The following is a 113,425-nucleotide window of genomic DNA, read 5'->3' as shown; positions in this document are numbered from 1 at the left end:
GTCCCGGTAACCAGCACCGACCCCGCCCACCCGGTCATGGCGTCACCTCGGTTCGCGACTGCGGGGCTCGCAAACCCGGCTCACTCCTCGCGCTCATGGCGCACAATCCACGATGACGTCCAGCGCCCGCTCGAACGCCGCCCGGGGCACCCCCGCGCTGACCGTGAGGCGCAGGCGGGAGCGGCTGTCCGGGGTGGACGGCGGCCGGAAACAGCCCACCGCGACGCCCCGGTCCCGGCAGTCCGCGGCCCAGGCGGTCGCCGCCTCCGGCCCGGGAGCGGTCACCGAGATCACCGCCGCGTCCGGGTTGGAGACCGTCAGCCCGGCCGCCCGCAGTCGACCGACCGCCAGCCCCACCCGGTCGGACAGCTCGGCGCGCAGGCCGTCGCCGACCTGGGCGAGCCGCAACGCGGCATGCACACCGGCGGCGACCGCCGGTGGCAGCGCCGTGTCGAAGATGAACGTGCGGCCGGTCTCGACCAGATGCCGGACGAACTCGGCCGGGCCGGCGACGACGCCACCCGCGCCACCGAGCGCCTTGGACAGGGTGGCGGTGACCACCACGTCCGGTTCGCCGGCCAGCCCGGTGGCCGCCACCGCGCCCGCGCCGGCCGGGCCGGTCAGGCCCAGCGCGTGCGCGTCGTCGACCAGCAGCAGCGCGCCGTGCCGGCGGGCCACCGCGTGCAGCCGAGCCAGCGGGGCGAGGTCACCGTCGACCGAGAAGACCGACTCGGTCACCACCACCGCCGGGCGGCCGGGCGCGGCCGCGAGCGCGGCGGCGACCGCGTCGACGTCGGCGTGCGGGGTGACCACCGTCTCCGCGCCGGAGAGGCGGCAGCCGTCGATCAGCGACGCGTGGTTGTGCGCGTCGGAGACGAGCAGCGTCCGAGGTTGGACGAGCGCCCGCAGCGCGCCGAGGTTGGCCAGGTAGCCGGAGGAGAAGACCAGGGCGCCGTCGGTGCCCAGCCAGCGGGCCAGGTCCTCCTCCAGCGCCCGGTGCGCGTCGGTGGAGCCGCGGACCAGGCGCGACCCGGTCGCCCCCAGCCCGTACGCGGCGAGGGCCGCCGTGGCCGCGGCGATGACGTCCGGGTGCGTGGCCAGGCCGAGGTAGTCGTTGCCGGCCAGGTCGGTCATCTGATCATCGGCCGGACGCGGATGCAGTCGCCGGGTGAGCCCGGCCTTCGCCCGCAGCTGCGCGCGGCGGTCGAGCGCCGCCAGCCAGTCCGCCACCGTCACCCTCCCCCGCCGTGCGCGCCGGTAAGCCCGACACCCGCCGGGCGAAATTACCACCCGCCGCCACCGGCCCGACGATTCCACTCGGTGCGAGGTGCCAACCGGGCCGCCAGGTCATTCCGGCTGATCGGAGAGCCTTGTAGGGTACGAGCCATGCCAGAGATCCTCGACCAGGCCCGGACCCAGGTCCTGGGTGACGGTGTCGGCCTCGATCAGGCCGGCATCCTCGCCGTGCTGAACCTGCCCGACGAGCACCTGCCCGCCGCCCTCCAGCTCGCTCACGACGTGCGGATGCGCTGGTGCGGCCCGGAGGTCGAGGTCGAGGGGATCGTCTCGCTCAAGACCGGCGGCTGCCCGGAAGACTGCCACTTCTGCTCGCAGTCGGGCCTGTTCACCTCTCCGGTGCGCTCGGTCTGGCTGGACATCCCGTCGTTGGTGGAGGCGGCGAAGCAGACCGCCGCGACCGGGGCGACCGAGTTCTGCATCGTCGCCGCGGTCCGCGGCCCGGACGCCCGGCTGATGAAGCAGATGCGCGAGGGCGTGGCCGCCATCAAGGCGGAGGTCGACATCCAGGTCGCCGCGTCGCTGGGCATGCTCAGCAAGGAGCAGGTCGACGACCTGGTCGACATGGGCGTGCACCGTTACAACCACAACCTGGAGACCTGCCGGTCGTACTTCCCCAACGTGGTCACCACGCACTCGTGGGAGGAGCGCTGGGAGACGCTGCGGATGGTGCGCGACTCCGGCATGGAGGTGTGCTGCGGTGGCATCCTCGGCCTCGGCGAGACCGTCGAGCAGCGGGCCGAGTTCGCCGCGCAGCTCGCCGAGTTGAACCCGCACGAGGTGCCGCTCAACTTCCTCAACCCGCGCCCTGGCACACCGCTCGGTGACCGCCCGGTGGTGGAGGGCAAGGACGCGCTGCGGGCCATCGCCGCGTTCCGGCTGGCCATGCCGCGCACCATCCTGCGGTACGCCGGTGGGCGCGAGATCACCCTCGGCGACCTCGGCACCCGCGATGGTCTGCTCGGCGGCATCAACGCGGTGATCGTCGGCAACTATCTGACCACGCTGGGTCGACCGGCGACGGCCGACCTGGAACTGCTGGACGAGTTGAAGATGCCGGTCAAGGCGCTCTCCGCCACGCTGTGACGACCATGACGACGACGGAGCGGTGGTGCGACCGGTGTGGTGAGTCGGCGACGGCCACCGCTCATCCGGCCTGCGCGTCGGCCCGCCAGTTGGAGCCGCCCCGGTTCTGCCCCGGCTGCCGACGCCGGATGAAGGTGCAGGTGCTGCCGGTGGGCTGGTCGGCGGTCTGCGTCGAGCACGGCGAGATCCGGGGCTGAGCCGATGCTGCGGGGGCGGGCGGTGACACTACGACCGGCGACGGTCGCGGACGTGCCGGCCCTCGCGGCGATCCGGGCCGACCCGGAGGTACGCCGGTGGTGGCGGGGCGGCGACGACCTGGCCGATTCGGTCCGCGCCGACCTCGCCGACGACGACCTGCACGTGTACGCGATCGAGCACGACGGCCGGGTGATCGGCGCCATTCAGTGGTACGCCGAGGCGGACCCGGACTACCGGCACGCCAGCCTGGACGTCTTCCTCGACCCGGCGGAGCGGGGCGCCGGCCTCGGTGGGGACGCCATCCGTACCCTGGCCCGACACCTGATCGACGAGTACGGCCACCACCGCTTCACCATCGACCCGGCCGCGGCGAACAGCGCCGCCATCCGGGCGTACGCGAAGGTTGGTTTTCGCCCGGTGGGGGTGCTGCGCCGCTACGAGCGCGGCGCGGACGGGCGCTGGCACGACGGCCTGTTGATGGACCTGCTCGCCGACGACCTGGTGGAGTGACTCAGTCGTCCCAGAGCAGGTGGCCGTCGGGCAGTCGGCGGGCGCCCTCGGCCGGCCGGTGGGGGCTGAGGCGGCCGCCCGGCATCAGGTGCGCCACGGGGACTCCGCTGCCCAGCGTCGCGACGTCGGCGATCAACCGCCGGTGGCAGCGCCACCACACGCTCTCGCTGCACATGATCGCGGTGGTCCGACGATCCGCCCCGGCGAGCACCTCGGCGAGCGCGTCGTCGAACTCGGCCGTCCGTGTGTGGGCGGCGTACGCCCGGAACGCCGCGACCGTCCACCAGGTATCCGGCTCCGGCTCCCCGGCGGGGACGTGCCGCCGTCCGCCGAGCCGCGGCTCCCAGCGGTAGTCGACGCCCCACTCAGGCAGCCACCGTTCGAGTTCCTCGCGGCGGACGTCCGGGTTGGTGCGGCTGGCTGGGTATCGCCGCACGTCCACCACCTGGGCGACCCCGGCGCCGGTCAGCAACTCTCCCAGCCGGCCCCGATCGGCCGCGCCGTGCCCGACGGTCAGCAACTCCCGCACGACCGTGGTTTGCCCTGAATCCCGCCGACCTATCCACCCGAGTTCGCCCGCGAGGGCCGGGCGCCGCGAAATCTTGAACAGTTGTCGTCATCCCGGGCGTACCCAGGATGCAGATCGTGGACAGTTACCGTCCGGGCGGAACGGTAACTGTCCACGATCTCGCCGCGGCGCCGTCTGCTATTTGCGGCATTTGCTCCCTAAAGTCCATATCGGGCTTATCGTGCCTTGGTGGCGGTGGAGACGAGGCGACCAGACCCGATCGCCGGCCCGATTCTTGCGGGCCGGTTCCGTGGCGACATCGAAGGGCTGCGTGGGCTGGCGCTCGTGCTGGTGCTGGTCGGACACGCGGGTGTTTCCGCGCTCCCGGCCGCGTTCGTCGCCGTCGACGTCTTCTTCGTGATCTCCGGCTTCCTGATCACCGGGCTCCTCGTCGACGAGATCCGCCGGACCGGCGGAATCCGCATCGTCGACTTCTACGCCCGCCGCGCCAAGCGGTTGCTGCCGGCCGCCAGCGTCGTCCTCGTGGCGAGCCTCCTGCTCACCTACCTGTTCCTGCCACCGATCCGCTGGTCCGAGACCGCGCGGGACGCCTTGGCCAGCGCCGTCTACGCGATGAACTGGCGGCTGGTGGAGCAGTCGACCGACTATCTGCGCTCGGAGGAGGCCCCCAGCATTCTCCAGCACTTCTGGTCGCTCGCCGTGGAGGAGCAGTTCTACCTGGTGTGGCCGCTGCTCCTGCTCGTCGTCGCCCTGCCTGTTGCGCGCCGCGCGTCCCGGCGTTCCGGCGCGCGGCTGTCGACCTCGCGCGGTCGGCACCGCCGGCCGTTTCTCGGCGACCGGATGTCCCCGTGGCTGCTCGCCGCCTTCGCCCTGATCGGCATCCCGTCGCTGGCCTGGTCGATTCACCTGAGCCAGGCCGAACCCGCGCGGGCGTACCTCGTCACCACCACCCGGATGTGGGAACTGGCGCTGGGCGGTGGTCTGGCGATCCTGGGTGGGCACCTGTCCCGGCTGCCGCGTCCGGCCGCGATCACGCTCGGCTGGGCCGGTATGGCCACGATCGCCCTCGCCGCGACACTGATCCGACCGGAGACGGCGGCGTACCCGGGATATTTGGCGTTGCTGCCCACCCTCGGCGCTGTCGCGATCATCGCGGCCGGCCCCGGTGCCGGACGATACGGGCCGGCTCTCCTGCTCAACAGGCGGCCGACGCGCGCGGTCGGTGCCGTGTCGTACTCGTGGTACCTGTGGCACTGGCCGCTGCTGGTGGTGGCGGAAGCGCGGTGGGGACCGTTGGGAACCACAGTCGGCCTCGCGATGATCCTCTGTTCGGCGGTCCCGGCGGTGCTGACCTACCACCTGGTGGAGAATCCGTTCCGGTACGCACGGATCTCCAAGGCCCGCGTGCTGCGAATGGGACTGGCCGCCACCAGCCTCACCGTCCTCAGCGGAATCGGACTACAACTGGCGGTCCGACCACCCGGCGCGGCCCAGGCACCACTCGCCGGGGCCGCCTCGGCGGAGGCGTCACCCGGGGCCGGGAGGGCGGCGGCGCCGGTGGACCGGTTCGCCCGCATCACACCCGATCCGCTCGACGCCCGCGACGACCTGCCCGACGTCTACCGGGACGACTGCGTCACCCAGGCACAGGAGTCGAGCCTGCGCAGCTGCACCTACGGCGACCGTGACTCGGCGGTCGAGGTGGCCCTGGTCGGGGACTCCCACGCGGCGCACTGGGTGCCGGCCCTACAGGTCATCGCGGCGGAGCGGGGCTGGCGGCTGGTCACCTACATCAAGACGACGTGTTCCTTCCTGACCGCGCCGACCAGCATCGCCGGACGGTCGGACCACAGCTGCACGGAGTGGAACCGCAACGTACGGACGGCGCTCACCGGCGAGCGGCGGCCCCGGCTGCTCATCGTCTCCAGCGTGACCCAGATCCCGTTGGTCGACGGCAGCACGCCGCAGCCGGGACCGGCGACGGCGGACGCGCAGACGGCGGCGTTGTCGCAGACCTGGTCGGAGATGACCAGGGCCGGCCTGCCACTGGTGGTCATCCGGGACACCCCGTCGTTCACGGTGGACATGGCCGAGTGCGTCTCGGCCCATCGCGAGCGGCTCACCACCTGCGCGCAGCCCCGCAAGCGCGCGCTCGCCTGGGGCATACCGCAGGAGCGGGCCGCAGCCGCACTACCCGACGTGCGCCTGGCCGATCTCAACGATGCCATCTGCCCCACCGAACCGTGCCCCGCGGTGATCGACGGGTTGCTCGTCTACCGCGACGCACATCACCTGACCGCCACGTACGCCCGCAGTCTCGCCCCGCGGCTGCACGACCGGTTGCGTCAACTCGTGCCACAACACCTGCCGTAGGGAGGCTTGGCCGCAGATCTTGGACAGTTACCGTCCGCGCGGAACGGTAACTGTCCAAGATCTCGTCGCGGTGCGGGTCAGGCGATGGCGCAGGAGGTGTTGTTGACGGTGAAGGCGGTCGGTTTCGGGTTGGCGCCGCTGTAGGTGCCGTTGAAGCCGAAGCTCACCGACGCGCCCGGCGCGATCGTGCCGTTGTAGGACAGGTTCGTGGCGGTGACCGCCGCGCCGCTCTGGCTGATCGCCGCCGACCAGCCCTGGCTGACGCTCTGCCCACCGGCGAAGCTGAACCGCAGGGCCCAGCCGTTGATCGCGGTGGTGCCGGTGTTGGTGATCGACACATTGGCGGTGAAGCCGCTGCCCCAGTCGGTGGTGGCGTACCCGACGGTGCAGGTGCCGCCGACCGGCGGGGCCGCGGTGGTCACCGCGACCGGCGCGGACGCCGCGGAGGTGTTGCCGGCCGCATCCACGGCCACCACGTAGAACTGGTACGCCGTCGAGGCGGTCAGCCCGGAGACCGCCTGGGTGGTGCTGGTCGGCGAGCCGACCAGCACGTCGGTGGCGCCGGCCTCGCGATAGACCCGGTAGCCGGTGACGCCCACGTTGTCGGTCGACGGGGTCCAGGCCAGGGTGAGCCCGGTGGCGGTGACGGCCGAGGCGACCGGCGTCCCGGGCGTGCTCGGCACTGTGGTGTCGGCGGTGCCGGCCGGTGGCGTGGTCACGCTGAGCTTCGGCGAGGCGGCCGACTCGTTGCCCGCGCCGTCGCGAGCCACGATGGTGTACTCGAACGTCCGCTCCGGCAGCAACGTGGTGAGGGTGATCGAGTTCTCGGTGACCCGTCGGGTTGCCACCACGTCGTTACCGACCATGAACTCGCGGACGTCGTACCCGGCGAGGCCGCTGCCGCCGCTGTCGGTGGACGGCGCCCAGGTCAGGGTGACCGTGCGGGGGCCGAGGTTGGACGCCACCGGGGTACCGGGGACGGTCGGTTTGGTGGTGTCCGGTACGGCCGGGCCCGGCTCCTCGCCCCAGACGCGGGTGGCACCGGAGTAGAGCGGCACCTTCCGGTTGGGCCCGGCGGTGGCCTGGTACGACGGGTCGTTGGTCGGATCCCAGGTGCCGCCCTCCGGCACCCCGATCTTGAACTGGACCTCCATCCGGTGCTGCGACTGACCCGCCGGGGCGATGGTGTGCCCGGCGCAGTCCACCTCGACGTACCAGATGTCGCCGCTGAACTGCTTGGCCGTGGTCGGGGACGGGCAGCCCTGGGTGTAGCCGGCGGTGACCTGCACCGGGCCGGTGCCGTCGGGCCGGAAGTAGTAGCGGAACCGGCCGTCGGTCAGCGCGCGGGCCGGGAACGCGGACTTGTTGTAGACCATCACCTTGAGCCCGGTGGCCCGAGGTTCGGCCTGCGTCACAGTGGTCTCCACGGTCAGCTCGTCGATGTCCGGCACCTCGGCGACCGGGAAGTTCGCCAGCGGCGTGCCGCCGTACTCGGAGGTCAGTCGGACCAGCGCGGACGTGAAGCCGGCGTTGTAGTCGGTGGCCACCTCGTTCATCACGTAGTCCGAGCGGCTGTCGCTGTACGCGTCGTTGGCCGAGGACGGGCCGCCGACCAGCGCGCCGTAGAGGGTGTGCCGGGTCTCGACGGGCACGGTCTGGCTGTCCCACCAGGAACCGTGCGCGGTGCGGTGGTGCGGGTTCTTCGGCGAGTTGGCGCCGAACCCGATGACGTAGCTGGAGCTACGGGGGTTGTCGCCGAGCGCGTAGTTGATCTGCCGGACGGCGAAGTCGTGGTAGCGCGCCTTGCGGGTGGTGTCGGTGGTCTTGTCGCTGTAGACCAGCGCGGCGAAGGAGGTGTTCGCGGCGTACCGCAGCGCGCCCCAGGAGTCGAGCACCGCCATCCCGCCTGGCGAGTACGGCACCCGCTGCCCGTTCACCCCGACGGTCCAGTAGTCCAGCCATCGGTTGGCGTCGTCGACGTACTTCTGCTTGCCGGTCAGGTTGGCCAGCAGCACGTACGCGCCGAACTGCTTGTTGTCCCAGGCGATGGTCCACTTGTAGGAGCGGGTGGTGGACTGGTTCTCGGTGCCGAGCTTGTCGTACTCACTCTCGGCCTTGGCCAGGTAGCTGGCCTCGCCGGTGGCCCGGTGCAGCCAGATCGCGGCCCAGACCAGCTCGTCCTGCCAGCCGCTCCAGGAGCGGTAGAAGCTCGTGGCGTCGGTGATGCACTCGTGGTAGGACTTCCGCACCGTGTCGGCGAAGGTGTAGAGCTGCCGGGCGTGCCCGAGCAGCCGGTCGGCGTAGGCCGCGTCGGTGGGCCGGAACACCATCGAGGAGGCAGCCATCGCGGCCGCCGTCTCCCCCGCCAGGTCCGCCCCGCCACAGCTCGCATCGATCTTGTACGCGGGCCGCGCCATCGGCATCACCTCGGCCGGGCCCCACCACTTGTGGTCGTCGTCGCCCTTGCCGACCTGGCCATAGAGGACGTTGGCCGACGGGTGCGCCTTGATGAAGTAGTCGTTGACGAAGCGCAGGTTGTTGAGCAGGTGCGGCAGTTGCCCGGAGGCCGTGTAGCCGCTGCGGTACTCGACCGCCCCCCAGGCGAGCATGGTGGCGCTGAACGCCATCGGGAAGCCGAACTTGACGTGGTCACCGGCGTCGTACCAGCCGCCGGTGAGGTCCACCCCCGCGCTGGCGCCGTCGGTGAGCGCGCTGTCTCCACGCCAGGAGACCCGGTTCCAGTCGGGCAGTGGACCGGACTGCTGCGCCTCGTAGAAGAGGAGCGACTTCTGCAACGCCTCGGCGTAGTTGTAGGTCGCCGCCGGCGCGGCAGAAGCGGGCGCGGACGGCGGTGCGGTCACCGCGAGGGACGCGCCGGTGAGCAGCGCGACGCCAATGGCCAGCAGCCGCCGCGGCCAGGGCTGGTCGGCGGCCGGTGACCGGCCAGGTTGGCCGCTGGACGGCCGGGTCAGGTGGCGCATGGCGGGCTCCTGTCGGAGGCGCCGCCGGCGGTCGCACCGACGCGGGACGGCGTACGGGCGGCACGGCCACCGGCGACAGCGGGTGGCGGTGTGACCACGGGTCATGGAAGCGCTCCCATGGATATCCGACAATGTAATGGGCGGGCCGTCGGTTGGGAAGCCTGCCGACCGACGGCCCGGCACGTGGGGTCACTTCCGTACTCACGAGTAACCATTGCGGACCATCTCACACCATCGGTGCATGTCGATTGATGCTTCACGTTTCCGCAGCCCACAACACCCGCATCTGGAAAGATCCTCGCGCCGTTCGCAGGCGTCGGAGGCCAGCCAGACAAACGTACTGTTGCTGACCCACTACCAAGCGCGAGACAGTACCGCTCACCAGCGGTGCCGTCGACGCCGCCGCTCCCCGGTCAACCCTGAGGAGAAGCGATGGCACTACGACTCGCCGACGACACCGCCTGGACCGACATCCTGGCCCGCGCGGTGGCCGTCACCCCGGAGGCGTTCGGCGCCGAGGTCGACGGCGTCACCACCCTGCACAACCTGGTCGAGGGCGAATGGCGGGCGGTCGGCCAGCCCGCCGCGGTCCGCACCCCGGTGGACAACACCGTCCTCATCAACCTGCCCCGGCTCGACGCCGCCGCCGCCCGCGCCGCGGTCGCACACGCCGCCACCGCGCACCGGGCCTGGGCCCAGACCCCGCTGGCCGATCGCAAGGCCCGGGTCGCCGACGCCGTGGACTCGCTCACCGCCCACCGCGACCTGCTCGCCCTGCTGCTGGTCTGGGAGATCGGCAAGCCGTGGCGGCTGGCCTGCGCCGACGTGGACCGGGCGCTCGACGGCGTCCGCTGGTACGCGGGCGAGATCGACCGGATGCTCGCCGACGGCCGCGAGCCGCTGCCCGGCCCGGTCAGCAACATCGCCTCGTGGAACTACCCGATGAGCGTGCTGGTGCACGCCGAACTGGTACAGCTCCTGGCCGGTAACGCGGTCATCGCCAAGACCCCGTCCCAGGGCGGCGCGGTGTGCCTGACCGTCGCGCACGCGCTGATGCGCCGGGCCGGACTGCCCGCCACGCTCGTCTCCGGCAGCGGCGCGGAGCTGTCCGAGGTGCTGGTCCGGGCACCCGAGATCGGCGCGGTGGCGTTCGTCGGCGGCCGGTCCAACGGCGGCAAGGTGGCCGCCGCACTGCTCGACAGCGACAAGCGGCACTTCATCGAGCAGGAGGGCCTCAACGCCTGGGGCATCTGGAACTTCTCCCAGTGGGACCTGCTCGCCACCCACCTCCGGAAGGGCTTCGAGTACGGCAAGCAGCGCTGCACCGCGTACCCCCGGTTCGTGGTGCAGCGCGACCTGGTCGACGAGTTCCTCGACATGTACCTGCCGGTCGTCCGCTCGGTCCGCTTCGGTCACCCGCTCGCCGTGGGCGACGACTGGGCCGCCGGTGACCCGCTGCCCGAGCTGGACTTCGGGCCGCTGATCAGCGCCGCCAAGGCCGACGAGCTGCGCCGCAAGGTCGACGAGGCGGTCCGCGGCGGCGCGATCCCGCTGCACCGGGGCAAGCTCACCGGCGCGCCGTTCCTTCCCGGGCAGGACACCTCGGCGTACGTGGCGCCGTCGGTGCTGCTCGCCCCGCCCGGGCGGTCCCGGCTGATGCACGCCGAGCCGTTCGGGCCGGTCGACACGATCGTCGTGGTGGACACCACCGACGAGCTGCTGGCCGCGATGAACGCCTCCAACGGCGCGTTGGTGGCCTCGCTGGCCTGCGACGACACCGACGAGGCCAGCAAGCTGGCCGTGGACCTCCAGGCGTTCAAGGTGGGCATCAACAAGCCGCGCTCACGCGGTGACCGGGACGAACCGTTCGGCGGCCGGGGCGCCTCCTGGAAGGGCGCGTTCGTCGGCGGTGACCTGCTGGTGCAGGCCGTCACCGTCGGCGGCGACGACCGGCTCTACGGCAACTTCCCCGACTACAACAGCTACCCCACCACCTGATCGACGTGTGCGAAGGGCCCTGCACGCCTGGTGCGGGGCCCCTCTCACCGCCGGACCGACGGCGTACGGTCGAGAGATGGCGATGATCGCGCAACTCTCGCTGGGAGTGTCCGATGCGGAGCGGGCCGGAGCGTTCTGGGCTGCCGCCCTCGGCTACCGCCGCCGCCCACCCCGCCACCCGGGCGACGAGTGGATCGTGTTGGAGCCGCCGCCCGGGATGCCCGGCGCGCCCATCGCGATGGACCTCAGCGAGAGCCCAGTCGAGGAGTTCCCCCGCGCCCACCTCGACCTGGACGCCGGTGAGCGGAACCTCGACGAGGAGGTCGACCGGCTCCTCGCCCTCGGCGCCCAGCGGGTCGACTGGCGGCACTACCCGACGGACCCGCTCCCGACCGAGCCGCCGTACGTGGTGCTCGCCGACCCGGAGGGCAACCGGTTCTGCGTCTCGGGCCGACGCGAACCGTCCCAGCCCTAGACGCCAGGCGTGGAGAACGCGTCCCTCCGCTTCGCCGGGGCGGCGACGGCGAGCGGCACGGTGAGGGTGAGCAGGGCACCGTCGCGCTCGACAACGCTGGGCCGGTTCAGTCGGCGCAGCGTCCGCAGCATCGGGTCGTTCTCGGCCTGGACGTGCAGCACCAGCGCCGCGTACCCGGACCGGTCGGCGTGCTGAACCAGCCGGCGCAGCAACGCCGAGCCGAGCCCGTGCCGCTGCCAGTCGTCGCGCACCAGCAGCGCCACCTCGGCCTCGTCGCCCTCGCCGAGCAGGTTCGCCATGGCGACCACCGACTCGGCCGTGCCGTCGGAGCCGGTGGTGGTGGCGATCAGTGTCAGCCCTCGGCTCGGCTCCAGCAGCCGACGCAGGCGGGCCGACCGCGGTAGCGCTGCCCCGCCCAGGTAGCGCCGCTGCCGGCTGCGCGGTGAGCACGCCTCGTGCAACTCCACCACGCCGGACAGATCGTGGGCGCTGGCCGGCCGGACGACCACCTCCGCGCCGTCGGGCAGCACCAGGGTGACCTGTTCGGCGGCCCGGCGCGCCACGGTGGCGGCCAACTCGACCAGGGCCTGCGCCCGCGCGTACTCCGCCGGGGTGAAGTCGGGCGCGGCCCGGCGCAGCGCGAACGAACCGCCCGCCGGATCGGCCAGCAACATGCCGGCCCCGGTGATCCCCCGTTCGACGCCGACCGGTGCTGGTCGCCAGCTGACCACGTCGGCAGCGAGCAGGGTCCGCAACGCCTCGCCCGTCGCGTCCGGGTCACGCACCAGCCGGTTGGCCAGACCGAGCACCCGGGTGGGCTGGTCGGCCAGACCACGCGCCTCGCTGCGCGCCACCCAGCAGTCCCGGCCCCGCCCCCGCTCGACGGCGGCGATCAGCTCGGCCTCGTCGAGCGCGTCCGGCGCGTCGACCAGGAAGTCGTCCACCGCGCCCTGCTCGGTGGGCTGCACCTGCACGGTGAGGATGTTGACCCCGCGCAGCGCGAGGCTTGCCGTGAGCACCGACAGGTAACCCGGTCGGTCGTCCACCGTCGCCCGGATCCGCCACAACGTCATGGTTGGCTCCCTTCCCCGGTAAGAGCCTCACCCCCGCCTGTTGCCGCCCGGTTGCCCTGCGGTGTCGGCCCGGGAACTCCTCGGGCCGCTCAGGGGCCGGCGACCACCGGCGGCGCGCCGACGAGGTCCAGCCGGTCACCGAGGATCACCGTGCAGGCGCGGACGAGCTGGGTGAGCCGATCAACCTCGGTGCTGTGGAACGCCGCGGCGGAGAGCGTCTCGCTGTGCTCGCGGGCCGCCACCAGCACCAGGCCCGCCCGGCCGAACGGCGCGATCGCGTGGTGGGTGCCGTCGGGCGTGGTCATCGACCGACCGCGCAGCGGGGTCACCTCCGGCAACCGCAGGGGTACGGGGGCACGCCAACTCGCGTGCCCCACGGTCGCCCCGCCACCGCCGGTCCGCGAGGCCCAGTCGACCGGCACCACGGCGGCGACGGCCCAGTCGGCGGCCAGCAGCCCGGGCACCGCGTCGACCAGGGTGGCCAGCCCGTCGGCCGGGTTCGCCGCGACCTGGGCCAACAGCTCCGCGTCCTGGCCGGTGGTGGTGGGCGCGCCGATCGCCCGCCACACACCGTCCACCCGCACGCCCGGTATCGCCGCGAGGCCAGCCAGCAGCCGCTCCACCCGCGCCGCACCCGGCCAGACGACAGTGAAATCGTCCACCGCGCGGCCGCCGAGCCGTTCGAGGACCACCACCTGGACGATGTCCGCCCCGGAGACGCCCAATGTGCGGGCGACCTGACCGAGGGTGCCCGGACGGTCCGGCAGGGTGACCCGAACTCGCAGCAACATGTCTGTCCCTCCGCTCGGCGGGCCGGCGAAAGAGCGGCCGGCAGGCTGCTCTCAGCCTGGTAGTTGACCATTTCGTCCCTGTTGCAGAGGCATGTCCCGAGCGGAAATTCTGACCTTGACAACGTGAGCGGGCTGCCATCAACTAGTCGGATGAGCGATCCGGCCGTCGATGCGTCACGGCCGGGGGCCGTTTCCGTCTCTCCAGCGGGGCTGGCCCTGGACCGTCTCGCCGCCTACCTGGCCCAGCACCGACCCGAGCTGGCCGTCGAGCCGCTGCGCGCCCAACTGATCGCGGGCGGCAAGTCCAACCTCACCTACCTGCTGCGCCTCGGCGACCGTGAGGTGGTGCTGCGCCGCCCCCCGCTGGGGCACGTGTTGGCGACCGCGCACGACATGGCGCGCGAGTTCCGGGTCATCTCGGCGCTGGCGCCGACCGAGGTGCCGGTCCCGGGCGCGCTGCTGCTCTGCGCCGACCCCGAGGTGATCGGCGCACCGTTCTACCTGATGGAGCGGATGCCCGGCGAGGTGTTCCGCACCCGCGCGCAGACCGACCCGCTGGGCGACGAGCGTCGCAGGGCCCTGGCCATGGCGATGATGGACACGCTCGCCGCGCTGCACAGCGTCGAGCCGTCCACGGTCGGGTTGGCTGACTTCGGCCGCCCCGAGGGCTACCTGGCCCGGCAGGTCCGCCGCTGGGCCGGGCAGCTCGACCGCTCCCGCAGTCGCCCGCTGCCCGGCATCGACGAGCTGCGTGACCTGCTGGCGGCGACCGCCCCGGAGGGCGCGAACGCCGGCCGGATCGTGCACGGCGACTACCGGCTGGACAACCTCCTCGCCTCGGCCGACCCGGTCGCCGTGCACGCGGTGCTCGACTGGGAGATGGCCACCCTCGGCGACCCCCTCGCTGACCTGGGGCTGCTGCTGACCTACTGGGACGTGCTCGGCGGTAGCGAGACCGCCGCCGGCAACCCGGTCGCCGACGGGCTCGGCCCGCGCGCCGGCTTCCCCAGCGGCAGCGAGCTGATCGACCGGTACGCCGGACGCAGCGACGTCGACGTCGGGCCGCTGCACTGGCACGTGGCGCTGGGCTGTTTCAAGCTCGCGGTCATCTGCGAGGGCATCCACTACCGCCACACGCTCGGGCAGACGCTCGGCGAGGGCTTCGACCGGATCGGCGAGATGGTGGCACCGCTGGTCGCGCACGGGCTGACCGCCGCCAGGGAGCGGTGATGGACTTCTCATACGACAGCCGGACCGAGGAACTGCGCGACGAGCTGACCCGGTTCCTGACCGAGCACGTCTACCCGGCCGAGGCCGTGCACGCCGAGCAGGTGGCCACCGGGGACCCGTGGTCGCGTACCCCGGTGTTGGCCGAGCTGAAGGCGGAGGCCCGCAAGCGCGGCCTGTGGAACCTCTTCCTGCCCGACCCGCGCTACGGCGCCGGCCTGACCAACCTCCAGTACGCTCCGCTGGCCGAGCTGACCGGGCGCAGCCCGCACCTGGCGCCGGAGGCGGTCAACTGCGCGGCGCCGGACACCGGCAACATGGAGTTGCTGGCCGAGTTCGGTTCCGAGGCGCAGCAGCAGCGCTGGCTGATGCCGCTGCTGGAGGGTGAGATCCGCTCGGCGTTCTGCATGACCGAGCCGGATGTCGCGTCCTCCGACGCCACCAACATCGCCACCCGGATCACCCGCGACGGCGACGAGTACGTGATCAACGGGCGGAAGTGGTGGTCGTCCGGGGCCATGGACCCGCGCTGCGAGATCTTCATCGTGATGGGCAAGACCGACCCCAGCGCCGACCGGCACCGCCAGCAGAGCATGGTGCTGGTCCCCCGGGACACCCCCGGGGTGACCGTGCGCCGGGGCATGACCGTCTTCGGGTACACCGACGGTTCGCACGGCGGGCACGCCGAGATCGACTTCACCGACGTCCGGGTGCCCGCGGAGAACCTGATCGGCGCTGAGGGCACCGGCTTCGCCATCGCCCAGGCCCGGCTGGGGCCGGGCCGGATCCACCACTGCATGCGGCTGATCGGAATGGCCGAACGGGCACTGGAGCTGCTCTGCCGCCGCGCCAACGAACGGATCGCGTTCGGCCGTCCGCTGGCCGAGCAGGGCGTGGTCCGGGAGTGGATCGCCGAGTCCCGGGTCCGCATCGAGCAAGCCCGGCTGCTGGTCCTCAAGACGGCCTGGCTGATGGACACCGTCGGCAACAAGGGCGCGCACACCGAGATCCAAGCCATCAAGATCGGCACGCCGGCGATGGCGGAGTGGGTGATCGACAAGGCGATTCAGGGGTACGGCGGCGCCGGGGTCAGCCAGGACACCCCACTGGCCGCTCTCTGGGCGCAGACCCGCACCCTGCGCCTTGCCGACGGCCCCGACGAGGTGCACCGCAACTCCCTGGCCAAGCGCGAACTCCGCCGCTGGACCCAGTAACCCCCACCCTTGTTGATCATGAAGTTATTGCCCTCGACACCGGCGTGTCATGGCAATAACTTCATGATCAACTGAGCACTCAGCCCGGGTGGGTGAGGCGGGGTGGGAGGGGGTTAGGCGGAGGCTCGGTGGACGAGTTGGGTGTCCAGGAGGATGTGGGAGGCGGGTAGCTCCTCGCCACGGATCCGGGCCACCAACAGACGGGCCATCTGCCGGCCCATCTCCTCCACCGGCTGGAAGACCGTGGTCAGCGGCGGCTCCGCCCGCAGGGCGATCGTCGCGTCGTCGAAGCCGATCACCGCGACGTCCTGCGGCACGCGCCGGCCGGCCTCGCGCAGCGTACGCAGCGCACCGAACGCCATGAGGTCGGAGGCGACGAAGACCGCGTCCAGGTCCGGGCAGGCGTCCAGCAGGCGACGCATGGCGGCCTCGCCGCTGCCCTCGCTGAAGTCGCCGTACGCGATCAGGTCGGGGTTGACGCCGGCCCCGGTGGCCTTGACCGCCTCGGTGTAGCCGGTCAACCGGGCCAGGCCGACGCCCATGTCCTGGGTACCGGCGATGGTGGCGATGCGTCGCCGCCCCTGCCGCGCCAGGTACTCCACCGCCTGCCGGGCCCCGCCAACGTTGTCCACGTCGACAAACCAGGCCGGTTGGGCGCCGGGTTGCAGCATGCGGGCGGGCCGACCGCCCAGCACGGCGGGCAGGCCGCGCTCCTCCAGCAGCGTCGGCAGCGGGTCGGAGTCGTGCAACGACAGCAGCAGTACGCCGTCGACGTGCTGGTTGGTGAGGTGGTGCTCGACCCGCTCCCGCTCCACCGGCGACTGGGCCATGGCCAGCCAGAGCTGCATCGGCGTCTCCAGCAGCCCGGAGCTGATCCCCCGCACGATGGCGGCGAAGAACGGCTCGGTGAACACCCGTTCGCCGGATTCGGACACCACCAGCGCGACGGAGTCGGTCCGCTGGGTGACGAGCGCACGGGCGGCCCGGTTCGGCACGTACCCCAGCTCCGCGATGGCCTGTTGGACCGCGGCCCGGGCCTCCGGGCTGACCTGGGGTGAGCCGTTGACCACGCGGGAGACGGTGCCCCGACCGACGCCGGCACGCGCCGCGACCGCGTCGAGGGTCGGGCGCCCGAGCGACCGGGTGCGCTGCGTTGTCATCGTCTGCTCCTCCGACGGCGGACGGACCCGGCGCCACCTGCGAGAGGTGGACGCCGGGGCCGTCCTGATGGCTGGCCCGAGCCTATTGTGCGGCCAGACCGTTGCGCCGGATCACCGAGGCGTACCACTTGGCGCTGGACTTGGGGGTGCGGACCTGGCTGTCATAGTCGACGTGGATCATGCCGAACCGCTTGGTGTAGCCCCAGGCCCATTCGAAATTATCCATCAACGACCAGGCAAAGTATCCCCGCAGAGGCACTCCGGCGTCGATCGCCTCGTGGGCGGCGCGCAGGTGGGCGTCGAAGTAGGCCAGCCGGTCGACGTCGTCGACCTGCCCGTCGACCACCGAGTCGACGAACGCGGAACCGTTCTCGGTGACGTACAGGGGCAGCTCGGTGTAACCGTGCACCCGACGCAGCGTCTCGGCCAGGCCCGGGGCGTCGATCTCCCAGCCCATGTCGGTGACCGGGACTCCACGGGTGACGAACCGGACGTCCTCGCTGCCCGGCCAGCACGAGGGGGCCGGGTCGGCCTCGACGCCCTCGACCGGCGCGGCGACCACGTGCCGGCTGTAGTAGTTGACCCCGACCAGGTCCAGCGGCGTGGCGATGGTCGCCAGGTCGCCGTCGCGCACGTGGTCGAAGTCGGTCACCGTGCTGAGGTCGGCCACCAGGTCCTCCGGGTACGACCCGCGCAGCAGCGGGTCCAGGAAGAACCGGTTGGCCAACCCGTCGATCCGCCGGGCGGCGTCCCGGTCGGCGGGGGTGTCGGTGGCCGGGTCGACCGGGTAGAGGTTGACGGTCACGCCCACCTCGGCGGCCGGCCGGGCGACCCGCAGCGCCTGCACGGCCAGGCCGTGACCGAGCATCAGATGGTGGCCGGCGCGCACCGCGTCCGCTCCGTTGGTGCGGCCGGGGGCGTGCACGCCGGAGCCGTAGCCGAGGAACGCGGAGCACCACGGCTCGTTCAGCGTGGTCCAGTAGCGCACCCGGTCACCGAGCGCGTCCGCCACCAGGGTCGTGTAGTCGGCGAAGCGGGACGCGGTGTCCCGGGCCGGCCAGCCGCCGGCGTCTTCCAGTGGCTGCGGCAGATCCCAGTGGTAGAGGGTGAGCCACGGCTCGATGCCGTTGGCCAGCAGCTCGTCGACCAGTCGCCGGTAGAAATCCAGGCCACGCGGGTTGGCCGCGCCGGTGCCGGCGGGCTGCACCCGGGACCAGGAGACCGAGAAACGGTACGACTTCAGGCCCAGCTCGGCCATCAGCGCGACGTCGTCGCCGAGGCGGTGGTAGTGGTCGCACGCCACGTCCCCGGTGTGCCCGGCGACGACCCGACCCTCGGTGTGGCTGAAGGTGTCCCAGATCGACGGGGCGCGGCCGTCCACGGCCGCCGCCCCCTCGATCTGGTACGCCGCCGTCGCGGCCCCCCAGAGAAATCCGGGTGGAAAGGTCAGCCCGGGGCGCTCGTCGAGGACGTCGACGGCGGGTGGGCTGGCGGGGTTGCTCACGACTTGACGGCACCTTCCATGATCCCGCCGATGATCTGGCGGCCGAACACGAGAAAAACGATGACCAGGGGGATGGTGCCGATCGCCGTGGCGGCGAACACCTGGGAGTAGTCGGTGTAGTAGGCGTACGAGAGGAAGGAGAGCGAGACCTGGAGGGTCGGGTTCTCCGGGGTGAGGATGGCGTACGGCCAGAGGAACGAGTTCCAGGTCTCCATGAAGGTCAGCAGACCGAGGACGCCGGCGGCGGGGCGCAGCGCGGGCAGCACGATGCTCCAGTAGATCCGGAACGTGCTCGCGCCGTCGACGCGCCCGGCCTCGATCAGCTCGTCGGAGATCGCCTGACTGGCGTACTGCCGCATCATGAACACGCCGAAGGCGCTGACCAGGAACGGCACCGTGACCGCGTAGAGGGTGTCGTACCACCCGAGGTCCTGCATCATGCCCCAGAGCGGGATGAGCCCCATCTGGGTCGGGATCATCATGGTGATGATGATCGCCAGCAGGAGGGCGTTGCTGCCCCGGAACTTCAGCTTGGCGAAGGCGAACCCGGCCAGTGAACCGGTGAGCACCACCGAGACGGTGACCACCGAGGAGACGATGATCGAGTTCATCATGCCGGTGAGGAAGTTGGCGGCGTCGTTGTCGAGCACCCGCCCGAAGTTGTCACCGAATGCGCCACCGGGGGTCAGCGGCGGCGGCACGTCGTTGATGTTGTCCAGGCTGCGACTGCCGATCACGAGCATGTAGTAGAACGGGTAGATCGACAGCAGCGCCGCCAGGACGAGTGCCATGTACGTCAACGGACTTGTGCGCCACAGGCGCCGGGAAGCCGAGATCATCGGGCTCTCCTCACTTCGCCGAGCGGCGGACGAGTAGGAAGTTGAACAACGACACCACGACGATGATCATGAAGATCGCCCAGGCGACCGCGGCTCCGTAGCCGGCGGTGTTCAGGTTCACGATGCCCATCTCGTACATGTACATGGCCAGCGTCTGGAACTCCCGCTGGTTGCCGCCGATGATGTTGCCGTTGCCGAAGAGCAGGGGCTCGGTGAAGAGCTGCATGCCGCCGATCGTGGACAGGATGACCACGAAGATGAAGGTGGGCTTGAGCATGGGCAGGGTGATCTGCCAGAACTGTCGCCACGGGCCGGCGCCGTCGATCTCCGCGGCCTCGTAGAGGTCCTTCGGGATCGCCTGCATGCCGGCGAGCAGGATCAGGGTGTTGTACCCGGTCCACCGCCAGTTGACCATCGAGGAGATGGCCATCCAGGAACTCCACGAGTGCCCGTCCCAGTCGACCGCGTCGACACCGACGAAGCTGAGCAGCCAGTTGAACAGGCCGAACTCCCGCTGGAACAACATCCCGAAGACGATCGCGACCGCGGCCACCGACACCACGTTCGGCATGAAGATGGCCATCCGGAAGAAGGTCTTGGCGCGCAGGAGGGTCCGGTTGAGCAGGTTCGCCAGGAAGAGTGCGAGCAACAACTGCGGGATGGTCGACAGGGCGAAGATGCCGAACGTGTTGACCAGCGCGTTCCAGAAGTACTCGTCGGACATCAGCCGGGTGTAGTTGTCGAAGCCGATGAACGTGTGGTCGCCGATCATGTCCCAGTCGTGCAGCGACATCCAGGCGGTACGCAGCATCGGGTACAGCCCGAATGCGCCGAAGATCAGGAAGAACGGGGCGATGTAGAGGTACGGCGAGTACTTGACATCGAGGCGGTTGAGTAACCGTCCCCGTCGACGTCGGGAAGAATCGTCGGGGGAAGGCGGTGCTGCTGGCGACGGCCGTGCCGTCGTGGCCGACAGGCTCATGCGAATTTCCTTTTCCGGCGAGGCCCGGGGGCCCTCGCGCAGGGCGCTACGCGGAGGGGACCGGCCGGTGGCGTCCGGGAAGTCCCGAACGCCACCGGCAGGGGATCACTCAGAAGGCACCCTGAGTCTTTGCATCCTTTGTGAACTGCTCCCAGGCCTTCGCCTTGTCGGCCTGCCCGTTCTCGAACGCCCGCAGGGCCGGCTCGAGCGCGTTCTCCTTCACCGCCTGGTGCTTCGGACCCAGGTGGATCGGCTGGATCTTGGCGACGCTCTCCCCGAAGATCTTGCCGGTCGGCGCGTTGCTGAAGTACTCGTTGGTGTAGCCGAGGAACGCCTCGTTCTTCAGCGCCTCCAGGTTGGTGGGCAGCGGGCCCTTGAGCTTGAATGCCTCCACCTGGCTCTTGGCGTTGGTCAGGTACTCGGCGAGCTTCGCCGCCTCCTTCGGGTACTTGCTCTGCGCCGGAACCGCGAGCCACGAGCCGCCCCAGTTACCGCCGCCGCCCGGCACGGACGCCACATCCCACTTGCCCTTGTTGGCCGGACCGGAGTTGTCCGACACGATGCCGAGCATCCAGGACGGGCAGAAGGTGGCCGCGAAGGTGCCCTGCTTGAAGCCACCCGACCACTCCGGCGACCAGGTGGACGCCTTGGCGGAGATGTCCGCCATCGAGGTGGCGGTGTCCCAGGCGTTCTTCACCGCGGGGCTGGTGTCCGCGATGATGTTGTCTTCCTTGTCATAGAACAGGTCACCGTTGCCCTGGAAGAGCACACCGTTGGAGACGGCGGTGATCGAGTCGATGAACGCCTTGCCGCCGCTGCCCTGCTTGTACTTCAGACCGGCGTCGTGGAAGCCCTTCCAGTCCGGCCAGAGCGCCGACACCTGGTCGCGCTCGGCGGGCAGGCCGGCCGCCTGGAACAGGTCCTTGCGGTAGCAGACGGCGAGGCTGCCGACGTCAGTCGGCAGGCCGATCAGCCGGCCGTCCGGCGCCTTGCCCAGCTCCCACTTCCAGGGCAGGTATTCCTTGGAGTGGTCGGCGACCAGCGGGGTGAGGTCGGCCCAGTTGCGCGCGTTGGGCTTGAACTCGTTGAGGATGCCCTCTTCCAGGGCCGTGACGTCCGCCGCGCCCTTGCCGGTGGCCAGGTAGCGGACCAGCTTCGGCCGGTACTCACCGAGCTGTGCGGTCTTGCGCAGCTCGACCTTGATGCCAGTGTCCTTCTCGTACTGCTTGACGAGCTCGTCGTAGCCCATCTCGCCGAAGGTGTCGACGACCAGCTTGGCCGGCTTCTCGCCGGCCGCCGGCTTGTCGTCGTCGTTGCCGCAGGCCGCGAGACCGCCGATTGCGGTGATCGCGGCCAGGGCAGCGGCCGCCAGGCGGGTACGCCGCGTGGTGACACTCATTCGCTGACCCCTCTTTCCGGTGGTGAGGCTGGGTGGTTGTGGTGGGGGGTGCTCATCGCGCCAGGCCGGGGATGCGTGAGTGACCCATGCCACCTCCGGGAGCGCTCCCATGAGATTGCCGACAGGTAACGGGGGTGTCAATAGGACGTTGGGAGCGTTCCCAGATCGTTACCGCTGATCACTCCCGCCCCACCCACCCCAATCGCACCCGGGTGATCAAGAGGTTTCGGTCAGGAAACGGAGCCCTGCTGACGCAAACTTCTTGATCAACAAGACGGACCCGGGGGGCCGGGCGGGGCGGGGCGGGGCGGGTCAGCAGAAGCGGCGGAGGAGGGTGGTTGCGCGGGCGGGGTCGAAGCGGGACGGGTCGAAGGTGGGACCCGCCCAGTCGCGCAGCATCGCCTGGCGAGGGCTGAGGAAGTCGGCCGCGGCGGTCTGGTCCAGGGCTTCCAGGAGCGCCTGGTAACCCAACGGCCCGCCGATACCCTCCGGCGGGCAGGCCCGCTCGCCGGCCCGGCAGACCGGGTACCGCTCGTCGGGGTCGACGGTCAGCGCGTCCTCCACGACCAGGTCGTGCTCCCACCAGTCACCGAAGTCGTACGTGTAGGAGAACCGGCTGCCCTTGCCGAGCACCGCGTCCAGCCGGACGTCCAGCTCGTCGTGCAGCGCCAACTCCCCGTCCGGGTCGGGCTCGCCGTACTGCACCGCGTCGATCTCGAACGAGTGCAGGTGGCAGTCCCGCCAACCCATCGCGTGCTGCACCACCCGGTGCAGCCGGTCCAGCGTGTAGCCGGCCGGCACGAGCACCCGGCGCCACACCGGCGGGCGGGTCCCGGCGAGGGACATCTTCAGCTGGAAGATCTGACGCGGCATGCTGTCCTGTCCTCCCGCGGCTTAGGCTGCGAGCATGATCTGCCGAGCGTGCCGGGCCCGGCGACACGACGACTGCCCGGGCCGGAACTGGTGCGACTGCCAGCACCGTACCGCCGAACCGACCCCTCCGGTCACCGGTCCGGCCAGCGAATGACCGTCGGAATTCCGATCCGGCGGCTCTGGCCGGAGCCGTCGACGCAGCCACTCGACGACGACGCCCTGACCGCCCTCTACGGCCGCGCCGACGAGCCCCGGCTGCGGGTGAACTTCGTGGCCAGCCTGGACGGCGCGGTCACCGTGGACGGCTACTCCGCCGGGCTCTCCGGCGAGCCGGACAAGCGGGTGTTCGGCCTGCTGCGGATGGTCTGCGACGCCCTGGTGGTGGCCGCCGGCACACTGCGCCACGAGGGGTACCGGGCCGTCCGCCTCGACGAGCGCCGCCGCGCCTGGCGCCGCGCCAACGGACTGTCCGAGTACCCGACGCTGGTGGTCGTCTCCCACTCACTCGACCTGGATCCGGCGCAGGCGGCCTTCGCCGACGCGCCGACCCGCCCGGTGGTGCTCACCCACGCCCACGCCGATCCGCCGCCCGGGCTCACCGACGTCGCCGACGTACTGCGCTGCGGCGGCGAGCGGGTCGACCTGGCCGCCGGCCTCGCCGAGCTGCACCGACGCGGGCTCACCCAACTGCTCTGCGAGGGCGGCCCCCACCTGTTCGGCGCGCTCACCGCCGCCGACCTGGTGGACGAACTGTGCCTCACCGTCTCGCCGCTGCTGGCCGGGCCCGGCCCGGGCCGGATCACCGCCGGCGACGCCGCACCGCCCCGGCACCTGCCACTGCGGCATGTGCTCGCCGCCGAGGACGGTGTCCTCCTGCTCCGCCACGCCCGTCCGTAACCCGCCGTCGCCCGGTCACACACCCACCGTCGTGAGTGTGACGGCGCATGGTGTCGTCCGCCGCGTCGCGTGGCGACCTGTCGTACTCCTCGGGCAGGATGCAGGGCATGCGCGCCGACCGTGATGCCCGACCGACCCGATTCGCCCGATGACCGACGCCGACCTCGACAGCCCGGGCGAGGCGGTCGGGCGGGTGCTGGGCACCGCCGACGCCACCCCGTTGCAGTTCTGGACGGCCGTGGCGCCCGGCAGTTACCTCCAGCTCGACGACGTGGTGGTCACCCGACGGGAGCTGCCGAACCGGGAGCCGGTGACGATCGCCGGGGTGGTCACCCAGGTCCGCGCTCGGCACGAGGGCGCCCAGTTCGACTCCGACGTGTTCGCCATCGCCGACGGCACGCTGCCCGCGCAGGTGCAGGAGGCGGCCGAGATCACCACCACCCGGGTCGATCCCGAGCTGTACGTGCCGCCGACCCCGGGCGCGGTGGTGCACCGGGCCGAGGGTGACGCCCGGGCCCGCGCGCTGCACTTCGACCGGATGGAGCGACGCATCCCGATGGGGATGGGTCGAGACGGGGTCCCGGTCTACCTCAACGCCGACTTCCTCGACGGCAGCCGGGGCGCGCACGTCTCCATCTCCGGCATCTCCGGGGTGGCCACCAAGACCAGCTTCGCCACCTTCCTGCTCTACTCGGTGTTCCGCTCCGGGGTGCTGGGCGGCGACGCGGTCAACGCCAAGGCGCTCATCTTCAACGTCAAGGGTGAGGATCTACTCTTCCTGGACCACCCCAACACCCGCCTCGACGAGCCCACCCGCGCGGCGTACGCGAAGCTCGGGTTGAGCGCCGGCGCCTTCCCCGACGTGCGGGTGTACGCCCCACCCCGGGTCGGGGACGCGGCCGGCACGCCGGATGTGAGCAGCCGGCTCACCGGGGTGGATGCGTTCTACTGGACGCTGAGCGAGTTCTGCACCGACCGGCTGCTGCCGTACGTCTTCGCCGACGCCGACGACGAGCGCCAGCAGTACACGATGGTGGTCCACTCGGTGGCCGCGCACCTGGCCCGCTACGCCCAGCCCGCCGACGGCGGGGTGAGCATCGACGGGGTCCGGCTCGGCTCCTACGGTGATCTGGTCGACCACATCGTCGATCAGCTCAACGACGACGAGACCCGCTCCGACTGGGCGGGCAGCGCGGTGGGGCTGGGCACCGTCAACGCGTTCGCCCGGCGGTTGATCGGCAGTAAGAAGGACCTGGCCCGGCTGATCCGCGGTGACCTCGCCACCCGCCGCCCCCACTCGATCAACACGAGCGAGTCGGCGCAGGTCACGGTGGTCGACCTGCACAACCTGCCGGACCGCGCGCAGCGCTTCGTGGTGGGTGTGACGCTGAAGAGCGAGTTCGAGCGCAAGGAGAAGTCGGGCACCGCCAAGCCGCTGCTCTTCGTCGTCCTCGACGAGCTCAACAAGTACGCCCCCCGGGAGGGTTCCTCGCCGATCAAGGAGGTCCTGCTGGACATCGCCGAGCGGGGCCGCTCGCTCGGGGTGATCCTGATCGGCGCGCAGCAGACGGCGAGCGAGGTGGAACGGCGGATCGTCACCAACTCGGCGATCCGGGTGGTCGGCCGGCTCGACCCGGCCGAGGCGTCCCGCCCGGAGTACGGCTTCCTCCCGCCCGCGCAGCGCCAGCGGGCGTTGCTGGCCAAGCCGGGCACCATGTTCGTCAACCAGCCGGACATCCCGGTGCCGCTCTGCCTGGAGTTCCCGTTCCCGGCCTGGGCCACCCGGGTCTCCGAGGCGGGCCGGGCACCCTCGGAGACGCTGCGCTCGATCACCCAGTCCGCCGACCCGTTCGCCGTGGTGGGCTCCGGCGGCGGCAGCACCGACGACGACATCCCGTTCTAGGGAGGGCCGGCACAGGTGAGCGCGAGGAGTGAGCTTGCGAGCCCCGCAGTCGCGAACGGAAGGCCAGCACAGCCATGAAGATCCTGCACACCTCCGACTGGCACGTGGGAAAGGTGCTCAAGGGGCAGTCCCGGGCCGACGAGCACAAGGCCGTGCTGGCCGGGGTGATCGAGATCGCCCGTGCCGAGCAGCCGGATCTGGTGATCGTCGCCGGTGACCTCTACGACACCGCCGCGCCCAGCTCCGAGGCGACCCGCCTGGTCACCCGGGCGTTGACGGCGCTGCGGCGCACCGGCGCGGACGTGGTGGCGATCGGCGGCAACCACGACAACGGTCCGGCGCTGGACGCGCTGCGCCCGTGGGCCGATGCCGCTGGCATCACGCTGCGCGGTGGGGTGCGGGAAAACCCGGACGAGCACGTCATCGACGGCACCACCGCCGGTGGCGAGCGGTGGCGGCTGGCCGCGTTGCCGTTCCTGTCCCAGCGGTACGCGGTGCGCGCGTTGGAGATGTACGAGCTGACCGCCGCGGAGACCAACCAGACCTACGCCGACCACCTGGGTCGGGTGCTGGGGCGACTGACCGAGGGTTTCACCGAACCGGACCGGGTGCACCTGGTCACCGCGCATCTGACGGTGACCGGCGCGGCCACCGGTGGCGGCGAGCGCGACGCGCACACCGTGTTGGGCTACGCCGTTCCGGCCACCGTCTTCCCGGCCACCGCGCACTACGTGGCGCTGGGTCACCTGCACCGGGCGCAGCGGGTCGCCGGCCCCTGCCCGGTGCGATACAGCGGCAGCCCACTCGCGGTGGATTTCGGTGAGCAGGAGAACGTCCCCTCGGTGACGATGGTCGAGGTGACGGCCAGCACCGCCGCCCGGGTGCGGGAGGTGCCGGTGACGGCGGCGAGCGCGCTGCGCACGGTGCGGGGCACCCTGGCCCAGCTCGCCGAGATCGAGGCACCGGACGCGTGGCTGCGGGTGTACGTGCGGGAGCAACCCCGCGCCGGCCTGCGCGAGGAGGTCCAGGAGCTGCTCCCCCGGGCCCTGGAGATCCGGATCGACCCGGAGCTGTTGGCCGCGCCGGGCAGTGGCGCGCGCATCGCCCAGCGGTCGGGGCGTTCGCCCCGGGAGTTGTTCGCCGACTACCTGGACAGCCGGGGTCACGCCGACGAGGGTGTCCGGGAGCTCTTCGACGAGCTTTTCGAGGAGGTCGAGCACTGATGCGTCCGATGCGGTTGGACATGGCCGGGTTCACCGTCTTTCGGGACGAGACCACCGTCGACTTCACCGACGCCGACTTCTTCGCGCTGATCGGCCCAACCGGTTCGGGCAAGTCGACGGTGTTGGACGCGATCTGCTTCGCCCTCTACGGCATGGTGCCCCGCTGGGGTGGCGCCCGAGGGTTGGCGAACGCGCTCGCGCCGTCGGCGACCGAGGCGCGGGTGCGGTTGGTCTTCGAGTCCGGCGGCGCCCGGTACGTGGCGACCCGGGTGGTCCGGCGGGACGGCCGGGGCAACGTGAAGACCGCGAACGCCGGGTTGCAGCTGATGCCGGCCGGCTTCGACGTGACCAAACTGGACACCGGTTTGAGCCCGGACGACCTCGGCGAGGTGGTGGCCGGCACCCCCGCCGAGATGGAGCAGGCGGTGCTGGAGGCGGTCGGGCTGCCGTACGAGCAGTTCACCAGCTGTGTGGTGCTGCCACAGGGGCAGTTCGCCGACTTCCTGCACGCCAAGCCGGCGACGCGGCAACAGATCCTGGTCAACCTGCTGGGTCTCGGCGTCTACGAGGACGTGCAGAAGAAGGCGACGGCGCGCGCCGCGCAGGCGGAGGCCCGGCTGGAGGCGGTCGACCAGGTGCTCGCCGGGTTGACCGGCGTGGACGACGAGGCGCTGGCCGAGGCCGACGCCCGGGTCGACCGAATGGCCGAGTTGGCGGCCGCGGTGGCCGACGCGGTGCCGGAGCTGGCGGCGGCCCGGGCCACGGCGCGGGAGGCCGCGGCGGCGCTGACGGCACTGGACGGCGAGCTGACAGTGCTGACCGGGGTGCGCGCGCCGGCCGGGGTGACCGAGGTCGCTCGCGCGGTCGCCGCGGCGCGGGCCGAGGCCGAGGCGGCGGCGACCGGGGTGTCGCTGGCCGAGGAGCGGGAGGAGAAGCTGCGCGGCGAGCTGGCCGCCGCTGGTGACGAGAGCGCGCTGCGACTGCAACTGCGGGCGTACGACGATCGGGACCGGCTGTCCGGCGAGGCCGACACGGTCCGGGCGGCGGTGCGCGTGGCGAACGACGAGCACGCCGCGGCGGTGGCGGCCCTGGCCGCCGCACGGGTGGTCGCCGAGCGGGCCGACGCCGAGTTGGAGGCGGCCTTCCGGGCGCACGAGGAGGCGAAGGCCACCGACCTGGCGGTGAGCCTGCGGGTGCACCTGCACGCCGGCGCGCCGTGCCCGGTGTGCGAGCAGCCGGTGGCCGAGGTGCCGGCGGTGCCGGCCGATTCGGCGGTGGCGGCCGCGACGGCGGCGGGCAAGGCCGCGCGGGCCGCGACGAAGGCCGCGCAGGCGACCGTGCAGCAGCGGGACACGGCGGCGCGTGAGCTGGAACGGCTGCTGGTGCAGGCGCGGGCCCGGCAGGAGCAGGTGGAGGCCCGGTTGTCGGAGTTGGACGGGCAGCTCTCCGGTGCGGCCGAGCCGGCCGTGCTGCGCCGGGAGTTGGCCGAGCACGCCCGGTTGCGGCGCGCGTTGGAGGAGGCGGCGACGGCGGTGCGGGCCGGCCGCGAGACCGCTCGGCAGGCCCGGGCCGGGGTGGACGCCGCCGAGGAGCGGCTGCGGGCGGCGTGGCGGGCCTTCGACACCGCCCGTGACGGGTTGGCCCGGTTCGGCCCGCCGGCGACCGACCGGGACGACGTGGCGGCCGCGTGGGCGGCGCTGACCGGGTGGGCGACCACCGAGGCGGACCGCCGCCGCGCCGAGCGGGCCGGTCGGGCCGCCGCCGTGGCGGAGGCGGAGTCGGTGGCCGACGGGGTGCAACGGGCGCTGGCGGGCATCTTCGCCGCCGCCGAGGTGCCGGTCGGGGACGACCCGGTGCACGCGGCGACAGTGGCGGTGGAGCGGGCCGACGCCGACCGGCGGCGGCTGCACGAGCGTCGCGAGCAGGCCGGGACGTTGCGCGAGCAGCGGGCGGGGCATGAGCGGGAGGCGCAGGTGGCGCGCGCGCTCGCCGGGCACCTGCGGGCCAACAACTTCGAGCGGTGGTTGCTGGCCGAGGCGTTGGACCTGCTGGTTGACGGCGCGTCGGGGATCCTGCGGGAGCTGTCCTCCGGGCAGTACGAGCTGGTGCACGACAAGGGCGAGTTCGTGGTGGTCGACCACCACGACGCGGGGCTGCGTCGGGGTGTGCGCACCCTCTCCGGCGGTGAGACGTTCCAGGCGTCGCTGGCGCTGGCGTTGGCGCTCTCCGAGCAGTTGGCCGGGATGTCCACCACGGCGGCGAGCCTGGAGTCGATCGTCCTGGACGAGGGTTTCGGCACGCTCGACGCCGCCACCCTGGACACGGTGGCGGCGACCCTGGAGAACCTGGCGGCCCGGGGCGATCGGATGGTCGGCGTGGTCACCCACGTGCCGGCGTTGGCCGAGCGGATCCCGGTCCGGTTCGAGGTGCGCAAGGATGCCCGGTCCGCGCGCGTGGAGCGGACCGGCCGGTGAGCGCGAGGAGCGCAGCGCAGCGGAGCCCCGCAGTCGCGAACGAAGGGCCAGCTCGGTGAGTGACGCCGCGTTCTTCGTGGATTCGTGGGATCCGGCGTACGGGGCGTCGTTCGAGGCGTCCGCCGCCGGGCCGGCCACGCCGAGCAGCGCCCAGGTCGACGCGGACGTGGAGGTGCCCGCCGTGGACTGGCGGGCGATCGGGGTACGCCCCGGGGTGCGGGCCCCGGACGTGGTGTTGCTGGTCGATGGGGTTCGCCGCATCGACGCGAGCATCTGGACGGCCGAGACCGACGGTGGGTCGTTCCCCGGGTTGGCCGCCTCGTACGCGGCCGGGGTGGTCAGGTGTGACCTGGGCCGGGGTGCGGCGCAGTTGGCGGGCACCCGGGTTGGTCGGGGCCTGTTCACGGCGAGCCCGTCGGCGCAGGATGTGGTGGCGGGCGCGATCCGTTACCCGGTGCACCGGGTGGGTGGCACCGGTGAGTTGGCGAAGCTGCCGGCCGCCGTGCAGGGTCCGCTGACCGCGTTGGAGGTGGCGGTGTCCGACGCCGCCCGGGTCGACGGTGACCTGTTGGTGGTGGACGGTCCGTTGCGCAGTCGCCGGCAGTTGCCGCGCACCCTGGGCTACATCAAGACGCAGCACAGTCAGTACCTTGATGCCCGGCTGACCGCGGTGGTGACCGGCATGGCGTCGGGTGAGCGGTCCCCGGTGTTCCGGCTCGGCACCGCCTGGGGTGGTTGGTCGTGGTATTTGCGGCTGCCGGTGGCGATCGGCGCGCCGTGGGCGGGCGTCGTCCGGGTGGAGTGCTCCGCCGACCTGCCCGTCGAGGCGGCGATCGAGTTGGCCGACCTGTCGCTGGTGACGCTGCCGCGCTTCGCGTCCACCCCGTACAAGGATCCGCGGGCCCCGCAGAACCTGATCCCGATCGCCGGCCTGGAGCGCCGACTGCGTGCCCTGCTCGGCGATTCCCGGCTGCTGCACCGCGCGTTGACCGCAGCGGCCCGCGCCGCCCGGTGAACGCGGATACTGGTCCCGGTGGGGCGTAAACGGGCGGGTGACCGGGTGGTCGAGCAGGTGGACACCGGGCTGGCGGAGCTCGTCCCGGATCCGGACCGGGCCGGTTCCTGGACGCTGCTGCTCGACGGCGCGCCGCAGTCGCACGTCGACCTGACCGACCCCACCCACCTGGAGTTCGAGTACGTGCGGCGGCTGGCCGCCGCCGTGGATCTGATCGCACCGGCCGGTGAGCCGCTGCGGGTGCTGCATCTGGGTGGCGGCGCCCTGACCCTGCCCCGGTACGTCTCCGCCACCCGACCCGGGTCCACCCAGCGGGTGTCCGAGGTGGACGGTGCGCTGGTGGAGTTGGTCCGTCGAACGTTGCCGTGGCCGTCCGACGCCCGGTTGCGGGTCCGGGTGGAGGACGCCCGGGCGGTGCTGGCGTCCACCCGGGAGGCCAGCTACGACGTGGTGGTCGCCGACGTGTTCGCCGGTGCGCGTACCCCGGCCCACCTGACGTCGGTGGAGTACGCGGCCGAGGTGGCCCGGGTGCTCCGTCCGGCCGGTTGGTATCTGGCGAACCTGGCCGACGGCCCGCCGTTGCGGCACGCCCGTGGGCAGGTCGCCACGGTCCGTTCGGTGCTGCCGCAGGCGTGTCTGGTCGGGGACGCGGCGGTGTTGCGCGGGCGCCGGTACGGGAATCTGGTGCTGGTGGCCGGTCGGTCCACACCGCCGGTGCCGGAGCTGACCAGACGCGCTGCCGGCGACTGGTTCCCGGGCCGGGTGGTGGCCGGCGACGAGTTGGACCGCTTCGCCGGTGGCGCGCAGGTGGTGCGGGACGCCGATGCGACCGGCTCCGATCCGCCACCGCCGGGGCTGTTCTCGGTCCGCCGCTGACCGTCCACTCGACGGCGGCGCGGAAGTTTTTTCGCCGTTTGTTGATCCGTTGGGGTCGGTGCTGCGTACCACCGGGCGGCCCACCTCGTGGGCCGGCGTTGGTCACGGACATCCCGGAGGTCTGCATGCACGCGGTGGCGGCCGGTTGGCATGGCGACGCGGTCCGCGCTGACTGGTTGTCGGCGCGACCTTCGTCACGGTCAACCTCGTCTGCCCGGGGGGTCGACGCGCGGGCGACGTCTCGCCAGAATGGTCCGGTGACGCCGCGACCGGCGCCCGGGCGCCATCAGGCGACGTCAACCGAGGCCAGCCACTCCGACCAGTTGATCCGTCAGCTCTATGCCGAGCACGCCGGCCCGTTGCTGATGTTCGTCATGCGCCTCACCGGGGGGGACCGGCAGCGCGCGGAGGACATCGTCCAGGAGACGCTGCTGCGGGCCTGGCGTAACGCGCACCGCCTGGGCACCCAGGGGCAGGGTTCGCTGCGGCCGTGGTTGGTGACGGTGGCCCGCCGCATCGCCATCGACGAGCACCGCAGCCAGGAGGCCCGGCCGCCGGAGACGTACGACCGGGACCTGACCGCGTTCGCCGAGGCGGACAGCACCGACCGGGTGCTGCGCACCATGACGGTGGCGGACGCGCTGCGTACGCTCAGTCAGTCGCACCGGGAGATCCTGATCTCGACGTACTTCCGGGGGCGGACGGTGCCGGAGGCGGCCGAGGAGTTGGGGCTGCCCCTCGGCACCGCCAAGTCGAGGGTCTACTACGCGCTGCGCGCGCTGCGCACGGCTCTGCAGGAGCGGGGGGTGACAGAATGAGCCGGCCGGACCACATGGACGTCGCGGCGTACGCGCTCGGTGTGCTCGACGAGCAGGACACTGAGCGGTTCGAGGAGCATCTCGCCACCTGCTGGGCCTGCGCGGCCGAGTTGGAGACGATGGTGCCGGTGGTGGGGCTGCTCTCCGACATCGACGGCGAGACGATGATGGCGCTGGAGCAGACGGCGACCGATCCGGCCCTGCTGGACCGGACGCTCGGCGCGGTCCGGGCTGACCGGCGGCGTACCCGGTTTCGTCAGATGCTCGCGACGGCCGCCGCGGTGGTGGTCTTCGGCGGTTTGACCGGGTACGGCTTCTCCAGCGTGGCCGGTAACGGGCAGCCGCCGGGGGTGCTCGCCGAGTCGACGCCGAGCGCACCGAACGACCCGCCGACGAGCGGGCCGACGGCCGCGCCGAGTGGTCCGGGTGTGGGCGGCACCGAGGAGGAGGGCGACCAGGTCGAGGCGACCGACCCGACCACCGGTGTGCAGACCACCATGTTCCTGGTGACCAAGGACTACGGCACCCGGATCAATTTCAGCCTGCGGAAGCTGCCCGGCCCGCGCATCTGCCGACTGGTGGTGGTGCGCAAGAACGCCACCACCGAGGTCATCTCGACCTGGTCGGTGCCGGAGAGTGGCTATGGCACCAACACCCGACCGCAGGGTCTGGAGCTGAGTGCTTCGACGTCGGCTCTGCCGGCGGACATCAAGCAGCTCCAGGTGCAGTCGGTGGATGCCAACGGTGTGGCGAGTCCGCTGGTCACCGTGCCTCTGTAAGTTCGCCTGCCGCATCGGCGCCGGTCATTTCACAATGACCGGCGCCGATCTGTCGTTGCGGGAGGCGCCCCTCGCGGGGGCGTACGCAGCGCGGCCGGAAACGGTTCAATCGGTTTACGTGAAATTGACCACTGTTACTACTTCAACCTTGACAGCCCGCCCGCCGTACCTATGGGTGAACTGTCAAGAATGAGGAGGGCACGTGGCACAGATGAAGCGGACCGTCATCGTCGCGAGCGCGATGGTCGCACTAACGGCCTGCGCTCCCGCGGGTTACGACGGGGCGAACTCGAGCGCGGCCGAGCCGGTCGCCGTCGCCGCGGCCGAGCCCACCGCGACGGTTGAACCTGAGGTCTCGGCGTCCGCGGAGGCGCCGGCCGCCGACGCCCCGCCCGCGGACGTCGACCTGACCGAGAAGTTGATCGGTAAGAGTGTCGCCCGGATGGGCAAGGTGGTCACCGACCAGGACGGCTGGATCCTGTACCGCTTCGACAAGGACACCGCCGACCCGCCGTCGTCGAACTGCGTCGACAAGTGCGCCGAGGTGTGGCCCCCGGCGCTGACCGACGGCAACCCGGAGCTCACCGGCGTCTCCGACGACAAGGTCGGCAGCGTGACCCGGCAGGACGGCACCCGTCAGCTCACCGTCGGCGGCTGGCCGGTCTACCGCTACATCGGCGACAAGAAGCCCGGCCAGTGGAAGGGCCAGGCTGTCGGTGGCACCTGGTTCGTGGTCCAGCCGGACGGCAAGAAGAACCTGAGCTGCCTGCCCAAGGGCACGCCGAAGGCGGTCGCACCGCCGGCGGACAGCGGCTCGAACGACGCTGGCGGTTCGGGCTACTCGTACTGAGTCCGATCGCACACGGGCACGGTGGTCGGTTGTCGCCGGGGAGGGCGCGACCGGCCACCGTCGTGTGCGGGGTGGGTCAGGCCCGTTCCCACGGGCTCGGCACCGGGAAGTACGTCTCCAGGAACGGGATGAGCAGCGCCAGCTGCGCGTCGAGGTCCTCCTCGACGGAGAACGCGTCGTTCAGGCAGAACACCTGCCGATCCCGACGGGCGAGCAGGTGCGCCAACCGGGCGGGTGTGTCCGGGTGGGACAGCTCGGCGATGGTGTACCGCAGGTTCCCCGGCGCCGCACGCCCGGTGTGGAACGCGTAGTAGTGGTGCAGCGACGAGGCGACCGACAGGTCATCCATGCTGCGGAACTGGCTGGCCGCGGTCCGCTGGTACTGCTGCGGGAAGGTCTGCTCGATCTCCTGGAGCACGCTTCGCCGCAGCGCGTGCGGCATGTGCTTCATCTTCTGGGTCAGCACGGTGCCGAACCGCTCCGCGATCAACGCCCGGTTGTTTTTCCCGGCCGCCGACGACGGGATGTCCCCGGCGGCGGGTGGGCCCGGCGGCACCAGCGCCGGCGAGGGGAAGAACCGGGAGATGCCGTTGGCCAGGAAGAAGTCCTGGGGCAGCACCTCGGTGCCGAGGAAGACGTCGTCGTTGAAGTACAGGAAGTGCTCGGAGAGACCGTCGATGTGGTGCAGTTGACTCTCGATGGCGTGCGAGTTGTACGTCGGCAGCACCGTCGGGTCGGTGAAGATCTCCCGATGGCTGACCACCCGCAGCCCGTCGGCGGACGGGTCCAGCCAGGCCGGCACCTGGTCGTCGGTCACCACGTAGACGTGGCGCACCCAGGGCGCGAACAGGTGCAGCGACCGGAGCGAGTAGCGCAGCTCGTCACGGCTGAGGAAGCGAGCCGCGCTCGCCGCCTCCGCGTGGTACGGCACCCCGGCCACCTCGGCCCGTCGGCGTAGCCAGGCCGGATCGGCGCCGTCGACCCAGGTGTAGACCACGTCGACCGGGAACGGCACGTCGTCGGGGCGCGGCGCGGCGAACTCCGGACGGGTCCAGGCGGTCGCGGGCGCGGCGGCGGGCGCCAGGCCGGTGAACCGCGACTCGGGTACGCGGACCAGCGGCGCCGCCACCGTCACCTGTTCGGCGACGGCGTTGGGCCGCGGCGCGACGAGGGTGTCACCCTCCCGGGTCCAGAACTCGACGTCGCACCCGTACGCCTGCCCCAGCACCAGCCGCCGCTGAGGGTCCGTCCAGTACCAGGTCAGCCGCAACACCGGGGCGTCGGCCAGCCGGTCCCAGGTCTTCGGTTCGAAGCCGGCGGCCGGCTGCCCGGTGCCGTCCGGCACGCCGACGTAGCCGGGAACCCGACCGCAGGCGGCGGCGAGTGCGGCGTACGACCGCGCGCGGTGCTCGGCGTCGACGGCGACCACCGACGAGCGGTGGGTTTCGCCGCGTACCCGGAAGTGGGGTACGCCGGCCTCGTCGAGCGCCGCCGTCACCGCGGCGAGATTGTCCAGTCGTGCCATCAGGGGGGTGACCGTCGCCCCGATCCGGGCCACCCGGGGTCCCCGGTCGGCGGTGACCACCACCCGGTCCGCGCCGGCCAGCAGCTCCGGCTGGCGGCGGGCCAGCCGTTCGCCCCGGCGTTCGGAGAGGTGACCGTCCCGCGCGGCCCGGGCGACCCACTGCTTCAGCTGGTGCCGGGCCCGGGGACTCACCTTCGTCGCGATGGCACGTCGGGTCTGCGGGCTGAGCACCCGGCGGTACACCTCCACGAACCCGGTGGGTTCGGCCAGCGCCCGGGGTGGCTCCCCGGGCGGGGGCGTCAGGCCGCTCACCGCTGCGGGCCCGGCAGCGCCGCGATGGCGGTGGCCACCCGCTGGGAGTTGTTGCGGTCCTGGGTGACGAAGAAGTCCGTCGCCCGACGGGTGTACTCCTCCTCACGGACACACCCGTTCTCCAGGTACCGGATGATCGCGTCCACCGTCTCCGACGCGGTCTCGCAGACCGGGCCGAACCCGTCCTCGCGGTGCTCGAAGTACCCCTTCTTGTAGCCGCCGATGGTCCAGAACTCCTCGGCGTCGAACTGCGCGTAGATCAGGGGGGTGCCGAGGTAGGCGACGTCGCAGGCCGTGGAGGAGTAGTCGGTGATGAACAGGTCGCACTGGCGCAGCGCGTCCTGTACCGTGCGGCTGGTCTGGTCCGCCATCGCGAAGCAGTCGTCGGTCGGCACCAGCCCGGCCAGCAGCGAGCGCATCTCGTAGTGCGGCAGGAGTTCGAGGGTGTACCCGTGCTGCCGCAGCGCCTGCCGCAACCGCTCGTCACCGAACAACTCGGCGAGGAACACCTGGTAGGCGGAACCCTCGAAGGCGACGCGAGGTCGGGCCGCCTTGTTGTACGACGGGGTGACGAGGTACGTGCGCCAGGTCGGCATGAACAGGATCCGACGTCGGCCCCGGTCCGGGGTCAACGCGTCGAAGCGGGGCAGGCCCGTGTTCGCCACCATGTCGCCGTAGTCGAGGTCCTTCGCCACGTACTCGGCCTCCCGGTCGGCCGAGGTCACGAAGAGGTCGAAGGAGGCCCGGCCCCGGTGCACGCCGGCGCTGACGTCCTTCTCGATCACCCCGTGGTCGAGGAACACCCGGGCGGGGGCGATCCGCCAGTTCAGGTGCTTGAGGAAGGGCGACCGCTCCCAACTCGCCGGCAGCATGTAGGAGTCGATGTCGTACGAGTTGATCAGCTTGGTGGCGTGCAACATCAGGAACTTGTGCCGGAACGACCCGTGGGTGACGACGTTGCCCAGCCCCTGCAACCGGTGCCGGTCCGGGCTCTCCTTCGCCAGCAGGTAGTAGACGTTGCGCCGACGCTCCACCTGCCGCAGGTGCCGGAACAGGTGCGAGGAGTTGTCCTGCGCCGTGTCGGTGCGTTCGCCGACCAGCCACACGTCACGCCGGCTCATCAGTGGCGCGGTGAGCGTACGCAGCAGCCGCTGTTTCCAGAACGGGCCCCGGGAGGCGGCGTGCCGCAGATCCTTACGGAACATCAGGCGTCGCCACCGGCGCTGCCCGGCCGCCCCGGCCTTCCGCTGGACCAGCAGCTCCGCGTTCTCCCGTCCGCTGAACGTGGGCAGGATCCGGGTGTTGCCGGCCAGCTTCATGGTGGCGTCGCGCAGGTACGCCGCCGAGATCAGGCACTGCCGGGACGCCTGCCCGGTCGCGGTCATGAACACCAGCCGCAGCGAGTGCTGGCCGCCGCGCAGTTTGCCGATCGGAAGCTCAGCCGAGAAGCCCGACCACTCCTTGTCGTCGTCCCCGGCCTTGAGGTCGGCCCGACGGTCGGCGGTGACCGGCACGGTGAGGCTGCTGCCCCGCACCCGTAGCCCCATGGGGGTGCTCAGCGGCGCACGCATCGGCAGACCGTTGACCACCAGGTGCCCGGAGACCTTGAGCGTCTCCCCCGACGACGTGATTCGCAGTTGCTCCAGCCGCACCCCGACCGCGGTCACCTTGGTCAGCGGGAGCAGCGCCGGCGTCACCGGATAGTCGAGGTGCAGATCTCCGCCGCAGGCGACGACGCCCCGCAGCCGCTGCCACGGACGGGCGAACAACTCGAAGTCGTACAACTTGAACGCCAGGTACGGGACGCGGTGCCGGGTGTCGATCGTCCAGCGGGCGATGAAGGCGGGATCGATGTCCTGGTAGATCCGGGTGCACTTCTCGAAGATCTTCCACAGGTCGGCGTCCTCGAAGAGGGTGTGCGCCCGCATGGCGAAGCCCTGGTAGCTGCGGACGAGCCACCGTTCGAGCACCTCGCGGCGGAACACGTCCAGGTCGGGTCGCAGGTCGGCCAGGGTCTCGCACAGCTCCAGGTGATCCCAGAAGTTCTGCTCCCGGACGAAGAGGTTGTCCATGATGGAGCTGCTGACCGCGCGCTTGCGGTACTGGTAGACCACCGTGTCGACCAGGGCGATGCGCTCGGCCTTGAGCAGCATCGGGATGGCCAGGAATGCGTCCTCGAAGTGGACTCCCTCGCGGAACCGCAGGCCGTGTTGGCGCAGTTGGGCGAGGTCGTACAGCTTGTGGCACGGGCCGGCGTCGAAGATCAGATCCGGTGCGTCGACGACGGACTCCAGCAGCCGGTCGCCCTTGCCGAACGGCTTCTTCCAGAGGAAGGCGGTCGGCTTCGGGAAGGTGTCCATGTCGCCGATGGCGATGCTCGCCTTGTGCGTCACGATCGCCTTGAGCAGCATCTCGATGGCGCGCGGCGGCAACAGGTCGTCGGAGTCGACGAACGCCACGTACGGGGTGTCGGCCAGGTCGAGCGCCAGGTTACGGGCCGCCCCCGGTCCGCTGTTGCGCTGTTGCAGGGCGGTCACGTTCGGGTGCTCCGCGGCGAACTGCTTGGCCAGCTGGTCGGAGCCGTCGGTGCTGCCGTCGTCGACCAGGATGACGTGGCACTGGCCGAAGACGGTCTGCGCCGCGATCGACTCGAGCGTCTCGGGCAGGTAGTCCGCGACGTTGTAGACCGGAACGATGATCGTGACCTGCGGGGCGGGGTCTACCACTCTGGACTCCACTGGAAAGGGTGCGGAAAACGCGGGGGGAACATCGGCACGCCGGCCCGGCTCGGGCTCACTCGTCGCGCCCGAGCAGGACGGCCTTGAAGTCGGTGACCGTGTTGAGCATGTTGTTGGGCATGGTGGGCGCGTCGACCGGGGCGCCCCGGCGGGCATCCGGCACCGGGCGGTACGAGCGCCTCCACAGCTCCCCCGCGCCCACTTTCCGCCGCTCCGCCACCACGTCGTCCGGCAGCTCGAACGGGGCGGGGAAGGGCAGGTAGCGCGGCAGGAAGTCGGCCAGCATCCGCTCCTGCTCGGCGAACGACCGGGGGTCGGAGTCGGTGTCGTTGAGGCAGAACACGTCGCGGTGCCGACGGGCCAGCAGTTCGGCCAGCCGGGCGGGGGTCGAGGGGTGGCCCAGGTCGGCGTACTCGTACTCGATGTCGCCGGGGACGGCCTGCGCGGTCAGGAACGCCCAGTACTGGTGCAGCGACGACGGGATGGACAGGTCGCCGTGGTGCCGGAACCGGTGCCGCGCGGTGGCCGTCACCTCCTCCGGCAGCATGCCCTCGATCTGCTGCATGATGCTGCGGCGCAGCGCGAACGGGGTGTGCTTCATCTTCTGCGTGATGGTCACGCCGAACTGCCGCTGGATGTGCCGACGGTTGTTCTTCCCGGCGGCTTTCACCGGCGGGTCCTCCGGCTTCGCCTCCCCCAGGCCGAACTGGGCCGGCGAGGGGAAGAACTTCGCGATCCCGTTGGCGTGGAAGAAGTGGTTCGGCAGCAGCGGCCGACCGAGGAACACGTCGTCGTTGAGGTAGAGGAAGTGTTCGGCCAGTCCGTCGATTCGGTGCAGCCGGGACTCGATGGCGTGCGAGTTGTACGACGACCGGCCGCCGAGGTCGGCGAAGAGGTCGGCGTGCGAGATGACCGTGATCATCGGATGGCTCGGGTCGAGCCAGCTCGGCAGTTGACTGTCGGTGATCAGGAAGATCCGCCGCAACCAGGGCGCGAAGCCGTGCAGCGACCGCAACGAATACCGCAGCTCGTCGCGGTTGTGGTAGCGCGAGGAGTTCGCCGCGACCGCGTGCAGCGGGCCGTCGGGGGCACCGAGCGCCAGCGACTTCCGCTTCAGCCACTGCGGGTCGGAGCCGTCCACCCAGGTGTAGACGGCGTCGATCGGGAAGCCGACCCGGTCCGGCGCTCGAACGGCCAGGTCCCGGCGGGTGCCGTAGGTGTGGTCGTCGGCCTCGGGCACGAAGTGGCTCATCAGCGCCGCTGCCACCCGGACCGGCTGTGCCCGGGCGGGCGCCTCGTCGACGACCCCGTTGCGCCGCGGCGCACGGACCATGTCCCCGTGCCGGCTCCAGAACTCGATCTCGCAGGCGAACTGGGCGCCGAGGACCACACCGGCGCGGGCATCGGTCACCGGGAAGCAGACCTGGATCACCTCGGTCGGCGCGGTGTCCGGCTGGTCCCGACGGGGCTGGGCCTGCACCACCCGGACGTCCGCGCCCGACAGTGCCGGCGCGGAGCGGATCAGACGCTGAACCGCCGGCCGTTGGTCGTCGAGGACCGCGACGGTGCTGCGCAGGTGGTCGTCGTTACGGATGCAGTGGTATTCGATGCCGGCGGCGTGCAGCGCGGTGGTGACGGCGGTGAGGTTGCGGTGCCACTGCGCCAACGGCGTCGCCGCGGCGACGACCTCGGCCCGGGTGCGAACGCCACCGTCGGTGACGGCCACCCGGGCACCGAGGGGATGCACAGTGTCGCCGCCGCGCGGCCGGGAGAGCGTCTGCACCAGGCCCATCCGCCGGTGCGCGGGCAGCAGACCCAGCAGCCGCCGCCGTGCCGGCGACGGCAGGAGTCGATAGATCTTCAGGGCGATCATGCGCTGGGCCGTCCGCTCACCACGGCCGCCTCGTCAGCGGGCACCGGTCAGCCCTGCGAACGAGTCGTGGGGTGACATCCCACTCGCGATGATTCGACACACACTCGTGCAGCCATCACTGCATGCCTTTCCGCAGATCCCCCGTTGACACCGCATGGCGATCCGCGTCGGCCGCGCGCCGCCTCGCGGCGACTGTCGGCGGACACCGATCTCCGGGCCGGATCCGCGTTTCCCCGCGAGTGGGAAGGATGCTGGCCGCCGCAGGTGGCCCGGGGCAGTGTGTTTACCTGCAGGCCATCAAACAACCACATGATCGATACCTGGCCCCAACGCCAAAAATGGCATAAGGGCGATTCGCACCCATTCGTGGGATTAATCCTGGCCATTCGGGTGGTTCAACGGCACCGGGACGGTCGGCCGAACGTAGCCTCGCGAAGCTCCTCAACCCCGCGCGGAACCGGTACGGCGGTCGTCAACCCGCGCCGTGACCTGGCAGAGTAGCGGGGTGACCGAGACCGGACCCGCCGCGACCAGGGTGCTGCACCCACCGGTCGGCTACCGGCTGGCCGCCTCGGTCCGCGCGCTCACCTTCAGCCCGTACGACCCGTGCGCCCGGGTGGCGGCCGGCACCTTCTGGTGGGCCACCCGCACCCCGGACGGTCCGGCCACGCTCGCGCTGCGACCGGCTGGCGGCGAGTTGCTCGCGGAGGGGTACGGGCCCGGCGCCGAGCATGTCCTCGCCCGCGCCGACGCGATCGCCGGGCTGCGCGACGACCTGACCGGCTTCACCGAGCTGGCCGCGGCGCACCCGCTGGTCGCCCGGCTGGCCCGGGAGCACCGAGGGCTCCGGATGCCCACCACCGGGCAGGTCTTCCCCCGGCTGCTGCGCGCGGTCTTCGAGCAGAAGGTCACCGGCAAGGAGGCATACCGGGCGTACGCGGCGACGGTGCGGCACTTCCGGGAGCCGGCTCCCGGCCCGCTACAGCCGCTGCTCCTGCCGCCCGAGGCCGCCGCGGTGGCCGCGACCCCGTACTGGGTGTTCCACCCGTTCGGGGTGGAGCAGCGCCGGGCCGACACACTCCGTCGCGCCGCGGCGCTCGCCGACCGCCTGGAGCGCAGCACCGACGCCACCGACGCCACCCGCCGGCTGACCGCGATCCCCGGCATCGGGCCGTGGACGGCCGCCGAGGTGGTCCGGATCGCGTACGGCGACCCGGACGCGGTCAGCGTCGGCGACTACCACATCCCGAACACGGTGGCCTGGGCGCTCGCCGGCGAACCGAGGGGCGACGATGCCCGGATGGTGGCGCTGCTGGAGCCGTTCCGAGGTCACCGGGGCCGGGTGTGTCTGCTGCTGGAGGCGGCCGGTATCCGGGCACCGAAGTACGGCCCGCGCGCCCCGATCCGCTCGTTCGCCCGCTACTGAGTCGCTCCGGCGGGACGGCGTTCAGCGGCCGGCGCAGAGGCGACGCAGGGTGCGGCCGAGCCACCAGGCGTACGCGTGCTGCACGGCCCGAACCGCCGGGCCTCCGACGCGGGTGAACCAGCGGTCCGGCAGGCTGAACGCGCGGACCTCGAACCAGACCGCGCCGGTGTCGTCGCGGGCGACCTCGAACGCCTCCTCACCCCGCTCCGGGTGCCCGGGCAGCGTGCCGTAGCCGAAACCGGCGAGCGTGGGCGAGTCCGCGCTCCAGACCACCTGGCACGGCCCCCAGAGGCGGGCCGGGCCGACGCCGAGGCCGGCGGTCACCAGCACACCGTCGGTGGCCCGCGGCGCGTCGGTGCGCATCCGGACGCCGGCGGCGCGGTGCAGCCGCCAGCTCAGCACCGCGTCGGCGGCCGTCTCGAAGCAGCCGTCGGGCAGCGGATACCGGTGGCGCAGGTGGTGGTACCCGCCGGGCAGCGGCCCGTGCCGGGTCGACCCCACCTCCGGGTACGTCAGCTCGGCCACCGTTGCCCCCTCGACCTGGACCGGACACGGCCAGGGTACGGCCGGCGCGGTCGGGCCGCGGTGCGCCTGTTGGCGGTGCTGGAGAAGCCGGCCGTCAGCCCCGCTCGCAGCGACGCCTGAGCCCGTCGGCCTCCATCCGCACGTAGCGTCGGAACAGCCCGCCGTACAGCCAGCCGATCAGGCCGGCCAGCGGGCCGGACTGGTTGATGACCAGCTCGACGCGGGTACGCCCGTCGGGCAGCGGCAGCAGCCGGTGCTCCCCCGCGGTCCGCACCCCCGGCGCGTCGGAGACCCAGACGAACTCCCGCCGCTCGGTCAGCTCGGTGACCCGCCACACCGCCGGCCGCAGCTTCGGCTGGGTCAGTCGGGCGGTCGCGCCGACGGCGAGCGGCCCCGGCTCCCCCCGTTCGGCCCGGGTCACCGAGTCCGTCCACTGGGGCCAGCTCGGCACGTCGACCAGCACCGCCCAGACCTGCTCGGCGTCCGCGGCGATCTCGGTATCGGCCTCGAACCGCATGGTGTCCCCTCCCCGGTGGCGCCGCTCGGCACCGCCACGGGTGCGGACGAGGTCGCCGGGAGCATTGTGACACCGCAGGTCGATCCCGTCCGGCCCTCCTCAGTGGAGGCAGACCGGGGCTGGCACCCCGAAGTTCCCGGCCGCACACCAACCGCGGCCGCCGCGCGGATCAGGCGGCCTCGTGCAGGTCAGCCAGGGTGAGCGGGGTACGCCGGCGCAACAGTTCCTCCAGCTCGGGCACCGAACCGACCTCGCCGAGCACGTTCCGGCCGCCGCCGAATTGCTCCGGGTAGCGGCGGGTCAGCCGGTAGCGGTAGCGGCCCCGGATCAGCTCGACGCTCACCCGCCACCGCCCGCAGCAGTCGCAGACCCACTCGGACACCTCGCGAAAGTAGCTCTGACCTGGGGTTATTCGATTCGCCCGGTGGGGACGAGCGGCGCGTGGGCGGACACGCCGCCCCGGCGGCCACGGTGATCTGCCTCACGACTGTCGGCACCGTCTGATTGACTGGTCGGCGTGGACCTGCCGATCAACCCGCCGGTCGAGCCGATGCTGGCCAAGAGCGTTCCCAAGCTGCCCACCACGCCCGGGGTGACCTACGAGCCCAAGTGGGACGGGTTCCGGTGCATCGTGTTCCGCGACGGCGACGAGGTCGAGTTGGCCAGCCGGGGCGGCAAGTCGATGACCCGCTACTTTCCCGAGGTGGTCGAGCAGGCCCGCCGGCAGCTGCCGGAGCGGTGCGCTGTCGACGGGGAGTTGATCGTGATTCGGCGCGACGGGCCGAGCGGCCAGCCGCGGCTGGATTTCGAGCTGCTGGCCCAGCGCGTCCACCCGGCCGCGTCCCGGGTGAAGATGCTGGCCGAGACGACCCCGGCCGACTTCGTCGCGTTCGACCTGCTGGCGATCGGTGACGAGGCGCTGCTCGACCAGCCCTACCCGCGCCGCCGGGAGCGGCTGGTCGAGGCGCTGGCCGGGGTGCGCCCGCCGGTGCACGTCACCCAGGTCACCACCGATCCGGACACCGCGCGGCGCTGGTTCGACGTCTTCGAGGGCGCCGGGCTGGACGGTCTGATCGTCAAGCCGGCCGACCTGCCGTACGAGCCGGGCAAGCGACTGATGTTCAAGGTCAAGCACGCCCGCACCGCGGACGCCGTGGTGGCCGGCTTCCGCTGGCACAAGTCCGGCCCGGTGGTGGGCTCGCTGCTGCTCGGCCTATACGACGACGCCGGGGTGCTGCACCACGTGGGCGTGAGCGCGTCGTTCAGCATGGCCCGTCGGGCCGAGTTGCTCGACGAGCTGGCGCCCTATCGGGACACCGGCGGCGAGCACCCGTGGGTGCACGGCGACCACGAGCGTGGCCAACGCATCCCGGGTGGGGTGAGCCGGTGGACCGGCACGAAGAACCTGGAGTGGGAGCCGGTGCGCCCGGAGCTGGTGGTCGAGGTGGGCTACGACGCGATGGAGGGCGAACGGTTCCGGCACACCGCCCAGTTCGTTCGGTGGCGCCCGGACCGCGACCCCCGATCCTGCCGCTACGACCAGCTCGACCGGCCGATCCGCTTCGACGTGGACCAGGTGCTGCGCGGCGACCCGACGGCCACCGTGGACCGAGCCGCCACCGGCTCGGCGTAGCCTGGCCCTCGACCCGATTCCGGAGGACCACGTGACCCGCACCGCCGACCAGCCTCGGATGGCGACCAGCCGCCGGGTCCGTCGCACTCTGGCCGCCTTCGGCGTCGCCGCGCTGCTCACCGCCGGTTGCACGCTGCCGGCGTTCGCGCCGCGCACCGAGGTGGAGGGCGCGGCCGCCCCGACCGGCAGCGCGCCGACCTGGCGGCCCTGCCCGGAGGTGCCCGACGAGTTGGTCGGGCGGAGCGCACCGAACATGCGCTACGAGTGCGCCCGGATCGCGGTGCCCCGCGACTGGGGCACCGGCGGCGGGGCGAGCGCCGGCCCGGGCGCCGGGCAGACCTTCGAGATCGCCCTGCTGCGCGCCCGGTCCACCAAGCAGCGCGACCGGGTGGGCTCGTTGGTGATCAATCCGGGCGGCCCGGGCGGCTCCGGTGTCGACACCGCCGTCTACCTCTCCTTCGGCCCCCAGTTTGGCGGGCTGCCCGCCTCGATCACCGAGCGCTTCGACATCGTCGGCTTCGACCCGCGCGGGGTCTCCCGGTCCAGCCCGGTGAAGTGCATCTCCGACGCCGACCTGGACGCCAGCTTCGGCTTCGACCCGGATCCGGCGAGCCAGTCGGCATTCGATGGCTTCGTCGGCCTGAGCCAGCGGATCGGGCGCGGTTGCGGCGACCGCTACGGCGACCAGTTGCCGCTGTACGGCACCGAGCAGGCCGCCCGCGACATGGACGCGGTCCGCGCCGCCGTGGGCGACGACAAGCTCACCTACCTGGGCTACTCGTACGGCACCCTGCTCGGTGCCACCTACGCCCAGCTCTACCCGCAGCGGGTGCGGGCGCTGGTGCTCGACGGCGCGGTCGACCCGCAGCAGCGGCTGGTCGAGGGCTCGGAGAGCCAGGCCCGCGGCTTCGAACGGGCGTTCACCAACTTCACCCGCTGGTGCGCGGCGAACGCCGGCCGCTGCCCGATCGCCCCGGACGCCCGCGCCGCGGTCACCTCGGCCATCGACAAGGCCAAGGTCTCCCCGGTACGCGGTGCCGACGGCCGGGAGGCCACCGCCGGCTGGGTGTTCTACGCGGTCATCTCCTCGCTCTACACCGAATCCGGCTGGCAGGAGCTGGCCCAGGCGATCGACAAGCTGGCCGAGGGCGACCCGAAGGACGTGTTCCGGCTCGCCGACGCGTACGCCGGCCGGGAGGACGACGGGCACTACTCGAACCTGTTCGACGCCAACCTGGCCATCAACTGCGCCGACGAGACGGAGAAGCCGAGCCGGGAGCAGATCCGGCAGTTGCAGTCCGAGTGGCGCGGGAAATACCCGCTGTTCGGGCCGGCGCTGGCGGTCGGCATGCTGAGCTGCGTCGAGTGGCCGGGCGGGCGTGACCCGTACCCGACCGGGAAGGCGAACGGCGCACCGCCGATCCTGGTGGTCGGCACCACCGGCGACCCGGCGACGCCGTACGAGCAGACCCCCCGGCTCGCGTCGATGCTGGGCGTCGGGCGGGTGCTGACCTGGGAGGGCGAGGGGCACACCGCCTACCCGCAGACCGCCTGCATCACCGACGCGGTCGACGCCTACCTGCTCGAGCTGACCGTTCCCAGGGCGGGGCTGCGCTGCCCGGCCCGGTGACGGGCCGGGTCGGCGGCAGTGGGGGCAGATCGATCCCCTGCCGGGTGGCCAACTCCTCCAGCAGCGCCCGCATCCGGCGCACGTCGGCCTTGAGCTGCTCCTGCTCCTCGTGCTCGAAGGCGTCGTCGTCGACGATGAGCCGGCTCGCGAAGTGCGCGGTGATCAGTGGGATGACCAGCAGCACCATGGTCGAGATGAGCAGCGCGGCCAGTGTGCGGCCCGCCCAGGTGGTCGGCGAGATGTCGCCGTATCCGACGGTGGAGGCGGTCACCACCGCCCACCAGACGGCGTCGGCCGGGCTGCGCTGCTCGACCTCCCCGTAGATGACCCCGGCCACCACGATCATCAACAGGTACGAGGTGATCAGCGTGCGGGGTGAGTTCGCGAACCACACCAACGCCCGGTACACCCAGCGGAACGGCAGTAGCACTAGCTCCATGCCGCCCCATGCTGCCCGTTGCCCGCAACCGGCACAGGCCCATTCCCCGGTTTCGCTGTGCCAGGATCACCGGCATGAGCGACGTGATCTTCCGTACGGCGGTCCGGGCCGACCTGCCCGCCGTCATCGCCCTGCTCGCCGACGACGTCCTGGGTAAGGCCCGCGACTTCACCGAGGTCGACGAGGCGTACGAGAAGGCGTTCGCGGACATCAGCGCCGATCCGCGCAACCAGCTCGTCGTGGCCGAGCAGGATGGCGAGATTGTCGGCTGCCTACAGATCACCTACATCCCGGGTCTGGGTCGGCACGGCAGCGAACGGTCCCTGATCGAGTCGGTCCGGGTCCGCTCCGACCGGCGTGGCCAGGGGCTGGGCCGGGAGCTGATGATCTGGGCGGTCGACCAGGCCCGACAGCGCGGTTGTGCCCTGGTGCAGCTCACCACCGACAAGACCCGCGAGGACGCGCACCGCTTCTACCTGGGCCTCGGCTTCATGGCCAGCCACGAGGGCATGAAGCTCGCGCTCTGACCCATCGTCACGTCCACCCGGCGGGGGCGGCGGGAGTCGCCCCGAACGGGTTACCTTTGCTGCCATGAGCAGGCCGACGATGCCCGGCGTCGCACCGCCGCGCCCGCCATGGCGGCGGACTGGCTCGGCGCTGTTGGCGGTCGGCGTTCTCCTGGTCGTCGTCGCGTTCTGGCTGCCCGCCTGGCGCAGCGTCTACCTGGATCGGACGGAAACCACTGCGGGTTGGAAGGTGCTCGGCTGGGCGCTACCGTTCGCGATAATCGCCGCCGTGTTCGCGGTGCTGTCGCTCGCCAACACCGGCCCGGCCCGCTGGGCCTGGCGGCAGGCCAGCCTGGGAATGCTCATCTCCAACGTGCTCGCCTGCGGCAGCCTCACCGGGGCGTACTGGTATTTCGAGGCCGAGGACCCCTACGCCAAACACGAGTTGATCTCGACCGGGCCGGGTGCCGGTCTTCTCCTCGCCCTGCTGGGCTACCTGCTGATCCCGCTCGCCGGGGCCCTTCCTGACGGCCAGAAGCGCACCGACCGGCCCGAGCACGACCGGCCCGAGCAGACGCCGTAGAGGAACTCCCTCGCCTACCGCCGCACGAGGGCTGTGGAGCTGATGTCGTAGACGAGTCACCGTCCGGCGATTCGTTGACGACATCAGCTCCACAGCGAGCGCGGACCACCATCCGCCGCCCAGCCCACCCGCCACCCACCCGCCAGGCGGGAGGCGTGGGACAGCGTCGGGCAGCAGTTCGGTAGCGGTCAGCCGGCGACCAGACGGCCGTCGCGCAGGACGAGCACCCGGTCGGCGAGGTCGATCAGGGCCGGGTCGTGCGTGGCCACCAGGGCGGTCATGCCGCGGGCGTGCACCACCGCGCGCAGCAGGTCCATGATGGACCGACCGGTCTCCGAGTCGAGCTGGCCGGTGGGCTCGTCGGCGATGAGCAGGTCCGGCTCGTTGGCCAACGCACGCGCCACCGCGACCCGCTGCTGCTGACCGCCGGAAAGCTCGTACGGGCGCTGCGCGGCGTGCCCGCCCAGGCCGACCAGTTCCAGCAGCACCGCGACGCGCTCCTCCCGCTGCGCGGCCGGCACCTGCGCCAGCCGCAACGGCACGCCCACGTTCTCGGCAGCGGACAGGATCGGCACCAGCCCGAAGGTCTGGAACACGAACCCGACCGTGCCCCGGCGCAGCCGCAGCAGCTCCGCCTCCCCGGCGGAGGTCACCTCGTGCCCGGCCACCACCACCTGGCCGCTGTCCGGCCGGTCCAGCCCGCCGATCAGGTTCAGCAACGTGGTCTTGCCGGCTCCGGATCGACCTCGGATGGCGACCAGCTCGCCCCGGTCGGCGGTGAACGACACGTCCCGCACCGCGTGCACGGCGTGCTCACCCCGGCCGAACGTCCGGCTGACCCCACTGACCCGGACCACCTCGGCGGGGTGCGCCGCGGGCGCACCGCCGAACCCGGCCGCGCCGGTCACCACCACGTTCTGCCCGCTCATGCCCGCGCCCCCCGCTCGTCCGAGGCCCGATTGCCGGGCCGTACCTGCACATGGTCCGGCTCCAGGTCGAGCCGGACCCGCTCCTTCAGCGAGAGCGCGTCGACGAACGCCGCCGGCAACTGCATCCGACCGTTGCGGTCCAGCACCGCGTACTCCTCGCTGACCAGCTCGGTGTTGCCGTCCGCGTCGATCCGCGCGGTCCGGCGTACCTCGGAGGCGGTCCGGCCGTCGCGGATCGCGACGGTCCGGCGGACCTGCGTGGCCACGGCGTGGTCGTGGGTGACGACCACGATGGTCACGCCCAGTTCCGCGTTGATGGTGCGCAGCGCCGCGAAGACATCCGCGCCGGTCGCCTCGTCCAGCTCACCGGTCGGCTCGTCGGCGAAGAGCACCTCCGGGTCGTTCGCCACCGCCACCGCCACCGCGACCCGCTGCTGCTCGCCACCGCTGAGCTGCCCCGGCCGCCGGTCGGCGCAGTAGCCCACGCCCACCAGGTCGAGCAGTTCCCGGGCCCGCTCCCGGCGGGCCTTGCGGCTGCGCTTGCCGGCCAACTGCATCGGCAGCTCGACGTTCTCCAGCGCGCTGAGATACGGCAGCAGGTTGCGGCCGGTCTGCTGCCAGACGAACCCGACCAGCTGCCGCCGGTAACTCAGCCGTCGCTTCGCGGAGAGCGAGAGCAGGTCGTAGTCGGCCACCCGGGCGATACCGGCGGTGGGAGTGTCCAGACCGGAGAGGATGTTGAGCAGGGTCGACTTGCCCGAACCGGAGGCACCGACGATCGCCACCAGCTCACCGCGGTCGATGACCAGGTCGAGCCCCTGCAGGGCGACCACCTCCACCCCCTCGGTCTTGAAGATGCGCACCAGGCCGTCGCAGACGATGTGTCCGCGGAGGCGGTCCTGCCCGCCGGCCCGCTCGGCGGCGCGAAGCGCTGCCCGCTGTTGCAGGGCGGCCAGGTCAGGCACCAGTGGAGTCTGGGCGGTAGCGGTCATCTCAGCTCTCCTCTCCGAGCCGAAGCACCTCTCCGAGGCGCAACCGGCGGTTGTTCAGGGCCTCGACGGCGACCGCGAAGCCGAGGGCGACCGCCCCGAGCGCGAGCACCGCGGCGACCAGGCTGGGCTCGAAAGCCACCCGGACCGGTACACCACTGGTGAAGGCGGACAGGCCGAGCACCGGGTTGAGCAGCAGGGGCAGCGCCGCGCCGACGAGCGCGCCGGTCAGCACCGACACCGCGACCAGCGGGGTCAACTCGACCAGCAGCAGCCCTCGCCACTGCCGGCGGGACAGACCGAGGGTGCGCAGCCGGGACAGCACCTGACCCCGGGCGCGCGCGCCGGCCAGCACGGTGAACGCGATGGCCAACAGCCCGAGCAGGGTGCCACCGACCGCCCCGGCCACGAACCCGAAGGCCAGCACCCCGTTCGCCCCGCCCTCGCCAAGATCCCGGCGGACGTCCGCCCGGGTGTCGACGGTGACCCCGATCAGCCGTTCCCGACCGGTGACCGTGCCGTCCCGCTGGTAGCGCTCCTGCCCCTGGTCGCCGGCGAGGCGTAGCGCCTCGGCGTCCAGCGGGTCCCCGGCGACCAACAGGCTGGTCGGCACGGGTGTGGTGGTACGCGTCGGCAGGGCCTGCCAGGGCAGAATCACGAACCGGCTGGCGTTCGCCGCCAGCATCGGGAAACCGTCCTCGGTGCCGGCCACCCGGAACTCGTACCGCTCGCCCTGCACCGAGATGAACGCCGAGTCGTCCAGCCCGGCCTTGGTCAGGTCGGCGGCGACCGCCGGTGAGACGATCGCCGGCAGCGGACCCGGGCCGGGCGCGGCGGTGCGCAGCGCGGCCGGAACCGACAGGTCCACCTGGGAGTCGCGGGCCACCGTGTCCAACCCCGAGCCGTCGATCACCAGCACGTCCGTCTGCCCGATGAAGGCGTCGGTGCCGATCTCGTCGGTGGCCAGCCGCTCATCGTCCTCGTACAGCACCCGTGTCACGGCCTGGATCCCCGGCAGACGGCCCAGCTCGTCGACGGTGTCGGGTGCGAAGCGCTCCCCACGGATCACCGCGTCGGCGGGCACGAGCTGCGCGGCGGCCCGGTCCCGGCTCGCGTCGACGCCGGCGGCCACCACCGCGCAGAACGCCGCGGTGCCGATCGCCAGCACCACCACGACCAGCGGGGCGGCGACCGCCGCGCGGCCGGCGCGGGCCGTGCCGAGGAAGGCCACACTGCCCCGGGTCCGCGCGGCCAGCCGGCTGACCAGCAACAACGGCCAGGGGTACGCCCGCAGCGCCAGCACCGCCGCCGCGACCGCGAGGAGCACGGGCACCGACACCAGCAGTGGGTCCACCTCGCCGAGGGTCAGACCACGCCGGCGCAGCAGCACCGCGGCGAGCCCGGCCAGCAGCAGCAGGGAGACCTCGACGGTGAGCCGACGAGCAGACGGGCGCACCCGGATCAGGTCCCGGCGCACCGCTCCGCCGGCCGGTACGGCCAGCGTCGCCAACGGCAGTGCCAGCGTGACCAGCACGGTCACCGCGATGACGTACGGGGTGGTCGGATCCGGGGCACCGGGGAACAGGGTGCCCAGCCACCAGCCCAGCACGGCGGCGATCGGCACCACCAGCACCGACTCGGCGAGGCTACGCCGGGCGCCGGCGGTGGCCCCGCCCCCACGAGCGCGCAGCAGCGCGAACTCCGAGCGACGCCGTCGGGTGGCGAGACTGGCCGCCAGCACGATGAGCCCCGCCAGGGTGGCCAGGACACCTGCCGCGATCACCGCGAGCAGGGTCCGGACGGCATCGATCTGGGCGGCGAACGCGCGCAACGGAACGTCGACGCCCTGGGTCAACGTGAGCCCCGTCGGCTGGTTGCGCTGCATCACCTGAAGGCCGTCGATCAGCTGGTCCAGCTCGCGTGCGTCGATCCGGTCGACGCCCAGCCGGTACCGCCAGGTGGACTGGATGGGCCAGCCCGCCGCGGCCCGCTTGTTGAAGACCGACTGCGCGACGACGCCGAACATGACGAACGGCATGCCGTCCCCGGGCGGTTCGATGACCCGCAGCAGCTGTGGCAGCCCGTCCCAGATGCCATTCGCGCGGTCGACGGGGCGGAACAGCCCGGCCACCACCAGCGGGGCGCCGTCGACGAGCCGGCCCTTGTCGTCGGTGTTGCCGATGCGCAGTTGGCTGCCGGCGCGCAGGTTGAGCTTGCGGGCCACGTCGACGTCGAGCGCCACCTCGATGGGCCGGTCGGGAACGTACGTCTCGCTGGGCCACGCCCCCTCGACGAGGGTGCTCGCGCCCTGCATGTCGGGCATGGCCCGCAGGCCCAGGTCGACCAGCAGGTTGCGGGCCGCCAGGTCCGGTCCGACCACACGGGCCGCAGCGGTCTCGACGCTGTACCACCGCTCGGTGACGGCCGAGCGCACCTGCGGCGGCATCTCCGCGGCCAGGGCGTCGAACCGCTCGGCGGCGTCGCCCATCGCCGTCCGCCGCGACGTCGCGGGTTCCAGGTTGGTGGTGTACGAGAGGTCCCGGCGGGCGGCCGGCTCGCTGTTGAGTTGCGCTCGCAGCCCCTGTTCGGCGAGCCGGTTGACCAGCCGGGGCACTCCGCTGATCAGCAGCGTGACCACCAGGGTCAGCACCGCCAGCAGCAGGAACTGCCCCCCGTACGCCCGGACCCGCCGGACGGCCGCCCCGACGCTCATCGTTCTCCCCCGATTCGCAGCTGCACCGCCGCCACCCGCTGACGGATGCCGGTGGCGATGAACGCGCTGAAGGCGAGCGCCGCCAGCAGCAGACCGACCGCGGTCAGGCCGATTGGCACCCAGGGCAGCACGAACGCCGCCGGGGGTGTCGGCCGGCCGGCGGCCGGGGTGAGGATGACCAGTGGGGCCATCGTCGCGCCGACCGCGGTGCCGAGTAACAACCCGACGCCCACGCCGATGCCGGCGAGGAACGTCTGTTCGGCCAGCAGCGCCCGGGCCATCAGCCGGGGCGTGGCGCCGAGGGTGTGCAGGACCGCGAACTCGCCGAGCCGACGCCGGGCGGTGGCCCACACGTCCACCATCAGGCCGACGAGGGCGAGCAGCACCGCGCCGAGCGCGGCGGCGAGCATTCCGGTCCGCGAACCGCGCCAGTACGGGTCGTCGGCGGCCGACTCGATCGCCGCTTCCCGGTTGAGCACGGTGACACCCGGCAGTTCGCGGACGGCGTCGGCGGCGGCGTTCGCGTCGCCGGCGCCGACCCACCATTCCGGTACGGGTCGCACCGCGCCGCTGCTCCGGATCATCGCGTCGACCGCCGCCGGCAGGTCCAGCAGGACGCCTTCCCCGGTGGTGGCCGGCACGGCGGCCAGCTCGCCGACCAGGTGCACCGGCAGCGTCGCCCCGGAGAGGGTCAGGTCGACGGTGTCGCCGACGCGCAGGCTCAGCGCGTCGCGGACCCCGGGGGTCATCAACACCGGTACGGGCTTGTTGTCCCCGCCCGGCACGACAGCGAACCGGGTGGGCGGCTGGTACGCGAACTGCCCGCCGGGAATCACGTCGACCGCGCGTACCGCGGCGAACCCGGTGGCGGTGGCGGGCAGCGGTGTGGGTTTCTGCCCGGGGACCGCCATGGCCCAGTCACCGCCCAGTTCGGCCGGTTGGTTCGTGCCGTCGGCCTTGACCACCGTCAGCCCGTCCACCTGGAGTCGGTAGGAGTTGCCGGCGGCCAACCCACCGTCGGCCTCGAAACCGGCCAGCCGTAGCCGCGTTCCGCCCAGGTCGGGCAGTCGCACGGTGAACGGGGTGGCCCGGCCGTCGCTGTCGGCGTCGGCCGCCGGTAGCCGCAGGGCGAGCCCGTCGGGGGTGGTGACCAGCAGCGTCACCGCGACCTTCAGCGACCGGGCGGCGTTGCTCACCGGGGTCCGGATCGTGCCGGTGATGGCTCGTGCCCCGGCGGGCAGTTCGACGCCGGCGGGTGCGCCCCGCGCGCCGACCATCTTCCGGTACTGCTCCGCCGCCGATCCGTCGCCGAGGCGGTCGGCGAGCCGGACGACGCCCGGGGCGCTGGCCGGGTCGACACCGATCACGGTCGCCGGCAGGTTCTCCCGCCCGACCCGGATCTCGTCCCGCCACGCCGGCAGCACCCGGTCCACGCTCGGCAGCGCGGCGAGTTCACCGGCCCGGGTCGGTGGGGCGCCCCCGGCCCGTTCGGTCACCCGGAGGTCGGCGCCGACCGTGTGCCCGGCCTGCTCAACCTGGGACCGTTCCCCCGTGCTGATCAGCGACCAGGCCAGGGTGCTGCCGCCGACGGCGAGGGCGAGCAGCAGCACCGGGCCAGCGTGGGGACGCCGGCCGGCCTGCCACATGCCGAACATGGTGGCGGTCCAGGGACGTCGGTCGACGAACCGCTCCGCGAACCGGGTGATCGGCGGGAGCACCCGCAGCGCCAGCACGGCACCGGCCAGCACGCCGAGCGTCGGGGCGGCGACCAGCAGCGGGTCGAGCCCGAGCTGACCGCCCGAGCCGGCCAGTGGGGAGGCGTACCGGCGTAGCTGCACCCAGGCGAGCACGGCGAGTGCCACGAGCACCAGGTCCACGCTGGCGCGTTGGACGCTCGCCGCCCGGTTCGGCCGGGATCGGGCCGCCATGTCGGCGACGTACGTCCCGGCGCCGCGCAGCGTCGGAAGGACCATGGCGACGAGGCAGCCGGCCGCGGTGGCCGCTGCCGCCGCCCAGACCAGTGTGGTGTTACCGCCGGCGGTGGAGAGGTCACCCGACCCGCCGGGTCGGACGTACCGCAGCGCCTCGCCGGCGATCAGCGGACCGAGCACGGCGGCCGGGGCGACCACCAGGGTCGCCTCACGGGCGGCCAGGCCGGCCAACTGCCGACGGGCGGCGCCGCGCGCACGCAGCAGCGCGGTCTGTGGGCGGCGGTCCTCGTGTAGCAGCGCGGCGACCAGCACCAGCGCGTACCCGGCGAGCACCAGGATGAGCAGCAGCGGCGTGGCCAGCGACGAGCGACCCACCAGGTCGGCGCGGCCGATCCGGTCCAGCAACTGCGGCATCTTGGTCATCGCCTGCCCGGAGTTGCCCAGTTGGGCGGCCTCGGGGACGGCCGAGACCGCCTCGGTGAGGGCTTTCCGCACGGCGGGCAGGTCGGCGGTGTCGACGCCACCGAGGTCCGGTTGGGCCAGCCAGGAGGCCGACACCGAGCCCGGGAAGGTGGCCACGAAGTCGGCCGGGTCGAGCGTGAACGGCCCGTACGAGGTGCCGGAGCCGGCGCTGCCCACCCCCACGCCGGGTGCCAGCAGCCAGTACGCGTCCGCCGGGTCGCGGGGCCGCCAGGTGCCGGCGAGCACCAGCTGCCCCCGTCGTTCGGTGGCCCGGTCGCGCACCGGGACGCGTTCGCCGACGGTCAGGCCCAGGGCGCCGGCGACCCGTTCGGGCAGGCTCACCTGGACGGGGTTCGACCCGGGGCGGGGCCAGGCTCCGCTGGTCAGCTCGGCGTGGTCGGCGAGGTCGGCGAGGGTGGCCAGGTTCGCGAAGACCGGTTCGTCGGCCGTACGCGGGATCTGCCCGAGGTCGCCGGTCAGCTCCCGGCCGGTGCCGTAACGGGCGGCGGTGACGCTGACCGGGACGCCGCCGAGCCCGGTGGCGAACTCTGCGCGGACCGCCGTGTCCCGGGTTGCGAATTCGGCCGCGTCCCGCCCACCCGAGCCACTGACCAGCAGGCCGCGCTCCTCGGCGGGCGAGGCGGCGACCAGTGCCCGCTGCCCGGCGTCCACGGCCCGACGGTTGTAGTCGGACAGCCCAGTGACCAACGCGACGGCGACGAGGGCAGCGATCACCGCAGCGACCAGCAACCCTCGCGCCTCGCGGGCCCGCCTCCACACCAGCTTCATCCGACGCCTCCCCTGGCCCTGGCGGGCCGACGACCATCAAGACAGGCCACCCACCGGGAAAGGTTCGCGCCCGTTACATGATCGTTATTACGAGAGGGGTCGACTCAGGCCGGCCGGCTAACTGCCGCCCCGGAGGTTGCGGATGCCGAACGCCACCGCGCCGATCACGAGAACGACGCCCAGGAGTTGGAGGCCCGGCGAGTCGTCGGCCTCCCCGAGCACGATGCCGGCGACGCCAAGCGCCACCACGAGTACGGCGGCGACGGTCAGGATGTACTTCACGGGGTTTCCTCCTCGACCCACTCCAGCAGGTCTCCGGGCTGACAGTCGAGCACTCGGCACATCGCTTCGAGGGTGCTGAACCGCACCGCCTTGGCCCGGCCGTTCTTGAGCACCGCCACGTTGGCGGGGGTGAGCCCGACGCGCTCGGCGAACTCGCCGACGCTCATCTTGCGCTTGGCCAACTCCACGTCGATGCGGACGACGATGGGCATCAGATCACCGCTTCCATGTCGGTCCGCAGCGTGGTGGCCTGCCGCAACAGCGCCCGCATCACCACCATGAGCAGCCCCAGCACGGTGACACCCATGGTCAGCAGGAACAGCAGGATGGGACCACCCGGGTCGTCCGCGTTGAAGCCGACGTAGAGGAAGACACCCACGAGGACCACCCACCCCGCCCCGATGGCCCACACGATCAGGTCGACCCACTTCAGGGAGGCTTCGGTGAAGATCCGGTCGTTCTTGACCATGTTGAGCAACTGCCAGGTCGACACGATCACCACCTGGACGCACAGCACCCAGAACACCGCCACGGCGGTCAACGGCCACCGGAGGTAGGCGTGTTCCGGCGACTCCTGGGCCATGTGCGCGAACTGCCCCGGCAGCGAGAACGTCTGAAACCCGATCAGGACCACGAACAGGACCCCGAGTACGACTCTGAGAGCGGCTACCGCTCGATGCTCCGTAACCATGCATCGAGTTTCGCTCGTTACCTATCGAAAGTCAATCGGTTGCCCGAACGTCCGCTCCGCTCACGACGGCGTCGGCCCGGGCGCCGGCCTCGCCTTCTGGGGGTAGAACGTCTCGTGACGGGCCAGCATGGCGACGAATTCGCCGATCTTGCGCTCGCGGGTCTCCGCCCGCTTGACGGCATTGAGGCGATGGATGAGAGCGAACCGGTTGGCCTTGGTGAGCACGTCGAGCATGGCCTGGGCGGCGGGCTCGGCGGCGATGGCGGCGAGCAGGTCAGCCGGCACCTCCGCCTCCGACGGCGGGGCGTAGGCGGCCGCCCACCGCCCGTCCGCCTTCGCGGCGTCCACCGCGGCGCGGCCCGCCGGCAACATCCGCCCCTGCCCCTCCAGCCGGGCCACGTTTCCGACGTTGCGCTGGGACCAGGAGCTGCGGGGCCGACGCGGGGTGAACCGGATCCAGGACGACTCCTCATCCCGCTTGCGGGCCTGCCCGTCGATCCAGCCGACGCACAAGCCCTCGTCGACCGCCTGCTGCCAGGTCAGCGTCGTGACCGTGCCACCCTTCCTGGTCAGGGCGAGCCAGACGCCGGGCGACGTGGCGTGGTTGGCCAACAACCACGCCCGCAGGGCGTCGGCGTCCGCGACGATCAACTCATCCAGCTCGGTGCTCGCCATGACGGCAGGCTAACCGCTGGGTCATGGTCGCCGGCGACCACCGTGCGAGGCGATCAAGGCGTCCACGACGGCCGCAGCGTCGGCGTCTGCCACGTCCGCCGGGTACTCCGGCAGCAGGTCGTCCCAGATGACCAGCCACGACCCGTACAACTGAGCCTGCCCCTCGGGCCGAGCGAAGAACCAGACGTGCAGGTGAGCGCCGCCATCTCCGATGCGGTAGACGTGGGCTCGCGCGATGTGCGGCAGCGCCTGCATGTGGCGCACGATCCGAGTGCTCAACAGCCCAAGTTCGGCAGCCAGTTCGTCAGGGAGATCCGCCATGTCGTGGTGATCGCGCGGCAACAGCATGAGCACCAGTGGGACGCCCACGCCCTTGATCCGGATCAGCCGCCAGCGCTCGTTGAACCAGATCCCTTCGTCCCGACTGCGGCAGGTATCGCAGTCTGACGGATCCTCGCCGTGCCGCGCCGGCTCCGGGAGCACCGGCGGCCTCAGCGGCGCCACTCGAAGCCCGTCCGGCTCGAACGGACTGATCTCCCACCCGGTCATGCGTGCCAGGGGAAGGCGGCGCTCGTCGTCCGCGGCGGCTACCGCGTGGTCGTAAAAGTCGTTTGGTCGAAGGGCCATGCGACAGAGGCTAGTAGAAGAAGATCCACACTGGCCGGTGGCGACACATTGCTTCTGGCCTCGCAGGCCGCCGCAGTGACCGAAGAGGCTGAGCCTTGCCGTCTATCTGCGGCGGTGGTAGTGGTTGCGGCGCGGGATCTGGTCGGGATCGAGCCAGGCCGGCGGCAGGAACTCCGGGTGGCCGTCGTGGCCCAACCGAACCGCCCACTCGCTCTGGTGGATGTGCCGGTGGTGGTGGCCGCAGAGCAGCACCGCATTGTCGAGGCTGGTCAGGCCGCCGTCGGCCCAGTGCCGGAGGTGGTGGGCGGCGCACCAGCGGGGTGGCCGGTCACAGCCCGGGAAGGCACAGCCGCCATCGCGCAGCACCAGCGCCCGACGCAGTGGGCCGGTGACCAGGCGACGTTGCCTGCCCACGTCGAGCACCTGCCCGGCGCCGCCAAGCACGGCCGGCAGGATGGCCGCGTCGCAGGCGAGTCGGCGCACCGTGTCGGGGGTGAGCCGCAGGCCGACGTCGAGGGTGCCGGCGCCCAACTGCCGCGCCAGCCGGTCGTAGTCGATGGTGACGACGAGCTGGGCCGGGTCGCCGCCGTTCTCGGGCAGCTCCCCGGTACGTAGCGCCAGCCGACACACGTCCGCGAGGGCGTCGTGGCGACGCTGCCCGGCACAGCGAGCGTCATCGGGCCCGGCGGGTGCGCTGAGCGGGTCGATGACGGCGCGCAGCAGCGCGGCGGCCTCCGCGTCGAGGGTGCCGCTGAGCCGTAGCCGCCCGCCGGTCTGCTCGGAGATGGTGACGTGCCGATCGCGGGCGGCCCGGGCGGCCTCGGCGGCCAGGCCCGCCGCAGCGGCGGCGTCGGCGACCTCGGGAGCGACGTGATCGAGAATCCGGGTGCCCATCCGGCGCAGCAGGGTGGGGTCGAACTGCGCGGCCCACTCGACCAGCACGCCAACCGCCTTGTCGGCGATCTCGGCGCCCGCCGAGACCGACACCGCGGCGGCCGTGTCGGCGATGACCCGGGCCTGCTCCACGCTGACCGCCCCGCTCGCCAAGGCGTCGCGCACGCCGGGCGGGGCCATGTCGAGCGAGGCGGCGAGGCCGACCAGCCGACGGGCGGAGGAAACATCGAGTCGTAGGCGGTGGCGCAACCACACCGCCGTCGAGGCGGCGCCCTGCGCGACCGGGATGCCCCGACCGTCCAACTCCCGGACGACCGCCAACTGCACCGACGCCAGCCGCTGCTGAAGCCGGTGGGTGGCGTCGAGCGCCGCGATCAGATCATGCTCGGAGAGAGCCCAGGCGGCGGCGTCGGCGCAGGTCGCCACCGCACTGTCCGCCCGCCCCAACTCATCGATCACCGGCAAATTCTAGAACAGGTGTACGACGCTTTCGCTCGCACCGGATCACCCGCTCGAGGGCTTCGTCAGCCCTCGGCCAACTCCGGCCGGTGCTCCCGAATCCAGGCCACCACGTCCGACCTCCGCCACACCTTCCCCTGCACCAGATCCGCCACCGGGTCGGGGTAGTTCCGGTGACTGGTGATCACGTATACCCGCTGTTTGCTGATGCCACCGAGCATCAAAGCAACACGTCCCTAACCGCGCGCCCCTGTGCGGCCTGCATCCGGTGCACCAGCACCTGCCGCGCCGGCCGCTCTGGCTCTGCCGGGTGTGCGCCGCCACCTGGCCGTGCGCATTCGCCCGGATGTTGCTGCGGGTCGAGTACGGGACCGACCGGGTGGCGCTATCGATCCACATGGCGAGTCAGTTGTTTGACGCGACTGCCGACCTGCTCAAACTGAACCCCGACCCGGCGCCCGACCCGGCAGAGCTGTTCGACAGGTTCCTGGCGTGGACAGCCCAGCCCCCGCTATGACTCGGCGGGTCGGTCCGGGCGGTCGACGGAGCGCTTGGCGCGGCTCGGCTGCACCCGCTTGGGCTCGCCGGGCATCTTGGGGTGGTCCGGCGGGTACGGCAGGTCGCCCTGGCCGGCGGCGGCGTCGCGCTCGGCCCACTCCAGTAGCGGGGTGATGTCCCACGGTGCGTCGTCGATCCCGGCGTGCGGATCACCTCGCTCGGCGAGCCGGGCCGGCACGGTGCGCAGGTCGAAGTCGTCCGGGTCGACGTCGGGGAGTTCGTCCCAGCTGACCGGGGTCGAGACGGTGGCCCGCGCGTTGGCCCGCAGCGAGTACGCGCAGGCGATCGTCCGGTCGCGCGCCATCTGGTTGAAGTCGACGAAGACCCGGGTGCCGCGCTCCTCCTTCCACCAGGCGGTGGTGACCAGATCGGGGTTGCGGCGCTCCACCTCCCGGGCCAGCGCGATGGTGGCCCGGCGCACCTCGGTGAACGTCCAGCGGGGTTGGATGCGCAGGTAGACGTGCACACCCCGGCCGCCGGAGGTCTTCGGCCAGCCGGTCGCGCCCAGCTCGTCGAGGAGCGCGCGGACCTCGCCGGCGGCTCGCGCCGCGTCGGCGAAGTCGGTGCCGGGCTGCGGGTCCAGGTCGATGCGCAGCTCGTCGGGGCGGTCGACGTCGGCGGCCCGCACCGGCCACGGGTGGAAGACGATGGTGCCCATCTGCGCTGCCCAGGCCACGTGCGCCAGGTCGGCCGGGCAGAGCTCCGCCGCGTTCCGACCGCTCGGGAAAGTGATCTGCGCGGTCGTCACCCAGGGCGGCACCCCACGGGTGGGCACCCGCTTCTGGAAGAACGCCTCGCCCTCGACGCCCTCGGGGAACCGTTGCAGGGTGGTCGGCCGGTCCCGCAGGGCGCGCATGATCCCGTCGCCGACCGCGAGGTAGTAGTGGAAGACGTCCGCCTTGGTGAACCCCCGCTGCGGGAAGATCACTCGATCCGGACTGCTCAGCCGGACGGTGTGCCCGGCCACTTCGACCTCGACGGCCGCAGCCTTGGTGCCACCCATCCCGCGACCTTATGCCACGCCCCCGACGTTCGACGTACCGTTGACGGGTGAGTCTTGACGACAACGAGCTGCCCCGTACCGACGAAGAGTGGCGGGTCCGACTGACCCCCGAGGAGTTCCACGTCCTGCGGGAGGCCGGCACCGAACGCCCATGGACCGGCGAGTACGTCGACACGAAGACCCAGGGGGTCTACCACTGTCGCGCCTGCGGGCTGGAGCTGTTCTCCAGCGACACCAAGTTCGACTCGCACTGCGGCTGGCCGAGCTTCGACGACGCCATCCCGGGCCGGGTCAAGGAGATCGAGGACCGCAGCCTCGGCATGGCCCGTACGGAGATCCGCTGCGCCCGCTGCGACAGTCACCTCGGGCACGTCTTCCACGGTGAGGGCTTCACCCCGAAGGACACCCGGCACTGCGTCAACTCGGTCTCCATCAAGCTGGAACCCCGCTGACCCAGGCACTCAGGGCGTGACCGCGCTCAGGGCGTACCCCTGAGCAGCTCGACCTCGGCGGCCCGGGACTGCTCGATCCGCCGGGCCAGGTCACGGACCCGCTCGTCGCGGCCGACACCGACCTGGGATCGGGCCAGGTCGGCCGCCGATCGCTGATGGTCGGCGAGCACCTCGCGCAACACGTGGTCGACGTCCGCGTCCGACGCGGTCCGCAGCCGGTCGAGCGCGGCGTCGTCGCCGTGCCCGTCGTGGTGGTGTGCGACCGCGCTGGCGGCCGGCCCGGCGGTGGGCAACCAGCCGCGCATAGCGGCCAGTTCGTCGGCCTCGGTCGCCTCGATGGCGGCGGCCAGGGTGCGCAGCGCGTCGTCGCGCACCCGGTCCCGGGCCAGCCGGACGATCTGAAGGGTGCGTTCGCTGTGCCCGACCATGGTGCTCAGGAACACCACGTCGATCCCGCTCATCGTGTCCGCCTCGCCCGCTGAGCCGGCGCCCGCGGACCCGGCCGCCGCCGAGCCGGCCGGGGACGCGGGGGCCGGCTGCGGCAGGGCCGACGGGCTCGAGGTGGGTGATCCGGAACAGGCTCCGGTGAGCAGCAGTGCGGCAACGAGGGACGCCAGCGGGGTACGGCGGGGCATGCCGGTTGCTCCGTTCACGCGAGGGCGGCAACACGGGTGCGACCAGGGGCCGCACCCGTGCGGTCAGACCTGGAGCCAGAGCGCCGGTACGTTCGGCGGCTCCCAGCCCGGGATCGCGGTGTGCGCCTGCCGGCAGCGGTACGTCGCTCCGCCGTAGGTGACCTGGTCGCCGACCTGGTACGCCCGGCCCGTCGTCCAGCTGCCACCCGGCGCGGGCGGAGTGGTCGGCGTGGTGGTCGGGGTGGGCCGTGGGGTGGGTGAGGTGGTGGGGGTGGGGGTCGGGTTCGACCCGCCGCCGCCGATCTGCACGTCGATGCAGGAGTAGAAGGCGTTCGCGGTGTCGGAGATGTTCCACACCGCGAGGATCTTCTGCCGCCCGGAGAAGCCGCCGAGGTTGACGTTGTGCGACACGGTGGCGCCCGGCTGCTGGCCGTTGCCGTTGACCACGCCGACCCGGGTGTTGCCGATCCAGTACTCCCAGTTGCTGGTGGCGTGCCGGGCGGTGTTCACCCAGGTGAAGGTCAGCGAGCTGCCCACCGAGGTGGCCGGCCAGCCCCGACTGTCGTCGTTGAGGACGGCGAACTGGGCGATTCCGGCATGGCAGCTGCGCAGGCCCTTGGGCCCCTCGACGCTCTGCGGCTCGTACTTGATCTGCCCGCAGTCGGGCACCCGGCCCTGGGCGCAGAGCGCCTGCCGGCTCGGTGGGGCGGAGACGTAACCGTGCGCCTGCGCGGGAGCGGCGACGGTGAGGGTGGCGGCGACGGCGCCCGCCGCCACCAGCGGGACGGTGATTCTTCGACGCATCGGGCAGCTCCTTCTCCAGGGTCCGGTAGGTGCCCTCAACGTAATTTAAACATTGTTAACAGTAAAGACTCTCATCGATAAATCCATCGATGGCGGCAGTTTTCTTCTCAGAGCCGGAGCAGGCTGCCCCGGTCGTCGACCTGGTCGGCCGACTCGTCGTCCAACCACACGCCACCGGTGCCGAGGTAACGGAACCGGTGCTCCCCCGGCGGGAGCTTCACGGTCACCGTCCTGGTGCCGTCGCGGCGGGCCACCAGCTCGTGCCGGCCCGGCTGCCAGCCGTTGAAGGAGCCGACGACGCTCACCGGGCCCGGCGGGACATCGCGGGGCAGGCAGAAGGTGACCCGGGTCTGGTTGCCGAAGAGCTTGTTGCGCTTGATCACGGTGATCCTCCGGGGGTTGCGGCGGTTCACCCGGCATAACGGGCAACACGCCGGCGCCGACACGCCGCCGGCGGGGCCAGGCATCGACGTTCCGCCCCCCGTCGCGCCCCCCTGGTGAATTCTGTAGGCACTTGTCCACTTAACGGAGGTTCTTTCGGTGGCAACCTGCGAGGTCTGCGGCAACGACTACTGGATGGCGTTCGAGGTGCACACCGTCAGCGGCGACGTGCACACCTTCGACTCGTTCGAGTGCGCGATCCACCGGATGGCACCCATCTGCGAGCACTGCCAGGTCAAGATCGTCGGGCACGGCGTCGAGGTCAACGGCCGCTTCTTCTGCTGCGCACACTGCGCCCGCGCCGTCGAGGGCGCGGTGGGCGCCGAGATCCGCGACGCCGTCGGTGCCCGCCCGGCCTGACCGCGCCCGCTCGGCCGCGGGCCAACCGGACCACCAGGCTGCGGTACGGTCGACGCCATGCGGCCATTCCTGGGCGTCCTGCCCCCGCCGCGCTCCTGAGCGGAGCGCCGCGCCTCTCGCCGACCGGGTGACCTGACCCCGCTCGGCCACCTTGTCGTACGCGCTCCGTCGACGTCGTCCCCGTCAACGGCTCACCCTTCGGAGCGCCCCCGTGTCCACGACCCGTACCCCGCTGCCGGCCGCCAGCCACGCCGCCCGCAGCGGCCTGATCCAGATCACCGTCACCGGCGTGCTGTGGGGCACCACCGGCGTGGCGGTGCAACTCCTGCGCGAGAGCACCGGGCTCAGCCCGGTGAGCATCGGCTTCCACCGCCTCGCCATCGCCGCGCTCGTGCTGCTGGCGTGCACCGCCGGCCGGCTACGCACCATCGTGGCCGCCCTGCGCGCCGCACCCGTACCGCTGCTGCTCACCGGCGTCGGCCTCGGCCTCTACCAGGCGCTCTACTTCGCCGCCGTGGCGTGGGCCGGTGTCAGCGTGGCCACCATCGTCAGCCTGGGCCTGGCCCCGGTGCTCGCCGCGGCCTGGGAGTCGGCGCACGCCCGCCGGCTCCCCGGCCCGCTGCGACTCGGCACGCTGGTCGCGGCGGTGGCCGGCCTCGTCCTGATCACCGGCGCCACCGAGCACCCCGGCGCGGCGGCGCCCGCCCCGCTGCTCGGCCTGCTCGCGGCGGCCGGCTCCGGCCTGGGGTACGCGGTGACCACCCTGATCAGCCGGCAGGTGTCGCAGCGCACCGCGCCGATGACGCTGACCACCATCTCCACCATGGTCGGCGCGCTGACCCTGGCGCCGTTCGCCCTGGTCGCCGGGGTCGGCCTGCCGGTACGCCTCGACACCGTGGCGCTGCTGCTGCACCTCGGCGTGGTCACCACGGCGGTCGCGTACGCGTTGTTCTACGCCGGTCTGCGCACCACCCCGGGCAGCGTCGCGGCCGTGCTGACCCTGCTCGAACCGCTCACCGCCGCGGCGCTGGCGGTGGCACTGCTGCACGAACCGCTCCCCGTGCCGGTGATCGTCGGCGGCGTCCTGATGCTCACCGCCGTGGCCGCCACCTATCTCGCACCGGACCGGGCGGGCCCCCGGTGAACCGGCCCGACCTACCATCGGTGGATGCCTCAGCAGACCACCGAAATCCGCACGGCCTCCTTCGCCGACCTGAACGCCCGCACCTTCCACGACCTGCTCAAGCTGCGCATCGACGTGTTCGTGGTGGAGCAGAACTGCCCGTACCCGGAGCTGGACGGGCGGGACGTCGAGCCGGGCACCCGGCACCTCTGGCTCACCGACGGCGGCGCGCCGCTGGCGTACCTGCGGATCCTGGCCGACCCGGACGGCACCGCCCGGATCGGTCGGGTGGTGGTGGCCCCGGCGGCGCGCGGCGGCGGGCACGCCGGTCGGCTGATGGCCGCGGCGCTGGAGGTGGTGGGCAACCGGGCCTGCGTGCTGGACGCCCAGTCGCACCTGGTCGCGCTCTACCGCCGGCACGGCTTCGCCGTGAGCGGCCCCGAGTACGTCGAGGACGGCATCCCCCACACCCCGATGCGGCGCGAGCCCATTGACGTGTGACGATCAGGCTGGCATCGTGCCGGGTAGAGCCATCGCGGGAGCCAGCGATCAGGCGCGGGAGTGGGCAACCTCCCGGCGATCCGGGTGTCGACGTCCGACCTCATCCCCCCGGGGGCTCCATGTCCACTCTGACCCGATCACGACGCGTGCTCTGGTTGTTCGCCATCGTGGCGACCACCACGCTCCTGTTGACGACCGCACTGACCACCATGCTGCCCAAGCCCGCCTCGGCGCACGGATCGGTCGTGGACCCGGCCTCGCGTAACTACGGCTGCTGGCAACGCTGGGGCGGCGACTTCCAGAACCCTCGGATGGCCACCGAGGACCCGATGTGCTGGCAGGCATGGCAGGCCGACCCGGCCGCCATGTGGAACTGGAACGGCCTGTTCCGCGAGGGCGTGGGGGGCAACCACCAGGCCGCCGTCCCCGACGGCCAACTGTGCAGCGGCGGACGCACCCAGAGCCCTCGCTACAACGCGCTGGACACCGTCGGCGCCTGGAAGACCACAGCGGTGTCGAACAACTTCCGGCTCCGCTTCTTCGACCAGGCCAGCCACGGCGCCGACTACATCCGGGTGTACGTGACCAAGCAGGGCTTCAACCCGGCCACCCAACCGCTCGGCTGGGGCAACCTGGAGTTGGCGGGCCAGATCGGTAACACCCCGGCCTCGCAGTGGGACCCGGACACCGGTGGTGTCTCGATCCAGATCCCGGTCAGCGCGCCGGGCCGCACCGGCCGGCACATCGTCTACACCGTCTGGCAGGCCAGCCACCTGGACCAGTCGTACTACCTGTGCAGCGACGTCGACTTCGGCGGCGGGTCGACCACCCCGCCGCCGACCACGCCTCCGCCGACGACCCCGCCGCCGACGACCCCGCCGCCCACCACGCCCCCGCCGACCACCCCGCCGCCGGCCGGGGCCTGCACGGCGACGTACCAGGTGACCGGTCAGTGGTCCGGTGGCTTCCAGGCCGAGGTGAAGGTGACCGCCGGCGGTTCACCCACCCGGGGCTGGTCGGTGAGCTGGAACTACAACAGCGGCCAGCAGGTCACCTCGTCGTGGAACACCACCGTCAGCGCCAACGGCACGCTGGTCACCGCGCGCAACGCCAGCCACAACGGCACCCTCGCCGCCGGAGCGAGCACCACGTTCGGTTTCCTCGGCTCGTGGAACGGCAGCAACCCGGTTCCGCTGGTCTCCTGTACGACGACCAGTTGATCCCCGTCCGGCGCCGCACCCGGGCGGGGGTGCGGCGCCGGCCGGTGGGCGTCAGACCAGGCAGTTGACGATCTCGGCTACCGAGCGGCGGCGGCCGGTGTAGAACGGGACCTCCTCGCGGACGTGCCGGCGGGCGCCGGAGGCGCGCAGGTCCCGCATCAGGTCGACGATCCGGTGCAGTTCGTCGGCCTCGAAGGCGAGCATCCACTCGTAGTCACCGAGCGCGAACGAGGCGACCGTGTTGGCCCGCACGTCCGGGTAGCCGCGGGCCATCTTGCCGTGCTCGGCCAGCATCTCGCGCCGCTCGGCGTCGGGCAGCAGGTACCACTCGTAGGAGCGCACGAACGGGTACACGCAGATGTACGGGCGGGCCTCCTCGCCGGCCAGGAACGCCGGGATGTGGCTCTTGTTGAACTCCGCCGGCCGGTGCAGCGCCATCTGCGACCACACCGGGGTCAGCGCGCGGCCCAGCGTGGTGCGGCGGAACCGCAGGTACGCGTCCTGGAGTGCGTCGGGGGACGCGGAGTGCCACCAGATCATCACGTCCGCGTCGGCGCGCAGCCCGGAGACGTCGTAGACGCCCCGGACCACGACGTCCTTGCCGGCCAACTCGTCGAAGAGGGACACGACCTCACCGGTGACGTTGTCCCGCAGCGACGGCAGCGGGGAGCTGGCCCGGAACACCGACCACATGGTGTAGCGGATGCTGTCGTTCAGCTCCCGCAACCGGGCCGCGTTGGTCTGCTCGGTCATCTCGCCGATCCTCCCAGTGCTGTGATGATCTCTTCGGCTGCCGTCTCGCCGGAGCGGACGCAGACCGGGATGCCAACGCCGTCGTAGCCGGCGCCGGCGAGGACCAGGGTGGGGTGCGCGGCCCGCAACGCCGTCCGCGCGGCGGCCAGCCGGTCGGCGTGCCCCGGCGCGTACTGCGGCAGCGCACCGCCCCACCGCTGCACGTGCCCGTCGACCGGGGCGGGCAGCGGGGCGCCGAGCACCGCCGACAGCTCTCGGTGCACGGTGGCCGCCAGGTCCGCGTCGGGGCGCTGAAGGTGCGCCTCCTCGCCGTACCGGCCCACCGAGGCGCGCACCAGGGCCAACCCGTCCGGCCGGCTCAGGTGCCCCCACTTGGTGGTGAAGAAGGTCGCCGCCTTGATCAGCAGGCCCTCGGTGCTCGGCACCAGGAAGCCGGACAGCTCGGGCAGTCGCGGCTGCGGCAACGCCATGGTGACCAGCGCGACGCTCGCGTAGTCCAGCGCGCCGACGCCCGCGGCCACCGCCGGCGCGGGGCCGGCCAGCAGCCGCGCCGCCGGTCGCGCCGGCACCGCCAGCACCACGGCGTCCACGTCCACCAACTCGAGGTCGCGGGTCGGGCCGACGGTGAGCCGCCAACCGGTGCCGGTCGGGGTCAACTCGCGCACGGCGGCGTCCCGCCGAACCGTCGCGCCGCTGGCCGTCACCGCCGCCTCGACCAGGGTGCTCAGCCCGCCGGCCAGGGTGCCGAAGACCGGTGCGCCGGGCGCCCGCGGCGCGGCGGCCTGCGCGGCCCGGACCGCGCCGACCAGGGTGTGCTCCACCCGGGCCGCCCGGGCCAACGCCGGCATCGTGGTGACCAGGGAGAGATCGTCGGCGCGGCCCGCGTACACCCCGCCCAGCATCGGGTCGACCAGTCGCTCGACCACCTCGTTGCCGAAGCGGGACCGGACCAGCGCACCCACCGAGACGTCCGCGTCCGGCCCGACCAGCGGCCGACCGCCGTCGGTGTCGGCGTCCGCCGCCGGGCGGGCGACCGTGGCCACCCGATCCAGATCCCCGGGTACGCCCACCAGGGTGCCGCCCGGGATCGGGCGCAGCCCTCCGTCGATGACCAACGCCGCCTGCCCCACCGTGGGGTGCACGATCTTCTCGGCCAGCCCGAGCCGACGGGCCAACGCCACCGCCGCGCTCTCGGCGCCGGTCGGGTCGCGCATCAGGAACGACTCCGCGCCGAACTCCACCGGCTGACCCGCCAGTTCACCGGTGCGCAGCTTCCCGCCCAGCGCGCCGGACTGCTCGTACACCGTGATCTCGGTGCCGGCCGGCGCGCGGTCGCGCAGGCGGACCGCGGCGGCCAGCCCGGCGATCCCGCCGCCGACCACCGCCACCCGCCAGGGCTGCCGCATCACCGGTCAGCCCTGGTCGGCCCGGCGGTTGGAAAGCTCGTGCACCAGCGCGACCACCCGGGTCAGCACCTCCGGGTCGGTCTCCGGCAGCACCCCGTGGCCGAGGTTGAACACGTGCCCGGGGGCGGCCCGGCCCTGCTCCAGGATGCGGCGCACCTCGGCCTCCACGACCGGCCACGGCGCGAGCAGCACGCACGGGTCCAGGTTGCCCTGCACCGCCTTGTCCGCGCCGATCCGGCCGGTGGCCACGTCCAGTGGCGTACGCCAGTCGACGCCGACCACGTCCGCCCCGGCCTCGCCCATCGCGCCGAGCAGCTCGGCGGTGCCCACCCCGAAGTGGATCCGGGGCACCCCGGCGCCAACCAGCCCGCTGAGCACGGCGGTCGAGTGCGGCAACACGAAACGGCGGTAGTCGGCCTCGGAGAGCGCGCCGGCCCACGAGTCGAACAGCTGCACGGCGGAGACGCCGGCCTCGATCTGCACCCGCAGGAAGGCCAGCGTCACCTCGGCCAGCCGGGCGCAGAGCGCATGCCACAGCTCGGGGTCGCCGTACATCAGGGCCTTGGTCTTCGCGTGGGTGCGCGACGGACCGCCCTCGACCAGGTAGCTGGCCAGCGTGAACGGCGCGCCGGCGAAGCCGATCAGCGGGGTGTCGCCCAGTTCGACCACCAACTGCCGGACGGCCTCGTCCACGTACGAGACGTCGTCTCGGGTGATCTGGCGGATCCGCTCCACGTCGGCGGCGGTGCGGATCGGCTCGGCGACCACCGGGCCGGTGCCCGGCACGATGTCCAGGTCGATCCCGGCCGCGGCGACGGGCACCACGATGTCGCTGAACAGGATGGCCGCGTCCACCCCGTGCCGGCGCACCGGCTGGAGGGTGATCTCGGTGACCAGCTCCGGGCGGCGGCAGGACTCCAGCATCGGCACGCTCGCCCGGATCTCCCGGTACTCCGGTAGGGAGCGGCCGGCCTGGCGCATGAACCAGACCGGGGTGTGCGGAACGGGCCGACGTCGGCAGGCCCGGATGAAGGGCGAGTCGGCCGGTCCGCCGGGGCGGGATTCTCCGTCTCGGGCGACAGTGCCCGTGGTGTCCGTGGTCATCGCCGCAATCGTGCCACGCCCGCCACCCCCGACCGGGTGGGGGTGAGAGGAAGGGCACCGTTCCTTACGCCGGAGTCGAAGCGCTGGCCCCTCGGGGAGCGTCGGCGCGCCGTCGAAGCGGGCGGCGGGCGGCGGCATAGGCTGCCGACATGGCCCCCCCGATCGCGCTCCCGGAGACGTTCGCCCGCGCGGTCGCCGGGCTGCGGTCGGCCGCCCCCCGGCCGGAGATCACCCTGGAGGAGGTCGGTGCCCCCCAGCGGCTGGCCCCGTACGCGTTCGCGCTCGCCGCGACCGTGCTGCGCGACGACGACGAGGTGGCGACCGGCCGGCTGATCCTGCTGCACAACCCGGTCGGGCACGAGGCGTGGCAGGGCACCCTGCGGCTGGTCACCTACGTGACCGCCGAGTTGGAGGTCGACCTGGCCGCCGACCCGCTGCTGCCCGGGGTCGGCTGGACGTGGCTGACCGACGCGTTGGACGCCCAGGACGCCGGCTACCGGGCGATCGGCGGGACGGTGACGCAGACCATGTCGACCCGGTTCGGCGATCTCGCCGGGCCACCGACCATCGGTGACATCGAGATCCGCGCGTCCTGGACGCCGATCGACGACGACCTGACCCCACATCTGCTCGGCTGGTGCGCCCTGCTCGCCTCCACCGCCGGCCTCCCCCCACCCGGCGTCACCGCCCTCGCCGACCGCCGATCCGCCGGCGCAGCCTGATCTTCCGGGCCCGGGAGGACACTTTGCGGACACCTGGCCGACACACGCCGGACCGGCTGCACCCGCCGGATCTCCGCGCGCACTAGGGTTGGCAGGTGACCGACGAACCACCCCTGCGCCGTCGGCCCACCGAAGAACTTCCGGGAAACGCACCCCAGCACCCGCCGTCGGCCCAGCCGCAGCCGGCGGGCGAAGGGGCCGACCCGGCCGACGGTGGGCCCGTTCCGCTGATCGCCCCGCGTGACGGCACCCCTGATCCAGTCGCCGCCCCGGCCCAGCTCGCCGAGGTCGTGGCCCGCTTCGCGGCGGGCACCGGCCCGGTCGCCCTGGACGCCGAACGGGCTTCCGGCTACCGCTACAGCCAGCGCGCGTACCTGGTGCAACTGCGCCGGGCCGGTGCGGGCACAGCGCTGATCGACCCGCTGCCCCTGCCCGACCTCAGCGCGCTGGACGCGGTGATCGGTGAGGCCGAGTGGGTTCTCCACGCGGCCAGCCAGGATCTGCCCTGCCTGGCCGAGGTGGGGTTGCGCCCACGCCGACTGTTCGACACCGAGCTGGCGGCTCGGCTGGCCGGCTTCGAACGCGTCGGGCTGGCCGCGCTCACCGAGCAGTTGCTCGGGTTCACCCTGGAGAAGCACCACTCGGCGGCCGACTGGTCGAGTCGACCGCTGCCCGAGTCGTGGTTGACGTACGCCGCCCTCGACGTGGAGCTGCTCACCGACCTGCGGGACGCGCTCGACGCCGAGTTGACCCGGCAGGGCAAGTCGGCCTGGGCCGCGGAGGAGTTCGCCGCGCTGGTCCGCACCGGGGCACGCCCGCCCCGGGTCCGCGCGGAGCCGTGGCGGCGTACCTCGGGCATCCACCGGCTGCGGGGGGCTCGGGCCCAGGCCCGGGTCCGCTCGATGTGGTACGCCCGGGACCAGATCGCGGCCCGGCGCGACGCCGCTCCCGGTCGGGTGCTGCCCGACTCGGCGATCATCGCCGCGGCCGAGCTGGACCCGAAGGACGAGAGGACCCTGCTGACCCTGCCGGGTTTCGGCGGTCGGTCGGTCCGCCGGCTGGCCCGCACCTGGCTCGCCGCGCTCGACGACGCCCGGCAGCTGCCGGAGGATTCCCTGCCGGTCTCACCGGCCGTGGAGGGCCCGCCCCCGCCGCACCGGTGGGCCGAACGGGACCCGGTGGCGGCCGGTCGGCTGGCCCGCTGCCGGGAGGTCGTGATCCGCATCGCCGGTGAGCACAACCTTCCGCCGGAGAACCTGATCACTCCGGATTCGATCCGCCGGCTGGCCTGGACCCCGCCAGAGGAGGTCACCGAGGAGTCGGTCGCGGAGACCCTGCGCGGCCTCAACGCCCGCGAGTGGCAGATCGGCCTCCTCAACCCCGAGCTGACCGAAGCCCTGACCCCCACCCCGACCCTCCCCTGACCCACCCCTCGGAAGCCGGACGGACCGGGGGTGGGGTTGTGGGTGGGCAGGGGTGGGTGTGGGGTGGGCCACAGCGGGGGGTGGGGGCGGGGTTGGTTACTGGCGAGTAGCATCCGAGGGAAACGTGCCCGTGTCGGCGACCCTTGTTCGGTCCGGCGTGCCGCCTGGCGTGAAGGCCGAATCACGGTCGAATAGGAGGCTCAAGTGCCCCGTGAAGTTCGCGACGTCGTCTTCGTCGACGGCGTCCGTACCCCGTTCGGCAAGGCGGGTGGCATGTACGCCAACACCCGCGCCGACGACCTGGTGATCCGCTGCATCCGGGAACTGCTGCGTCGCAACCCGCAGCTGCCCCCGGAGCGGGTCGAGGAGGTCGCCATCGCGGCCACCACCCAGATCGGCGACCAGGGCCTCACCATCGGCCGCACCGCCGCCCTGCTGGCCGGGCTACCCAAGACCGTTCCCGGCTTCGCCATCGACCGGATGTGCGCGGGGGCGATGACCGCGGTCACCACCGTGGCCAGCGGCATCGCCATGGGCGCGTACGACATCGCCATCGCCGGTGGCGTCGAGCACATGGGCCGCCACCCGATGGGTGAGGGCGTCGACCCCAACCCGCGCATCATCGCGGAGAAGCTGGTCGACCCGTCCGCGCTGGTGATGGGCTCCACCGCGGAGAACCTGCACGACCTGGTCCCGCACATCACCAAGGCACGCACCGACGCGTTCGCGCTCGCCTCACAGCAGAAGACCGCCAAGGCGTACGCCAACGGCAAGCTCCAGGACGACCTGGTGCCGATGTCCATCCGCGACGCGGAGGGCGGCTGGGGTCTGGCCACGGTGGACGAGGCCCCGCGGGACACTTCGCTGGAGAAGCTGGCCACCCTGAAGACCCCGTTCCGCCCGCACGGCAAGGTCACCGCAGGCAACGCGGCCGGCCTGAACGACGGCGCCACCGCGAGCCTGCTGGCCGACGAGGCCACCGCCCGCGAGCTGGGCCTGCCGGTCGCCATGCGGCTGGTGTCGTTCGGCTTCGTCGGGGTCGAGCCGGAGGTGATGGGCGTCGGCCCGATCCCGTCGACGGAGAAGGCGCTGCGCCTCGCCGGGCTCAGCATCGACGACATCGGCCTGTTCGAGCTGAACGAGGCGTTCGCCGTGCAGGTGCTCGCCTTCCTCGACCACTTCGGCATCGCTGACGACGACGCGCGGGTCAACCCGTGGGGCGGCGCGATCGCCATCGGTCACCCACTGGCCTCCTCCGGCGTGCGGCTGATGACGCAGCTGGCCCGCCAGTTCGCCGAGCACCCCGAGGTCCGCTACGGCCTCACGGCGATGTGCATCGGCATCGGCATGGGCGGCACGGTCATCTGGGAGAACCCGCACTGGACGGAGGGCAACAAGTGAGTACGCTCGCCGCACCGAACGAGGTCGTCACCCGGGCGCTGCTGCGCCAGGTGAACGTGCCGGGGCTGGACCGGCCCGCCGCCCTGATCACGCTGGACAACGGCCTCGACCACACCAAGCCGAACACCTTCGGCCCGGGTGGGCTGGCGAGCCTGGACGAGGCGATCACCGCCGCGCTCGCCGCCGACCCGGCGTTCATCGCGGTCACCGGCAAGCCGTACATCTTCTGCGTGGGCGCGGACATCGTCGGCCTGCCGCAGCTCGCCGACCGCGCGCAGGCGTTGGAGATCGGCCGGCTCGGCCACCGGGTCTTCGCCCGGCTCAAGGACAGCACCGTCCCCACCTTCGCGTTCGTCAACGGCGCGGCGATGGGTGGTGGCCTGGAGCTGGCGCTGCACTGCCACTACCGGACGCTCTCCGGCGGCGCGGCGGCCCTCGCGCTGCCCGAGGTCTCCCTCGGCCTGGTGCCCGGTTGGGGCGGCACCCAGCTGCTGCCGAACCTGATCGGCATCCCCGCCGCGACCCAGGTGATCATCCAGAACCCGGTGATGCAGAACAAGATGCTCAAGCCGAAGCAGGCCGCCGAGCTGGGCATCGCGGACATCCTGTTGGAGCCGGCGGACTTCCTGGAGCGGTCCCTGGAGTGGGCCGCCGGCGTGGTCCGGGGTCAGGTCACCGTGACCCGACCCGAGGTCGACAAGGACATGTGGGCGGGCGTGCTCTACTTCGCCCGGGAGACGCTGAACCAGCGGCTGCACGGCGCGGTCCCGGCCGCGTACAAGGCGCTCGACCTGCTGGAGACGGCGAAGGACGGCGACTTCGCCGCCGGCACCGCCGCCGAGGACGAGGCCCTCGCGGACCTGGTCTTCTCCGAGGAGCTGCGCAGCGGCCTGTACGCGTTCGACCTGGTGCAGCGGCGGGCCAAGCGCCCGGCCGGCGCACCGGACAAGGGTCTGGCCCGGACGATCACCAAGGTCGGCATCGTCGGCGCGGGTCTGATGGCCAGCCAGCTGGCGCTGCTGTTCGCCCGCCGCCTCCAGGTGCCGGTGGTGCTGACCGACCTCGACCAGTCCCGGGTGGACAAGGGCGTCGGCTACGTGCACACCCAGATCGAGAAGGCCGTCACCAAGGGCCGGATGGACAAGGGCACCGCCGCCAAGCTCTACGGCCTGATCAGCGGCACGGTCGACAAGAGCGCCTTCGCCGACGCCGACTTCGTCATCGAGGCGGTCTTCGAGGACCTCGGCGTCAAGAAGCAGGTCTGGGCCGAGTTGGAGAAGATCGTCTCTCCGACGGCGGTGCTCGCCACCAACACCAGCTCGCTGTCGATCACCGAGATGGCCGCCGAGTTGGAACACCCGGAGCGGGTGGTCGGCTTCCACTTCTTCAACCCGGTGGCGGTGCTGCCGCTGCTGGAGATCGTCCGGGGCGAGCGCACCGACGACGCCACCCTGGCGACCGCGTTCGCGGTCGGCAAGCAGCTCAAGAAGTCCTCGGTGCTGGTCAAGGACGCTCCGGCGTTCGTGGTGAACCGGCTGCTCACCCGCTTCCTGGGCACCGTCTTCGCCGCCGTCGACGCCGGCACCCCGCTGGACGTGGCGAACAGCGCACTGGACCCGCTGGGCCTGCCGATGCGCCCGCTCGCCCTGCTCCAGCTGGTCGGGCCGGCCGTCGCGTACCACGTGGGCGGCACCCTGCACGCCGCGTACCCGGACCGGTTCTCCGTCAGCGAGAACCTCAAGCGGATCGCCGACTCGGGTCGACCGATCGTGGTCGACGACCAGGTCAACGAGGAGGTCGCCGCGCTGCTCGTGGTGGGTGACGAGCCGTTGACCGCCGAGCAGGTACGCCAGAACGCGCTCGACGCGCTCGCGCAGGAGATCCGGCTGATGCTGGACGAGGGTGTGGTCGCCGAGGCGCAGGACATCGACCTGTGCATGATCCTGGGCGCCGGTTGGCCGTTCCACCTGGGCGGCGTCACGCCGTACCTGGACCGGACCGGCACCTCCGAGCGGGTCACCGGCCAGCGGTTCCTGCCGCGTGGCGCGGCGAGCCTGCCGGCCTGAGGAGATCGCAGTACCACCGTCGCGGTGGTCGGGCCGTCCCTCGTGGACGGGCCGGCCACCGCGACCGTTTGTGATCGGTCGATCGCCGGTGCGGGTCTCCGCAGGGACAACGGCGGGCTCCGCACCGAGTTAGGATCACGCGTTTTGCACACCCATCTTGGAGCTGACTGATGTCCCAGCCGCCGGCCAATCCCTACGGCCCGCCGCACGATTCCCCCGACCCCTCGCAGCAGCCGGGCCAGCAGCCTGGCGGTTGGCCGCCGCCGCAGCAGCAGGGACAGCCGCAGCAGCCCGGTGGCTTCCCGCCCGCGCAGCCGGGCTTCCCGCCGGCGCAGCCTGGGTTCCCGCCCGCGCAGCCGGGTCAGCCGTACGGTGACCCGAACCTGGCCGGCGGCCCTCCCCCGGCGAAGAAGTCGAACGTCGGCAAGATCGTGCTGATCGTGTTGGCCGCGGTGCTGGTGCTCTGCCTCGGTGGCGTGGCGATCACCTGGTTCGTCGTCAAGGACGACGTGGGCGCCGTCGTGGATGCCAGCAAGACCCGGGTGGTCGCACCGGCCACCCTCGCCGGCCGCCCGAAGCTCACCACCCCGGAGCTCCAGACGGCCGCCGACCAGGCGGTCAGCGGGATGAAGACGGCGGCGGGGAACGAGACCAGCACGGTCGCCGCCTTCTACGGCGACCCGACCAAACAGGACCTCGTCATGATCACGGGCGTGTCCGGGCTGCTGTCGGACCCGAAGAAGGAGCTCGACGCCTATGTGGACGGGCTGGCCAAGCAGCTGACGGTGGGCGAGATGACGGCCGTCGACGCCGGCCCGCTCGGCGGCGAGGCGCGCTGCGGCGACGGCAAGGCCGAGACCGTGCCGCTGGGCATCTGCGTCTGGGCCGACCGGGGCAGCCTGGGCATGGTGGTGATGTACTTCAAGTCCGCCGACCAGGCGAAGGCCGAGTTCACCACGATCCGGGGCCAGGTCGAGCAGCAGTCCTGATCCGTACGACACCGGGGCCTCGGTCACCTTCGGGTGGCCGGGGCCCCTGCTGCTGCTCGGCAAGGCACCGACCGGCCACCGTCGGCACGGCGGTCACCCCGCTGCGGCCGCCGATACTTAGCCCTTGCGCTAAGTGTCATCTCCGGCAACACTTAGCCGCATGGCACAGTATTCGGCGCAGCTCGACGGCGTGTTCGTCGCCCTCGCTGACCCGACCCGGCGCTGGGTCATCCGACGCCTCGGCCACGGTCCGACCAGCGTCGGCGATCTCGCCCGCGAGTTTCCGATGACCCTTCCCTCGTTCATGAAGCACGTGCAGACGCTCGAGTCGAACGGACTGATCCACACGACCAAGTCCGGCCGGGTGCGCACCTGCGTGCTCAACCGCGAGCGCCTCGCCGTCGTCGACGACTGGCTCGCGGAGCAGCGCCGGATCTGGGAAGAGCGCACGGATCGCCTGGAACGCCTCGTCACCGATCAGCAGGAGAACCAGCGATGAATCCCGACCTGGACCTGACCATGGCGCGGGTCATCCGCGCCCCTCGCGCCGCCGTGTGGCGCGCCTGGACCGACCCGTCCCGCTTCGAGAGGTGGTGGGTACCGGCGCCGGCCCTGTGCCGCGTCGATCGCCTGGACGTCCGGCCCGGTGGCGCACTCGTGACCCGACTGAGCGAGGACGGGGTGGAGTTCGTCCCGCACCTCGACGCGTGCTTCCTCGTCGTCGACGATCTCGAACGGATCGTGTTCACCAACGTGATCGACAGCGCCTGGCGGCCCGCGAACCCCACCCCGGTTGCGATGACCGCGGAGATCACCATGCGAGATCATCCGGACGGCACGGACTACCGGATCGTCGTCCGTCACGGTGATCCTGCCGCTCGCGACCTGCACGAGAAGATCGGCTTCGCGGACGGCTGGGGCTCGGTCACCGCACAACTCGCCCGGGTCGCCGAAAGCCCGGGTGCGCCGTGAAGATCGTCCTGACCGAGTTCGTCACCCTCGACGGCGTCAGCCAGGGGCCCGGCTCGCCGACCGAGGATCCGAGCGACGGCTTCACCCGGGGCGGCTGGCTCGTGCCCTACCTGGACGAGGTCTTCGTCCGCCGTACCTCCGACTGGTTGGGTCTCGCCGACGGCCTGCTGCTCGGACGGCGGACCTACGAGGCGTTCGCCCGCGACTGGCCGCAGATCACCGACCCGAACGATCCGTTCACCGAACGGATGAACTCACTGCCGAAGTACGTCGTGACCAACACCCTGGCGGGGGGTAGTTGGCACCCGACGACGGTGCTCCACGGCGACCCGATCCACACCGTCGGCAAACTCAAGGCCCAGCCAGGGCGGGAGCTCCAGATCCACGGGAGCGCACGACTCGGCAAGGCGCTGTTGTCGGCCGGCCTCGTCGACACACTCCGACTCGTCGTCGCCCCCACCGTGGCCGGTGCCGGGCGACGGCTGCTCGACCAGCCAAACGCATCCGTCGGCCTCCGGCTGGTTCACCACGAAGCGACGGCGAAGGGTCTGCTGCTGCTCGAGTACGAGCATGTCGGCGCCGCCCCGGTGGCCGAATACGAGGGCATGAGCGCCTTCGTCTAGTCACCGCGCCCCGCCCCTGAACCTCGCGGTCAGGTCCCGCCCCAGCGCCGGGAACCAGGGCCCCGGCCACCCTCGGGTGGCCGGGGCCTCATGCCGTAGGTCGGCGGTCAGGCCGGTTCGGCAACCTCCGACGGGGCGAGCGCTGCTGCCGCGGCCCGCGCCGCCGCCGCGGCCGCCCGCTCGGCGGCGTTGCCGAGCACACAGAACTCGTTGCCCTCCGGATCGGCCAGCACCACCCAACCACCGCCGGTCGGGCCGACGTGGTCGGCGACGAGCGTCGCGCCGATGCCGAGCAGCCGCTCGACCTCCTCGGCCCGGGTCCGGTCGGCGGGTTGCAGGTCCAGGTGCAGCCGGTTCTTCACCGACTTGCCCTCGGGCACCGCGATGAACAGCACCTCCGGGCCACCCGGCGGCAGGAGCATCGCCTCCGGGTCGCCGGGGAAGTCGTCGGGCTGCCGTGGGCAGTCGAAGACCTGCGACCAGAAGCCGGCGAGGGCGTACGTGTCGTGACAGTCGATGCTGATGTTGTGGATCGTCGAACTCATGCTTGTTCCTCCGCAGTGCTGTCGACCCGCTCCCGGGCGCTGCGGAGCACGCAGAACTCGTTCCCCTCCGGGTCGGCGAGAACCGCCCAGCCCGTCCCGTCGGTGCGCCGCTGGTCGACGACCATGGTGGCCCCGAGGCCGAGCACCCGCTCGATTTCCTCGTCGCGGGTCCGGTCGACCGGTTCCAGGCAGATGTGGACCCGGTTCTTGGTTACCTTGTCCTCGGGCACCGCTTGGAAGAACATGTTCGGCGTGGCACCGTCCGGCGGCAGCAGGGCAGCTTCCGGGTCACCCGGAACGTCCTCCGGGAGCCGGGCGTAGCCGAGCACCGCCGACCAGAAGCCGGCCAGGGTGTACGTGTCGTGGCAGTCGAAACTGATGTTGCGGATCCGTGGATACACGGGTGGTCCCTCCATCTTCGGATGGGGACGCTCCGCCGCCCGGGGTCAGCCTGCGAAGACCCGGGGTGCGGAGCCTTGACTGATGGACATCGACGCACCCCCTTCACTCTCCGAGCTGACCCGTCGATCTTGCCACCGGCCGAGCGGGGCGCGCAACCCCGTTCAGCCGGCGAGGGGCACCGTTCCGGGCCCGGCCGGGGCGTCCGCCGACGGCAGGGTGACCGTCACCTCCAGGCCACCGCCGGGCTGCGCGATCACCCGTACGGAGCCGCCGTGCGCATCGCAGACCGCCCGGACGATGGACAGCCCCAGGCCGGAGCCGCGGGCGCCGGTGCGTTCCCGGCCACCGCGCCGGAACGGCTCGAACAACCCCGGCACGTCGGCCTGGTCCACCTCGAAACCGGTGTTCCCCACCACCAGCCAGGACCGGTCGCCGTCGGTGCCGGTACGCACCCAGAGCCGGCCGTGCAGGTGGTTGTAGCGGACCGCGTTCTCGATCAGGTTTCCGGCCAGCCGGTCGAGCAGCCCCGGGTCGCCGACCACCGGCGCGGACTCCAGCGACGTCTGCACCCGCAGGCCGATCCGTTCCACCTCGCGGCGCATCGCCGACAGCGCGTTGGCGGTGCCCGCCGCGAGGTCACACTCGGTACGCCGGCCCAGCTGCCGCCCGGCCTGCGCCTCGCTGCGGGCCAGCACCAGCAGCGCGTCCACCAGGCCGTTGGCCCGCTCGGAGGCGTCGCGGACCACGGTCGCCATCCGGCGGTACTCGGCGGCGTCCGCGTCGTCGTCGCTGAGCGTCACCTCGATCTCCGTCCGCATCACGGCGAGTGGGGTCCGCAGCTCGTGCGAGGCGTTCGCCACGAAACGCTTCTGCGCCTCGAACGCGGACGCTATCCGGTCCAGCATGGCGTCGAACGTCTTGGCCAGCTCGGCCACCTCGTCGTCGGCGCCCGAGTAACCGATCCGCTGGTCCAGGGTCGCCTCACCGAGCCGCTGCGCGGTCGCGGTGACCTGGTGCAGTGGGCGCAGCGCGCGCCCGGCGACCGCGTACGCGCCGGCCACCCCGACCACGCTGATCGCCAACAGTGCGACCAGGCCCTTGGCCAGCAGTTCCCCGGAAGCCGCATCGACCAGCTGCCGCTGCCACTGGGCGGCGTCCATCTCCCGGCCGTCGGAGAGCAGGACGGTCGTGCCGGGCACCAACTCGTCGGTGGGTCGCAACGCGTCGCGGACCAGCAGCCAGGCCAGCAGCACCAGGATCGCCCCGGCCCCGATGAGCAGCACACCGTTGAGCAGGGTCAGCCGCAACCGCAGGGTGGGCCGCAACCGGCGGCTCATGCGCTCACCTCGGCGGTGCGGTAGCCCGCGCCGACCACCGTCTCGATCAGCGGCGGGTCACCGAGCTTCTTGCGCAGCGTCATCACGGTGACCCGGACGATGGTGGTGAACGGGTCGGTGTTCGCGTCCCAGACGCGTTCCAGCAGCTCCTCACTGGAGACCACCGCGCCCCGCGCCTTGAGCAGTTCGCAGAGCACCCCGAACTCCTTGTTGGTGAGGTCCACCGGCACTCCGGCCCGGGTGGCCACCCGGCGGGCCGGATCCAGCACCAGGTCGGCCAGTTCGAGCACCGGCGGCGCGGCCGGGGTGGCCCGCCGGCCCAGCGCCTGCACCCGGGCGACCAACTCGTCGAAGGCGAACGGTTTGGGCAGGTAGTCGTCCGCGCCGAGCTGCAACCCCTCCACCCGGTCGGCCACGGTGCCGCTGGCGGTGAGCATCAGCACCCGGGTCAACGCGCCGGAGGCCGCCAGGTCTGCGCAGATCTGGTCGCCGTGCACGCCGGGCAGGTCGCGGTCGAGCACCACCACGTCGTACCGGGTGACGAACGCCGCCTCGTGGCCGGCGTCGCCGTCGTACGCCACGTCGACCGCCATCCCCCGCTTGCGCAACCCGCGTGCGATCGCGTCGGCGAGGTTGCGCTCGTCCTCGACCACCAGTACCCGCATCCCGGCCTCCTCGCTGCTGACCACCGACAACCTAGTGCCGGCCGGCAACCATCGTCCCTCGCCGCCCGCGCCGGCCGGCGTTGCGGGCCACCACGGCGTACGCGATGCTGGCCGGCGGCACCGAGCGACGGACGGACCTGGCATGACCACTGCGGCACCACCCACCCGGCGGGACATCGCCTACCGGGGCTTCCACCTGCCGGGCGACACGACCAGCGGCAGCGGCGACGGCCTGCGCGCCAGCCGTCGAGGGCTCGCCCTCGACGGCGTCGCCGAGCGGGGCGCCTGGACGTCGCCGCCGGTTCGGGTCGGCTTCGCCGTCGCCGAGGTGGTGCCGTCCTGGACGGCGGACACCCCGGACGGCTGCTGGATCGAGATCGACCTGCGCGGCTGGCACGACGACGGGCCCAGCACCGACTGGTACCGGCTGGCCCGCTGGGCCGCCGGCGACCACACGGTACGACGCACCTCGCTGCCCGGGCAGCGGGACAGTGCCGCCCGGGTCGACACCGACACCCTGATCGTGACCGGGGCGACGGTCACCGGTTGGCAGGCGCGGGTGACCTTGTGCCGACCCGCCGGCAGCCCCGCCGGCCCGGTGCTGCGCAGCATCGGCGCGGTCGCCACCGGGCCGACCCCGACCGGCCAGGGGTACGAGCAGGAGCCGACCTCGTCCGCCGCCTGGGGCCGGGTGTTGGACGTCCCCCGCTACTCGCAGCGGCTGCACGTCGGCCAGTACCCGCAGTGGGGCGGTGGTGGCGACTCCTGGTGCAGCCCCACCTGCACCTCGATGGTGCTCGCCTACTGGGGCGCCAACCCGACACCGGACCGTTACGCCTGGGTGGAGCCGTCCGGCCCGCGCCCCGTGGTGGTGCACGCCGCCCGACACTGCTACGACCACGCGTACGCCGGGGCGGGCAACTGGCCGTTCAACACCGCGTACGCCGGACTGCACGGGGTGGACGCGTTCGTCACCCGACTGCGGTCGCTGGTCGAGGCGGAGGCGTTCGTCGCCGCCGGCATCCCCCTGATCGTCTCCGCCGCGTTCCGGGCCGACGAGGTGCCGGGGCTCGCATACGACACCCGAGGGCACCTGATGGTGCTGGTCGGCTTCACCGCCGACGGCGACCCGGTGCTCAACGACCCGTACGCCCCGGACGACGACGCGGTCCGTCGTACCGTGCCCCGGCGGGGTTTCGAGGCGGTCTGGCAGCGCGGCAGCGGCGGGGTGGCGTACGTACTGCGACCCGCGTCGGTGCCACTGCCCCCGCCGCCCGCCCAGGCCAACTGGTGATCAGTCGGTCAGTTTCCAGAGCTGGTACGAGCCGGCCGCAGTGGTGGTGCACACCAGGTAGCCGGTGATCGCCTGACACTCCCCGGTGGCATCGGGCAGCACGTCCACGATGCGCACCTTTCCGGCGGCGATGTCCAACTCGCCGACGAGCACCCCTCCGTCGGGAGGCCGACGTATGCCGACCAGCCGGCCGCCGACACCAAGTTGGTACAGCTCCCACCGGCCCAGGTCGGCCAGTTGCCGGCCGGTCAGCGCGTCGAGCACGATGTACTGCTCCAACGGGCCGACACCGCTGAGGTTGGCCATCAGCCGGCCGTCGGCCGGCCAGGCCCACCCCCACTGGCTGCTGCGCCAGCGCACCTCCCCGGTTGCCGGGTCGAGCGCCTGTAGTTCGTTGTTGCCGGTGCGCACACACAGGACGGGGCCACAGTCCAACGCGAAGTCGACGTGCAGCCTGGCGCGGGTCCAGCGGGGCACAAGCTGGTCCAGCCCGTACGCGGTGACAGTGCCCGAGCCTCTGTCGATGGCCAGCAGCAGGTCCTTTGTCAGGTCCAGTCCGATCGGACCGCCGTCGGGCGGGCGCAGATCGGCGCGGGCCAGCACCGCGCCGGTGATCGCGTCGCGTACCTCGACAGGCCCGTCCAACTGGTTGAGCACCACCCGGTCCACCCCGAGCTCGGTGCCCCGCACGCTCATGTCGGCGCTGAGCCCGGAGAGCTGCCAGCGCACGGTGCCGCAGCACGGATCCACAGCGCGCAGACTGGACGGTAAGGTCTCGCCGCCGCTGCGCAGCAGCAGGTTGCCGTCGGTCAGCTTGGAGACGGTGCCCGGCTGCTGCCACCGGTACGCCCCGGTCGCCCGGTCCAGTGCGACGGTGAGTGTGTCCCGACCCTCCGGGCCGATCTCGTACCCGGTGGCCAGCAGCGTCCCGGCCAGCGGAGTCACCCCCCAGTACCGGGCCTCCGCCGACAGCGGCGCCTGCCAGACCGGCTCGCCGCCGGGCAGCCGATACGCGGCCAGCCGCGCCTGCCGCCTTTCGGTGCTGGCCGGCTCCATCACCAGGAGGAGGTCACCATCGATCATGACATCGGACCCGGGCCGGCCCGGCAGCGTCAACGGGGCCAGCCGGGGCGGTGCGACGGCGGAGGCGGCGAGCGTGACCAGCGCGAGCACCACGACCAGCGCGCAGCGCAGCGGGCGACCATGAGCGCGAGGTGGGCGGGGCAGCGGGTCCGGTTCCGGCTCGTGCCGCAGCTCGCCGAGGTCGATCACCGAGCCGGTCACCGGGTCAACCTCCACAGCGCGGTGGTGCCGTCGAGACGCTGGCAGAGCAGCACCGGCAGGGACGCCTGGCAGCTGCCGGCGATGCCCGGCAGCACGTCGACGATCCGCGGTCGGCCGGCCACCAGGTCGAGTTCGGCGACGACCATCCGGCCGCCGTCGCTCCGCCGCACCCCGACCAGCGGATCGTCCGGTCCGAGCACCGGCAGCAGGCTCCACGCGCCCAGCTCCGTTCGTACCTGCCCGGTCGCCGCGTCCCGCACCGTGTATCCCCGGCCGGGCCTGGCCATCAGCAACCGGCCGTGCCGGACGTCAGCCAGGTTGTCCTGGCCCGATTCCGACCACCGCACCGCGCCGGTGCCCGGATCGAGCACCTGGAGGCCGCCGGTCTGCGGAACCGCGCAGAGCAGACCGGCGCAGTCGAGCACATGCGACACCAACGTCACCTCGGCCGTCCATCGTGGCTCCAACTCGGCCAGCCCGAAGCTCACCAGCCGGGTGCTGCCGGGCGGGACGAGCAGCAGCAGGTCACCGACGACCTGCACCCGCTGGTACGCCGACCGGTCAGCGGGCAGCGTGTCGACGCTGCGCAGCAGCCGGCCGGTGCCGGCGTCGTACACCTGCACCTCGCCGGTGGGTCGCAGGAGCACGAACCGGTCGACCTGGCCCTCGGGAGTGAGGTGGTAGGAGGGGGTGGCGGGCGACGGGATGGGCACCGACCAGCGCAGTTGGCCGGTGTCGGGCTCGACGCCGCTCAGCGCGCCCGACCCGTCTTCCCGGACGTCGGTCACCAGCAGACCACCGCCGGCTGTCGGCTGGGGAGCACCGGGGTGTTGCCAGCGCTGCCGGCCCGTGGTGGCGTCGAAGGCGGTGGTCTGGAACACCCGGTTCGGGGCGTTGACCGCCATCGCCAGCACCAACCCCCGCTGGACCCGGACGTCGAGGTAGTCACCGGTGCGGGCCAGCGGCGCCTGCCACCGCCGCCGCACCGCAGCGCCAGGCGGTGCCGGCTGGGCGTACGCGGTCAGGTACCGGTCGCCGTCGGGTGCCGGCGGATCGACCACGAAGACGGCGTCCCCGGCCAGGTACGCGGTGGACGTCCGCGACGCCGGCACCACGCTCACCGTTCGCTGCGCTGCCGGCGCGGCACCGGCCAGCACCACCAGGCTGAGCACCAGCACCGCCGCGCTGCGCAGCGGGCGACCGGCGGCACGCGGGCGACGAACCGGAGCCTTCGACGCGGGCTCGTCCCGAATCTCGCCCAGCTCGATGATCGACAACGACCGTCCTTCCGTCACCAGGTAAGGCTGGCCGACGGGTCGCCGTCCGGCAAACCGACCGTCAGCGCACCGGGCCGGCAAAAGCGACGGAACCCCGCCTGTACGATGGCGCGTCGTGGCTGTGCCGGTGGTAGACCCTTCGCTGATTTCCCTGACCGACGCCGACCCGGCCGAGGCCGAGTCGACACGGCGGCCTCGACGCCGTCCGGCCCGAGCCGACCTCTTGGCCCTCGGAGCCTATGTGCTGCTGGGCGCCTTCGTCTGCCTCAACTACTGGGGTGACGTCACCGGCCGGGTCTCCTCGCACCTGCCCACCGATCACAGCTGGTTCGAGTGGCTGTTCGCGCACGGCGCGTACTCGGTGCGGCACCTGGAGAACCCGCTGTTCACGGCCCGTCAGAACGCCCCGGACGGGGTGAACATGATGGCCAACACCTCGCTGCTCGGGGTGACCCTGCCGCTGGCCCCGCTGACCATGCTGCTCGGCCCCCAGGTGATGTACGCGCTCTACCTGGGTGCGGCGCTGGCGGCCACCGCCGGCACCGGCTACTGGATGCTCTCCCGCCACCTGGTGCGCTCCCGGGCCGCGGCGTTCGTCGGCGGCGCGTTCCTCGGCTTCGCGCCGGGAATCATCCACCACGCCAACGGCCAACCCAACTTCGTGTCCAACTTCCTGCTCCCGCTGATCGTGGTGCGGGTGCTGACCCTGGCCGAGCCGGGCCGGTGGCGGCGCAACGGGCTCGTGCTCGGTGCGCTGGTGGCGTACCAGATCTTCATCAACGAGGAGATGTTGCTGCTCACCGCGCTGGCCTGCCTGGTCATCGTGCTGGCGTACGTCGTGCAACGGCCGCGGGCCGCCCGGGCCGCCGCCGGCACGTTCCTGGCCGGCCTCGGCGTCGCCGGCGGGCTGGCCCTGGTGCTCACCGCGTACCCGATCTGGTTCCAGTTCAACGGCCCGCAGTCCTACCGCGGCCTCCAGGGCGGCGTGTTCCACAACTGGGGCGAGGACCTGGTCGCCTTCGTCACCTTCGCCCGGGACACCTGGGCCGGTGACCCGGCCGTGGAGAAGACGATCGGCCTGACCGAGCAGAACACCTGGTTCGGCTGGCCGCTGGTGCTGCTCTCGGTGGTCGCTCTGGCGCTGCTGGTACGTCGCTCGCTGGCCACCCGGATCGTCGCGGTGCTCATCGTGGTGTTCAGCGTGGCCGCGATCGGGCCGTGGGTGCGCTTCAACGGTGTGGAGACCGGCATTCGCGGCCCGTGGTCGTACGTGTCGGACGACCTGCCGCTGGTCGAGATGATGATGCCGACCCGGCTGACGCTGGTGGTCGCCGCCGCGGTGGGCGTACTGCTCGCGTTGACCTGGGACGCCGCGCACCGCCAGGGGCGCCCGGTGGCCGACCGGCCGCGGGTGCCGGCCCAGCGCGCCGCCGAAGCGGCCCCGGCTACGTCGGCCGAGCCCGTCGAGCCGGCCGCGCCGGTCCCGGCGCGCCGTCGGTGGCTGCGCCCGGTGGGGTACGCGGCGGTTGCCCTCGCCGTGCTGCCGCTCTTCCCCCGGCCGCTGCCCGCCCAGCAGATCGACCCGCCGCCGCACTTCATCACCGCGGGCGGTTGGCGGCCGTACGTGCCGGCGGGTCGAACCCTGGTCCCGGTGCCGATCCCGAGCAACGTGCACGGCCTGCCGACGCTGCGCTGGAGCGCGCTGACCGGGCAGGAGTTCCCCGTGCCGGGCGGCTACTTCATCGGGCCGAACGAGCTGGGTGAGGGGGTCTTCGGCGCGCCGAACCGACCGACCAGCTCGCTCATCTACTCCACCATGGACAGTGGCGCGGTACCGGCGCTGACCGACGAGAACCGCCGCCAGGCCGTCGAGGACCTGCGGTTCTGGCGGGCGTCGGTGGTGGTGCTCGGGGCGCACCCCCGCGAGGCGGTGCTCCGTGAGCTGGTCACCGCCCTGCTCGGGCCACCGCAGCGGGTCGACGACGTCTGGGTCTGGGACGTCCGCACCCTGGTGGGTTAGCCGAAGGCCGCGCCATCGGTCGGCTCAGCCGACGTGGTCCCGGACGTCCCACAACCATCCGCCGTCGACCGCTCGGCCCGGGCCGAGCAGGTCGTCGACGGTTCGGCGGACCGGGTCACCGTGCTCCAGCCGGCCGAGTACGACCACCGCGGCGCGCCAGTGCCGCAGGTCCTCGACGGCCTGACGGCGGTTCTCGTCGCTGAGCACCGGCACCGCGCCGGTCTCGGCCACCTGCCGGAGCAACACCGAGGTGGGCCGGTCCGGCGCGCCCCAGCGGGCCGCCGGGTCCTCCGGGCCGCTGGGGCCGATGAAGTAACCGCCCGGCGCGGGGAATCCCAGACCGGTACGGGCCGACCAGAGCATCACCGGGCTACGCCCGGCACCGGTGACCGGGGGCACCGCGACCACCGTCCGTCCGGGCGGCACCAGCGGACGCCAGTCGCCGCCGGCGATGAACGCCGGCACCGGCGCGACCGGCACCACGCGGATCGGCGTCGGGGTCAGGGGCAGCAACGCGGCGGCGACCGCGCCGGCCCACAGCAGCCGCACCGGTAGGCCCGACGCCACGTTCGGCCCGCGCGCGGCCCGGACCCGGTCCAGGGAGAGCGCCACCAGCACACCCAGCACCGGTACGCAGACCAGCGCGAAGCGGGCCGGCACCGCGAGATCGAGCAGTGGCAGCCCGCCGACCAGCCGGTACGGCCCCGGGATGCCGGTGGCCTCACCGTCGACCCGCAGCTCGTCGCCGAGCGAGAGCAGGGCGAAGACCACGCCACAGCCGGCCAGTGCCCGGACCAGCGGTCGTCGCCACTGCCAGATCACGATCACCACGGCGAGCACCAGCAGGCCGGGGCCGAAGAACGAGTTCTCCTCGGTCGGGTTCGGCGAGAGCAACCCCGGCAGCCAGTCGTCGCCCAGCACGGTCTGCCGGGCCGACGCGGTGAACGAGGCGACGTCCAGTTGGAAGCCCTGGGTGGCGAACGCCATCCCCGTGTAGTGCTGCGGGCCGTGGAACTGGAACCACAGCGGGTACGCCAGCGGCACCACCGCCACGCCGGCCGCCACCGCGAGCCGGCCGAACAGGGCGGGCGCGAGCCGCCGGGCGGCGACCCGGTCGGCGAGCGCGTAACCCAGCGCGAAGACCCCGGCCGCGAGCACCAGGAAGACCAGCACCTCCTCGCCGATGAAGACCTGCCAGACCAGCAGCAGCCCCAGGCCGACGCCGGGCCTCCACACGTCGTGCCGCGCCACGTCCGAGGCGGGCCGGAACACCAGGGCGAGGATCGCGGGTACCAGGAACTGGGCGGCGATGTGCAGATGGGCGCCCGCCTGAGCGATCATGCCGGGGGCGAAGCCACAGATCAGCCCACCCACCGCGGCCGCGGCCCGGGTGCTGACCAGCCGGCAGCGCAGCAGCACGTACCAGGCGACGGCGGTCCCGGCGAGGCAGCAGACGACCGCCACGCAGAACGCCACCTGCGAGCCGAAGAGCAGGGTGACCGGGGTCAGTGGGACACCCAGGCCCAGCACCGAGGTGTTCGCCATCAGGTTGACCCCGTCGGGCGCGTTCAACCCGCTGCTGTGGAGCGGGTTCTCCCCCTCGACCACCGCACGGGCCGCGTGGGCCAACATCCACTCGAAGAGGATCTGGTCGCCCGCCTGGTGGAACAGCTGCCACGGGCGGCCCCACTGCCCGCTGGTCACCAGCACGGCGAGACCCAGATAGCCGGCCACCACCAGCGCGTCCCGCAGCCAGGCCGGACGGGACGTGCCGACCGTCGCCGGCGACAAGGTGTTCGGGGACGTCGTCCCGGTGGTCATCAGACCGAACGGTCGGTGAGCGTCCGGACGTCCCAGACCCAGACATCCAACTCCTGGCGGCCCGGGCCGACCAGCTCCTCGACCGTACGTCGTAGTGGCTCGGCGTTCTGCTGCCGCACCGGCAGCACCAGGATCGCCGCCCGCCAGTGCCGCAGCTCGTCGGTGAAGCGCCGACGCTGGCGGTCGTCCAGCTTGGGCGTACGGCCGGTGGTCGCCACCTCCTCCAGCAGCTGACCCACCCCGCTGGGGCGACCGCCGAACCGGCCCGGGTCACCGGTGTTGCCGTTGCGGGGGGCGAGGAAGTAACCGCCGGGGATCTTGAAGTCCAGGTTGGTGGCCGCCGCCCAGCGCATGCCGTGCGTGTTGCCCATGCTGGGCACCGGGATCGGCACCAGCGTCTGGTCCGGCCCGACGTACGCCCGCCAACGGTCCGCCGTGATGAAGTCCGGCACCGGCGGCCGGGAGACCATCCGCAGCGGCATCGGTGCGATCGGCAGCAACGCGAAGGCCAGGCCCGCGGCGGTGAGCACCCGGACGGTACGACGGTCGGCCGGACGCAGCGCCCAGGCCCGCTCGACGGCGAGCGCGAGCAGCAGACCGACCACCACGCTGGTGATCAGCCCGAACCGGGTCGGCACCACCGCGTCGAGCAGCGGCAGGTGGACCAACCACTGCCACGGCCCGGTGATCAGCTCCCGGTCCCACCAGGAGACCCGCTCGCCGAGGGAGAGCACCGCGAAGAACACGCCGGTCACCGCGAGCGCCCGAACGATCAACTCCCGGCGCAGCCAGACCACGATGCCGATGGCCAGCATCGACAGGCTCCAGCCGAAGAAGGCGTTCTCCTCGGAGTAGTTCGGCGCCAGGTTGATGTTGGCGCGCTGGTTGCCGCCGAGGGTGGGCGAGCCGGGGGCGAAGAAGGCGGCGATGTCGTTGCCGTAGTCCTGCACCGCGTCGCTGAGCCCGTGGTAGGCCATCGGCCCGGCGAACTGCACGTACAGCGGGTACGCCAGCAGCGCCCCGGCCAGCAGCGCGCAGGTCAGCACGCCGGCGCCCAGGGGCCGCCAGGCCGCCCGCCACCGGGCCGGTTCCTGGGCGAGCACCGCCAGCAGGAAGACGCCGCAGGCCAGCGCCGTGAAGAGCAGGATCTCCTCGTTGATGAACGCCTGCACGGCGACCAGCAGGGCGAGCACGGCCCCGTCCCGAACCGGCTTTACGGAGCGGGTGAGCACCAGCACCCGCCACACCATGAACGGCAGCAGGAACTGGCTGATGATGTTCGGGTGCCAACTGGCGTGCGAGAGCATCGCGGGCGAGAACCCGCAGAACCAGCCGCCGACCGCCGCCGCGAGCGGGGTACGCACCAGGTGGCGGGAGAGCATGAGGTACCAGGCCATGGCGGTGCCGGCGAGGCCGAGCGTGACCAGCACCACGAACGAGACCGCCGGCCCGAAGAGCAGCGTCACCGGGACCATCGGGATGCCCAGCGCCAGCACGGCCGTGTTGGCCATCAGGTTGACGCCGTCCGGGTAGTTGAACTGCTCGGTGTAGAACGGGTACTCGCCGTGCAGCACCACGCGTACCGAGTGGGCGAGGAAGAACTGCACCTGGGCCGGGTCACCGGTGTAGAGCGAGGCCACCCGGCCGGACGGGTCCAGCCAGATCCGGCTGGTCACCCAGAGGGCGGCGAGCAGGAACAGTCCGCCGACCGCCAGGTGCTGCCGACGCCGAGTCCACCGACGCCACCACACCCGCGCCGGCACCACGTTCTCGGCCGGCGCTTCGGGCTCCGTCGGCGCTTCGGGCTGGGCCGGCGCTTCGGGCTCGGCTGGCGCCTTGGGCTGGGTCGGCGCTTCGGGCTGGGCCGGTTCCGTGGTGGGGGCGGTCAGCGCCGGCGGGCCGGCGAAGAGGCCGGCCGGTGTGCGGTAATTCACCAGCTCGGCGGAGTTGACTGCCGCCTCCGTGTGCGGCGCGGGCAGGGCGCGGGACTCGGCAGGCGTCACAGTCGGCGGAGTCTACCGGAGCAACCAAAACGCCCTAAAGCCCCGGTGGCGTCCATTGTGGTGGGTCGGGTGCCGGCCAACTGAGGCGCCGCACCGGACATCTCGTACTATGGCGCTTTCCGACAGCGACGGCGAGGCGATCGGGGGCGGGCCAGGTGACTCCAGGCCGTCGGTACGGCAGGGCGCTTCCCGTCCTGCTGAGCGCGCTGCTGGCCAGCACGGCCTGCGGTCCGGTAGCCGAGCGGAAGCCGCAGGACCTGCGGGTCGGGTACGACAGCCTGGACGGCTCGCTGGCGGTGTGGCCGCCCCGCGGCGACCTCGCCGGGGACGCCACGGCGACGGCGGCGGTCACCACCGCGGTCCGGGGCTGGCGGTCGCCGGCCGACGACCGCGTGCACCTGCCCTCGTCCGGCATCCTCTTCTCCGGTCGGGTCGACGGCGCACCGGTAGCGCTGGTGGCCGCCGACGTGCCCGGCGAAAGCGCGTCCTGGCTGCTGCAACTGACTCGCGAGGGCGACCGGTACGCGGTGACCCGCGCCACCGAGTACACCGACCCGGGTTACCTCGTCTACTCCGACGTGCTGCCGGTGCAGACGGCCGGCGGCCGGCGCTACCTGGTCTCGGCCCGGGTGCAGACCCTCCTCGGGCCACAGGACCGGACGTTGACCATCGCGGACGGCCTCAGCGCACCGGTCGACGTGCCGTCCTGCACGGCCGTCGGGGTGACCGCGACCCTGCGAACCACGGAGTCGCTGCCCCGTGGGCGCGCTGCCGACCGGCTGCTCGACCTGGGGACCGGCACCGTCGACCCGCGCTACCCGCTGGTCCGCGACGAGTCCGGCACCGGCCGGCGGGCGCTCACCGGCCTGGACACCTGCGTACTGGCTGGCGATCGGGGCCCGTTCGGCAGCATCCCGCGCCGGATCGGGGACCGGGACGCCCCGCGCTCGGTGCCGACATCCTGGCCGATGGCGAAGCTCACCGTGCGCTCGCTCGGCGAGGTCGCCCTCGGCGGCGGCGAGCCGGCCGAGTTGCAGCAGCTCAGCTGGGACACTGACGCTGGCGCGATGACGGCGGTGATCTACCGACCGGCCGACGGAAGCGCGCCCGTCGTCTCACCCGCCGACCGGGCCACCCCGTTGCAGGCGTACCAACTGCCGGTGCCCGGCCAGCCGCTGGTGGTGCTGAGCTGGCGGGCCACCCGGGACAGCTCGCTGTCCGTCCCACCGGGAACTCCGCTGTTGGTCGAACGCCCCGGCCTGGCGGTCATCCCCACCCCGTCCCGCTCGCAGACCTACAGCCTCGCCAACACCGACAAGACCCACTACCGCTCCGTCTCCCCCCGCTAACCCAAGCAGCGCGCTCCTCCCGCCCTCCACGCCCTCCACCCGCGATCTTGCACTTTCTGCGCCGACAAATCGGGGCTCAAGGCGCATTACGCCGACCGAAAGCGCAAGATCGGCGGGGGCGGGCGGGGCGAGGGCGGGAGGGCGAGGGCCGGGGGGCGGCGTTGGGGATGGACACACGACGGCGGGCGTCCCCGAGGGACGCCCGCCGCGTTCGTTCTCGTCAGTTCTGTGCGGCCGCGTCGCTGGGGGTGAGGCGGTCCGGGGTGGCGTCCAGGCTGGAGATCCAACCGGTGACGTTGCGGGCCACGTCCTGAGCGGTCAGGCCCAGGTCGGCGAGGATCTGCGCGCGGGTGCCGTGCGGGTGCCAGTCGGCTGGCACACCCAGGTCCTTGAGCGGCACCCGGACGTCGGCGTCACGCATCGCCTGGGCGAGCGCGTCGCCCACCCCGCCGACCCGGACGCCGTCCTCGACGCTGACCACGAGCCGGTGGCGGGCGGCCAGGGCGACCAGCTCCGCCGGGACCGGGCGCACCCAGCGCGGGTCGACGACGGTGACGCCGTAGCCCTGCTCGGCGACCCGGGCGGCCACCTCCATGCCCAACTGGCCGAAGGAGCCGACGGCGACGAGCAGCACGTCGGTACGGGCGGACTCGGCCAGCACGTCGACCGGGCCGACCCGGCGTAGCGCCGGCAGGTCCGCGGCGACCGCGCCGGTCGGGAACCGCACCACGGTCGGGCCGTTGTCGACGGCCACCGCCTCGCGCAGCTCCTCGCGCAGGGTGGCGGCGTCGCGGGGAGCGGCGATCCGCAGCCCCGGCACCACTCCGAAGACCGACATGTCCCAGATGCCGTAGTGGCTCGGGCCGTCCGGGCCGGTGATGCCCGCCCGGTCCAGCACGAAGGTCACCGGCAGCTTGTGCATCGCCACGTCCAGCAGGACCTGGTCGAAGGCACGGTTGAGGAAGGTGGCGTAGACCGCGACCACCGGGTGCAGACCGCCGAGCGCCAGCCCGGCCGCCGAGGTGGCGGCGTGCTGCTCGGCGATGCCCACGTCGTACACCCGCTCGGGGTACTTGCGGGCCAGCTTGGCGATGCCGGTCGGCTCGGCCATCGCGGCGGTGATGCCCACCACGTCCGGGCGCTCGTCGGCGACGGCCAGCAGCTCGTCGGCGAAGACATGCGTCCACTTCACCGACGGGGCGGCCAGCAGCGCGCCGGTCTCCACGTCGAAGGCGCTGCCGGGGCCGTGCAGGCAGTCCGCCTCGTCCTCCTCGGCGGGACGGTAGCCGTAGCCTTTGCGGGTGACCGCGTGCACGATGACCGGGCCGCCGAAGTTCTTCGCCGCGCGCAGCGCCGCCTCGACCGCCGTCACGTCGTGCCCGTCCACCGGGCCCACGTACTTGATGCCGAGGTCCTCGAACATGGCCTGCGGGGCGACCGCGTCCTTGATGCCCTTCTTGACCGCGTGCAGCACCTCGTACATCGGTCGGCCGACCAGCGGCGTGGAGCCGAGGGCGTCCTTGACGGTGTCGAGGACCTTCTCGTAGCCGGGGTTGAGCCGCAGCGAGGAGAGGTGGTCGGCCAGCCCGCCGATGGTCGGGGCGTACGAGCGACCGTTGTCGTTGACCACGATCACGAGGGGGTTGCCGGCGGTGGCGATGTTGTTCAGCGCCTCCCAGCACATGCCGCCGGTCAGCGCGCCGTCACCGACCACGGCCACGACGCTGCGCGCCTCACCACGCAGGGCGTACGCCTTGGCGAGCCCGTCGGCGTAGGACAGCGCGGTGGAAGCGTGCGAGTTCTCGATGAGGTCGTGCTCACTCTCCGCCTGGCTGGGGTAGCCGGAGAGGCCACCGCGCTGGCGGAGCTTGTCGAAGCCGGCCTGACGTCCGGTAATGATCTTGTGTACGTACGCCTGGTGGCCGGTGTCGAACAGGAGCCGGTCCCGGGGGGAGTCGAAGACGCGATGCATGGCGAGCGTCAGCTCGACCACACCGAGGTTGGGCCCGACGTGCCCGCCGGTACGGGAGACCTTGGTGATCAGGAAGTCCCGGATCTCGGCGGCGAGGACGTCCAGCTCCTCGCCGGACATCCGCTTGACGTCCTGCGGACCGCGAACCGTCCCCAGCAGCCGGCCGTGGTTGGCCGTGTCCTCTTCAACGCTCATGACCGGAGAGTCTATCGGCCGCCCGGTACTCCGCAGCTTGGCCCGAGCCCAGCGCACTTGGGCCGGGCGGTGAGTCGGCAGCTGAGCAGCCGGTCAGGCGCTGACAACAGCACCGACGCCGTTGTTCTACCGCTCGTCCGGCGGGAGCAACAGCCCGACCTGCTCGACGTGCTGCGTCATCGGGAAGAGGTCGAAGCCGCGGAGCGCCGCCAACCGCCAACCGAGGTCGGCGAAGGTACGCACGTCCCGGGCGAAGGCGGCCGGGTCACAGGCCACGTACGCGACCGCCCGCGGGCCGGCGGCGGCCAGCGCGCGGACCACCGGGGCGCCGGCCCCGGAGCGCGGCGGGTCGAGCACCACCACGTCGACCGGGCCGGTGATCCGTCGGCGGGCCAGCGCGGTCTCCACCCGGGCCGACACCACCTCGACGGTGGGCAGGTCGGCGAGGTTCTCCCGGGCGGCGGCGACACCCTGGGCCGCCGCCTCGACCACTGTCACCCGCCCGGTCGCGCCGACCCGGGCGGCCAGCCCGGCGGCGAACAGCCCCGCGCCGCCGTAGAGGTCCCAGGCGATCTCGCCCGGCTGCGGGTCCAGCAACTCCAGCACCGCCCCGGAGAGGACGTCTGCCGCGGCCGGGTGCACCTGCCAGAACGCGGACGCGGGCAGCGTCCAGTCCCGTCCGGCGGCGACCTCGCGGACCTCCGTCGGGCCACTGACCGGGGTGGGCACCCCGTCGCGGATCTCGGTGACGGTCACGTCCCCGCCGGTGCTGGCGACGGTCTCCACCGCCTCGGCGGCCGGCCAGCGCGCACCGGTGGGGGTGAGCACCGGCAGCTGCTGGATGGCCGGGTGGGCGATCCGGCAGCGGTCGATCGGCACCACCTCGTGCGAGCGGTGCTTGAGCAGGCCGGCCCGGTCCGCGGCGTCGACCGCGTAACGGACCCGGGAACGCCAGCCGAGCAGCCCACCGGGCAGCGCCTCGACCCGGACGCCGAGCCGGTCCAGCTCGACATCGGTCAGCCCGCCGAGGCGGGCCAACTGCTCGCGGACCACGGCGGTCTTCCAGGCCAGTTGCGCGGCCGGGGCGACGTGCTGGAGGTCGCAGCCCCCGCAGGCACCCGGCTTCGCGTACGGGCAGGGCGGCTCGACCCGGTCCGGTGAGGGCTCCAGCACGGTCACCGCGTCGGCCCGGACGAACCCCCGGTGCACCTCGGTGACCTCGGCGATGACCCGTTCACCGGGCAGCGCGTGCCGGACGAAGACCACCTGCCCGTCCACCCGGGCGACGCAGTGCCCGCCGGGGGCGACCGCGTCGACGGTCAGCTCGACCCGGTCCGCCTCGGCCAGGCCCCGCTCGAAAGCCGACGACGAGGCCGACGACGTCCGGGGTGTCGCGGTCCGCTGACCGCCGTGCTCAGTCACGAGTGTTTCCCATCGTTGTGCTGCCCCGGCTCATCCTCGCCGGACGGCGCGGGGGCCACCGGCGGGGCAGCGACCAGCGGCGGCAGCGCGCTCCGGGGCCCCCGCGCCGGGGTCCGGGACAGCGTGGCGTCCAGCCGGTCCAGGTTCTTGCTCGCTGTCGACGCGAGCTGCCACGGCACGCTGACCACCATCACCCCCGGTTCGAAGAGCAGCCGGCCCTTGAGGCGCAGGGCGCTCTGGTTGTGCAGCAGGTTCTCCCACCAACGGCCGACCACGTACTCCGGGATGAACACGGTGACCACGTCCCGGGGCGACTTGCGGCGGGTGGAGGCGACGAAGTCCAGGATCGGGCGGGTGATCTCCCGATACGGCGAGTCGATCACCGTGAGCGGGATGGCCATCTCCCGTCGCTCCCAGTCGGCCTGCAGGTCCCGGGTGTCCTTCTCGTCCACGTTGACGGTCACCGCGGTGAGCGTGTCCGGCCGGGTGGCGCGGGCGTAGGCGATGGCCCGCAGCGTCGGCTGGTGCACCTTGCTGACCAGCACGATCGCGTGGTTGCGGGCGGGCAGCACGGCTCGGCCCTCGTCCGGCGGGGTCAGCTCGACGGCGATCCGGTCGTAGTGCCCGCGGATGGCCAGCATCAGCACGTAGATCACCGCCATCGCGGCGATCGCGATCCAGGCGCCGAGCAGGAACTTGGTGATCAGGACGATCACCAGCACAGTGCCGGTCAGGCCCATGCCGAACGTGTTGATCGCCCGGGAGCGGACCATCCGGCGGCGTGCCTCCGGGTCCCGCTCGGTGCGCAGGTACCGGTTCCAGTGCCGGATCATGCCGGCCTGGGAGACCGTGAACGAGACGAAGACCCCGACGATGTAGAGCTGGATCAGCTTCGTCACCTCGGCCTGGAAGCCGACGATCAGCACGATGGCGAAGAGGGCGAGGAAGGTGATGCCGTTGGAGAAGGCCAGCCGGTCGCCCCGGGTGTGGAACTGGCGGGGCAGGTAGCGGTCCTGGGCCAGGATCGAGCCGAGCACCGGGAAACCGTTGAACGCGGTGTTCGCGGCCAGGAAGAGGATCAGGGCGGTCACCCCGGCCAGCACGTAGAGCAGGATCGAACCGGAACCGAAAACCGTCTCCCCGAGCTGGGTGGTGACCGTCTTCTGCACGTACCCCTCGGGGCCGGAGACGATCTGGAGGTTCGGATCCTCGACGAACTGGAGGTGGGTGAGCCGGGCCAGCCAGATGATCCCGACCAGCATGCTGACCGAGATGGTGCCGAGCAGCAGCAGGGTGGTGGCGGCGTTGCGGCTCTTCGGCGCCTTGAACGCCGGCACCCCGTTGGAGATCGCCTCCACGCCGGTGAGCGCGGCGGCGCCCGAGCTGAACGTCCGCAGCAACAGGAAGACGAGCGCGAAACCGGTCACGCTGTGCTCGGCCTGGATCACCAGGTCGGCGCTCGGCGCGCGCAGCTCGTCACCCATGACGAAGACCCGGAACAGCCCGGTGAGCAGCATCCCGAGCATCACGATCACGAAGCCGTAGGTGGGGATGGCGAACGCCGTGCCCGACTCACGCAGCCCGCGCAGGTTGACAGCGGTGAGCAGGACCACCGCGCTCACCGCGATCAGGACCTTGTGGGTGGCCACGAACGGCACCACGGAGCCCAGGTTGGCCACCCCGGAGGAGACCGACACCGCCACCGTGAGCACGTAGTCGACCAGCAACGCGCTGGCCACCCCGACGCCGAACTTCGGCCCCAGGTTGACCGTGGCCACCTCGTAGTCGCCGCCACCGGACGGGTAGGCGTGCACGTTCTGCCGGTAGCTCGCCACCACGGTGAGCATGACCACGACCACGGCCAGCGCGATCCACGGCGAGAAGAAGTACGCGGACGCACCGGCGATGGAGAGGGTCAGCAGGATCTCGTCGGGCGCGTACGCGACGCTGGACAGCGCGTCGGAGGCGAACACGGGCAGCGCGATGCGCTTCGGCAGGAGGGTGTGCTGGAGCCGGTCGGACCGGAACGGTCGACCGAGAAGAAGCCGCTTCAGCAGCGAGGTGGGACTGGCCACGAACGCCAAGAGTACGACCACCACGGCGGGAGCGCGGGGGTGGGCGATCACCGCTGCTCGCGACGGCGGGGTACGGTCGGTCCCCGCTCGCGACCGGGACGTGGCAGGCTCGCACTCGAAGGCCACCGGCAGCGGGAGTGGTACGCACCTTGGGAGGGACAGCGTGCACGTCGTGATCATGGGGTGTGGTCGGGTCGGGTCGACCCTCGCCCACAGCCTGGAGTCCCGAGGGCACTCGGTGGCGGTGATCGACCAGGACGCCGACGCCTTCCGCCGGCTCGGCCCCGACTTCGCCGGGATCACCGTGACCGGGGCCGGTTTCGACGGCGAGGTGCTCCGGCAGGCCGGCATCGAGCGCGCGGACGCCTTCGCGGCGGTGTCGAGCGGCGACAACTCCAACATCATCTCCGCCCGGCTGGCCCGCGAGACGTTCGGCGTGTCCCGGGTCGCTGCCCGCATCTACGACCAGCGCCGGGCGCAGGTCTACGAGCGGCTGGGCATCCCCACCGTGGCGACCGTGCGGTGGACGGCGGACCGGATGCTGCGACACCTGGTGCCGGAGGGCAACGTGGAGATCTTCCGCGACCCCACGAGCACCGTGTCGATCGTCGAGGTGCCCGTACACAAGGACTGGATCGGCCGACCGGTGCGGACGCTGGAGGAAACGACCGGGGCGCGGGTGGCCTACCTGATCCGCTTCGGCATCGGCACGCTGCCCACCGGTTCCACCGTCATGCAGGAGGGCGACCAGGTGTTCATGCTGGTCAGCGATGACATCGTGGCGACGGTCACGTCGGTGGCGGCGACGCCGCCGGAAGGAGGGCACTGAGCCATGCGGGTCGCCATCGCGGGCGCGGGCAACGTGGGCCGCTCGATCGCCCAGGAGTTGATCGACAACGGGCACCAGGTGATGCTGATCGAGCGCCAACCCAAGATGCTGCGCCCGGACCGGGTGCCGGCCGCCGAGTGGGTGCTGGCCGACGCGTGCGAGCTGACCAGCCTGGAGGAGGCCGACGTCGCCGGGTGCGACGTGGTGGTCGCGGCGACCGGCGACGACAAGACCAACCTGGTGCTGTCGCTGTTGGCCAAGACCGAGTTCGCGGTGCCCCGGGTGGTCGCCCGGGTCAACCGGGCCGAGAACGAGTGGCTGTTCACCGAGCAGTGGGGCGTCGACGTCGCGGTGAGCAAGCCGCGGGTGATGGCCGCGCTCGTCGAGGAGGCGGTCACCGTCGGCGACCTGGTCCGGCTGATGACCTTCCGGCAGGGCGAGGCGAACCTGGTCGAGATCACCCTGCCGCCGACCGCCCCCTACGTCGGTCAACCGATCCACGCCGTGCCGTTGCCCCGCGACTCCGCCCTGGTGGCGATCCTGCGTGGCAAGCGGGTCCTGGTGCCCAGCCCGGACGACCCGATCGAGGCCGGCGACGAGCTGATCTTCGTCTGCACCGCCGAGGTGGAGGACCAGGTCCGCGCGGTGATCCTCGGGCCGGACAGCGTCGAACGGACCCGCGGCTCACGCTGACCCGACGGGCACGCTGTTGAGCGCTCCGGCTCGCTCGGCCTCGCTCAGGCGTTGGGCAGCGCGGCCGGCGGCGACTCCCGGGTGACCCGGCGCACCGTCCAAACCGTGATCAGCAACAGCAGCGCGTACGGCGGGTAGCCCAGTGCCAGCCGGGCCACACCCAGCGCGGTGTCCTGGTGGGCCAGGTAGAGCCCGGCCTGCACGCCCACCTTGGCCAGCCAGACCACACCCCAGAGCACGGTCAGCTGGGTGAAGGTGCGCACCAGCTTCGGGTCGTCCCGCCACTCCGAACGGCCCTTGGCCACCAACACCGACCAGATCCAGCCCACCAGCGGCTGCCGGATCGCGGCCGAGATCAGCAGGGCGACGCCGTACCCGATGCCGTAGAGGATGCCGGGGAGGTAGAAGTCACGCTCGTCGCCGGTGCGCCACGCGATGGCCGCGCCGACGCCGACGCCGAAGAGCCCGTTGACGGCGTGCCGGATCGGCCGGCGCTGGGCCAGCCGCAGCCCGGCGATCAGCACGGCGACCGCGATCGACGCGATCACCGCCGGCCGTAGCTCGCCGATGATGTTGGCGACGACGAAGACCACGACCGGGATGCTCGACTCGACCAGCCCGCGCCAGCCGCCGAGCTGGTCGGCCATCTGCTCGGCGATCGTCGGCAGCGGCTCCTCGCCCTGAGGGTCGGTCTCCGGCTGTGCCGCCCGGTCCTGTCCCGTCGTCATCGCCGGCCTTCCGTCCGCAGTGCCGTCACTTGGGCGAATCCAGCTCGTAGTAGGGGTTATAGATGACCTTGCGGTCGTCCCGCACCGCCACCCGACCTCGGGCGGTCAGGTGCCGGCCCGGCTCGATCCCGGCGATGTGCCGTCGACCCAGCCAGACGAGGGTGACCACGTCGCTGCCGTCGTACAGGTCGGCCTCGAGGGTGGGCAGGTTGGTGCGCGGCGTGTAGACCACCGTGCGCAGCCGACCGGCGACCGAGACCAGCTGACCCCGGATGCACTGCTGGGCGGGGACCCCGCCGCACTCGGCGCTCTCCCGCCGCAGCTCCTGCGCGTCGATCTCGGCCTCGCTGGCGGTGAACCTCTGCAGGATGCGCCGCAGCGACACCCGGCCCTCGTCGGTCGTCATGACCTCCGCGTCACCCTCTCCACGCTCGCCGTCCCCGGCCGGCCCCGGCGACGCCGGAACCGTGCCGCCAGCGTACGCCGACGGGGCCGGTTCCGGCGGGCCGGTACGCGCGGGTCAGACCTGACGCGGCGCGGCGGCGGCGTCGCCCGCCTCGGCCTCGGCCTGGTCGGCGACCTCCCGGGGCAGCCGCAGCGGCAGCGGCTCACGGACCGGCTTCGCCTCCTGCCCACGGTCGACCACCAGGCCGTCCAGGCACTGCACGAGCGGCCCGGCCATGGCCGGGTCGGTGGCCACCGGGCCCTGGAACACGCCGCGGACCATCCAGCGCGGCCCGTCGATTCCGACGAACCGCAGGTTCGTCGGGCCATCCGGGGTACGCACCTGGGCGTGCAGCTCCGGGCCGTACTCGCCGGCGACCTCCTGCGCGCTCGCGCCGTCGCGGAGCAGCGACTGCCGGATCTCCTCGCGCACCTCGTCCCAGATCCCCTCGGACCGGGGGGCGGCGAAGACGCCCAACTGGAGCGCGTTGTCGCCGTGCACCAGCACCACCTGCTGGATCACGCCCTGCGGGTCGGCCTGCACCCGTACCTCGACGTCGGCGATCGCCGGGATGTGCAGGCTGCCCAGGTCGAGTCGCTGCACGTCGTCGTAGCTCTCGGAGATGTCGTACGGCCCGCGCTCCAGCGTCGGCGCCGCATCGCCCTGGTCCGGGACCTGGGTGGCCCGCTCGTCACGGGTCTGCCGCTCGGCATCGGCCCGCTTTCGGGAGAAGATCACTGCGCCTGCCCTCCGCTGTTCACACTCACCCTGCCACCTCTTCCGTCTGCCCGCGGCCCGGCTCGCTCGGCCGTTCGACCCGGTCCTGGCCCGTCGGCGACGGCACCAGCCCGGCGTGCCCACCGGTGGACCCGTGCCCACCGGTCCCGCGCCGGGACGCGGGCAGCTCGACCACCGGCTCGAACCGCGCCCGTGCGACCTGCTGGACCACGAGCTGCGCGATCCGGTCGCCGCGGGAGATCTTCGCCGGCACATCCCGATCATGATTGATCAGGTTGACCAGGATCTCACCCCGGTAGCCGGCGTCGACCGTACCGGGCGCGTTGAGCACCGTCACGCCGAGCCTGGCCGCCAGCCCGGAGCGGGGGTGGACCAGGCCCACGTACCCCTCCGGCAGCGCGATGGCCACGCCGGTGGGCACCAGGGCACGGCCTCCGGGCGGCAGCTCCACGTCCGCGGCCGCCACCAGGTCGGCCCCGGCATCGCCGGGATGGGCGTACGTGGGCAGCGGCAGCTCGGGGTCGAGCAGCTGTACGGGCACGGGTACGACGTCGGTCACGGGTCCCCTCTTCCGTCCGGTTCGCGGGGTGACCCTGCCATCCTGCCGGTTCGCCGAGCCGCCGTGCGCCGTACCCTCGCAGGAGTGAGCATGTCGCCCTCCCCGTCCGCTGATCAGCCGTCGGTCGCCGCCCGCTCGGCGTACACCGAGCGGTTGAATCTGCCCTGGTGGCTGTGGCTGGCCGGGCTGGTGGCCGCCGCGTTGCTGGCCGTCGAGATCTGGATGGGCGCCCCCGGCGTCCGCGCCTGGCTGCCGTTCGCCGTGCTGGTGCCGCTCACCGCGGCCGGGCTGTGGTGGCTGGGCCGCATCCGGGTCGGGGTGGCCGACGCCGAGCTGCGGGTGGACGACGCCCGCCTGCCGGTACGTTTCGTGGCCGACGTGGTGCCGCTGGACGTGGCCGGCCGACGTGAGGTGCTCGGCGTCGGCGCCGACCCGCTCGCCTTCGTGGTGCAGCGACCGTGGATCGGCGGTGCCGTGCAGGTGATCCTCGACGATCCCGCGGACCCGACCCCGTTCTGGGTGGTGAGCACCCGCCACCCGGTCGAGCTGGCCGAGGCGGTGCTGACCGCGCGGGACGCCCTGGCGGCTTCCCAGCCGACGGCGGGTGAGCCGGGCTGATCCGACGGCGCCGGCTCACCCAGGTGCCGGTCGCCCGCTCAGGTGCCGGTCGGTGGGCCCGGGAGGGCCGTCGGTGGCGCGGGCCGGGCGATGCCCCGCCGACGCAGGTCGACCTGGAGTTGGTCACCCATCTGCCGGGTGGCCCGGCGGTTGAGGAAGCTGGCCACCGCCGCGCCGGTCAGGAACGGCCCGAGCGTGGTGAGGTTGCGACCGAACCGCCGCAGCAGCATGTCCCGCAACTCCTTGCGAGCGGCGGTGCCGAGCACCGCTCCCACTCCCACGCCGGGGACCATCGGGTTGACGCCGCGTTGAGTGGCCCAGGAGTGCACCAGGGCGACCGCCCGTTGGCTGCCGCCGACCGGTAGCGCCACCCCGTGGACCTCGTGCAGCTCGCCGACCAGTTTCAGCTCCACCGCCACCACGGCCACGGTCTCGGCGGCGAGCAGCACCGGCGCGGAGAGCAGGGTCGGTGCCACCGTCCACTCGACGGCGGCGACGCCCCCACCGGCCGCGCCGATCGCGGCGGTGGTCCTCGACGCGTTGCGGATGAGCCTGTCGGCCAGGGCGGCGTCGTCCAGGCCGGGGAAGTGCAGGCGCAGCGTGGCCAGGTCCCGCACCGGCACGTGCGGGGCGATCTCGGCAACGGTGTCGACCATCCACCGCACGGCGGCACGGGGCTTGAACAGGTCGGAGATGCCGCGCGCACGGGCCTGCCCGACCATCCGGGTCAGCAGTTGGCGGCGTCGGGCCGGCTCGATGTCGTCCGCGGTCAACGCCGCAACGGTGGCACCGAGATCGTCCGTGCCACGGGTGGCACCAAGATCGTCCGTGCCACGGGTGGCACCGAGGCCGTCCGTGCCGCCATCGGTGGTGCCGCCTCGATCGCTCATCGGACCTCCCGGTGCTGTGGCTACCCGCTACGAGTCAAGCAGGTACCCACCGCTGCCGCATGCCTACACCGGCAGCGGCGGCCCCGTTCAGGAGGCCGCCGCCGGTGTCGTGGTTGTCAGACGCACTCGCGGCAGATCAACTCGCCGTTACGCTCGACCGCCAGCTGGCTACGGTGGTGGACTAGGAAGCAGCGGGCGCACCGGAACTCGTCCTGCTGCATCGGAAGCACCTTGACCGTGAGCTCCTCGTCGGCCAGATCGGCACCGGGCAGCTCAAAGCTCTCGGCCACCTCGGCCTCGTCGACGTCCACCGCGCCCGACTGTGAGTCGACGCGCCGTGCCTTGAGCTCTTCCAGGCTGTCCTCGCCGAGGTCGACCTCGTCGCGACGCGGGGCGTCGTAGTCGGTGGCCATCGGTTTCACTCTCCCATATCGATGTTGTCGCTTCCGGTTGTAACGCCGGACGACGCTGTTTCGGTTCCGCTGGCCGGCCACCACTTGTGTCGGGCACCCGACCCGAGGACCGAACGGGTCGAGCTCGCCGGGGCGACTCCCCTGCGAGCGCGGAACCTTACCCCCCCTTGGGCGAGGCATGTATACCGCCCTTGCGGCTGAGATGTACGCCCCCGCACGCGAAGTTGTTCCCAATGTGATTCAGGCGACACGAAGATAGGGGTAGTAGTACCCGGTTCGCGGTCGCCGCGCCGGCATGTCGGGCTGTTTCCACGCGACGGCCGGACAACCGTTAACCTCAGCGGCGTATTCGACGGCCGGCGGCCTGAGCGATCGTTCCAGGCCGTCACCACCCACCTGAGGTCCGGGGAGTGCCCTGATGAGTTTTGCGCGCGTGCGAGCACTCGTCGTCGTCGGCCTGCTGGCGATCATCGCCCTGGTCTTCGTCGTCGTGGCCGTGGTCCGCGACAGCCAGGGCAACGTGGGCACCGCGGCGGGTTGCCCCGAGGGCTGGCCGCTGGCGGATCTGACCCTGCGCGAGCGCAAGGACGTCAAGATCAACGTGTTCAACGCCACGGATCAGCCCGGTCTCGCCCAGACCGTCGCCGACGAGTTCAGCAATCGGCAGTTCCAGGTCAAGAAGACCGGGAACGAGAAGAAGGTCAACAGCGTCGCGGTGCTGCGGTACGGCCCGAAGGGCGTCGGCTCCGCGCACCTGCTCCAGGCGTACTTCCTCAACAACGCCGTGCCGGGCTACGACCCGAAGCGCACCGACGACACCGTGGACGTGGTGCTGGGCAACCGCTTCCAGCAACTCGCCACCACGACCGAGGTGAACCAGTCCCTCGGCGACTCGGGTCCGCCGGAGGCGCCCAAGGGCTCCTGCCCGTCCCCACCCGCCAAGAAGTGACGGCGTAACCGGCCGCCGCAACGCCAACTCGGCGATGCGGCACCGCCCTGGTCCACCGGGCAGGTCCCTGCCCGGTCAGGGTCCGCCGGTCAGGGTCCGCCGGCGGCGTCCAGCGCGGCCAACCGATCGTGCAGCGGCGCGAAGAGCGCGGGCGGGGCCGCGATGACCAGGTCCGGCCCCGGCGGCCGACCGGCCAGGCCGGCGACCCGAACCCCCGCCTCGGCGGCCACCAGCCCGCCCGCCGCCAGGTCCCAGGCCGCAAGACCCTTCTCGAAGTACGCGTCGAGCCGCCCCTCGGCGACCAGGCAGAGGTCCAGCGCGGCGGCGCCGAGCCGGCGGATGTCCCGTACGTGGGCGATCAGCCCGGCGACCACCTGCGCCTGGTGCGCCCGGCGGGCAGCGTCGTAGCCGAAGCCGGTGCCGACCAGCGCCTGCCCCAGGTCGAGCTCGCCCGAGCAGCGCAGCCGGACACCGTCGCGCCAGGCCCCGCCGCCGGCCGTGGCGGTCCACTGCTCGCCGGTGCTCACGTTGCGCACCACGCCGGCAACCACCACCCCGTCCACCTCGGCGGCCAGCGAGACCGCGGAGTGCGGCAGCCCGTACAGGTAGTTCACCGTGCCGTCGATCGGGTCGACGATCCAGCGCACCCCGCTGCGCGCCGCGCCGGAAGCCCCCTCGCCGTACTCCTCGCCCAGCACCGAGTCGTCCGGGCGCAGCGCGGCCAGCGCGTCGAGGATCTGCCGCTCGACCGCCCGGTCGGCGGCGGTGACCACGTCGGTGACCGTGCTCTTGGTGGCGGCGACGACGACCCCCTCGACGCGCATCCGGTACGCGGTGTCCGCCGCGTCCCGAGCCACCTCCACCGCGACGGCCAGCAGCTCCGACGGTGTCGTAGCCGAGTTGGTCATGATTCGCCTCTTTCCGCACTCCGGGTGCATGTGGGTGGGTGAACTACCGACCCGGCTTCCGAAGATCATCGTTCCCGACGCCGCGCGACGGCACCAGACCAGGATCTTTGCCGCGTGCGTCCGCCGCGAGGTGGATGCACCCGTCACCACCCGCAGCTTGAGCGGCCGGCCTTCGCCAACATGCCCCTTTAAGTCCGGTAATGTCGTTTAAGTGCATATCGCCCCGTCCATGCTCGGCTCGCAACCGTTGCCCAACCGCGACCTGATGAAGACGCCATCGGTCGGACCGCCAGCGACCTCGGTGATCCACCCGCGCGCCCTCGCAACCGCCACGGTGACCGGGTATTGGCTGCTCAAACGGCAGTTCGGACACGATCTACCCGTTGCCGGGCTCGACGATGGGAAGCTTGCGCCGGCCGCGCGGCTATCATTACCGCGAAGCCCACATCTCCGCCGCACTGACGGTCCCCACCGGCGGTACGCGGTGCGGAGCAGGATGATCGCCGCAGACGGCGTTACAATTCACCCCTGCCCACGCGGCACGGACCGCCGACCACCGGCCGGACCGTGACACGAGGGTCCCTCAACCACATCGCCCGGCACGGTAACCCTCGCTGCGCTGGACGAACCCGCCGTGCCCGCTCTTCGCCTCCGGAAGGTCATTCGTGACAGAACCCCGCCAGCCCGGCGCCGACGTTCGCTCGCTCACCGACACCCTGATCGCCCACGCGCAGAGCGCCGGTGGTCAGCTCACGTCGGCTCAGCTCGCGCGCACCGTCGAGTCCGCCGAGGTGACTCCGGCCCAGGCCAAGAAGATCCTGCGGGCGCTCTCCGAGGCGGGCGTGACCGTCGTGGTGGACGGCTCGGCGAGCACCCGCCGCCGCGTCGCCGCGGCCCGCTCGACCACGCCAGCGTCCCGGGCCACCACCGCCAAGACCACCAAGAAGGCCGCCGCGCCGGCCCCGAAGCAGGCGCCCGCCGGCGACGACGCCCCGTCGACGCCGGCCCCGCGCAAGGTGGCCGCCCGCAAGGCGACCGGCACCGCCGCCGAGGCCGCCGCGGCGACGCCCGCGAAGGCGACCCGGTCGACCCGAGCCACCAAGGCGACGGTGGCCGCGGCTGCCGGCGCCAAGCCGACCAAGGCTGGCGGCAAGGCCAAGGGCGAGGGCGCCGAGGGCGAGATCGACCCGGAGGAGCTGGCCGCCGCGATCGAGGACGTGGTGGTCGAGGAGCCGGCCGAGCTGGCCCAGGCCGCCGAGACCGACGCCGCCGCCTCGGCGACCGACAACGACTTCGAGTGGGACGACGAGGAGTCCGAGGCTCTCAAGCAGGCGCGTCGTGACGCCGAGCTGACCGCTTCCGCCGACTCCGTCCGCGCGTACCTGAAGCAGATCGGTAAGGTTCCGCTGCTCAACGCCGAGCAGGAGGTGGAGCTGGCCAAGCGGATCGAGGCCGGGCTCTACGCCGCCGAGCGACTGCGGGCTGCCGACGAGGGCGAGGAGAAGCTCGTCCGGGAGATGGTCCGCGACCTGGGCTGGATCTCCCGCGACGGTGAGCGGGCCAAGAACCACCTTCTGGAGGCGAATCTCCGTCTGGTGGTGTCGCTGGCCAAGCGTTACACGGGCCGTGGCATGGCCTTCCTCGACCTGATCCAGGAGGGCAACCTCGGTCTGATCCGGGCCGTGGAGAAGTTCGACTACACCAAGGGCTACAAGTTCTCCACGTACGCCACCTGGTGGATCCGACAGGCCATCACCCGCGCCATGGCCGACCAGGCGCGCACCATCCGCATCCCGGTGCACATGGTCGAGGTCATCAACAAGCTCGGCCGCATACAGCGTGAGCTGCTCCAGGATCTGGGCCGCGAGCCCACTCCGGAGGAGCTGGCCAAGGAGATGGACATCACACCCGAGAAGGTGCTGGAGATCCAGCAGTACGCTCGGGAGCCCATCTCACTGGACCAGACCATCGGCGACGAGGGCGACAGCCAGCTCGGTGACTTCATCGAAGACTCCGAGGCCGTCGTCGCGGTCGACGCGGTGTCGTTCTCGCTCCTGCAGGACCAGCTCCAGCAGGTGCTGCAGACGCTCTCCGAGCGTGAGGCGGGTGTGGTACGCCTGCGTTTCGGCCTGACCGACGGCCAACCTCGGACGCTCGACGAGATCGGCCAGGTCTACGGGGTGACCCGGGAGCGGATCCGGCAGATCGAGTCCAAGACGATGTCCAAGCTCCGTCACCCGTCCCGGTCGCAGGTCCTCCGGGATTACCTGGACTGAGCGGGTTTCGTCAACCGAACGTGTCGTTTTGACCACCTGGTGTGCAACACCAGATGGTGATCGTCCGGATGCACGAATGTGATCGTTGACGTGGCACCCTGGGTGCACGGCACACTGTCCCTTCCAGGTGTGACCTCGGTCCCCCGCGGGCACACAGGGAAGGCAGTGCCTAGTAAGGGTGTTGCACGATAGGTGAGCAACGACCGAAGAGATTGTTCATCGGTGACGACCAGAGGAGGAAGGCGATGACCCCGACCCTCACGCCGCCGCCCGAGACGGTGGCGCCCCCAGCCGCCGATGAACGGTGCGACCGCTGCAATGCTGCCGGGAAGCTCCGGATCACTCTGGCGGGTGGGAGCGAGCTGGTGTTCTGCGGGCACCACGCGAACAAGTACGCGGAGGATCTCGTGAAGATCACCGAGCGGTTCGCAACGGAGCCCGATTTCAGCTGGCGTGGCGCCGATCTAATGGCGAACTAAATCCGCAAACCGACATAGCCGGCCGGAGGCACCCAAGGGGTGCCTCCGGCCGACTTTTTGTCCCGAACGCCCCGCGCCCCGCGCCCCGCGCCCCGCGCCCCGCGCCCCGCGCCCCGCGCCCCGCGCCAAGATCGTGCTCGAACCAGGATGTAGTGGCCTCACGGGCGCGCCGATGCCACGACATCCCGGATATTGCACGACCTTGAGGTCGGGACGCCCCACGGAGGGCGCCGCACGGCCGTTCCGGGCAGGCAATCCTCGGCCCGACCCCAGGCCAACCTGATCCACTCGGTTTCACGGAAGTCGTGCCTTCCGCCCTGTTCGAACACCGCGTTCTCAAGAAAACCGAGTGGATCACGCCGCGAGCACGGCCACAGAGCACGCCGCAAGCCGGCCCGCGGATGGGTAGGCCCGCCGGCGGGGCGGGGCTAGAGGGTCGCCACGGTGGCGATGCGTTCCTCGAGCTGTTCGATGGTGGCCTGGGCGCTCGGCGGGCCGCCGCAGAGCCGGCGCAGTTCGGCATGGATCTTGCCGTGTGGCTGGCCGGTGCGGTGGTGTCGGGCGGCCACCAGAGCGTTCAGTTGGCGCCGGAGCGCCACGCGACGCTGGGCGGCGCTCATGGGTGCCGGTGGCGCTGCTGTGGGCGCAGCGGCCGGCTGAGCGGCCCCGTCGGCCGTACGACGGCGTTGGGCGGCGAGCTGTGCGGCCTGCCGCTTGTTCAGCAGCAGCGAAACCTGGTCGGCGGTGAGCAGACCGGGCAGGCCGAGGTACTCCTCTTCCTCGGGGGTGCCGGCCTGGGCCGCGGTGCCGAACGACGCGCCGTCGAAGATCACCTGGTCCAGTTCGGCGGTGGCCGAGAGCGCCGCGAACCGCTTCTCCAGCTCCCCGCTGGCCTGGTCGTCGCGCTGCGCCCGTTCCAGCAGGTCGTCGTCGAAACCGTCGGCTTCCTTGGGTTTGCCGAGTACGTGGTCGCGCTCGGTCTCCATCTCGCTGGCCAGCCCGAGCAGGTGCGGCACGCTGGGCAGGAAGACGGACGCGGTCTCCCCGGGCCGGCGGGCCCGCACGAACCGGCCGATCGCCTGGGCGAAGTAGAGCGGCGTGCTGGCGCTGGTGGCGTAGACCCCGACCGCCAGGCGCGGGATGTCGACCCCCTCGGACACCATCCGCACCGCGACCAGCCACCGCTGCTCGGACGCCGCGAACGTCGCGATCCGGGCGGACGCGCCCTGGTCGTCGGAGAGCACCACGGCGGCCTTCTCGCCGGTCACCTGCTCGATCAGCTTGGCGTACGAGCGGGCGGTCTGCTGGTCGGTGGCGATGATGAGACCACCGGCGTCGGGCATCCCCGCCTTGCGCAGCACGGTGAGCCGGGCGTCGGCGGCCCGCAGCACCTGTGGCATCCAGTCGCCGGCCGGGTCGAGGGCGGTACGCCACGCCTGCGCCACCAGATCCTGGGTCATCGGCTCGCCCAGCCGGGCGGCCAGTTCCTCCCCCGCGTTGGTCCGCCAGCGGGTCTCCCCGGAGTACGCCAGGAAGAGCACCGGCCGGACGACCCCGTCGCGCAGGGCGTCGGAGTAGCCGTACACCGAGTCGGCGCGGGAGCGCAGCAGCCCGTCCCCGCCCCGCTCGTAGCTGACGAACGGGATCGGGTTGTCGTCGGAGCGGAACGGGGTCCCGGTGAGCATCAGCCGGCGTACGGCGGGCTCGAAGGCGTTCTTCACCCCGTCGCCCCAGGACCGGGAGTCGCCGGCGTGGTGGATCTCGTCGAGGATGACCAGGGTGCGTCGGGTCATGGTGCGCCGCCGGTGCACCTGTGGGGCCATCCCCACCTGCGCGTAGGTGACCACCGCGCCGTGGAAGTCGGCCGCGGAGTGCAGGTCGGCGTTGCGGAACGCGGCGTCGAGTTGGATGCCCACCCGGGCCGCCGCGTCGGACCACTGGTTCTTCAGGTGCTCGGTCGGCGCGACCACGGTGACCGCCTCCACGGTGCCGTCACCGAGCAGCTCGGCCGCGATCCGCAGGGCGAAGGTGGTCTTGCCCGCGCCGGGCGTGGCGACCGCGGTGAAGTCCTCGGTACGGCGACGCAGGTATTCGACCAGGGCCTTGCGCTGCCAGGCGCGTAGCGCCGGGAACGTCTCGAGCACCGGCGTCCGGGCTGCCACGCGAAGCTCCTCTCCGACCGCACGATGGCGGACCCCGGGCGAGGGCCACGAGGATCCGCCGCCCATGAAAACGCCTCCGCGCAGAAGCTGCCGCGAAGGCCGACTCAGCATAACCAGCTCCGGCCGCCGGGCCCAGGCGACGCCACGCTGGTCACAATCCCGCGCCCAACCGAACGGCGGCGCGACCGCGTCACCACTCCCGGTCGGTGCGTGGATCCGCCCCACCGGCACGCGGTGGGCGCAGCGTGGCCACCGGCGCGGACCAGCGTCGACGCAGCGCGATCAGGCGCAGCCCGAAGACCAGGACGGCGGCGGCGGTGAGCGGCGCGGGCCCGGTCTGCCCGGTGACGTACAGCAGCACCACCAGGACCGAACCGGCCAGCGCGGCCAGCGCGTAGATCTCCCGGCGCAGTACGACCGGGATCTCGGCGGTGAGCAGGTCTCGGCCGAGCCCGCCGCCGATCGCGGTGAGCATGCCGATCAGGCAGGCCCCGACCGCCGGCACCCGGGCGTCGAGCGCCTTGAGCGTGCCGGTGACGGTGAACAGCCCCAGGCCGGCCGCGTCCAGCACCAGGACTGTCGTGCGGAGTCGGGCCAGTTGCGGGTGCAGCCAGAAGACGGCGAGCGCGGTGATCGCGGCGGTGGCCGCGTACCGCCAGTCGGCGAAGGCCAGCGGCGGCACCTCGTCGATGACCAGGTCGCGGAAGATCCCACCGCCGAGGGCGGCCACGAAGCCGACGAACGCGACGCCGAACAGGTCCAGTCGCTTGGCCACCGCCGCCGAGGCCCCGGACGCGGCGAACACCGCCACCCCGGCCAGGTCGGCGAGGAGCAGGGCGGTGGAGGTGGTCACCGCCGCAGGCTACGTCGCCGGCCGGAGCACCGGCCGAGGTTCACTCACGGTACGAGTCGTAGATCTCCTTGCACTTGGGGCAGACCGGCGAACCCGGCTTGGCCGCCTTGGTGACCGGGAAGGTCTCGCCGCAGAGAGCGACGACGAAAGTGCCCATGACGGCGCTCTCGGCGATCTTCTCCTTGCGGACGTAGTGGAACATCTCGGGACCGGTATCGGCGTCCTTCAGCTCCGGACGCTCGAGAACCTCTGTGCTCACGTCTGCACCTCCAACCGACAAGTTTGGCAGGTCATCACGGCCGGGTCCACTTGAGGCCGGCCGAGTGCCCACCCCGTACGGTGCCCGTGTGACTGACTTTCACCTCAGCTACGGCACCGAGGTCGCCGAAGCCCTGCGCGACGGCCGGCCCGTCGTCGCCCTGGAGAGCACCATCGTCTCGCACGGTCTGCCCCGACCGGAGAACCTGCGGGTGGCCAGGGAGATCGAGCGGACGGTTCGGGACGCCGGGGCCGTTCCGGCGACGATCGGCATGATCGCCGGCGAGCTGGTGGTCGGCCTGGACGACGCCCAGCTGACCCGGCTGGCCACGGTCGACGGCGTGACCAAGCTCTCCGTGCGCGACCTCGCGGTGGCCGCCGCGACCGGCGCGGACGGCGCGACCACCGTGGCCGCGACGAGCGCGGTGGCCGCCGCCGCCGGCATCGGCGTGTTCGCCACCGGCGGGCTGGGTGGGGTGCACCGGGAGGCCGCGCAGACCTTCGACGAGTCGGCGGACCTGGTCACCCTGGCGCAGACCCCGATCGCGGTGGTCTGCGCCGGGGTCAAGTCGATCCTCGACGTGGGCGCGACGCTGGAGCGCCTGGAAACCCTGGGTGTCGCGGTGGTCGGTTACCGCACCCGGCGGTTCCCCGGCTTCTACCTCACCGATGCCGGCTTCGACCTGGACTGGTCGGTGGACTCCCCGGAGCAGGTCGCCGCCGTGCTCGCCGCCCGGGACGAGCACGCCGTGCACACCGGCGGGCTGCTCATCGCCAACCCGCTGCCGGTCGACGAACAGCTCGACCCGGAGCTGCACGACCGGACGCTCACCCAGGGCCTGGCCCTGTTGGAGCGGGACGGGATCACCGGAAAGGCCGTCACCCCATACCTGCTCGCGCACTTCCACTCGGCCACCGAGGGCGCGAGCCTGGCGGTGAACGTGCGGATCATCCTGCGCAACGCCGAGCTGGCCGCGCGGATCGCGGTCGCCTCGGCGGCCCGCATCACCGCCGTTCCGGCATGACCCGACCGGCCCGGATGGTCGTCGTCGGGGACGTGATCACCGATGTGGTCGCCGTGCTGTCCGGGCCGCTCGCGGCCGGCTCGGACACCGGGGCCGAGATCAGTCTCGGCGGCGGCGGTCAGGCGGCCAACACCGCCGCCTGGGTCGCCGCGCAGCGGGTGGACGTCACGCTCGTCGGCGCCGTCGGGAACGACAACGCCGGGCGGGACCGGGTGGCCGAGCTGGAACGGGCGGGCATCGACTGCGCGATCGAGCGGGTCGAGGGCGCACCGACCGGCACGGTCATCGTGTTGGCCGCCGACGACGAGCGCACCATGGTCAGCCAGCGTGGCGCGAACCTGCGGCTGAGCGCCGCGCACGTCGAGCAGGCCCTCGCGGCGGCGCCCGGCGCGGGGCATCTGCACCTGTCCGCGTACACCCTGTTGGACGCCGAGTCGCGCGGCGCGGGGCTGCGGGCGTTGGCCGCCGCCCGCGAGCGCGGGCTCACCACCAGCGTCGACGCGGCCTCCGCGGCGCCGCTGCGGCGGGTCGGCGCGGCGGCGTTCCTGAGTTGGGTACGCGACATCGACCTGCTTCTGGTCAACGCGGACGAGGCCACGGTGCTGGCCGGCGGGCTGGACCCGGCGGCGCAGGGGCGGGTGCTGTCGGCGACGGCTCGGCGGGTCGTGGTCAAGGGCGGCGCGGCCGGCGCGGTCTGGGTCGACCGCACCACGCCGGTCTGCGTGGCTCCGGCCCGACGGGTCGCGGTGGTGGACGTCACGGGCGCGGGCGACGCCTTCGCGGCCGGCCTGCTCACCGCGTGGCTCGCCGGCGCCACCCCGGCCGCGGCGCTGAGCCGCGCCACCGACCTGGGCGCGCTGGCCGTCTCCACGGCCGGCGCACGGCCACAGCCGTAGCGGCCGGGGTTCGGCCACCGGGCACCGCGCGGCCGTGACGGTCGAACCCTGGCCCGTTCGCGGGTCAGGGTTCGACGTCGATGACCTTGTGCGAGCGCTCCTCGGCGGTGAGGCTCATCGGCGGGGTGTCGTCCTGTTGGCGGGGGTGGAACCGGTTGGCCAGCCGGTGCTCTTCCTTCGGCGGCCGGTCGTTGGCCAGCAGCACGGCCAGCCAGGGGATGAGCACCATGCCGAGGCCGCACAGCGGCAGCCAGAGCCAGAGCAGTGGGGCGTTCGCACCGACCAGGATCGCGCCGACGATGATGCACAGCACCCGGATGCCCATCATCAGGACATATCGGCGCTGGCGACTGTTGAGCTGATCGTCCTGGCTGCGCGAGGCGTCGGTGATCAGAATCGGCTGGTACGCCTGACGCTTCACCATGGACCTCCTCAAGGGGGTTACGCCTCATCCTGTCACCGCAGGCCCGTGATCAGCGAAATTCGACTCATCCCGTCGCGTGTTACACACGTGGTACGCTCCGCGATGTGGGCAGCAGGTTCAGCTTCACCGACGAGGCGTTGGCCAACCTGAGGGTCTACGACGTCACACCCGGGGAAGTCTGGGAGGCGCTGCACAGCGCCCGACGGGTCATCCGGCATCTGGGTGACGACGTGATGGTGGTCTACGCCGCCGCCCGTCGGGGCCGTCGGCTGGCGGTGCTGCTCGCCGAGGCCGATGGCACCGACAACGACTGGGACATCCTCTCCGCCCGCGAGCTGAGCGACGTCGAGTCCAAGCGCTACGACGAGGCCGTGCGGAGATCTCGGTAGATGAGGAGGCCGTGACGATGCACCGTAACGACGCGACCAAGCAGTTCCACGGCGGCGGCGACCAGATCGCCGAGCTGATCGACGAGAGCCCGGCGGCGGAGCTGCCCACCCCGGACAGCGACGTGCCGATGGTGAGCCGCTCGGTGCGGCTGCCGCTGGACACCTACGAGCGGGTCCGCGCCGC

Annotated in this window: 108 protein-coding genes (2 of these 108 cut by a window edge); 49 read left to right on the top strand and 59 right to left on the bottom strand. The window is 72.2% G+C overall.

Annotated elements, in window-relative coordinates; translation table 11 throughout:
- Together bioD and AC5L30_RS16720 are read right to left on the bottom strand one after the other, a co-directional pair.
- Window positions 1-38, bottom strand: the start of a protein-coding gene (bioD, locus tag AC5L30_RS16725; protein WP_238660882.1) for a dethiobiotin synthase. Its footprint begins 688 nt before the window's first position; the window shows 38 of its 726 coding nt (coding positions 1-38); it begins with the start codon at window positions 36-38; its stop codon lies beyond the left edge, outside the window.
- Window positions 39-93: 55 nt separating this feature from the next.
- Window positions 94-1,230 (bottom strand): 8-amino-7-oxononanoate synthase, encoded by a 1,137-nt coding sequence (locus AC5L30_RS16720; RefSeq protein WP_494868263.1) that lies wholly within the window; start codon window positions 1,228-1,230, stop codon window positions 94-96.
- Between the two features lie 156 nt (window positions 1,231-1,386).
- On the opposite strand from AC5L30_RS16720, the gene bioB reads away from it, so the two are divergent.
- Genes bioB through AC5L30_RS16705 form a run of 3 tightly spaced genes read left to right on the top strand, consistent with a single transcriptional unit; the run spans window position 1,387 to window position 3,090 of the window.
- Window positions 1,387-2,382 (top strand): biotin synthase BioB, encoded by a 996-nt coding sequence (gene bioB, locus AC5L30_RS16715; RefSeq protein WP_396714655.1) that lies wholly within the window; start codon window positions 1,387-1,389, stop codon window positions 2,380-2,382.
- A gap of 5 nt (window positions 2,383-2,387) precedes the next feature.
- On the top strand, window positions 2,388-2,579 hold the full coding sequence (bsaP, locus tag AC5L30_RS16710; RefSeq protein ID WP_494868262.1) for a biotin synthase auxiliary protein BsaP: 192 nt from the start codon (window positions 2,388-2,390) through the stop codon (window positions 2,577-2,579).
- A gap of 4 nt (window positions 2,580-2,583) precedes the next feature.
- Entirely contained in the window at window positions 2,584-3,090 is a 507-nt protein-coding gene (locus AC5L30_RS16705; RefSeq protein ID WP_091400729.1) for a GNAT family N-acetyltransferase, read from the top strand.
- A gap of 1 nt (window position 3,091) precedes the next feature.
- Here AC5L30_RS16705 and AC5L30_RS16700 read toward each other — a convergent pair whose 3' ends face one another.
- Window positions 3,092-3,619 carry a DUF488 domain-containing protein gene (locus AC5L30_RS16700; RefSeq protein ID WP_494868261.1) on the bottom strand — a complete coding sequence of 176 codons (528 nt, stop codon included), beginning with the start codon at window positions 3,617-3,619 and terminating at the stop codon, window positions 3,092-3,094.
- A 228-nt stretch (window positions 3,620-3,847) separates the two neighbouring features.
- On the opposite strand from AC5L30_RS16700, the gene AC5L30_RS16695 reads away from it, so the two are divergent.
- Window positions 3,848-5,992 carry an acyltransferase family protein gene (locus AC5L30_RS16695; protein ID WP_494868259.1) on the top strand — a complete coding sequence of 715 codons (2,145 nt, stop codon included), beginning with the start codon at window positions 3,848-3,850 and terminating at the stop codon, window positions 5,990-5,992.
- 77 nt (window positions 5,993-6,069) lie between these two features.
- Here the strand turns inward: AC5L30_RS16695 and AC5L30_RS16690 are convergent, their stop codons facing one another.
- Window positions 6,070-8,973 (bottom strand): glycoside hydrolase family 9 protein, encoded by a 2,904-nt coding sequence (locus AC5L30_RS16690; RefSeq protein ID WP_494868258.1) that lies wholly within the window; start codon window positions 8,971-8,973, stop codon window positions 6,070-6,072.
- A 432-nt stretch (window positions 8,974-9,405) separates the two neighbouring features.
- Here AC5L30_RS16690 and AC5L30_RS16685 point away from each other — a divergent pair, with 432 nt between their 5' ends.
- A complete protein-coding gene (locus AC5L30_RS16685) occupies window positions 9,406-10,971 on the top strand; it encodes an aldehyde dehydrogenase family protein (protein WP_494868256.1) in 1,566 nt (521 codons plus the stop codon).
- Between the two features lie 76 nt (window positions 10,972-11,047).
- Complete coding sequence (locus AC5L30_RS16680) at window positions 11,048-11,446, top strand: VOC family protein (protein WP_494868254.1); 399 nt, start codon at window positions 11,048-11,050, stop codon at window positions 11,444-11,446.
- On the opposite strand, the gene AC5L30_RS16675 is transcribed toward AC5L30_RS16680, so the two are convergent.
- The gene (locus AC5L30_RS16675) at window positions 11,443-12,519 is read right to left on the bottom strand and encodes a GNAT family N-acetyltransferase (RefSeq protein WP_494868253.1); all 1,077 of its coding nucleotides are present in this window, start codon (window positions 12,517-12,519) and stop codon (window positions 11,443-11,445) included. The genes AC5L30_RS16680 and AC5L30_RS16675 overlap by 4 nt on opposite strands.
- Window positions 12,520-12,608: 89 nt before the next feature.
- Window positions 12,609-13,310 carry an ACT domain-containing protein gene (locus tag AC5L30_RS16670; RefSeq protein WP_494868252.1) on the bottom strand — a complete coding sequence of 234 codons (702 nt, stop codon included), beginning with the start codon at window positions 13,308-13,310 and terminating at the stop codon, window positions 12,609-12,611.
- 150 nt (window positions 13,311-13,460) lie between these two features.
- Between AC5L30_RS16670 and AC5L30_RS16665 the strand changes: the two genes are divergently transcribed.
- Window positions 13,461-14,540, top strand: a complete 1,080-nt coding sequence (locus AC5L30_RS16665) for a phosphotransferase family protein (protein ID WP_494868250.1) — start codon at window positions 13,461-13,463, stop codon at window positions 14,538-14,540.
- A complete protein-coding gene (locus tag AC5L30_RS16660; protein WP_494868248.1) occupies window positions 14,540-15,751 on the top strand; it encodes an acyl-CoA dehydrogenase family protein in 1,212 nt (403 codons plus the stop codon). Before AC5L30_RS16665 ends, AC5L30_RS16660 begins: the two co-directional genes overlap by 1 nt.
- 113 nt (window positions 15,752-15,864) lie before the next feature.
- Here the strand turns inward: AC5L30_RS16660 and AC5L30_RS16655 are convergent, their stop codons facing one another.
- The 6 genes from AC5L30_RS16655 to AC5L30_RS16630 form a co-directional block, all read right to left on the bottom strand.
- Window positions 15,865-16,911 carry a LacI family DNA-binding transcriptional regulator gene (locus tag AC5L30_RS16655; protein WP_494868247.1) on the bottom strand — a complete coding sequence of 349 codons (1,047 nt, stop codon included), beginning with the start codon at window positions 16,909-16,911 and terminating at the stop codon, window positions 15,865-15,867.
- A gap of 82 nt (window positions 16,912-16,993) precedes the next feature.
- The gene (locus AC5L30_RS16650) at window positions 16,994-18,415 is read right to left on the bottom strand and encodes a GH1 family beta-glucosidase (protein ID WP_494868245.1); all 1,422 of its coding nucleotides are present in this window, start codon (window positions 18,413-18,415) and stop codon (window positions 16,994-16,996) included.
- Window positions 18,412-19,254, bottom strand: coding sequence for a carbohydrate ABC transporter permease (locus tag AC5L30_RS16645; RefSeq protein ID WP_494868244.1), 843 nt, complete (start codon window positions 19,252-19,254; stop codon window positions 18,412-18,414). Before AC5L30_RS16645 ends, AC5L30_RS16650 begins: the two co-directional genes overlap by 4 nt.
- A gap of 10 nt (window positions 19,255-19,264) precedes the next feature.
- Window positions 19,265-20,236, bottom strand: coding sequence for a carbohydrate ABC transporter permease (locus tag AC5L30_RS16640; protein ID WP_494868243.1), 972 nt, complete (start codon window positions 20,234-20,236; stop codon window positions 19,265-19,267).
- A gap of 109 nt (window positions 20,237-20,345) precedes the next feature.
- Complete coding sequence (locus AC5L30_RS16635) at window positions 20,346-21,635, bottom strand: ABC transporter substrate-binding protein (RefSeq protein WP_494868242.1); 1,290 nt, start codon at window positions 21,633-21,635, stop codon at window positions 20,346-20,348.
- Between the two features lie 312 nt (window positions 21,636-21,947).
- On the bottom strand, window positions 21,948-22,508 hold the full coding sequence (locus tag AC5L30_RS16630; RefSeq protein ID WP_494868241.1) for a plasmid pRiA4b ORF-3 family protein: 561 nt from the start codon (window positions 22,506-22,508) through the stop codon (window positions 21,948-21,950).
- A gap of 150 nt (window positions 22,509-22,658) precedes the next feature.
- On the opposite strand from AC5L30_RS16630, the gene AC5L30_RS16625 reads away from it, so the two are divergent.
- From AC5L30_RS16625 to AC5L30_RS16585, 9 genes are all read left to right on the top strand, one after another.
- A complete protein-coding gene (locus AC5L30_RS16625) occupies window positions 22,659-23,405 on the top strand; it encodes a pyrimidine reductase family protein (protein ID WP_494868240.1) in 747 nt (248 codons plus the stop codon).
- Window positions 23,406-23,553: 148 nt separating this feature from the next.
- On the top strand, window positions 23,554-25,308 hold the full coding sequence (locus AC5L30_RS16620) for an ATP-binding protein (RefSeq protein WP_494868239.1): 1,755 nt from the start codon (window positions 23,554-23,556) through the stop codon (window positions 25,306-25,308).
- A gap of 74 nt (window positions 25,309-25,382) precedes the next feature.
- Entirely contained in the window at window positions 25,383-26,531 is a 1,149-nt protein-coding gene (locus tag AC5L30_RS16615; protein WP_494868237.1) for an exonuclease SbcCD subunit D, read from the top strand.
- Window positions 26,531-29,005 (top strand): AAA family ATPase, encoded by a 2,475-nt coding sequence (locus AC5L30_RS16610; RefSeq protein ID WP_494868236.1) that lies wholly within the window; start codon window positions 26,531-26,533, stop codon window positions 29,003-29,005. Before AC5L30_RS16615 ends, AC5L30_RS16610 begins: the two co-directional genes overlap by 1 nt.
- Before the next feature lie 55 nt (window positions 29,006-29,060).
- Entirely contained in the window at window positions 29,061-30,020 is a 960-nt protein-coding gene (locus AC5L30_RS16605) for a hypothetical protein (RefSeq protein ID WP_494868235.1), read from the top strand.
- Window positions 30,021-30,038: 18 nt separating this feature from the next.
- Window positions 30,039-30,896: a spermidine synthase gene (locus AC5L30_RS16600; RefSeq protein ID WP_494868234.1), complete on the top strand. Its 858-nt coding sequence runs from the start codon at window positions 30,039-30,041 to the stop codon at window positions 30,894-30,896.
- 125 nt (window positions 30,897-31,021) lie between these two features.
- Window positions 31,022-31,714 (top strand): sigma-70 family RNA polymerase sigma factor, encoded by a 693-nt coding sequence (locus tag AC5L30_RS16595; protein ID WP_030336181.1) that lies wholly within the window; start codon window positions 31,022-31,024, stop codon window positions 31,712-31,714.
- A complete protein-coding gene (locus tag AC5L30_RS16590) occupies window positions 31,711-32,493 on the top strand; it encodes an anti-sigma factor family protein (protein WP_494868232.1) in 783 nt (260 codons plus the stop codon). The genes AC5L30_RS16595 and AC5L30_RS16590 overlap by 4 nt, the downstream gene beginning before the upstream one ends.
- 202 nt (window positions 32,494-32,695) lie before the next feature.
- Complete coding sequence (locus tag AC5L30_RS16585) at window positions 32,696-33,343, top strand: hypothetical protein (RefSeq protein WP_494868230.1); 648 nt, start codon at window positions 32,696-32,698, stop codon at window positions 33,341-33,343.
- Window positions 33,344-33,419: 76 nt separating this feature from the next.
- On the opposite strand, the gene AC5L30_RS16580 is transcribed toward AC5L30_RS16585, so the two are convergent.
- The 3 genes from AC5L30_RS16580 to AC5L30_RS16570 all read right to left on the bottom strand — a co-directional run bounded on the left by AC5L30_RS16580 (window position 33,420) and on the right by AC5L30_RS16570 (window position 39,791).
- Window positions 33,420-35,180 (bottom strand): stealth family protein, encoded by a 1,761-nt coding sequence (locus tag AC5L30_RS16580; RefSeq protein ID WP_494868229.1) that lies wholly within the window; start codon window positions 35,178-35,180, stop codon window positions 33,420-33,422.
- The gene (locus tag AC5L30_RS16575) at window positions 35,177-37,906 is read right to left on the bottom strand and encodes a bifunctional glycosyltransferase/CDP-glycerol:glycerophosphate glycerophosphotransferase (RefSeq protein ID WP_494868228.1); all 2,730 of its coding nucleotides are present in this window, start codon (window positions 37,904-37,906) and stop codon (window positions 35,177-35,179) included. Before AC5L30_RS16575 ends, AC5L30_RS16580 begins: the two co-directional genes overlap by 4 nt.
- Window positions 37,907-37,973: 67 nt before the next feature.
- A complete protein-coding gene (locus AC5L30_RS16570; RefSeq protein WP_494868227.1) occupies window positions 37,974-39,791 on the bottom strand; it encodes a stealth family protein in 1,818 nt (605 codons plus the stop codon).
- A 505-nt stretch (window positions 39,792-40,296) separates the two neighbouring features.
- Here AC5L30_RS16570 and AC5L30_RS16565 point away from each other — a divergent pair.
- Window positions 40,297-41,217, top strand: a complete 921-nt coding sequence (locus tag AC5L30_RS16565; RefSeq protein WP_494868226.1) for a DNA-3-methyladenine glycosylase family protein — start codon at window positions 40,297-40,299, stop codon at window positions 41,215-41,217.
- A gap of 21 nt (window positions 41,218-41,238) precedes the next feature.
- Here AC5L30_RS16565 and AC5L30_RS16560 read toward each other — a convergent pair whose 3' ends face one another.
- The 3 genes from AC5L30_RS16560 to AC5L30_RS16550 all read right to left on the bottom strand — a co-directional run bounded on the left by AC5L30_RS16560 (window position 41,239) and on the right by AC5L30_RS16550 (window position 42,641).
- Window positions 41,239-41,742 (bottom strand): DUF1990 domain-containing protein, encoded by a 504-nt coding sequence (locus AC5L30_RS16560; RefSeq protein WP_494868224.1) that lies wholly within the window; start codon window positions 41,740-41,742, stop codon window positions 41,239-41,241.
- A 94-nt stretch (window positions 41,743-41,836) separates the two neighbouring features.
- Complete coding sequence (locus AC5L30_RS16555; protein ID WP_494868223.1) at window positions 41,837-42,259, bottom strand: SRPBCC family protein; 423 nt, start codon at window positions 42,257-42,259, stop codon at window positions 41,837-41,839.
- Window positions 42,260-42,428: 169 nt separating this feature from the next.
- A complete protein-coding gene (locus AC5L30_RS16550; RefSeq protein ID WP_494868221.1) occupies window positions 42,429-42,641 on the bottom strand; it encodes a hypothetical protein in 213 nt (70 codons plus the stop codon).
- A gap of 135 nt (window positions 42,642-42,776) precedes the next feature.
- Between AC5L30_RS16550 and AC5L30_RS16545 the strand changes: the two genes are divergently transcribed.
- Window positions 42,777-43,892 carry an ATP-dependent DNA ligase gene (locus AC5L30_RS16545; protein ID WP_112584960.1) on the top strand — a complete coding sequence of 372 codons (1,116 nt, stop codon included), beginning with the start codon at window positions 42,777-42,779 and terminating at the stop codon, window positions 43,890-43,892.
- Window positions 43,893-43,950: 58 nt separating this feature from the next.
- Window positions 43,951-45,522, top strand: a complete 1,572-nt coding sequence (locus AC5L30_RS16540; RefSeq protein WP_494868292.1) for an alpha/beta hydrolase — start codon at window positions 43,951-43,953, stop codon at window positions 45,520-45,522.
- On the opposite strand, the gene AC5L30_RS16535 is transcribed toward AC5L30_RS16540, so the two are convergent.
- A complete protein-coding gene (locus tag AC5L30_RS16535; protein WP_494868220.1) occupies window positions 45,449-45,961 on the bottom strand; it encodes a potassium channel family protein in 513 nt (170 codons plus the stop codon). The two genes, AC5L30_RS16540 and AC5L30_RS16535, sit on opposite strands and share 74 nt — an antisense overlap.
- A 74-nt stretch (window positions 45,962-46,035) precedes the next feature.
- Here AC5L30_RS16535 and AC5L30_RS16530 point away from each other — a divergent pair, with 74 nt between their 5' ends.
- Window positions 46,036-46,488 carry a GNAT family N-acetyltransferase gene (locus AC5L30_RS16530; RefSeq protein ID WP_494868219.1) on the top strand — a complete coding sequence of 151 codons (453 nt, stop codon included), beginning with the start codon at window positions 46,036-46,038 and terminating at the stop codon, window positions 46,486-46,488.
- Between the two features lie 64 nt (window positions 46,489-46,552).
- The gene (locus tag AC5L30_RS16525; RefSeq protein ID WP_494868218.1) at window positions 46,553-47,050 is read left to right on the top strand and encodes a hypothetical protein; all 498 of its coding nucleotides are present in this window, start codon (window positions 46,553-46,555) and stop codon (window positions 47,048-47,050) included.
- Between the two features lie 188 nt (window positions 47,051-47,238).
- Here AC5L30_RS16525 and AC5L30_RS16520 read toward each other — a convergent pair whose 3' ends face one another.
- From AC5L30_RS16520 to AC5L30_RS16470, 11 genes are all read right to left on the bottom strand, one after another.
- A complete protein-coding gene (locus AC5L30_RS16520) occupies window positions 47,239-47,979 on the bottom strand; it encodes an ABC transporter ATP-binding protein (protein ID WP_494868216.1) in 741 nt (246 codons plus the stop codon).
- Window positions 47,976-48,971: an ABC transporter ATP-binding protein gene (locus AC5L30_RS16515; RefSeq protein ID WP_494868214.1), complete on the bottom strand. Its 996-nt coding sequence runs from the start codon at window positions 48,969-48,971 to the stop codon at window positions 47,976-47,978. Before AC5L30_RS16515 ends, AC5L30_RS16520 begins: the two co-directional genes overlap by 4 nt.
- A gap of 1 nt (window position 48,972) precedes the next feature.
- Complete coding sequence (locus tag AC5L30_RS16510; protein ID WP_494868213.1) at window positions 48,973-51,681, bottom strand: FtsX-like permease family protein; 2,709 nt, start codon at window positions 51,679-51,681, stop codon at window positions 48,973-48,975.
- Window positions 51,678-54,863 (bottom strand): FtsX-like permease family protein, encoded by a 3,186-nt coding sequence (locus AC5L30_RS16505; protein ID WP_494868212.1) that lies wholly within the window; start codon window positions 54,861-54,863, stop codon window positions 51,678-51,680. The genes AC5L30_RS16510 and AC5L30_RS16505 overlap by 4 nt, the downstream gene beginning before the upstream one ends.
- A gap of 117 nt (window positions 54,864-54,980) precedes the next feature.
- Window positions 54,981-55,145 carry a hypothetical protein gene (locus AC5L30_RS16500; RefSeq protein WP_494868210.1) on the bottom strand — a complete coding sequence of 55 codons (165 nt, stop codon included), beginning with the start codon at window positions 55,143-55,145 and terminating at the stop codon, window positions 54,981-54,983.
- Entirely contained in the window at window positions 55,142-55,357 is a 216-nt protein-coding gene (locus AC5L30_RS16495) for a helix-turn-helix domain-containing protein (RefSeq protein ID WP_030336216.1), read from the bottom strand. Before AC5L30_RS16495 ends, AC5L30_RS16500 begins: the two co-directional genes overlap by 4 nt.
- A complete protein-coding gene (locus tag AC5L30_RS16490) occupies window positions 55,357-55,836 on the bottom strand; it encodes a DUF2975 domain-containing protein (protein ID WP_494868209.1) in 480 nt (159 codons plus the stop codon). Before AC5L30_RS16490 ends, AC5L30_RS16495 begins: the two co-directional genes overlap by 1 nt.
- 60 nt (window positions 55,837-55,896) lie before the next feature.
- Window positions 55,897-56,511, bottom strand: a complete 615-nt coding sequence (locus tag AC5L30_RS16485; protein ID WP_494868208.1) for a YdeI/OmpD-associated family protein — start codon at window positions 56,509-56,511, stop codon at window positions 55,897-55,899.
- Window positions 56,512-56,532: 21 nt separating this feature from the next.
- A complete protein-coding gene (locus AC5L30_RS16480; protein ID WP_494868207.1) occupies window positions 56,533-57,060 on the bottom strand; it encodes an HIT family protein in 528 nt (175 codons plus the stop codon).
- A gap of 180 nt (window positions 57,061-57,240) precedes the next feature.
- Window positions 57,241-58,491 (bottom strand): HNH endonuclease signature motif containing protein, encoded by a 1,251-nt coding sequence (locus tag AC5L30_RS16475; RefSeq protein WP_494868206.1) that lies wholly within the window; start codon window positions 58,489-58,491, stop codon window positions 57,241-57,243.
- A 65-nt stretch (window positions 58,492-58,556) separates the two neighbouring features.
- Window positions 58,557-58,712 (bottom strand): hypothetical protein, encoded by a 156-nt coding sequence (locus AC5L30_RS16470; protein WP_494868205.1) that lies wholly within the window; start codon window positions 58,710-58,712, stop codon window positions 58,557-58,559.
- 47 nt (window positions 58,713-58,759) lie between these two features.
- Between AC5L30_RS16470 and AC5L30_RS16465 the strand changes: the two genes are divergently transcribed.
- Complete coding sequence (locus AC5L30_RS16465) at window positions 58,760-59,008, top strand: hypothetical protein (protein WP_494868204.1); 249 nt, start codon at window positions 58,760-58,762, stop codon at window positions 59,006-59,008.
- On the opposite strand, the gene ligD is transcribed toward AC5L30_RS16465, so the two are convergent.
- Entirely contained in the window at window positions 59,003-60,052 is a 1,050-nt protein-coding gene (ligD, locus tag AC5L30_RS16460) for a non-homologous end-joining DNA ligase (RefSeq protein ID WP_494868203.1), read from the bottom strand. The two genes, AC5L30_RS16465 and ligD, sit on opposite strands and share 6 nt — an antisense overlap.
- A 47-nt stretch (window positions 60,053-60,099) precedes the next feature.
- Between ligD and msrB the strand changes: the two genes are divergently transcribed.
- Window positions 60,100-60,504: a peptide-methionine (R)-S-oxide reductase MsrB gene (gene msrB, locus AC5L30_RS16455; protein WP_030336225.1), complete on the top strand. Its 405-nt coding sequence runs from the start codon at window positions 60,100-60,102 to the stop codon at window positions 60,502-60,504.
- Between the two features lie 26 nt (window positions 60,505-60,530).
- On the opposite strand, the gene AC5L30_RS16450 is transcribed toward msrB, so the two are convergent.
- From AC5L30_RS16450 to AC5L30_RS16440, 3 genes are all read right to left on the bottom strand, one after another.
- Entirely contained in the window at window positions 60,531-61,139 is a 609-nt protein-coding gene (locus AC5L30_RS16450) for a DUF305 domain-containing protein (RefSeq protein WP_494868201.1), read from the bottom strand.
- Window positions 61,140-61,202: 63 nt separating this feature from the next.
- Entirely contained in the window at window positions 61,203-61,943 is a 741-nt protein-coding gene (locus AC5L30_RS16445) for a lytic polysaccharide monooxygenase (RefSeq protein ID WP_494868200.1), read from the bottom strand.
- Between the two features lie 107 nt (window positions 61,944-62,050).
- Window positions 62,051-62,326, bottom strand: coding sequence for an isoamylase early set domain-containing protein (locus AC5L30_RS16440; protein WP_494868198.1), 276 nt, complete (start codon window positions 62,324-62,326; stop codon window positions 62,051-62,053).
- A gap of 157 nt (window positions 62,327-62,483) precedes the next feature.
- Here AC5L30_RS16440 and AC5L30_RS16435 point away from each other — a divergent pair, with 157 nt between their 5' ends.
- The 4 genes from AC5L30_RS16435 (at window position 62,484) to AC5L30_RS16420 (ending at window position 65,588) form a co-directional block, all read left to right on the top strand.
- A complete protein-coding gene (locus tag AC5L30_RS16435; protein WP_124815255.1) occupies window positions 62,484-62,744 on the top strand; it encodes a metallothionein in 261 nt (86 codons plus the stop codon).
- Between the two features lie 211 nt (window positions 62,745-62,955).
- Entirely contained in the window at window positions 62,956-63,888 is a 933-nt protein-coding gene (locus AC5L30_RS16430) for a DMT family transporter (RefSeq protein WP_494868196.1), read from the top strand.
- 24 nt (window positions 63,889-63,912) lie between these two features.
- Window positions 63,913-64,368: a GNAT family N-acetyltransferase gene (locus AC5L30_RS16425; RefSeq protein ID WP_494868195.1), complete on the top strand. Its 456-nt coding sequence runs from the start codon at window positions 63,913-63,915 to the stop codon at window positions 64,366-64,368.
- 119 nt (window positions 64,369-64,487) lie between these two features.
- A complete protein-coding gene (locus AC5L30_RS16420; protein ID WP_494868194.1) occupies window positions 64,488-65,588 on the top strand; it encodes a lytic polysaccharide monooxygenase auxiliary activity family 9 protein in 1,101 nt (366 codons plus the stop codon).
- Window positions 65,589-65,639: 51 nt separating this feature from the next.
- On the opposite strand, the gene hemQ is transcribed toward AC5L30_RS16420, so the two are convergent.
- Genes hemQ through hemE form a run of 3 tightly spaced genes read right to left on the bottom strand, consistent with a single transcriptional unit; the run spans window position 65,640 to window position 68,851 of the window.
- On the bottom strand, window positions 65,640-66,341 hold the full coding sequence (gene hemQ, locus AC5L30_RS16415) for a hydrogen peroxide-dependent heme synthase (RefSeq protein ID WP_196921722.1): 702 nt from the start codon (window positions 66,339-66,341) through the stop codon (window positions 65,640-65,642).
- The gene (gene hemG / locus AC5L30_RS16410; RefSeq protein ID WP_494868192.1) at window positions 66,338-67,747 is read right to left on the bottom strand and encodes a protoporphyrinogen oxidase; all 1,410 of its coding nucleotides are present in this window, start codon (window positions 67,745-67,747) and stop codon (window positions 66,338-66,340) included. The genes hemQ and hemG overlap by 4 nt, the downstream gene beginning before the upstream one ends.
- Before the next feature lie 6 nt (window positions 67,748-67,753).
- Window positions 67,754-68,851 (bottom strand): uroporphyrinogen decarboxylase, encoded by a 1,098-nt coding sequence (gene hemE / locus AC5L30_RS16405; protein WP_494868191.1) that lies wholly within the window; start codon window positions 68,849-68,851, stop codon window positions 67,754-67,756.
- Window positions 68,852-69,000: 149 nt separating this feature from the next.
- On the opposite strand from hemE, the gene AC5L30_RS16400 reads away from it, so the two are divergent.
- The 8 genes from AC5L30_RS16400 (at window position 69,001) to AC5L30_RS16365 (ending at window position 77,048) form a co-directional block, all read left to right on the top strand.
- Window positions 69,001-69,573 (top strand): DUF3000 domain-containing protein, encoded by a 573-nt coding sequence (locus tag AC5L30_RS16400; RefSeq protein WP_494868190.1) that lies wholly within the window; start codon window positions 69,001-69,003, stop codon window positions 69,571-69,573.
- 95 nt (window positions 69,574-69,668) lie between these two features.
- Complete coding sequence (locus tag AC5L30_RS16395; RefSeq protein ID WP_494868188.1) at window positions 69,669-70,997, top strand: ribonuclease D; 1,329 nt, start codon at window positions 69,669-69,671, stop codon at window positions 70,995-70,997.
- A 204-nt stretch (window positions 70,998-71,201) separates the two neighbouring features.
- Entirely contained in the window at window positions 71,202-72,398 is a 1,197-nt protein-coding gene (locus AC5L30_RS16390; RefSeq protein WP_357261901.1) for a thiolase family protein, read from the top strand.
- Window positions 72,395-74,464 carry a 3-hydroxyacyl-CoA dehydrogenase NAD-binding domain-containing protein gene (locus tag AC5L30_RS16385; RefSeq protein ID WP_494868186.1) on the top strand — a complete coding sequence of 690 codons (2,070 nt, stop codon included), beginning with the start codon at window positions 72,395-72,397 and terminating at the stop codon, window positions 74,462-74,464. The genes AC5L30_RS16390 and AC5L30_RS16385 overlap by 4 nt, the downstream gene beginning before the upstream one ends.
- Window positions 74,465-74,634: 170 nt before the next feature.
- A complete protein-coding gene (locus AC5L30_RS16380; protein WP_494868185.1) occupies window positions 74,635-75,453 on the top strand; it encodes a flagellar basal body-associated FliL family protein in 819 nt (272 codons plus the stop codon).
- A gap of 160 nt (window positions 75,454-75,613) precedes the next feature.
- Window positions 75,614-75,952, top strand: coding sequence for an ArsR/SmtB family transcription factor (locus AC5L30_RS16375; RefSeq protein WP_494868184.1), 339 nt, complete (start codon window positions 75,614-75,616; stop codon window positions 75,950-75,952).
- On the top strand, window positions 75,949-76,425 hold the full coding sequence (locus AC5L30_RS16370) for an SRPBCC domain-containing protein (protein ID WP_494868183.1): 477 nt from the start codon (window positions 75,949-75,951) through the stop codon (window positions 76,423-76,425). Before AC5L30_RS16375 ends, AC5L30_RS16370 begins: the two co-directional genes overlap by 4 nt.
- The gene (locus AC5L30_RS16365; protein WP_494868182.1) at window positions 76,422-77,048 is read left to right on the top strand and encodes a dihydrofolate reductase family protein; all 627 of its coding nucleotides are present in this window, start codon (window positions 76,422-76,424) and stop codon (window positions 77,046-77,048) included. Before AC5L30_RS16370 ends, AC5L30_RS16365 begins: the two co-directional genes overlap by 4 nt.
- 107 nt (window positions 77,049-77,155) lie before the next feature.
- Here the strand turns inward: AC5L30_RS16365 and AC5L30_RS16360 are convergent, their stop codons facing one another.
- From AC5L30_RS16360 to AC5L30_RS16345, 4 genes are all read right to left on the bottom strand, one after another.
- Entirely contained in the window at window positions 77,156-77,593 is a 438-nt protein-coding gene (locus tag AC5L30_RS16360; RefSeq protein WP_494868181.1) for a VOC family protein, read from the bottom strand.
- Window positions 77,590-77,994 (bottom strand): VOC family protein, encoded by a 405-nt coding sequence (locus AC5L30_RS16355; protein WP_494868180.1) that lies wholly within the window; start codon window positions 77,992-77,994, stop codon window positions 77,590-77,592. Before AC5L30_RS16355 ends, AC5L30_RS16360 begins: the two co-directional genes overlap by 4 nt.
- A 162-nt stretch (window positions 77,995-78,156) precedes the next feature.
- The gene (locus tag AC5L30_RS16350; protein WP_494868179.1) at window positions 78,157-79,332 is read right to left on the bottom strand and encodes a sensor histidine kinase; all 1,176 of its coding nucleotides are present in this window, start codon (window positions 79,330-79,332) and stop codon (window positions 78,157-78,159) included.
- Window positions 79,329-79,997: a response regulator transcription factor gene (locus AC5L30_RS16345; protein ID WP_494868178.1), complete on the bottom strand. Its 669-nt coding sequence runs from the start codon at window positions 79,995-79,997 to the stop codon at window positions 79,329-79,331. Before AC5L30_RS16345 ends, AC5L30_RS16350 begins: the two co-directional genes overlap by 4 nt.
- Window positions 79,998-80,139: 142 nt before the next feature.
- On the opposite strand from AC5L30_RS16345, the gene AC5L30_RS16340 reads away from it, so the two are divergent.
- Window positions 80,140-81,291, top strand: a complete 1,152-nt coding sequence (locus tag AC5L30_RS16340) for a C39 family peptidase (protein WP_494868176.1) — start codon at window positions 80,140-80,142, stop codon at window positions 81,289-81,291.
- On the opposite strand, the gene AC5L30_RS16335 is transcribed toward AC5L30_RS16340, so the two are convergent.
- Both AC5L30_RS16335 and AC5L30_RS16330 read right to left on the bottom strand, forming a co-directional pair.
- Complete coding sequence (locus AC5L30_RS16335; protein ID WP_494868175.1) at window positions 81,292-82,575, bottom strand: outer membrane protein assembly factor BamB family protein; 1,284 nt, start codon at window positions 82,573-82,575, stop codon at window positions 81,292-81,294.
- The gene (locus tag AC5L30_RS16330; RefSeq protein ID WP_494868173.1) at window positions 82,572-83,870 is read right to left on the bottom strand and encodes an outer membrane protein assembly factor BamB family protein; all 1,299 of its coding nucleotides are present in this window, start codon (window positions 83,868-83,870) and stop codon (window positions 82,572-82,574) included. Before AC5L30_RS16330 ends, AC5L30_RS16335 begins: the two co-directional genes overlap by 4 nt.
- A gap of 109 nt (window positions 83,871-83,979) precedes the next feature.
- Between AC5L30_RS16330 and AC5L30_RS16325 the strand changes: the two genes are divergently transcribed.
- Window positions 83,980-85,872, top strand: coding sequence for a DUF6311 domain-containing protein (locus AC5L30_RS16325; RefSeq protein ID WP_494868291.1), 1,893 nt, complete (start codon window positions 83,980-83,982; stop codon window positions 85,870-85,872).
- A gap of 24 nt (window positions 85,873-85,896) precedes the next feature.
- Here the strand turns inward: AC5L30_RS16325 and AC5L30_RS16320 are convergent, their stop codons facing one another.
- The gene (locus AC5L30_RS16320) at window positions 85,897-87,693 is read right to left on the bottom strand and encodes a DUF6311 domain-containing protein (protein WP_494868172.1); all 1,797 of its coding nucleotides are present in this window, start codon (window positions 87,691-87,693) and stop codon (window positions 85,897-85,899) included.
- Window positions 87,693-89,459 (bottom strand): DUF6311 domain-containing protein, encoded by a 1,767-nt coding sequence (locus AC5L30_RS16315; RefSeq protein WP_494868289.1) that lies wholly within the window; start codon window positions 89,457-89,459, stop codon window positions 87,693-87,695. Before AC5L30_RS16315 ends, AC5L30_RS16320 begins: the two co-directional genes overlap by 1 nt.
- Before the next feature lie 392 nt (window positions 89,460-89,851).
- On the opposite strand from AC5L30_RS16315, the gene AC5L30_RS16310 reads away from it, so the two are divergent.
- On the top strand, window positions 89,852-91,045 hold the full coding sequence (locus AC5L30_RS16310) for a hypothetical protein (RefSeq protein ID WP_494868171.1): 1,194 nt from the start codon (window positions 89,852-89,854) through the stop codon (window positions 91,043-91,045).
- A 220-nt stretch (window positions 91,046-91,265) separates the two neighbouring features.
- Here AC5L30_RS16310 and dxs read toward each other — a convergent pair whose 3' ends face one another.
- The 3 genes from dxs to AC5L30_RS16295 all read right to left on the bottom strand — a co-directional run bounded on the left by dxs (window position 91,266) and on the right by AC5L30_RS16295 (window position 96,709).
- Complete coding sequence (gene dxs, locus AC5L30_RS16305) at window positions 91,266-93,212, bottom strand: 1-deoxy-D-xylulose-5-phosphate synthase (RefSeq protein WP_494868169.1); 1,947 nt, start codon at window positions 93,210-93,212, stop codon at window positions 91,266-91,268.
- 126 nt (window positions 93,213-93,338) lie between these two features.
- Window positions 93,339-94,559, bottom strand: coding sequence for a class I SAM-dependent RNA methyltransferase (locus AC5L30_RS16300; RefSeq protein WP_494868287.1), 1,221 nt, complete (start codon window positions 94,557-94,559; stop codon window positions 93,339-93,341).
- 71 nt (window positions 94,560-94,630) lie between these two features.
- Window positions 94,631-96,709 (bottom strand): APC family permease, encoded by a 2,079-nt coding sequence (locus AC5L30_RS16295; protein WP_494868168.1) that lies wholly within the window; start codon window positions 96,707-96,709, stop codon window positions 94,631-94,633.
- Between the two features lie 163 nt (window positions 96,710-96,872).
- On the opposite strand from AC5L30_RS16295, the gene AC5L30_RS16290 reads away from it, so the two are divergent.
- Together AC5L30_RS16290 and AC5L30_RS16285 are read left to right on the top strand one after the other, a co-directional pair.
- Entirely contained in the window at window positions 96,873-97,538 is a 666-nt protein-coding gene (locus AC5L30_RS16290) for a potassium channel family protein (protein ID WP_494868167.1), read from the top strand.
- A gap of 3 nt (window positions 97,539-97,541) precedes the next feature.
- Window positions 97,542-98,231: a potassium channel family protein gene (locus AC5L30_RS16285; RefSeq protein WP_494868166.1), complete on the top strand. Its 690-nt coding sequence runs from the start codon at window positions 97,542-97,544 to the stop codon at window positions 98,229-98,231.
- Window positions 98,232-98,275: 44 nt separating this feature from the next.
- Here AC5L30_RS16285 and AC5L30_RS16280 read toward each other — a convergent pair whose 3' ends face one another.
- The 4 genes from AC5L30_RS16280 to dut all read right to left on the bottom strand — a co-directional run bounded on the left by AC5L30_RS16280 (window position 98,276) and on the right by dut (window position 100,701).
- Entirely contained in the window at window positions 98,276-98,959 is a 684-nt protein-coding gene (locus AC5L30_RS16280) for a DUF3159 domain-containing protein (protein ID WP_494868165.1), read from the bottom strand.
- A gap of 25 nt (window positions 98,960-98,984) precedes the next feature.
- The gene (locus tag AC5L30_RS16275) at window positions 98,985-99,365 is read right to left on the bottom strand and encodes an OB-fold nucleic acid binding domain-containing protein (protein WP_494868164.1); all 381 of its coding nucleotides are present in this window, start codon (window positions 99,363-99,365) and stop codon (window positions 98,985-98,987) included.
- 114 nt (window positions 99,366-99,479) lie between these two features.
- On the bottom strand, window positions 99,480-100,142 hold the full coding sequence (locus AC5L30_RS16270; RefSeq protein WP_494868162.1) for a DUF3710 domain-containing protein: 663 nt from the start codon (window positions 100,140-100,142) through the stop codon (window positions 99,480-99,482).
- A gap of 25 nt (window positions 100,143-100,167) precedes the next feature.
- Window positions 100,168-100,701, bottom strand: coding sequence for a dUTP diphosphatase (gene dut / locus AC5L30_RS16265; RefSeq protein WP_494868160.1), 534 nt, complete (start codon window positions 100,699-100,701; stop codon window positions 100,168-100,170).
- Window positions 100,702-100,791: 90 nt separating this feature from the next.
- On the opposite strand from dut, the gene AC5L30_RS16260 reads away from it, so the two are divergent.
- Window positions 100,792-101,319 (top strand): DUF3093 domain-containing protein, encoded by a 528-nt coding sequence (locus AC5L30_RS16260; RefSeq protein ID WP_494868158.1) that lies wholly within the window; start codon window positions 100,792-100,794, stop codon window positions 101,317-101,319.
- Between the two features lie 38 nt (window positions 101,320-101,357).
- Here AC5L30_RS16260 and AC5L30_RS16255 read toward each other — a convergent pair whose 3' ends face one another.
- Both AC5L30_RS16255 and AC5L30_RS16250 read right to left on the bottom strand, forming a co-directional pair.
- Entirely contained in the window at window positions 101,358-102,209 is an 852-nt protein-coding gene (locus AC5L30_RS16255; RefSeq protein ID WP_494868157.1) for a hypothetical protein, read from the bottom strand.
- A gap of 116 nt (window positions 102,210-102,325) precedes the next feature.
- Complete coding sequence (locus AC5L30_RS16250; RefSeq protein WP_007075406.1) at window positions 102,326-102,622, bottom strand: DUF4193 domain-containing protein; 297 nt, start codon at window positions 102,620-102,622, stop codon at window positions 102,326-102,328.
- A 433-nt stretch (window positions 102,623-103,055) separates the two neighbouring features.
- Between AC5L30_RS16250 and AC5L30_RS16245 the strand changes: the two genes are divergently transcribed.
- Entirely contained in the window at window positions 103,056-103,571 is a 516-nt protein-coding gene (locus tag AC5L30_RS16245; protein ID WP_494868285.1) for a LytR C-terminal domain-containing protein, read from the top strand.
- Window positions 103,572-103,660: 89 nt separating this feature from the next.
- Here AC5L30_RS16245 and AC5L30_RS16240 read toward each other — a convergent pair whose 3' ends face one another.
- The gene (locus AC5L30_RS16240; RefSeq protein ID WP_494868155.1) at window positions 103,661-104,479 is read right to left on the bottom strand and encodes an inositol monophosphatase family protein; all 819 of its coding nucleotides are present in this window, start codon (window positions 104,477-104,479) and stop codon (window positions 103,661-103,663) included.
- A gap of 665 nt (window positions 104,480-105,144) precedes the next feature.
- Between AC5L30_RS16240 and AC5L30_RS16235 the strand changes: the two genes are divergently transcribed.
- Both AC5L30_RS16235 and AC5L30_RS16230 read left to right on the top strand, forming a co-directional pair.
- Window positions 105,145-106,755 (top strand): RNA polymerase sigma factor, encoded by a 1,611-nt coding sequence (locus AC5L30_RS16235; RefSeq protein WP_494868153.1) that lies wholly within the window; start codon window positions 105,145-105,147, stop codon window positions 106,753-106,755.
- Window positions 106,756-107,000: 245 nt separating this feature from the next.
- Window positions 107,001-107,234, top strand: coding sequence for a DUF7455 domain-containing protein (locus AC5L30_RS16230; RefSeq protein ID WP_030337431.1), 234 nt, complete (start codon window positions 107,001-107,003; stop codon window positions 107,232-107,234).
- 428 nt (window positions 107,235-107,662) lie between these two features.
- Here AC5L30_RS16230 and AC5L30_RS16225 read toward each other — a convergent pair whose 3' ends face one another.
- From AC5L30_RS16225 to AC5L30_RS16215, 3 genes are all read right to left on the bottom strand, one after another.
- The gene (locus AC5L30_RS16225; protein WP_494868152.1) at window positions 107,663-109,396 is read right to left on the bottom strand and encodes a DEAD/DEAH box helicase; all 1,734 of its coding nucleotides are present in this window, start codon (window positions 109,394-109,396) and stop codon (window positions 107,663-107,665) included.
- A 190-nt stretch (window positions 109,397-109,586) separates the two neighbouring features.
- Window positions 109,587-110,249 (bottom strand): trimeric intracellular cation channel family protein, encoded by a 663-nt coding sequence (locus AC5L30_RS16220; RefSeq protein ID WP_494868151.1) that lies wholly within the window; start codon window positions 110,247-110,249, stop codon window positions 109,587-109,589.
- A gap of 40 nt (window positions 110,250-110,289) precedes the next feature.
- Complete coding sequence (locus AC5L30_RS16215; protein ID WP_007456912.1) at window positions 110,290-110,508, bottom strand: DUF3039 domain-containing protein; 219 nt, start codon at window positions 110,506-110,508, stop codon at window positions 110,290-110,292.
- 88 nt (window positions 110,509-110,596) lie between these two features.
- Here AC5L30_RS16215 and AC5L30_RS16210 point away from each other — a divergent pair, with 88 nt between their 5' ends.
- Window positions 110,597-111,532 carry a pseudouridine-5'-phosphate glycosidase gene (locus tag AC5L30_RS16210; RefSeq protein ID WP_494868150.1) on the top strand — a complete coding sequence of 312 codons (936 nt, stop codon included), beginning with the start codon at window positions 110,597-110,599 and terminating at the stop codon, window positions 111,530-111,532.
- Window positions 111,529-112,428: a carbohydrate kinase family protein gene (locus AC5L30_RS16205; RefSeq protein ID WP_494868149.1), complete on the top strand. Its 900-nt coding sequence runs from the start codon at window positions 111,529-111,531 to the stop codon at window positions 112,426-112,428. Before AC5L30_RS16210 ends, AC5L30_RS16205 begins: the two co-directional genes overlap by 4 nt.
- Window positions 112,429-112,492: 64 nt before the next feature.
- Here AC5L30_RS16205 and AC5L30_RS16200 read toward each other — a convergent pair whose 3' ends face one another.
- Window positions 112,493-112,852, bottom strand: coding sequence for a DUF3099 domain-containing protein (locus tag AC5L30_RS16200; protein WP_494868148.1), 360 nt, complete (start codon window positions 112,850-112,852; stop codon window positions 112,493-112,495).
- Window positions 112,853-112,956: 104 nt separating this feature from the next.
- On the opposite strand from AC5L30_RS16200, the gene AC5L30_RS16195 reads away from it, so the two are divergent.
- Both AC5L30_RS16195 and AC5L30_RS16190 read left to right on the top strand, forming a co-directional pair.
- Window positions 112,957-113,241, top strand: a complete 285-nt coding sequence (locus AC5L30_RS16195) for a hypothetical protein (RefSeq protein ID WP_030489374.1) — start codon at window positions 112,957-112,959, stop codon at window positions 113,239-113,241.
- Window positions 113,242-113,258: 17 nt separating this feature from the next.
- Window positions 113,259-113,425: the 5' portion of a hypothetical protein gene (locus AC5L30_RS16190; protein ID WP_494868147.1), read on the top strand. It continues 145 nt past the right edge of the window; the window shows 167 of its 312 coding nt (coding positions 1-167); its start codon is at window positions 113,259-113,261; its stop codon lies off the right edge, out of view.

The sequence above is a fragment of the Micromonospora sp. BQ32 genome (genome assembly GCF_059358895.1).
This window is presented reverse-complemented; position numbering and strand designations above follow the sequence as displayed.

Bases quoted from the DNA above. Each gene is read 5' to 3' on its own strand.
- bioB (WP_396714655.1), top strand. From the start codon at position 1,387: ATGCCAGAGATCCTCGACCAGGCCCGGACCCAGGTCCTGGGTGACGGT.
- bsaP (WP_494868262.1), top strand. From the start codon at position 2,388: ATGACGACGACGGAGCGGTGGTGCGACCGGTGTGGTGAGTCGGCGACG.
- AC5L30_RS16705 (WP_091400729.1), top strand. From the start codon at position 2,584: ATGCTGCGGGGGCGGGCGGTGACACTACGACCGGCGACGGTCGCGGAC.
- AC5L30_RS16690 (WP_494868258.1), bottom strand. From the start codon at position 8,973: ATGCGCCACCTGACCCGGCCGTCCAGCGGCCAACCTGGCCGGTCACCG.
- AC5L30_RS16685 (WP_494868256.1), top strand. From the start codon at position 9,406: ATGGCACTACGACTCGCCGACGACACCGCCTGGACCGACATCCTGGCC.
- AC5L30_RS16680 (WP_494868254.1), top strand. From the start codon at position 11,048: ATGGCGATGATCGCGCAACTCTCGCTGGGAGTGTCCGATGCGGAGCGG.
- AC5L30_RS16675 (WP_494868253.1), bottom strand. From the start codon at position 12,519: ATGACGTTGTGGCGGATCCGGGCGACGGTGGACGACCGACCGGGTTAC.
- AC5L30_RS16670 (WP_494868252.1), bottom strand. From the start codon at position 13,310: ATGTTGCTGCGAGTTCGGGTCACCCTGCCGGACCGTCCGGGCACCCTC.
- AC5L30_RS16665 (WP_494868250.1), top strand. From the start codon at position 13,461: ATGAGCGATCCGGCCGTCGATGCGTCACGGCCGGGGGCCGTTTCCGTC.
- AC5L30_RS16660 (WP_494868248.1), top strand. From the start codon at position 14,540: ATGGACTTCTCATACGACAGCCGGACCGAGGAACTGCGCGACGAGCTG.
- AC5L30_RS16655 (WP_494868247.1), bottom strand. From the start codon at position 16,911: ATGACAACGCAGCGCACCCGGTCGCTCGGGCGCCCGACCCTCGACGCG.
- AC5L30_RS16645 (WP_494868244.1), bottom strand. From the start codon at position 19,254: ATGATCTCGGCTTCCCGGCGCCTGTGGCGCACAAGTCCGTTGACGTAC.
- AC5L30_RS16640 (WP_494868243.1), bottom strand. From the start codon at position 20,236: ATGAGCCTGTCGGCCACGACGGCACGGCCGTCGCCAGCAGCACCGCCT.
- AC5L30_RS16635 (WP_494868242.1), bottom strand. From the start codon at position 21,635: ATGAGTGTCACCACGCGGCGTACCCGCCTGGCGGCCGCTGCCCTGGCC.
- AC5L30_RS16630 (WP_494868241.1), bottom strand. From the start codon at position 22,508: ATGCCGCGTCAGATCTTCCAGCTGAAGATGTCCCTCGCCGGGACCCGC.
- AC5L30_RS16625 (WP_494868240.1), top strand. From the start codon at position 22,659: ATGACCGTCGGAATTCCGATCCGGCGGCTCTGGCCGGAGCCGTCGACG.
- AC5L30_RS16620 (WP_494868239.1), top strand. From the start codon at position 23,554: ATGACCGACGCCGACCTCGACAGCCCGGGCGAGGCGGTCGGGCGGGTG.
- AC5L30_RS16615 (WP_494868237.1), top strand. From the start codon at position 25,383: ATGAAGATCCTGCACACCTCCGACTGGCACGTGGGAAAGGTGCTCAAG.
- AC5L30_RS16610 (WP_494868236.1), top strand. From the start codon at position 26,531: ATGCGTCCGATGCGGTTGGACATGGCCGGGTTCACCGTCTTTCGGGAC.
- AC5L30_RS16595 (WP_030336181.1), top strand. From the start codon at position 31,022: ATGCACGCGGTGGCGGCCGGTTGGCATGGCGACGCGGTCCGCGCTGAC.
- AC5L30_RS16590 (WP_494868232.1), top strand. From the start codon at position 31,711: ATGAGCCGGCCGGACCACATGGACGTCGCGGCGTACGCGCTCGGTGTG.
- AC5L30_RS16570 (WP_494868227.1), bottom strand. From the start codon at position 39,791: ATGATCGCCCTGAAGATCTATCGACTCCTGCCGTCGCCGGCACGGCGG.
- AC5L30_RS16555 (WP_494868223.1), bottom strand. From the start codon at position 42,259: ATGCGGTTCGAGGCCGATACCGAGATCGCCGCGGACGCCGAGCAGGTC.
- AC5L30_RS16540 (WP_494868292.1), top strand. From the start codon at position 43,951: ATGGCGACCAGCCGCCGGGTCCGTCGCACTCTGGCCGCCTTCGGCGTC.
- AC5L30_RS16535 (WP_494868220.1), bottom strand. From the start codon at position 45,961: ATGGAGCTAGTGCTACTGCCGTTCCGCTGGGTGTACCGGGCGTTGGTG.
- AC5L30_RS16530 (WP_494868219.1), top strand. From the start codon at position 46,036: ATGAGCGACGTGATCTTCCGTACGGCGGTCCGGGCCGACCTGCCCGCC.
- AC5L30_RS16525 (WP_494868218.1), top strand. From the start codon at position 46,553: ATGAGCAGGCCGACGATGCCCGGCGTCGCACCGCCGCGCCCGCCATGG.
- AC5L30_RS16520 (WP_494868216.1), bottom strand. From the start codon at position 47,979: ATGAGCGGGCAGAACGTGGTGGTGACCGGCGCGGCCGGGTTCGGCGGT.
- AC5L30_RS16515 (WP_494868214.1), bottom strand. From the start codon at position 48,971: ATGACCGCTACCGCCCAGACTCCACTGGTGCCTGACCTGGCCGCCCTG.
- AC5L30_RS16510 (WP_494868213.1), bottom strand. From the start codon at position 51,681: ATGAGCGTCGGGGCGGCCGTCCGGCGGGTCCGGGCGTACGGGGGGCAG.
- AC5L30_RS16505 (WP_494868212.1), bottom strand. From the start codon at position 54,863: ATGAAGCTGGTGTGGAGGCGGGCCCGCGAGGCGCGAGGGTTGCTGGTC.
- AC5L30_RS16495 (WP_030336216.1), bottom strand. From the start codon at position 55,357: ATGCCCATCGTCGTCCGCATCGACGTGGAGTTGGCCAAGCGCAAGATG.
- AC5L30_RS16490 (WP_494868209.1), bottom strand. From the start codon at position 55,836: ATGGTTACGGAGCATCGAGCGGTAGCCGCTCTCAGAGTCGTACTCGGG.
- AC5L30_RS16485 (WP_494868208.1), bottom strand. From the start codon at position 56,511: ATGGCGAGCACCGAGCTGGATGAGTTGATCGTCGCGGACGCCGACGCC.
- AC5L30_RS16480 (WP_494868207.1), bottom strand. From the start codon at position 57,060: ATGACCGGGTGGGAGATCAGTCCGTTCGAGCCGGACGGGCTTCGAGTG.
- AC5L30_RS16470 (WP_494868205.1), bottom strand. From the start codon at position 58,712: ATGCTCGGTGGCATCAGCAAACAGCGGGTATACGTGATCACCAGTCAC.
- ligD (WP_494868203.1), bottom strand. From the start codon at position 60,052: ATGGGTGGCACCAAGGCTGCGGCCGTCGAGGTCGAAGTGGCCGGGCAC.
- AC5L30_RS16450 (WP_494868201.1), bottom strand. From the start codon at position 61,139: ATGCCCCGCCGTACCCCGCTGGCGTCCCTCGTTGCCGCACTGCTGCTC.
- AC5L30_RS16445 (WP_494868200.1), bottom strand. From the start codon at position 61,943: ATGCGTCGAAGAATCACCGTCCCGCTGGTGGCGGCGGGCGCCGTCGCC.
- AC5L30_RS16425 (WP_494868195.1), top strand. From the start codon at position 63,913: ATGCCTCAGCAGACCACCGAAATCCGCACGGCCTCCTTCGCCGACCTG.
- AC5L30_RS16420 (WP_494868194.1), top strand. From the start codon at position 64,488: ATGTCCACTCTGACCCGATCACGACGCGTGCTCTGGTTGTTCGCCATC.
- hemQ (WP_196921722.1), bottom strand. From the start codon at position 66,341: ATGACCGAGCAGACCAACGCGGCCCGGTTGCGGGAGCTGAACGACAGC.
- hemG (WP_494868192.1), bottom strand. From the start codon at position 67,747: ATGCGGCAGCCCTGGCGGGTGGCGGTGGTCGGCGGCGGGATCGCCGGG.
- hemE (WP_494868191.1), bottom strand. From the start codon at position 68,851: ATGACCACGGACACCACGGGCACTGTCGCCCGAGACGGAGAATCCCGC.
- AC5L30_RS16400 (WP_494868190.1), top strand. From the start codon at position 69,001: ATGGCCCCCCCGATCGCGCTCCCGGAGACGTTCGCCCGCGCGGTCGCC.
- AC5L30_RS16380 (WP_494868185.1), top strand. From the start codon at position 74,635: ATGTCCCAGCCGCCGGCCAATCCCTACGGCCCGCCGCACGATTCCCCC.
- AC5L30_RS16375 (WP_494868184.1), top strand. From the start codon at position 75,614: ATGGCACAGTATTCGGCGCAGCTCGACGGCGTGTTCGTCGCCCTCGCT.
- AC5L30_RS16370 (WP_494868183.1), top strand. From the start codon at position 75,949: ATGAATCCCGACCTGGACCTGACCATGGCGCGGGTCATCCGCGCCCCT.
- AC5L30_RS16360 (WP_494868181.1), bottom strand. From the start codon at position 77,593: ATGAGTTCGACGATCCACAACATCAGCATCGACTGTCACGACACGTAC.
- AC5L30_RS16350 (WP_494868179.1), bottom strand. From the start codon at position 79,332: ATGAGCCGCCGGTTGCGGCCCACCCTGCGGTTGCGGCTGACCCTGCTC.
- AC5L30_RS16345 (WP_494868178.1), bottom strand. From the start codon at position 79,997: ATGCGGGTACTGGTGGTCGAGGACGAGCGCAACCTCGCCGACGCGATC.
- AC5L30_RS16340 (WP_494868176.1), top strand. From the start codon at position 80,140: ATGACCACTGCGGCACCACCCACCCGGCGGGACATCGCCTACCGGGGC.
- AC5L30_RS16320 (WP_494868172.1), bottom strand. From the start codon at position 87,693: ATGACCACCGGGACGACGTCCCCGAACACCTTGTCGCCGGCGACGGTC.
- dxs (WP_494868169.1), bottom strand. From the start codon at position 93,212: ATGAGCGTTGAAGAGGACACGGCCAACCACGGCCGGCTGCTGGGGACG.
- AC5L30_RS16285 (WP_494868166.1), top strand. From the start codon at position 97,542: ATGCGGGTCGCCATCGCGGGCGCGGGCAACGTGGGCCGCTCGATCGCC.
- AC5L30_RS16280 (WP_494868165.1), bottom strand. From the start codon at position 98,959: ATGACGACGGGACAGGACCGGGCGGCACAGCCGGAGACCGACCCTCAG.
- AC5L30_RS16275 (WP_494868164.1), bottom strand. From the start codon at position 99,365: ATGACGACCGACGAGGGCCGGGTGTCGCTGCGGCGCATCCTGCAGAGG.
- AC5L30_RS16260 (WP_494868158.1), top strand. From the start codon at position 100,792: ATGTCGCCCTCCCCGTCCGCTGATCAGCCGTCGGTCGCCGCCCGCTCG.
- AC5L30_RS16255 (WP_494868157.1), bottom strand. From the start codon at position 102,209: ATGAGCGATCGAGGCGGCACCACCGATGGCGGCACGGACGGCCTCGGT.
- AC5L30_RS16250 (WP_007075406.1), bottom strand. From the start codon at position 102,622: ATGGCCACCGACTACGACGCCCCGCGTCGCGACGAGGTCGACCTCGGC.
- AC5L30_RS16240 (WP_494868155.1), bottom strand. From the start codon at position 104,479: ATGACCAACTCGGCTACGACACCGTCGGAGCTGCTGGCCGTCGCGGTG.
- AC5L30_RS16230 (WP_030337431.1), top strand. From the start codon at position 107,001: ATGACCCCGACCCTCACGCCGCCGCCCGAGACGGTGGCGCCCCCAGCC.
- AC5L30_RS16205 (WP_494868149.1), top strand. From the start codon at position 111,529: ATGACCCGACCGGCCCGGATGGTCGTCGTCGGGGACGTGATCACCGAT.
- AC5L30_RS16200 (WP_494868148.1), bottom strand. From the start codon at position 112,852: ATGGTGAAGCGTCAGGCGTACCAGCCGATTCTGATCACCGACGCCTCG.